The sequence below is a fragment of the Synechococcus sp. 8F6 genome (assembly GCF_002252665.1).
GTDB lineage: Bacteria > Cyanobacteriota > Cyanobacteriia > PCC-6307 > Cyanobiaceae > Cyanobium_A.
In genome coordinates this window covers 109204-219191 of the sequence record NZ_NQKZ01000002.1, presented here as the reverse complement: position 1 = coordinate 219191, position 109988 = coordinate 109204, and the positions used below count along the sequence as shown (strand labels likewise).

The 109988-nt window shown below is 67.8% G+C and carries 109 protein-coding genes and 3 tRNA genes (2 of these 112 only partly in view); 50 read left to right on the top strand and 62 right to left on the bottom strand.

All coding sequences use genetic code 11. The features are described from left to right. Positions 1-126, top strand: the final stretch of a protein-coding gene (locus tag CJZ78_RS03135) for an SRPBCC family protein (protein WP_094559480.1). The gene continues 345 nt to the left of window position 1, outside the view; the window shows 126 of its 471 coding nt (coding positions 346-471); the start codon falls outside the window, past its left edge; its stop codon occupies positions 124-126. A gap of 202 nt (positions 127-328) precedes the next feature. Here the strand turns inward: CJZ78_RS03135 and CJZ78_RS03130 are convergent. Both CJZ78_RS03130 and CJZ78_RS03125 read right to left on the bottom strand, forming a co-directional pair. After that, positions 329-401: transfer RNA gene (locus CJZ78_RS03130), tRNA-Glu, on the bottom strand. Between the two features lie 37 nt (positions 402-438). Then, a complete protein-coding gene (locus CJZ78_RS03125) occupies positions 439-1689 on the bottom strand; it encodes a histidine kinase (RefSeq protein ID WP_255373941.1) in 1251 nt (416 codons plus the stop codon). Positions 1690-1769: 80 nt separating this feature from the next. Between CJZ78_RS03125 and CJZ78_RS03120 the strand changes: the two genes are divergently transcribed. From CJZ78_RS03120 to CJZ78_RS03100, 5 genes are all read left to right on the top strand, one after another. Then, entirely contained in the window at positions 1770-2327 is a 558-nt protein-coding gene (locus CJZ78_RS03120) for a hypothetical protein (RefSeq protein WP_094559422.1), read from the top strand. A gap of 65 nt (positions 2328-2392) precedes the next feature. Next, positions 2393-2824, top strand: a complete 432-nt coding sequence (locus CJZ78_RS03115; protein ID WP_094559478.1) for a cAMP phosphodiesterase — start codon at positions 2393-2395, stop codon at positions 2822-2824. Positions 2825-2830: 6 nt separating this feature from the next. Next, a complete protein-coding gene (gene pepN, locus CJZ78_RS03110; RefSeq protein ID WP_094559421.1) occupies positions 2831-5542 on the top strand; it encodes an aminopeptidase N in 2712 nt (903 codons plus the stop codon). Between the two features lie 57 nt (positions 5543-5599). Further along, entirely contained in the window at positions 5600-5836 is a 237-nt protein-coding gene (locus CJZ78_RS03105; RefSeq protein ID WP_094559420.1) for a DNA-binding protein, read from the top strand. Then, on the top strand, positions 5823-6287 hold the full coding sequence (locus tag CJZ78_RS03100) for a type II toxin-antitoxin system VapC family toxin (RefSeq protein WP_094559419.1): 465 nt from the start codon (positions 5823-5825) through the stop codon (positions 6285-6287). Before CJZ78_RS03105 ends, CJZ78_RS03100 begins: the two co-directional genes overlap by 14 nt. Here the strand turns inward: CJZ78_RS03100 and CJZ78_RS03095 are convergent. Both CJZ78_RS03095 and CJZ78_RS03090 read right to left on the bottom strand, forming a co-directional pair. After that, positions 6232-7458 (bottom strand): family 10 glycosylhydrolase, encoded by a 1227-nt coding sequence (locus tag CJZ78_RS03095; RefSeq protein ID WP_198953820.1) that lies wholly within the window; start codon positions 7456-7458, stop codon positions 6232-6234. The genes CJZ78_RS03100 and CJZ78_RS03095 overlap by 56 nt on opposite strands. Before the next feature lie 44 nt (positions 7459-7502). Beyond that, entirely contained in the window at positions 7503-8510 is a 1008-nt protein-coding gene (locus CJZ78_RS03090) for a ribose-phosphate pyrophosphokinase (protein WP_094559417.1), read from the bottom strand. Positions 8511-8578: 68 nt separating this feature from the next. Here CJZ78_RS03090 and CJZ78_RS03085 point away from each other — a divergent pair, with 68 nt between their 5' ends. Continuing rightward, positions 8579-9094 (top strand): hypothetical protein, encoded by a 516-nt coding sequence (locus CJZ78_RS03085; RefSeq protein WP_094559416.1) that lies wholly within the window; start codon positions 8579-8581, stop codon positions 9092-9094. Between the two features lie 54 nt (positions 9095-9148). Here CJZ78_RS03085 and CJZ78_RS03080 read toward each other — a convergent pair whose 3' ends face one another. Next, positions 9149-10111, bottom strand: coding sequence for an LCP family protein (locus CJZ78_RS03080; protein WP_094559415.1), 963 nt, complete (start codon positions 10109-10111; stop codon positions 9149-9151). A gap of 75 nt (positions 10112-10186) precedes the next feature. Here CJZ78_RS03080 and CJZ78_RS03075 point away from each other — a divergent pair, with 75 nt between their 5' ends. Together CJZ78_RS03075 and malQ are read left to right on the top strand one after the other, a co-directional pair. Next, a complete protein-coding gene (locus CJZ78_RS03075) occupies positions 10187-11428 on the top strand; it encodes a Coenzyme F420 hydrogenase/dehydrogenase, beta subunit C-terminal domain (RefSeq protein ID WP_094559414.1) in 1242 nt (413 codons plus the stop codon). After that, positions 11425-12924, top strand: a complete 1500-nt coding sequence (gene malQ / locus CJZ78_RS03070) for a 4-alpha-glucanotransferase (RefSeq protein ID WP_094559413.1) — start codon at positions 11425-11427, stop codon at positions 12922-12924. Before CJZ78_RS03075 ends, malQ begins: the two co-directional genes overlap by 4 nt. A 9-nt stretch (positions 12925-12933) precedes the next feature. Here malQ and CJZ78_RS03065 read toward each other — a convergent pair whose 3' ends face one another. Together CJZ78_RS03065 and CJZ78_RS03060 are read right to left on the bottom strand one after the other, a co-directional pair. After that, entirely contained in the window at positions 12934-13860 is a 927-nt protein-coding gene (locus CJZ78_RS03065) for a RodZ family helix-turn-helix domain-containing protein (RefSeq protein ID WP_094559477.1), read from the bottom strand. Continuing rightward, positions 13833-14558, bottom strand: coding sequence for a pseudouridine synthase (locus tag CJZ78_RS03060; protein ID WP_094559412.1), 726 nt, complete (start codon positions 14556-14558; stop codon positions 13833-13835). The genes CJZ78_RS03065 and CJZ78_RS03060 overlap by 28 nt, the downstream gene beginning before the upstream one ends. A gap of 72 nt (positions 14559-14630) precedes the next feature. On the opposite strand from CJZ78_RS03060, the gene CJZ78_RS03055 reads away from it, so the two are divergent. Further along, positions 14631-15647 carry an RpoD/SigA family RNA polymerase sigma factor gene (locus tag CJZ78_RS03055; protein ID WP_094559411.1) on the top strand — a complete coding sequence of 339 codons (1017 nt, stop codon included), beginning with the start codon at positions 14631-14633 and terminating at the stop codon, positions 15645-15647. A 12-nt stretch (positions 15648-15659) separates the two neighbouring features. Here the strand turns inward: CJZ78_RS03055 and CJZ78_RS03050 are convergent, their stop codons facing one another. Both CJZ78_RS03050 and CJZ78_RS03045 read right to left on the bottom strand, forming a co-directional pair. Further along, positions 15660-16160, bottom strand: a complete 501-nt coding sequence (locus tag CJZ78_RS03050) for a hypothetical protein (protein ID WP_369802007.1) — start codon at positions 16158-16160, stop codon at positions 15660-15662. 38 nt (positions 16161-16198) lie between these two features. Continuing rightward, positions 16199-17368, bottom strand: a complete 1170-nt coding sequence (locus CJZ78_RS03045) for an ABC transporter substrate-binding protein (RefSeq protein ID WP_094559410.1) — start codon at positions 17366-17368, stop codon at positions 16199-16201. Between CJZ78_RS03045 and CJZ78_RS03040 the strand changes: the two genes are divergently transcribed. After that, positions 17367-18602, top strand: a complete 1236-nt coding sequence (locus CJZ78_RS03040; protein ID WP_233128435.1) for a hypothetical protein — start codon at positions 17367-17369, stop codon at positions 18600-18602. The two genes, CJZ78_RS03045 and CJZ78_RS03040, sit on opposite strands and share 2 nt — an antisense overlap. Positions 18603-18605: 3 nt before the next feature. Here CJZ78_RS03040 and CJZ78_RS03035 read toward each other — a convergent pair whose 3' ends face one another. Then, a complete protein-coding gene (locus CJZ78_RS03035; RefSeq protein ID WP_094559409.1) occupies positions 18606-20327 on the bottom strand; it encodes an AarF/ABC1/UbiB kinase family protein in 1722 nt (573 codons plus the stop codon). Between CJZ78_RS03035 and CJZ78_RS03030 the strand changes: the two genes are divergently transcribed. From CJZ78_RS03030 to CJZ78_RS03020, 3 genes are read left to right on the top strand one after another with little or no spacing between them, the layout of a single operon-like run. Beyond that, the gene (locus CJZ78_RS03030; protein WP_094559408.1) at positions 20326-21708 is read left to right on the top strand and encodes an aminotransferase class I/II-fold pyridoxal phosphate-dependent enzyme; all 1383 of its coding nucleotides are present in this window, start codon (positions 20326-20328) and stop codon (positions 21706-21708) included. The genes CJZ78_RS03035 and CJZ78_RS03030 overlap by 2 nt on opposite strands. Continuing rightward, positions 21698-22354, top strand: coding sequence for a precorrin-6Y C5,15-methyltransferase subunit CbiT (cbiT, locus tag CJZ78_RS03025; RefSeq protein WP_233128434.1), 657 nt, complete (start codon positions 21698-21700; stop codon positions 22352-22354). The genes CJZ78_RS03030 and cbiT overlap by 11 nt, the downstream gene beginning before the upstream one ends. A gap of 10 nt (positions 22355-22364) precedes the next feature. Continuing rightward, positions 22365-23231 (top strand): phosphatidate cytidylyltransferase, encoded by an 867-nt coding sequence (locus tag CJZ78_RS03020; protein ID WP_094559406.1) that lies wholly within the window; start codon positions 22365-22367, stop codon positions 23229-23231. A gap of 23 nt (positions 23232-23254) precedes the next feature. On the opposite strand, the gene CJZ78_RS03015 is transcribed toward CJZ78_RS03020, so the two are convergent. From CJZ78_RS03015 to rimI, 5 genes are all read right to left on the bottom strand, one after another. Beyond that, entirely contained in the window at positions 23255-23893 is a 639-nt protein-coding gene (locus CJZ78_RS03015; protein ID WP_233128433.1) for a DUF2993 domain-containing protein, read from the bottom strand. Continuing rightward, positions 23890-24792 carry an alpha/beta fold hydrolase gene (locus CJZ78_RS03010; protein WP_198953819.1) on the bottom strand — a complete coding sequence of 301 codons (903 nt, stop codon included), beginning with the start codon at positions 24790-24792 and terminating at the stop codon, positions 23890-23892. The genes CJZ78_RS03015 and CJZ78_RS03010 overlap by 4 nt, the downstream gene beginning before the upstream one ends. Further along, on the bottom strand, positions 24789-25895 hold the full coding sequence (locus CJZ78_RS03005) for an iron-containing alcohol dehydrogenase family protein (RefSeq protein WP_094559405.1): 1107 nt from the start codon (positions 25893-25895) through the stop codon (positions 24789-24791). Before CJZ78_RS03005 ends, CJZ78_RS03010 begins: the two co-directional genes overlap by 4 nt. Before the next feature lie 62 nt (positions 25896-25957). Then, complete coding sequence (locus CJZ78_RS03000) at positions 25958-28516, bottom strand: ATP-dependent Clp protease ATP-binding subunit (protein ID WP_094559404.1); 2559 nt, start codon at positions 28514-28516, stop codon at positions 25958-25960. Positions 28517-28680: 164 nt separating this feature from the next. Next, positions 28681-29151 carry a ribosomal protein S18-alanine N-acetyltransferase gene (gene rimI / locus CJZ78_RS02995; RefSeq protein ID WP_094559403.1) on the bottom strand — a complete coding sequence of 157 codons (471 nt, stop codon included), beginning with the start codon at positions 29149-29151 and terminating at the stop codon, positions 28681-28683. Between the two features lie 51 nt (positions 29152-29202). Between rimI and lysA the strand changes: the two genes are divergently transcribed. The 8 genes from lysA (at position 29203) to CJZ78_RS02955 (ending at position 36508) form a co-directional block, all read left to right on the top strand. Beyond that, positions 29203-30591 (top strand): diaminopimelate decarboxylase, encoded by a 1389-nt coding sequence (gene lysA, locus CJZ78_RS02990; RefSeq protein WP_094559402.1) that lies wholly within the window; start codon positions 29203-29205, stop codon positions 30589-30591. A 20-nt stretch (positions 30592-30611) separates the two neighbouring features. Then, complete coding sequence (gene cdaA, locus CJZ78_RS02985; RefSeq protein WP_198953818.1) at positions 30612-31442, top strand: diadenylate cyclase CdaA; 831 nt, start codon at positions 30612-30614, stop codon at positions 31440-31442. Beyond that, positions 31439-32215, top strand: a complete 777-nt coding sequence (locus tag CJZ78_RS02980) for an isoprenyl transferase (protein WP_094559401.1) — start codon at positions 31439-31441, stop codon at positions 32213-32215. Before cdaA ends, CJZ78_RS02980 begins: the two co-directional genes overlap by 4 nt. 120 nt (positions 32216-32335) lie before the next feature. Further along, positions 32336-33220 carry a biotin synthase BioB gene (gene bioB, locus CJZ78_RS02975; protein ID WP_198953830.1) on the top strand — a complete coding sequence of 295 codons (885 nt, stop codon included), beginning with the start codon at positions 32336-32338 and terminating at the stop codon, positions 33218-33220. Next, positions 33217-34182 carry a rhodanese-related sulfurtransferase gene (locus CJZ78_RS02970; protein WP_094559399.1) on the top strand — a complete coding sequence of 322 codons (966 nt, stop codon included), beginning with the start codon at positions 33217-33219 and terminating at the stop codon, positions 34180-34182. Before bioB ends, CJZ78_RS02970 begins: the two co-directional genes overlap by 4 nt. Then, positions 34175-35203, top strand: a complete 1029-nt coding sequence (locus CJZ78_RS02965; RefSeq protein ID WP_233128446.1) for a DUF952 domain-containing protein — start codon at positions 34175-34177, stop codon at positions 35201-35203. The genes CJZ78_RS02970 and CJZ78_RS02965 overlap by 8 nt, the downstream gene beginning before the upstream one ends. Continuing rightward, a complete protein-coding gene (locus CJZ78_RS02960) occupies positions 35200-35745 on the top strand; it encodes a hypothetical protein (RefSeq protein ID WP_094559397.1) in 546 nt (181 codons plus the stop codon). Before CJZ78_RS02965 ends, CJZ78_RS02960 begins: the two co-directional genes overlap by 4 nt. Next, a complete protein-coding gene (locus CJZ78_RS02955) occupies positions 35735-36508 on the top strand; it encodes a J domain-containing protein (protein ID WP_143592833.1) in 774 nt (257 codons plus the stop codon). Before CJZ78_RS02960 ends, CJZ78_RS02955 begins: the two co-directional genes overlap by 11 nt. Position 36509: 1 nt before the next feature. Here CJZ78_RS02955 and CJZ78_RS02950 read toward each other — a convergent pair whose 3' ends face one another. Further along, a complete protein-coding gene (locus CJZ78_RS02950) occupies positions 36510-37550 on the bottom strand; it encodes a carbohydrate porin (protein WP_158217024.1) in 1041 nt (346 codons plus the stop codon). Positions 37551-38224: 674 nt separating this feature from the next. On the opposite strand from CJZ78_RS02950, the gene CJZ78_RS02945 reads away from it, so the two are divergent. Continuing rightward, a complete protein-coding gene (locus tag CJZ78_RS02945; protein ID WP_094559394.1) occupies positions 38225-38890 on the top strand; it encodes a MarC family protein in 666 nt (221 codons plus the stop codon). Positions 38891-39071: 181 nt separating this feature from the next. Here the strand turns inward: CJZ78_RS02945 and lipA are convergent, their stop codons facing one another. From lipA to CJZ78_RS14340, 3 genes are all read right to left on the bottom strand, one after another. Further along, positions 39072-39971, bottom strand: coding sequence for a lipoyl synthase (gene lipA, locus CJZ78_RS02940; RefSeq protein WP_094559393.1), 900 nt, complete (start codon positions 39969-39971; stop codon positions 39072-39074). A gap of 5 nt (positions 39972-39976) precedes the next feature. Beyond that, complete coding sequence (recR, locus tag CJZ78_RS02935; RefSeq protein ID WP_233128445.1) at positions 39977-40546, bottom strand: recombination mediator RecR; 570 nt, start codon at positions 40544-40546, stop codon at positions 39977-39979. A 71-nt stretch (positions 40547-40617) separates the two neighbouring features. Then, positions 40618-41397, bottom strand: coding sequence for a pentapeptide repeat-containing protein (locus tag CJZ78_RS14340; protein WP_158217023.1), 780 nt, complete (start codon positions 41395-41397; stop codon positions 40618-40620). A 13-nt stretch (positions 41398-41410) separates the two neighbouring features. On the opposite strand from CJZ78_RS14340, the gene psbP reads away from it, so the two are divergent. Genes psbP through CJZ78_RS02910 form a run of 4 tightly spaced genes read left to right on the top strand, consistent with a single transcriptional unit; the run spans position 41411 to position 44664 of the window. After that, positions 41411-41980 carry a photosystem II reaction center PsbP gene (gene psbP / locus CJZ78_RS02925; protein WP_094559391.1) on the top strand — a complete coding sequence of 190 codons (570 nt, stop codon included), beginning with the start codon at positions 41411-41413 and terminating at the stop codon, positions 41978-41980. After that, positions 41977-43101, top strand: a complete 1125-nt coding sequence (locus CJZ78_RS02920) for an FAD-dependent oxidoreductase (RefSeq protein WP_143592832.1) — start codon at positions 41977-41979, stop codon at positions 43099-43101. Before psbP ends, CJZ78_RS02920 begins: the two co-directional genes overlap by 4 nt. A 19-nt stretch (positions 43102-43120) precedes the next feature. Then, positions 43121-44461, top strand: a complete 1341-nt coding sequence (locus CJZ78_RS02915) for an NHLP bacteriocin system secretion protein (RefSeq protein ID WP_094559389.1) — start codon at positions 43121-43123, stop codon at positions 44459-44461. Next, on the top strand, positions 44458-44664 hold the full coding sequence (locus tag CJZ78_RS02910) for a hypothetical protein (RefSeq protein WP_094559388.1): 207 nt from the start codon (positions 44458-44460) through the stop codon (positions 44662-44664). The genes CJZ78_RS02915 and CJZ78_RS02910 overlap by 4 nt, the downstream gene beginning before the upstream one ends. A 9-nt stretch (positions 44665-44673) precedes the next feature. Here CJZ78_RS02910 and CJZ78_RS02905 read toward each other — a convergent pair whose 3' ends face one another. From CJZ78_RS02905 to CJZ78_RS02875, 6 genes are all read right to left on the bottom strand, one after another. Further along, positions 44674-45744 (bottom strand): FUSC family protein, encoded by a 1071-nt coding sequence (locus tag CJZ78_RS02905; protein WP_158217022.1) that lies wholly within the window; start codon positions 45742-45744, stop codon positions 44674-44676. After that, positions 45741-46568, bottom strand: a complete 828-nt coding sequence (locus tag CJZ78_RS02900) for a hypothetical protein (protein ID WP_094559386.1) — start codon at positions 46566-46568, stop codon at positions 45741-45743. Before CJZ78_RS02900 ends, CJZ78_RS02905 begins: the two co-directional genes overlap by 4 nt. 23 nt (positions 46569-46591) lie before the next feature. Beyond that, a complete protein-coding gene (locus CJZ78_RS02895; protein WP_094559385.1) occupies positions 46592-46795 on the bottom strand; it encodes a hypothetical protein in 204 nt (67 codons plus the stop codon). A 14-nt stretch (positions 46796-46809) separates the two neighbouring features. After that, positions 46810-48321, bottom strand: a complete 1512-nt coding sequence (locus CJZ78_RS02890) for a TolC family protein (protein WP_233128432.1) — start codon at positions 48319-48321, stop codon at positions 46810-46812. A 1187-nt stretch (positions 48322-49508) separates the two neighbouring features. Beyond that, positions 49509-50564 carry an FUSC family protein gene (locus CJZ78_RS02880; protein WP_094559382.1) on the bottom strand — a complete coding sequence of 352 codons (1056 nt, stop codon included), beginning with the start codon at positions 50562-50564 and terminating at the stop codon, positions 49509-49511. After that, positions 50561-51529 (bottom strand): FUSC family protein, encoded by a 969-nt coding sequence (locus CJZ78_RS02875; RefSeq protein ID WP_094559381.1) that lies wholly within the window; start codon positions 51527-51529, stop codon positions 50561-50563. The genes CJZ78_RS02880 and CJZ78_RS02875 overlap by 4 nt, the downstream gene beginning before the upstream one ends. Before the next feature lie 65 nt (positions 51530-51594). Between CJZ78_RS02875 and CJZ78_RS02870 the strand changes: the two genes are divergently transcribed. Then, complete coding sequence (locus CJZ78_RS02870; protein WP_094559380.1) at positions 51595-52101, top strand: MgtC/SapB family protein; 507 nt, start codon at positions 51595-51597, stop codon at positions 52099-52101. On the opposite strand, the gene CJZ78_RS02865 is transcribed toward CJZ78_RS02870, so the two are convergent. The 3 genes from CJZ78_RS02865 to CJZ78_RS02855 all read right to left on the bottom strand — a co-directional run bounded on the left by CJZ78_RS02865 (position 52059) and on the right by CJZ78_RS02855 (position 55326). After that, entirely contained in the window at positions 52059-52982 is a 924-nt protein-coding gene (locus CJZ78_RS02865) for an LCP family protein (protein ID WP_094559379.1), read from the bottom strand. The genes CJZ78_RS02870 and CJZ78_RS02865 overlap by 43 nt on opposite strands. Before the next feature lie 28 nt (positions 52983-53010). Beyond that, positions 53011-54813, bottom strand: coding sequence for an ABC transporter ATP-binding protein (locus CJZ78_RS02860; RefSeq protein ID WP_094559378.1), 1803 nt, complete (start codon positions 54811-54813; stop codon positions 53011-53013). A 132-nt stretch (positions 54814-54945) separates the two neighbouring features. Beyond that, positions 54946-55326: an RNA-binding protein gene (locus CJZ78_RS02855; RefSeq protein ID WP_094559377.1), complete on the bottom strand. Its 381-nt coding sequence runs from the start codon at positions 55324-55326 to the stop codon at positions 54946-54948. 255 nt (positions 55327-55581) lie between these two features. On the opposite strand from CJZ78_RS02855, the gene CJZ78_RS02850 reads away from it, so the two are divergent. Next, on the top strand, positions 55582-55782 hold the full coding sequence (locus CJZ78_RS02850) for a hypothetical protein (protein ID WP_094559376.1): 201 nt from the start codon (positions 55582-55584) through the stop codon (positions 55780-55782). Positions 55783-56078: 296 nt separating this feature from the next. On the opposite strand, the gene CJZ78_RS02845 is transcribed toward CJZ78_RS02850, so the two are convergent. The 6 genes from CJZ78_RS02845 to CJZ78_RS02820 form a co-directional block, all read right to left on the bottom strand. Further along, positions 56079-57968, bottom strand: coding sequence for a DEAD/DEAH box helicase (locus CJZ78_RS02845; RefSeq protein WP_233128431.1), 1890 nt, complete (start codon positions 57966-57968; stop codon positions 56079-56081). A gap of 240 nt (positions 57969-58208) precedes the next feature. Further along, positions 58209-58574 (bottom strand): phosphomannose isomerase type II C-terminal cupin domain, encoded by a 366-nt coding sequence (locus tag CJZ78_RS02840; RefSeq protein WP_094559375.1) that lies wholly within the window; start codon positions 58572-58574, stop codon positions 58209-58211. Next, the gene (locus CJZ78_RS02835) at positions 58571-60172 is read right to left on the bottom strand and encodes an ATP-dependent RecD-like DNA helicase (RefSeq protein ID WP_233128430.1); all 1602 of its coding nucleotides are present in this window, start codon (positions 60170-60172) and stop codon (positions 58571-58573) included. Before CJZ78_RS02835 ends, CJZ78_RS02840 begins: the two co-directional genes overlap by 4 nt. Then, positions 60169-63918 (bottom strand): UvrD-helicase domain-containing protein, encoded by a 3750-nt coding sequence (locus tag CJZ78_RS02830; protein WP_094559374.1) that lies wholly within the window; start codon positions 63916-63918, stop codon positions 60169-60171. Before CJZ78_RS02830 ends, CJZ78_RS02835 begins: the two co-directional genes overlap by 4 nt. Beyond that, on the bottom strand, positions 63915-67163 hold the full coding sequence (locus CJZ78_RS02825) for an exodeoxyribonuclease V subunit gamma (RefSeq protein WP_094559373.1): 3249 nt from the start codon (positions 67161-67163) through the stop codon (positions 63915-63917). The genes CJZ78_RS02830 and CJZ78_RS02825 overlap by 4 nt, the downstream gene beginning before the upstream one ends. A 23-nt stretch (positions 67164-67186) precedes the next feature. After that, entirely contained in the window at positions 67187-67846 is a 660-nt protein-coding gene (locus CJZ78_RS02820; RefSeq protein ID WP_094559372.1) for a metallophosphoesterase, read from the bottom strand. 125 nt (positions 67847-67971) lie between these two features. Here CJZ78_RS02820 and CJZ78_RS02815 point away from each other — a divergent pair, with 125 nt between their 5' ends. Next, the gene (locus CJZ78_RS02815) at positions 67972-68295 is read left to right on the top strand and encodes a hypothetical protein (protein ID WP_094559371.1); all 324 of its coding nucleotides are present in this window, start codon (positions 67972-67974) and stop codon (positions 68293-68295) included. Here the strand turns inward: CJZ78_RS02815 and CJZ78_RS02810 are convergent. Both CJZ78_RS02810 and CJZ78_RS02805 read right to left on the bottom strand, forming a co-directional pair. Then, positions 68292-68612, bottom strand: a complete 321-nt coding sequence (locus CJZ78_RS02810) for an MgPME-cyclase complex family protein (protein ID WP_094559370.1) — start codon at positions 68610-68612, stop codon at positions 68292-68294. The genes CJZ78_RS02815 and CJZ78_RS02810 overlap by 4 nt on opposite strands. Continuing rightward, entirely contained in the window at positions 68609-69358 is a 750-nt protein-coding gene (locus CJZ78_RS02805; protein ID WP_094559369.1) for a pyridoxine 5'-phosphate synthase, read from the bottom strand. The genes CJZ78_RS02810 and CJZ78_RS02805 overlap by 4 nt, the downstream gene beginning before the upstream one ends. A 152-nt stretch (positions 69359-69510) precedes the next feature. Between CJZ78_RS02805 and CJZ78_RS02800 the strand changes: the two genes are divergently transcribed. The 4 genes from CJZ78_RS02800 (at position 69511) to grxD (ending at position 71392) form a co-directional block, all read left to right on the top strand. Next, a complete protein-coding gene (locus CJZ78_RS02800; RefSeq protein ID WP_233128429.1) occupies positions 69511-70221 on the top strand; it encodes a 1-acyl-sn-glycerol-3-phosphate acyltransferase in 711 nt (236 codons plus the stop codon). Between the two features lie 71 nt (positions 70222-70292). Then, on the top strand, positions 70293-70790 hold the full coding sequence (locus CJZ78_RS02795; protein WP_233128428.1) for a tetratricopeptide repeat protein: 498 nt from the start codon (positions 70293-70295) through the stop codon (positions 70788-70790). A gap of 40 nt (positions 70791-70830) precedes the next feature. Continuing rightward, a complete protein-coding gene (locus CJZ78_RS02790) occupies positions 70831-71064 on the top strand; it encodes a BolA family protein (protein ID WP_094559367.1) in 234 nt (77 codons plus the stop codon). A gap of 4 nt (positions 71065-71068) precedes the next feature. After that, positions 71069-71392, top strand: coding sequence for a Grx4 family monothiol glutaredoxin (gene grxD, locus CJZ78_RS02785; protein ID WP_094559366.1), 324 nt, complete (start codon positions 71069-71071; stop codon positions 71390-71392). 31 nt (positions 71393-71423) lie between these two features. On the opposite strand, the gene CJZ78_RS02780 is transcribed toward grxD, so the two are convergent. Then, the gene (locus CJZ78_RS02780) at positions 71424-71690 is read right to left on the bottom strand and encodes a DUF6761 family protein (RefSeq protein ID WP_094559365.1); all 267 of its coding nucleotides are present in this window, start codon (positions 71688-71690) and stop codon (positions 71424-71426) included. Positions 71691-71855: 165 nt separating this feature from the next. On the opposite strand from CJZ78_RS02780, the gene CJZ78_RS02775 reads away from it, so the two are divergent. After that, positions 71856-72629: a response regulator transcription factor gene (locus tag CJZ78_RS02775; protein WP_233128444.1), complete on the top strand. Its 774-nt coding sequence runs from the start codon at positions 71856-71858 to the stop codon at positions 72627-72629. Positions 72630-72666: 37 nt separating this feature from the next. On the opposite strand, the gene CJZ78_RS02770 is transcribed toward CJZ78_RS02775, so the two are convergent. The 7 genes from CJZ78_RS02770 to CJZ78_RS02740 form a co-directional block, all read right to left on the bottom strand. Beyond that, positions 72667-73203 carry a hypothetical protein gene (locus CJZ78_RS02770; RefSeq protein WP_094559364.1) on the bottom strand — a complete coding sequence of 179 codons (537 nt, stop codon included), beginning with the start codon at positions 73201-73203 and terminating at the stop codon, positions 72667-72669. After that, the gene (locus CJZ78_RS02765) at positions 73200-73484 is read right to left on the bottom strand and encodes a hypothetical protein (RefSeq protein WP_094559363.1); all 285 of its coding nucleotides are present in this window, start codon (positions 73482-73484) and stop codon (positions 73200-73202) included. The genes CJZ78_RS02770 and CJZ78_RS02765 overlap by 4 nt, the downstream gene beginning before the upstream one ends. Positions 73485-73581: 97 nt before the next feature. After that, entirely contained in the window at positions 73582-75144 is a 1563-nt protein-coding gene (gene crtH, locus CJZ78_RS02760) for a carotenoid isomerase (protein WP_094559362.1), read from the bottom strand. A gap of 63 nt (positions 75145-75207) precedes the next feature. After that, positions 75208-76362: a linear amide C-N hydrolase gene (locus tag CJZ78_RS02755; protein ID WP_094559361.1), complete on the bottom strand. Its 1155-nt coding sequence runs from the start codon at positions 76360-76362 to the stop codon at positions 75208-75210. A gap of 27 nt (positions 76363-76389) precedes the next feature. Further along, on the bottom strand, positions 76390-77772 hold the full coding sequence (trmFO, locus tag CJZ78_RS02750) for an FADH(2)-oxidizing methylenetetrahydrofolate--tRNA-(uracil(54)-C(5))-methyltransferase TrmFO (RefSeq protein ID WP_094559360.1): 1383 nt from the start codon (positions 77770-77772) through the stop codon (positions 76390-76392). A 31-nt stretch (positions 77773-77803) separates the two neighbouring features. Then, the gene (locus CJZ78_RS02745) at positions 77804-77926 is read right to left on the bottom strand and encodes a photosystem II protein Y (protein WP_094559359.1); all 123 of its coding nucleotides are present in this window, start codon (positions 77924-77926) and stop codon (positions 77804-77806) included. Positions 77927-78002: 76 nt separating this feature from the next. Then, positions 78003-78527, bottom strand: a complete 525-nt coding sequence (locus CJZ78_RS02740) for a gamma carbonic anhydrase family protein (protein WP_094559358.1) — start codon at positions 78525-78527, stop codon at positions 78003-78005. Between the two features lie 98 nt (positions 78528-78625). Here CJZ78_RS02740 and CJZ78_RS02735 point away from each other — a divergent pair. The 3 genes from CJZ78_RS02735 (at position 78626) to CJZ78_RS14330 (ending at position 81486) form a co-directional block, all read left to right on the top strand. Beyond that, positions 78626-78697 (top strand) — tRNA-Lys (locus tag CJZ78_RS02735). Between the two features lie 621 nt (positions 78698-79318). Beyond that, positions 79319-80449, top strand: a complete 1131-nt coding sequence (locus CJZ78_RS14335; protein WP_233128427.1) for a glycoside hydrolase family 3 protein — start codon at positions 79319-79321, stop codon at positions 80447-80449. Further along, positions 80440-81486 carry a glycoside hydrolase family 3 C-terminal domain-containing protein gene (locus CJZ78_RS14330; RefSeq protein WP_233128426.1) on the top strand — a complete coding sequence of 349 codons (1047 nt, stop codon included), beginning with the start codon at positions 80440-80442 and terminating at the stop codon, positions 81484-81486. The genes CJZ78_RS14335 and CJZ78_RS14330 overlap by 10 nt, the downstream gene beginning before the upstream one ends. 12 nt (positions 81487-81498) lie before the next feature. Here the strand turns inward: CJZ78_RS14330 and CJZ78_RS02725 are convergent, their stop codons facing one another. From CJZ78_RS02725 to CJZ78_RS02715, 3 genes are all read right to left on the bottom strand, one after another. Next, on the bottom strand, positions 81499-81972 hold the full coding sequence (locus CJZ78_RS02725; protein WP_094559357.1) for a hypothetical protein: 474 nt from the start codon (positions 81970-81972) through the stop codon (positions 81499-81501). Then, positions 81972-82541 (bottom strand): triacylglycerol lipase, encoded by a 570-nt coding sequence (locus CJZ78_RS02720; protein WP_094559466.1) that lies wholly within the window; start codon positions 82539-82541, stop codon positions 81972-81974. The genes CJZ78_RS02725 and CJZ78_RS02720 overlap by 1 nt, the downstream gene beginning before the upstream one ends. Before the next feature lie 85 nt (positions 82542-82626). Beyond that, entirely contained in the window at positions 82627-83025 is a 399-nt protein-coding gene (locus tag CJZ78_RS02715; protein WP_233128425.1) for a molecular chaperone DnaJ, read from the bottom strand. A 350-nt stretch (positions 83026-83375) separates the two neighbouring features. On the opposite strand from CJZ78_RS02715, the gene CJZ78_RS02710 reads away from it, so the two are divergent. Further along, complete coding sequence (locus CJZ78_RS02710; protein WP_143592831.1) at positions 83376-83582, top strand: hypothetical protein; 207 nt, start codon at positions 83376-83378, stop codon at positions 83580-83582. A gap of 18 nt (positions 83583-83600) precedes the next feature. On the opposite strand, the gene CJZ78_RS02705 is transcribed toward CJZ78_RS02710, so the two are convergent. Then, the gene (locus CJZ78_RS02705; protein WP_094559355.1) at positions 83601-83804 is read right to left on the bottom strand and encodes a hypothetical protein; all 204 of its coding nucleotides are present in this window, start codon (positions 83802-83804) and stop codon (positions 83601-83603) included. A gap of 274 nt (positions 83805-84078) precedes the next feature. Between CJZ78_RS02705 and CJZ78_RS02700 the strand changes: the two genes are divergently transcribed. Continuing rightward, entirely contained in the window at positions 84079-84813 is a 735-nt protein-coding gene (locus CJZ78_RS02700; RefSeq protein ID WP_094559354.1) for a hypothetical protein, read from the top strand. Between the two features lie 15 nt (positions 84814-84828). Here CJZ78_RS02700 and CJZ78_RS02695 read toward each other — a convergent pair whose 3' ends face one another. Further along, positions 84829-86997 (bottom strand): glutamine synthetase III, encoded by a 2169-nt coding sequence (locus CJZ78_RS02695; RefSeq protein ID WP_094559353.1) that lies wholly within the window; start codon positions 86995-86997, stop codon positions 84829-84831. Between the two features lie 190 nt (positions 86998-87187). On the opposite strand from CJZ78_RS02695, the gene CJZ78_RS02690 reads away from it, so the two are divergent. Further along, the gene (locus CJZ78_RS02690; RefSeq protein ID WP_094559352.1) at positions 87188-89587 is read left to right on the top strand and encodes a glycogen/starch/alpha-glucan phosphorylase; all 2400 of its coding nucleotides are present in this window, start codon (positions 87188-87190) and stop codon (positions 89585-89587) included. Here CJZ78_RS02690 and CJZ78_RS02685 read toward each other — a convergent pair. The 4 genes from CJZ78_RS02685 to CJZ78_RS02670 are packed head-to-tail and all read right to left on the bottom strand — an operon-like array spanning position 89584 to position 93465. Further along, the gene (locus CJZ78_RS02685) at positions 89584-90249 is read right to left on the bottom strand and encodes a hypothetical protein (protein WP_094559351.1); all 666 of its coding nucleotides are present in this window, start codon (positions 90247-90249) and stop codon (positions 89584-89586) included. The genes CJZ78_RS02690 and CJZ78_RS02685 overlap by 4 nt on opposite strands. Before the next feature lie 37 nt (positions 90250-90286). Beyond that, entirely contained in the window at positions 90287-90733 is a 447-nt protein-coding gene (locus CJZ78_RS02680; protein WP_094559350.1) for a universal stress protein, read from the bottom strand. Then, complete coding sequence (locus CJZ78_RS02675) at positions 90733-92796, bottom strand: cation:proton antiporter (RefSeq protein WP_315860010.1); 2064 nt, start codon at positions 92794-92796, stop codon at positions 90733-90735. The genes CJZ78_RS02680 and CJZ78_RS02675 overlap by 1 nt, the downstream gene beginning before the upstream one ends. A gap of 12 nt (positions 92797-92808) precedes the next feature. Then, positions 92809-93465, bottom strand: a complete 657-nt coding sequence (locus CJZ78_RS02670; protein ID WP_094559349.1) for a ParB-like protein — start codon at positions 93463-93465, stop codon at positions 92809-92811. A gap of 89 nt (positions 93466-93554) precedes the next feature. On the opposite strand from CJZ78_RS02670, the gene CJZ78_RS02665 reads away from it, so the two are divergent. Next, positions 93555-94658 (top strand): sirohydrochlorin chelatase, encoded by a 1104-nt coding sequence (locus tag CJZ78_RS02665; RefSeq protein WP_094559348.1) that lies wholly within the window; start codon positions 93555-93557, stop codon positions 94656-94658. A gap of 430 nt (positions 94659-95088) precedes the next feature. Continuing rightward, positions 95089-95349, top strand: coding sequence for a DUF2811 domain-containing protein (locus tag CJZ78_RS02660; RefSeq protein ID WP_094559347.1), 261 nt, complete (start codon positions 95089-95091; stop codon positions 95347-95349). 177 nt (positions 95350-95526) lie between these two features. Here the strand turns inward: CJZ78_RS02660 and CJZ78_RS02655 are convergent, their stop codons facing one another. The 6 genes from CJZ78_RS02655 to CJZ78_RS02630 all read right to left on the bottom strand — a co-directional run bounded on the left by CJZ78_RS02655 (position 95527) and on the right by CJZ78_RS02630 (position 99900). Continuing rightward, the gene (locus tag CJZ78_RS02655; RefSeq protein WP_094559346.1) at positions 95527-97170 is read right to left on the bottom strand and encodes a GMC oxidoreductase; all 1644 of its coding nucleotides are present in this window, start codon (positions 97168-97170) and stop codon (positions 95527-95529) included. Between the two features lie 96 nt (positions 97171-97266). After that, a tRNA-Met gene (locus tag CJZ78_RS02650) sits at positions 97267-97343 on the bottom strand. A gap of 57 nt (positions 97344-97400) precedes the next feature. Then, a complete protein-coding gene (locus CJZ78_RS02645; RefSeq protein WP_094559345.1) occupies positions 97401-98372 on the bottom strand; it encodes an asparaginase in 972 nt (323 codons plus the stop codon). A gap of 19 nt (positions 98373-98391) precedes the next feature. Then, positions 98392-98874 (bottom strand): CGLD27 family protein, encoded by a 483-nt coding sequence (locus tag CJZ78_RS02640; RefSeq protein WP_094559344.1) that lies wholly within the window; start codon positions 98872-98874, stop codon positions 98392-98394. A gap of 5 nt (positions 98875-98879) precedes the next feature. After that, positions 98880-99272 (bottom strand): ribosome silencing factor, encoded by a 393-nt coding sequence (gene rsfS / locus CJZ78_RS02635; RefSeq protein ID WP_094559343.1) that lies wholly within the window; start codon positions 99270-99272, stop codon positions 98880-98882. Further along, positions 99265-99900, bottom strand: a complete 636-nt coding sequence (locus tag CJZ78_RS02630; RefSeq protein WP_094559342.1) for a DUF3318 domain-containing protein — start codon at positions 99898-99900, stop codon at positions 99265-99267. Before CJZ78_RS02630 ends, rsfS begins: the two co-directional genes overlap by 8 nt. Positions 99901-100033: 133 nt before the next feature. Here CJZ78_RS02630 and carB point away from each other — a divergent pair, with 133 nt between their 5' ends. The 5 genes from carB to CJZ78_RS02605 are packed head-to-tail and all read left to right on the top strand — an operon-like array spanning position 100034 to position 106852. Then, a complete protein-coding gene (carB, locus tag CJZ78_RS02625) occupies positions 100034-103354 on the top strand; it encodes a carbamoyl-phosphate synthase large subunit (protein ID WP_094559341.1) in 3321 nt (1106 codons plus the stop codon). A 25-nt stretch (positions 103355-103379) separates the two neighbouring features. Then, positions 103380-104060 carry a DUF3386 domain-containing protein gene (locus CJZ78_RS02620; RefSeq protein WP_233128424.1) on the top strand — a complete coding sequence of 227 codons (681 nt, stop codon included), beginning with the start codon at positions 103380-103382 and terminating at the stop codon, positions 104058-104060. Between the two features lie 32 nt (positions 104061-104092). Further along, positions 104093-104983 (top strand): ABC transporter permease, encoded by an 891-nt coding sequence (locus CJZ78_RS02615; RefSeq protein ID WP_094559339.1) that lies wholly within the window; start codon positions 104093-104095, stop codon positions 104981-104983. After that, on the top strand, positions 104980-105858 hold the full coding sequence (locus tag CJZ78_RS02610; RefSeq protein ID WP_094559338.1) for an ABC transporter ATP-binding protein: 879 nt from the start codon (positions 104980-104982) through the stop codon (positions 105856-105858). The genes CJZ78_RS02615 and CJZ78_RS02610 overlap by 4 nt, the downstream gene beginning before the upstream one ends. Continuing rightward, on the top strand, positions 105839-106852 hold the full coding sequence (locus CJZ78_RS02605) for an ABC transporter substrate-binding protein (protein WP_094559463.1): 1014 nt from the start codon (positions 105839-105841) through the stop codon (positions 106850-106852). The genes CJZ78_RS02610 and CJZ78_RS02605 overlap by 20 nt, the downstream gene beginning before the upstream one ends. Before the next feature lie 29 nt (positions 106853-106881). Here CJZ78_RS02605 and CJZ78_RS02600 read toward each other — a convergent pair whose 3' ends face one another. The 3 genes from CJZ78_RS02600 to CJZ78_RS02590 are packed head-to-tail and all read right to left on the bottom strand — an operon-like array spanning position 106882 to position 109176. Then, positions 106882-107115 carry a DUF6447 family protein gene (locus CJZ78_RS02600; RefSeq protein ID WP_094559337.1) on the bottom strand — a complete coding sequence of 78 codons (234 nt, stop codon included), beginning with the start codon at positions 107113-107115 and terminating at the stop codon, positions 106882-106884. A 22-nt stretch (positions 107116-107137) separates the two neighbouring features. After that, on the bottom strand, positions 107138-107437 hold the full coding sequence (locus tag CJZ78_RS02595; RefSeq protein ID WP_094559336.1) for a hypothetical protein: 300 nt from the start codon (positions 107435-107437) through the stop codon (positions 107138-107140). Continuing rightward, positions 107437-109176 (bottom strand): ABC transporter ATP-binding protein, encoded by a 1740-nt coding sequence (locus CJZ78_RS02590; protein ID WP_094559335.1) that lies wholly within the window; start codon positions 109174-109176, stop codon positions 107437-107439. The genes CJZ78_RS02595 and CJZ78_RS02590 overlap by 1 nt, the downstream gene beginning before the upstream one ends. A 35-nt stretch (positions 109177-109211) precedes the next feature. Between CJZ78_RS02590 and CJZ78_RS02585 the strand changes: the two genes are divergently transcribed. Together CJZ78_RS02585 and tpiA are read left to right on the top strand one after the other, a co-directional pair. Next, positions 109212-109418 (top strand): RNA-binding S4 domain-containing protein, encoded by a 207-nt coding sequence (locus tag CJZ78_RS02585; protein WP_094559334.1) that lies wholly within the window; start codon positions 109212-109214, stop codon positions 109416-109418. Positions 109419-109480: 62 nt separating this feature from the next. Further along, on the top strand, positions 109481-109988 hold the 5' portion of the coding sequence (tpiA, locus tag CJZ78_RS02580) for a triose-phosphate isomerase (RefSeq protein WP_094559333.1). Its footprint extends 221 nt past the window's final position; the window shows 508 of its 729 coding nt (coding positions 1-508); the start codon lies at positions 109481-109483; its stop codon lies beyond the right edge, outside the window.

Genomic DNA, 109988 nt, shown 5'->3' with positions numbered 1-109988 from the left:
GAGCTCACCGTGCAGGGTCGCCCGGGCATGCCGATCGGGCTGATCGAGCAGCGCCTGCGCGAAGACCTGGCCAACAACCTGCGCGGGGTGCAGCGCGAAGCCGAGCGCCGCGCCGCCTTGTCCTGAACCATCCCTGCTGGGCAGGAGGTGCTGTTGGTTGTGCGGATTTCTGTTTGTTGAACAACTTGTTCAACAGCTTGATTGGGGTGGATGTCGGCAAGCGCGACACCGGCAAAAAAATGTCTCTTTGAGAAGCACGATCGCTCGTCAAGAGATCCGGCTTCAGCGTTGCGAAAAGCAACTCTTTGGGCCGTTGTTTGGTTGGTGATACCCCCAAGGGGATTCGAACCCCTGTCGCCTCCGTGAAAGGGAGGTGTCCTAGGCCTCTAGACGATGGGGGCGAGGCCACAACGCTGTTCGGCGTTGCTGTGTTGGAAGCTACGGGTCAGGGGGACCCTTCGTCAAGGCGGGTTGGGCCTGACCGCTCCAGACCGGAACGCTGACGTGGAAACAGGCCCCCTCACCGGGTTCGGACACCACCCAGATGCGGCCGCCATGCACCTCGGCGATGCGTCGGCACACCGACAGCCCCACGCCGTAGCCCGAGGTGGTGCCGGAGGTTTGCGGCAGACGCACCCGATCCAGGAAGATTCGCTGCTGCTCGGCTTTGGGGATCCCCGGTCCGCTGTCGCAGACGCTCACCTGCACCCATTGATCGGTGCGGTGCAGCAGGGTCAGGTGCACCCGGCCCCGATTGGGGGTGAATTTCAGGGCGTTTTCCAGCAGGTTGAGCAGCACCTGGCGCATGCGCCGCTGATCGGCGAACACATCGGGCAGGTCGGCGGGGATATCGGAGATCAGCTCCAGGTCGCGACCCACCCACAGCTTTTCAAGCTCGAGGATCGCCTCGGCGGCCACCTTGCCGAGCGACAGACGCTGGGGGTTGAACAGGGCCTCCCAGCGGGTCGTGCCCACCTCCAGCAGATCCTTGGAAAGTTCCTGGATGTCGTCGAGGCGGCGGGTGAGCACGTCGCGGAAGCGGGGCTCATCGATCTGGCCAAGGGTGTGGCTTTGCAGGGCGAGTTTGGCCGCGGTCAGGGGCGTCCGCAGTTCGTGGGCCACCATCCGCAGCAGCCGTTCCTGCACCCCCAGCCGCTCGATCAGGGTTTCGTTCTCCTGGCGCAGCACCAGGAGCTGGTCTTCCAGCTGCAGCTCCCGCCGGGTACGGCTGCCATCGATCTCGGCGGGCCGCAGGCTCATGCCCAGGCTGGTCACCACCTCCATCTGCTGCCAGCGCGGCAGCCAGCTGCGCAGCTTCTGGGTGATCGCATTGCCGGCGATCACCTGCTTCGGCAGAGGGCCGAGCTTCACCAGGGCCGGTGTGGCCACCAGCCGATGCAGCTCCAGCAGTTCCGGTTGGCGGGCTGGGTCGGCCAGCTCCAAGCTCACCGTGAAGCGGCACTCCTCGCTTTTGAGGAACTGAATCAGGTTGCGCAGATCCGGGCTGGCCAGGTGGTGCTGGGCGGCCACCAGCAGCAGCTTCAAGGCCTGACGCTCCGTCGCACGAGCAGCTGCGGCACTGCCTGCTGCGGCGCTGCCTGCTGCGGCGCTGTTTGCGACGACGCTCTCTGCGACGACAGCGTTAGCCACGGCTTCGGTGGTGGGTTGCTCGGCCTTCACGCAGTTCACCCTATGGGGATTTGGCCAGACCCGCCCAACCTCGCTATGACAGAGGTAACCAGTGCCGTGCGCCCAAGGGCCGGGATGTCATGAGCATGCTTTCGGATCTCCCCACCCCAGCGCGGCCGCGGATTCAGCTCGACAGCAACCTGCGTCGTTGGTTTGCCCGCAACCTTGGCTTGTGGCGCTCGCGACGGTTGTATTTCTTTGACGACGGCGAGTCGCTGCGCGTCGACATGATGCTGCGAGTGGAAACCTTCAGCGAGCCGGTGGAGGGCGATGCGGCTTATCGCTTCACCTGGTGGCCGGAGCAGGAGTTCGAGTTTTTCGACAAGAAACCCCGTTTCGTGCCGACGGGAACGATGGAGGCCTACCTGTGCGGGCATCAGCTGTGGCGCAGCCGCGGTTACATCTGTGGCACGCCCACCAAAACCCAGATCCGTCAGGTGGACGAGCACGAGCTGATTTTTGAGTCGCACTACCAGGAGTGGGACATCCTTGAACACGTTCGCCTGGTCGACCAGGACCGCTACCGCGCCCGCTCGATCTACTCCTGGAAGAACGGCGCGCTGGAGCTGGCCGAAACCCACCACGAAATCCGGGTGGAGGAGGCCGGGGCTGCGCTCCCGCACGACGCCCTGGCCTGATGCAGCAGCATGGCTGCATCTCAAGACACCCGTTTCCTGCTGTGACCTCCCGCCGTTCCGCTCCCTTGGCTGCCTCCTGGCTGGTGGCTCCGCTGTTAGTGCTGCCCCTGCTGCTGGCGCCGGCGGCGGCCCAGGCGGCCCCTGCCACGGAGGCGGACATGAACCTCTACACCCGCATTGCGGCGGTGAATGTCTGCATTGCCCGTGGGGCCGGCGTGCCCTTTGACAAGGCGGTGGGCATCGCCGGCGAAACCATCGCCCAGGTGATTCAGGGTCAGCACGACGGCGTGATCACCCAGGTGGGAGCCAAGCCGCTCAGCCTCGACGACCTGCGCAAGGGCTCGATCAATTCCGCCGTGCTCGGGGCTGCTGAGATCTGCCCCAAGGAGGTGCCGGCCGATGTGATGGCGAAGGTGCAGGAGGCCCTTAAGCCTGCCCCCGCTGCCAAGCCCTCCCCTTCGAAACCTTCCACTAGCAAGCCCTCCCCCAGCAAGTAATTCCCCATGGCCCTGGTGCGCCTCGCCGATTACCGCCCGGCGCCATTCCTGCTGGAGCGCACCGACCTGACGGTGCAGCTGCAGGCTGACCACACCGAGGTGGCGGCCCGGCTGGCCTTTGTGCCCAACCCAGAGGCCCCCTCCCCAGAGGCCCCGTCGCCCGAGCCCCTGGTGCTGCAGGGTGTGGATCTGGAGTTGCTGGAGTTGCGCCTCGATGGCGTGCCCCTGGCCGCGGAGGCTTACGAGCTCACGCCAGAGCAGTTGCGGATCGTTCATCCGCACCAGGGCCCGTTTGTGCTGGAGAGCCGGGTGCGCATCCATCCTGAAACCAACAGCACCCTCGAAGGCCTCTACGTGAGCGGCGGCCTGTTCACCACCCAGTGCGAGGCCGAGGGCTTCCGCCGCATCACTTTCCATCCCGACCGCCCCGATCTGCTCAGCCGCTTCCGGGTGCGGATCGAGGCGGATCGCGCTAGCTGCCCGGTGCTGCTCTCCAACGGCAATTGCATCGACACCGGAGTGCTGCTCCCCGATCCGGCCACGGGGGCAGCGCGCCACTATGCGATCTGGGACGATCCCTTCCCCAAGCCCTCCTATCTGTTTGCCCTGGTTGCAGGCCAGCTGGAGGAGGTGCGCGGCAGCTTCACCACCGCCAGTGGCCGGCCGGTGGCCCTGCGCATCCATGTGGAGCCCGGCGATGCGCCCTACACCGCCCACGCCATGGCCTCGCTGCAGCGCTCGATGGCCTGGGATGAGCAGCGCTACGGCCTCGAATACGACCTCGATGAGTTCAACATCGTGGCGGTGCGCCATTTCAACATGGGCGCGATGGAGAACAAAAGCCTCAACATCTTCAACTCCAAGCTCGTGCTGGCCGATGCCGAAACCGCCACCGACGGCGAGCTCGAGCGCATCGAGAGCGTGATTGCCCACGAGTATTTCCACAACTGGACCGGCAACCGCATCACCTGCCGTGACTGGTTCCAGCTGTCGCTCAAGGAAGGGTTAACGGTGTTCCGCGATCAGAGTTTCACGGAGGATCTGCACGGCGCGGCCCTCAATCGCATCGAGAACGTGGCGATGCTGCGCAACACCCAGTTCCGCGAAGATGCGGGTCCCACGGCCCACCCCGTGCAGCCCGATGCCTACCAGGCGATCGACAACTTTTACACCACCACGATCTACGAAAAGGGATCGGAACTCATTCGTATGTTGCACATCCTGCTTGGGGAGGAGACGTTCATGCGGGGGATGGCGCTGTATGTGAGCCGTCACGACGGCACCGCCGCCACCTGCGAAGACTTTGTGCAGGCGATGCAGGACGCCGGAGAGCAGGCCAGGGCATCGGGAGCCCCGATCCCTGCCTTTGATTTTGCCCAGTTCCGCCGCTGGTATCACCAGGCCGGCACCCCCCGCGTGCACATCCAGCGCCACTGGGATGGGGAGGCCGGCGCGTTGGAGCTGCAGGTGGAGCAGCACACCCCGCCCACCCCCGGCCAAAGCGATAAGCAGCCCTTGGTGATTCCCCTGGCCCTGGGCCTGCTCGACCAGGCCGGGGAGCCCCTGCCTGTGCAACTGGAGGGGGAGGCGAAGCCCGCCGTGCACGCCGGCGATGGCACCCGCCTGGTGGTGATCGATCGGCCCCAGCAGACCCTGCGGTTGGTGGGGTTGCCGCGGCAGCACCATCCGCCGGCCCTGTCGCTGCTGCGCCGGTTTTCGGCGCCGGTGATCCTGGAGATGGGGCGCCCCACCGCCGAGCTGGTGCATCTGCTCGCCGCCGATGCCGACCCCTTCGCCCGCTGGGATGCGGGCCAGGTGCTGCTGCGTCAGGCGGTGCTGGCCCGCGCCGCCGGCGCGGCCGACGCCCTGCTGGAGGAGGAACTGATCGATGCCTTCGGCCGGATCCTGGCCGACCCGTCGTTGTCGGAGGCCAGCCGCAGCGTGCTGATGGCGCTGCCAGGTCTGCCCGAGCTCGAGGATGCCGCTGCTGCAGCAGGTGGCGAGCCCGATCCGCCGGCCCTGTTTGCGGCCCTGATGGCCCTGCAGCAGCGCTTTGGTGCCGCCCTGGCTGAGCCCTTGGCGATGGCCCTGCAGCGCTGCACCCCCCAATGGGGCCTGGCCTGGCCCGAGGGCAACGGCGACCGGCTGCTCACCGGCACGGTGTGGAGCTGGCGGGTGGCGGCTGGCGACTCGGCCGTCTGCGCGGCAGCGGCGGCGGCGGTGCGGGGCCCCTCGATGACCCTGGCCCGCGCCGGTCTGCGGGCCTTGCAGTGCCATCCCATCCCGGAGCGCCAGCAGGCGGTGGAGGCGTTCTACCAGCGCTGGCAGGACAAGCCCGTCATCCTCGATGCCTGGTTTGCCCTGGAGGCTTCGGCCCCCTTTGCCGATGGCCTGGAGCGGGTGGCGCGGTTGCTGGAGCACCCGCGCTTCGATCCGGCCGCGCCCAATTCGGTGCGGGCCGTGCTGGGCGGCCTGGCCGGCAACGCGCCGGTGTTCCATGCCGCCGATGGCGCCGGCTACCGCTTCATGGCGGCGCGGATCGCCGAGCTCGACCAGCGCAACCCGATCACGGCTTCGCGCCTGGCCAAGGTGTTCAGCCGCTGGCAGAGTTACGGCCCGGCTCGCGCGGCCGCCATGCATGCCGCCCTCGAGCAGCTGGCCGCCGCTCCCCTTTCGCCCAATACCGGCGAGGTGGTGCAGCAGTGCCTGGGGAGCTGAGCCGGCAAGCCGCGGCTGGGCAGAGGCGATAGCATTGATATCAGGCGAGCTTGGCTGATGGCGGATCTGCTGGTGCGTGGGGTGGACGAGGCGATTGTGCAGGCCCTCAAGCGGCGGGCGGGAGACCATGGACGCAGTGCCGAGGCCGAACATCGAGCACTTCTGGTCGACGCACTGCTGAGCCCTCCGAGGCGCGACCTGGCTGAACTGTTGGCGGCCATGCCAGATGTGGGCTGCGATGCCGATTTCCAGCGGCCGATCGACAGCAGTAGCGACGCCGATGTTTTTGGTTAATACCAATGTGATCAGCGAAGCCCGCAAGGGGCGTCGTGCTGATCCAGGCGTGATGGCCTTCTGGGCCGAGGTGACAGCCAACAACACGCCCTTGTTTCTGGCGGCCATCACCATCGGTGAACTGCGCCGCGGCGTGGATCTCATCCGCCATCGAGGCGACCTCAAACAGGCTGATCTGCTCGAAGACTGGCTTGGGCAGGTGCTCCAGCACTACGGCGAGCGGGTGTTGGTGCTCGATGGAGATGCGGCTCAGCTCTGGGGGCGTCTGCGGGTGCCTGATCCCCACCACGCCATCGATAAGCAGATCGCCGCCATCGCCCTCTTGCATGGCCTCACGGTGGTGACCCGCAACTCCCATGACTTCGCGGGTTGTGGGGTTCGCCTGTTGAATCCCTTCAGCGGCGCTGGCCCGGCAGGGGGAGGGGCGGTGGGGGGCGAAGTGGGCCGTTGAGGCTCTGGTGCAGCTGGCGGAAGGCGGCTTGGCGGTAGGTCGCCCCTTCCGCTCCGGCGTGCAGCCCCCACAGGCCTTCCCAATAGAAATAGATCACGCCGTGGCCGCGGCTGGTGGCCAGTTGGGTCTTCTGGGCCAGGGTGGCCATGTCGGGGGTGCGACCGCCGAAGCCGGCCAGGATTCCGATCTCCACGGGCATGCCCCAGCTGCGTGCCTTCACCAGGGCGGGCTGGTTGAGGTCCTTCTCGAAGCCTTTCACCGAGTAGGCGTAGTTCTGCACCACTAGGTCGTCGATCAGCTCGCCGAGGGCCCAGAGTTCCCAGTCCTGGAGCCAGTGGTTGTAGGCGAAGCGGAAGGGGCCGGGCGACAGGCTGATGATCGTGCGCTTGGGCACGGAGCCCGCCGGGGCCTCCAGGGTTTTCAGTCGCCCCCGCAGCTCCCGCAGCAGCCCGGTGAGCTGCTGGCGCCGCCAGCGCATCCAGGCCCGATCGGTGTGGTTGTCGGGGGGCTCGCGGCCGGTGTCCTTGAGGAAGAGGGCGCGGCTGAAGGGGTCGTAGCCAAGCTCCACCGGCCAGGCAAAGTGGTCGTCGAGTTGGATGCCGTCGACGCTGCAGCGCTGCACGATCTCGGTGATCAGGCCGATGAAGCGCTCGCGCACGCCGGGGTGGGCGGGGTTGAGCCACACCATCGGCTTGCCGTGCATGGCCATTTCGCTGCTGCCATCGCGGCGTTGCAGCACCCACTCCGGGTGCTGGCGCACCACTGCGGCATCGGCCGGCTCCATCAGGCCGTACTCAAACCAGGGGATCACCTGCAGCCCGCGCCGATGGGCGGCGCGGGTGAAGCGGCAGATCGGATCGAGGTTGGGGCTGGCCTTCTCCAGCGCCGGCTCCAGCGGCGCATGGCGGGACCGGTGGAAGGTGGTGCCCCGGCTCCACACGTTGGGATAGAGGGTGTTGAAGCCGGCGTTGGCCAGCTCGCTCACCGCCCGGTCGATGCGGCTGGGGTCGTAGTAGAGGGGGCTGGGGCTGTTGGTGAGCCACACGCCGATCCGGCGCTGAGGGATCTGCAGGGGTTGGGCCTGCAGCGGCTGGGCTGCAGCCCAGGGCACGGTGAGCAGCACGCTCACCGCCGCAGGCAGCAGGGCCTTGAACCGGGCGAAGCGGCACAACCAGGCTGGTCGTAGCTGGGAAATGGATATCAGCGGAACGGGTTTCAGCGGAACATCGAGCTCACCGAGCTCTCATCGTGGATGCGCCAGATGGCTTCGCCCAGCATGTTGGCCACCGACAGCACCTGCAGCTGGGGGAAGCGGCCATCGTGGTTCTGGGGGATGCTGTTGGTGACGAGCACCTCTTCAAACAGGCCCGGCTCCGACATCCGCTCGATCGCCGGTGGTGAAAACACGGCATGGGTGGCGCCAGCCAGCACCCGGATGGCGCCCCGATCGCGCAGCAGCTTGGCGCCGGCGCAGATGGTGCCGCCGGTATCGATCATGTCGTCGATCAGGATCGCCGTCTTGCCGGCCACATCGCCGATCACCGTGAGGCTTTCGGCCACGTTGTGGCCCGAACGGCGCTTGTCGATGATCGCTAGGGGGGCATCGTTCATCTGCTTGGCGAAGGCCCGGGCCCGGGCCACACCGCCCACATCGGGAGACACCACCACCACCTCGCCGAGGTCGCGGGCGCGCAGATAATCCACCAGCACCGGCGAGCCGTAGATGTGGTCGCAGGGGATGTCGAAGTAACCCTGGATCTGGGCCGAGTGCAGGTCCATGGCCAGCACACGATCCACGCCGCTCTTGGCCAACAGGTTGGCCACCAGCTTGGCGGTGATCGACTCCCTGCCCGCCGTCTTGCGGTCGGCGCGGGCGTAGCCGTAGTAGGGGATGACGGCGGTGATCTGACGGGCGGAGGCCCGTTTGCAGGCATCCACCATGATCAGCAGCTCCATCAGGTGATCGTTCACCGGAGCGCAGGTGGGCTGGATCAGGAACACGTCGCAGCCGCGAATCGATTCCTGGATCTGGATGTAGAGCTCGCCATCGGCGAAGCGCTTGATCACCCGCGGGCCGTCGGGAACGCCCAGGTAGGCGCCGATTTCGCGGGCGAGGGCCTGGTTGGCGGTGCCGCTGAACAGGCGCAGCCGGCGGGTGTCGTGAGTCGACTGGGTCGCGCTGCCTTGGGGCGCCACGCGATCAGCGGTCAAGAAACTGGTCACGGCGGGCGCGGATGCGTCGGCTGAAACCCGATCGTAGAAGCGTGGCCCCCTCCCCAGTGCAAACATCCATGACGCTTTCCAAGCCTGGTTTGCCGCGGTCGCTGGTGCTGGTGGCCGCTGGGCCCGCGGCAGCCGTCGTCGCGCTGCAGCACCCACTGGGGCCCCAGCTGGCCAGGGCCCTTGGCATGCCCTTGAGCGCCCCTTTGGATCCTCTGGAGCCCCAGCGCGCCCTGGCTGGCCTGGCCGCGCAGGGGCCGTGCCTGGTGCCCCTGCCGGTCGATCCCGGCTTGCCCCTCAACGGCGCCGGCCACTGGGCTGAGGCTTTAGGGGCCTGGCGCCAGCCGGTGCTGCTGCTGCTGGCGGGCGAGCAACTGGAGAGTGGCCTGCCGGCGGCGATGGTGGCCCTGTTGCACCAGTGGCAGGTGCCGCTGGTGGGACTGGTGCAATGCGATGGGGCCTGGGACCCGGAGGCCCGCCGCGGCGATGGTCTGCCCTGGCTGGGTGGGCTCGATCCGGCAACTGGTGAGGCCGGAACCCTGGCGGCCGCCCTGGCGCTGCGCTGGCGTCAGATCGCCTCTAATTGAGTCCCGACTGAGTCCGGACCGAGTCCCGACTAAGTCCCCTTGCGTCTGCCTGCGTTACTGGTCTGCTGCTGAAACACCCGGGGCCTGCCAGAGGGGACTCGGTGCGCTGCTGGCGATCTGGCGCAGGGGCTGGCCAGCTTTGCTGGGAGTCAGCGGCACGCTGGTGAACTGCACCGTTTCGCCGTGGCTCAGGCCGGAGGCCAGCAGGCTCAGGGTTTCCGGTTGGCTGAGGTTGGTGACGACGCCCTTGTTCTGGAGAGATTGGAGCAGTGAGGAGAGCCGGCCCAGTTGCTCCGGCAGTGCCATTTCTCGCAGCAGGCTGCGCACCACCAGCTGGTGGTTGTCCTGGCGGCTGTCCTCCGGACGGGCGGGATCGCGGTAGCGCACCAGTTGTTCCACCTCGTTGCCCTTCAGCCGCTGCAGCCCACCCTGCAGATCAACGGTGAAGCGTTGGCTTTTGTCGTTGTATCGCAGGGCCCGGGTGGGGTTGGCGGCGATGCTGCCGAGACCATCCACCAGGCTGCGCAGGCTCGTTCGGCCGAGCACCAGATAGCGATCCGGTTCGCCGGAGTCGAGCCCCACCAGGTTGCGCACGGCATCGGCAGTGAGGGCGGCGCCGCCAAGGCGGTAGAGGCTGCCCAGGCTCTGGGGCCGTGTCTGGCCGGGGAGCTGCACCGCCAGGTTGGCCGGCAGGGTGAGCACCTGGAGCGGCCCCTGGGGGTTCACCCGCACCAGCAGCAGGGCATCGGCATTGGCCGGTCCGCGGGGGGCGGCTTGGTTGATCGGATCGCCTGGCTGCTCGCTGTCGAGGCCGATCACCAGCAGAGTGATGCTGCGGCTCGGCGCCTTGCCCAGGTCGGCCGGGCTGAGCTGCCGCACCGGTTCGGTGGCGCGATCGGGCTCGGGCCAGATCAGGCCGAGCAGCCCCAAGCCCGCGGTGATTCCGGCGGCAGCCGCCCCCAGCCGCAGCAGGGTGGGCCCCAGGCGGGGCTTGGGCTGGGCGGGACGACGGGGCATCGGGGCTCGGCGGCAACTCACTTTGGCCTAACCCGATAGGTTGTGCCCTGGCTGATGGGGCGAGGGAACCCGCTGATGGCAGCACTGTTTTCGGTAAGCGGCTCTTCGCAAAGCGGCTCGTTCACCGCGCCGGCCCCCCACGAGCGGGCCCGCCCCCTGGCCAAGGGCAGCGTTTACCCCGCCAAGGATCTCTGCAGCCAGTGCGGCCTCTGCGACAGCCGCTGGGTGGCCTATGTGAAGGACAGCTGCGCCTTCCTCGAGCAGCGCTTTGAGGCGATGGAGGAGCAGGCCCATGGCCGCAGCCGCGACCTGGACAACGACGACGAGCTCTATTTCGGCGTGCAGCAGCGCATGCTCACCGCCCGCTTGGCCCCGCCGATCGACGGCGCCCAGTGGACCGGGATTGTCAGCCGCATCGGCGTGCGCGCCCTGGAAACGGGCCTGGTGGATGCGGTGCTGTGCGTGGGCCAGAGCGACGAGGATCGCTTCACGCCTGTGCCGCGGCTGGCCCGCACGCCGGAGGAGGTGCTCAGCGCCCGGGTGAACAAGCCCACCCTCTCGTCCAATCTGGAGGTGCTTGAGCAGCTGCCGGGCAGCGGCATCCGCCGGCTGTTGGCGATCGGCGTGGGCTGTCAGATCCAGGCCCTGCGAGCCGTGCAGTCCACCCTGCCCCTCGATGAGCTCTATGTGCTGGGGTTGCCCTGCGTTGACAACGTCTCTCGCGCCGGGTTGCAGACCTTCCTGGAGAGCACAGTGAGCTCGCCCGACACGGTGGTGCACTACGAGTTCATGCAGGACTTCCGCATCCACTTCCGCCACAGCGACGGCCGCGAGGAAACGGTGCCCTTCTTCGGGCTCGACACGCCCAAGCTCAAGGACGTCTTCGCGCCGAGCTGTCTGAGCTGCTTCGACTACACCAACGCCGGAGCCGATCTGGTGGTGGGCTACATGGGGGCGACGTTTGGGCGCCAATGGCTCACAGTGCGCAACCCGAAAGGCCAGGTGCTGCTGGATCTGGTGGAGAGCGAGCTCGATGTGGCGCCGGTGACCAGCAGCGGCAGCCGCCAGGCGGCGGTGCAGCAGGGCATCGAGGCCTACGACAAGGCCGTGAAGCTGCCCCTCTGGCTGGCCAACCTGATCGGCTGTGTGGTGGGGCGCCTGGGGCCGAAGGGCCTGGAATACGGCCGCTTCTCGATCGACTCCCACTTCACCCGCAACGCCTTGTGGCTGCGCCGCAATCACCCCGAGAAGGTGGCGGCCCACATCCCGGCCTTCGCCCAGACAATCATCAGCCGCTACCGGCTGCCTGAAGCGTGAGGCTCGCCGGCGTTTTGCTCCATCCCACGTCCCTGCCGGGGCCTGGGGGCTGCGGCGGCTTTGGCCAGCCGGCCCACGACTGGTTGGCGCTGCTTGGCCGCCATGGCATAGGTGTTTGGCAGCTGCTGCCCCTGGCCCCCACCGACAGCACGGGCTCGCCCTACAGCTCCCCCAGCGGTTCGGCCCTCAATCCCTGGCTGCTCGACGCCGAAGCCCTGGTGCAGGCTGGCTTTTTGCAGCGCTCGGATCTCGAGGCCCTCCCCGGCGCCGCCGCCCGCCCCGGCCCGATGGATCTGGCGATGATGCCGGCCCGCAGCCGGGCGCTTGGTGAGGCCTTGGCCCGCCGCTGGCCGGGTCAGCCGGTGCAGCAGCAGCGCGCCTTTCGCCGCTGGCGCCGCCGCGAGCGCGGCTGGCTGCCCGACCATGCGCTGTTCATGGTGATCCGCCGGCTCCAGGGCGGTCAGCCCTGGTGGCAGTGGCCGGCTCCCCTGGCCCGCCACCGCCGCTCCGCCCTGCGCCGCATCGCCCGGGAGCAAGTCGGCTGGCTGCTGGAGGAGGAGCTGCTGCAGTGGCAGTTGCAGCGCCAGTGGCAGCAGCTGCGCCAGCAGGCCGAGCGTGCCGGTGTGCAACTGCTCGGTGATCTGCCCTTCTACGTGGCCCACGACAGCGCCGACGTGTGGGCCCACCGCGCCCTGTTTTCCCTGCGTGCCGATGGCAGCCTCACCGCCCAGAGCGGTGTGCCGCCCGACTATTTCTCCGCCACCGGTCAGCTCTGGGGCACGCCGGTGTACCGCTGGCCCATGCATCTGCTCAGCGGCTTTCGCTGGTGGCTGGCTCGCCTGCAGCGTCAATTTGAGCTGTTTGATCGGCTGCGGCTCGACCACTTCCGCGCCCTGCAGGCCTTCTGGAGCGTGCCGGGGGATGCCGCGACTGCTGAACATGGCCGCTGGCGCTGGTTTCCGGGCTGGCCGTTGTTGGCGCTGCTGTGGCTACGGCGCGGCCTTCACCTACCCCTGATCGCCGAAGACCTGGGCGTGATCACCCCGGCGGTGGAAGCTCTGCGCGATGGTTTCGGGCTGCCGGGCATGAAGATCCTGCAGTTCGCCTTCGATGGTGACCCTGCCAACCCCTACCTGCCTGCCAACATCCGCGGCCGCCGCTGGGTGGTGTACACCGGCACCCACGACAACGCCACCAGCGTGGGGTGGTGGCAGAGCCTCGACGAGGGCGGCCGTCGGCGCGTGGCCGAGGCGGTGGGGGTGCCGATCACGGCTCCGGCCTGGCAGCTGCTCGAGCTGGCTCTGGCCAGCTCCGCCGATCTGGCCGTGGCGCCCCTCCAGGATCTGCTCGAGCTCGACGACCGGGCCCGCTTCAACACCCCTGGCACCAGTTCCGGCAACTGGACCTGGCGCCTCGAGCAGCCCATCACCAGCCTGGATGGGGCCCTTCAGGGCTATGGCGCCATGGCTGCCCGCTACGGCCGAGCAACCTCTTAGGGCCTGGGCTTAAGGCTCGGCAAAGCTGCCGGGCTGCCCCTTCACGGGCTGGAGTGCTGCCCCGTTCCAGCTCAGTCGGTCGCCGGGGCCGGGGGCCGGCTGCACCTCCAAACGGAAACCGCCGCTGAGGGGCAGGCTGAGGCTTCCGCTGGCGTTGCGCAGGCTGGTGCGCACCCCGCTGGCGCTCTCCAGATTGAGCTGGCTGGGCTGGCTTAGCTCCAGCTCCAGCAGCCCTGAGCGCAGCGAGGCTGCGGGTTTGGTGCGCCGCAGCTGGGCGACCCCCTGCCCTCGGGCGGCCAGCTCCAGCGGCCGCAGCTCGGGATAAAGCGTCAGCAGGGCCTGCTCGGGCCGCGGCGGCTTGGCCTGCTCCTGCGCCGGTAGGGGTGGAATCGGCCGCACCGCCAGCAGGCCCCGCAGAGCCAGCTGCTGTTGCTGCAGGTTCAGCGCATACACCAGCCCCAGGGTGAGCACGCCGTAGAGGAGCGTGCCCTGCCAGGTGGTGAACACGTCGATGTTGCCCGGCGTGAAGCGCCGCAGCAGCGGTTGCCGTCGCTGGTCCTGGGGCAGCCGTTCGCTGTCGGGCAGCACCGTCTCCAGGCTGCCGGCGGGCAGGTCGAGGTGCCGCTCGATCAGCGGCACCATGGTGCGCAGGTAGGTGGTCTCCGGCAGCCGGTCGCGCCAGCCCCGCTCGAGGGCTTCCAGCACCGCCGTGCTGATGCGGGTGTCCAGGGCCAATTGCCGCAGGGTCAGGCCGCGCTCTTCGCGCCGCTGCCGCAGCGTCTGCCCAATTGCCAGCAGAGGATCGGCTGGCGGCTCCGCCGCAGCGTTGCTGGCCGGCAGGGGACCCCGCTGCCACCAGCGGCCGAGGCGGCCCCGCGGGCGCTTGGGTGGCAGCGGGGGGGTGGGGGTCAGGGCTGGGTTGTCAGTGCTGCCCATTCTTGGCGATCGAGGCGCCGCCAGCGACCCTCGGGCAGGTCGCCGAGCTGAAGCGGTCCGATCGATCGCCGTTGCAGATCCCGCACCGGATGGCCGAGCAGCGCGGCGGTGCGCCGGATCTGGCGGTTGCGCCCCTCCCCCATGTGCAGCTCCAGTTCGGTGGTTTGGGGTGTGCGCCTGAGCACCTGCAGCCCAACCGGTTGGCTGGCCTGGCCGTCGAGGGGCACGCCGGCGGCCCAGCGCTGCAGCGTTGGGGCGTCGGGCCGGCCCTGCACCCACACCCGGTAGGTCTTGCGGTGGCCGTAGCGGGGGTGGGTGAGGCGCAGGGTGAGGTCGCCCTGGTTGCTGAGCAGCAGGGCGCCGTGGCTTTCGGCGTCGAGACGCCCCACCGGGTGCAGCCCGCAGCCCTCGCGCAGGTCGGCCGGCAGCAGGTCGAGCACCGTGGGGCGACCTTCGGGGTCGTGGCAGCTGCAAACCACCCCCGCCGGCTTGTTGAGCAGCAGCAGCAGCGGCTCCGGCCGGGCCGCCAGGGGCTCGCCCCGCAACGTGATCCGGTCCCGCTGTGGGTCGGCCCGGTCCCCCAGCTGGGCCACGGCGCCGTTCACCTGCACCAGCCCCTGACGCAGCAGGGATTCGGCCTGCCGGCGTGAGCAGAGGCCAGCGGCGGCCATCAGTTTTTGCAGGCGTTCGTGGGCCATGGCTCCCATGCTGCCGCCCGGCAAAGGATGGTAGGTTTACGAAACAAAAGAGTTTCGTAAACCCGGCTTCCCATGCCCGCTCTGCCCGTTCTTGGCTCCAGTTCAGGGTCGGAAAGCTCCTCTGCCCAGGGCGGGGGCGATCTGGTGCGCAGCTACCTGCGGGACATCGGCCGGGTGCCGCTGCTGAGTCACGAGCAGGAGATCACGCTGGGGCGCCAGGTGCAGGAGCTGGTGGCGCTGGAGGAGCTGGAGTTGGAGTTGGAGAGCCGGTTGGGCAACAAGCCGAGCCAGGCGGAACTGGCCCAGGCGGCGGGCCTCAGTGCACCGCTGCTGAAAAAGCGGTTGCAGGCGGGTCGCCGGGCCAAGGAGCGGATGGTGGCGGCCAACCTGCGGCTGGTGGTGAGCGTGGCCAAGAAGTACACGCGGCGGAACATGGAGCTGCTGGACCTGATCCAGGAGGGCACGATCGGGCTGGTGCGGGGCGTGGAGAAGTTCGACCCAACGCGGGGCTACAAGTTTTCGACCTATGCGTATTGGTGGATCCGCCAGGGGATCACGCGGGCGATTGCGGAAAAGAGCCGCACGATCCGGCTGCCGATCCACATCACCGAAACCCTCAACAAGCTCAAAAAAGGTCAGCGTGAACTGAGCCAGCTGCTGGGCCGCACCCCCACGGTGACGGAACTGGCGGAAGCGGTGGAGCTCCCCGAAGAGGAGGTGAAGGACCTGCTGTGCCGTGCACGCCAGCCGGTGAGCCTGGAGACGAAGGTGGGTGACGGCGATGACACCGAGCTGCTGGATTTATTGGCGGGTGACGCGGAACTGCCGGAGGACCGGGTGGATGGGGAGTGCCTGAAGGGCGACCTGCGGGCACTGCTGGAGCAGCTGCCGGAGCTGCAGGGGCGGGTGCTGAAGATGCGCTACGGCATCCCTTGCGATCAGGTGCCGGGCCGATCCGAGCCGATGAGCCTCAGTGCCATCGCCAAGCACCTGGGCATGAGCCGGGACAAAACCCGCAATCTGGAGCGCAAGGCCCTCGAAGGCGTGCGTGCCCAGTCGCGGATGCTGGAGGGCTATCTGGTTGCTTAAAGGGCCAGCGCCCTAGAAAAACTGGTCGAAATTGTCGAAGTCGACGGCGCTGAAGGTGCCGTCCTGCACCTGGCCCATCAGCCGCTCCAGCTGCACCCACAGGGCTCCGGCGGTGCCGACCGACAGCACGAAGGACACCAGCAGAGCTACCCCTGAGGAGAAGCCGAACACCTGCAGGCTGCCGCCAATGAACAGGGTGACGCCGATGACCACGCCGATGTAGGGCAGGGTGATGGCGATGTTGCCGAGGGGAAGCAGGGCCAGCCGATCCTGTTTCCAACCCTCGAGCCGGTTCTGCACCAGCTTGGCGAAGGTGAGCCCGCAGAGCACACCCATCGCCAGGCCGATCCCCGCCACCACGTAGGGAGGCTGCAGGATCGGCGCGTACTCCAGCAGGATGTCGATGCCGTCGAGGTCACCGAACATCCAGCTCCCTGCCAGTGCGCCGGCCTCCGCCGCATCCCCGGCCTCCGCGGCATCCATGGCCAGGGACAGATCGGGCAGGCTGGCCATCGGCAGGAGCTGGGCAAGATGGCCGAGACCCTAGGCCCTCAGGGCTCCCAGCGCTGGGAGCCCAGGAAGGTGAGCTCCACAAAGGTGCTGCCGTTGTGGTCCTGGGGTCCGAGTTGCACCCGGTAGCCGCCGAGATCGACGTCCCGCATCGACTCCAGGGCCGTCACGAAGCGCTGGCGGGTGGGGTTCGCTCCGGCCCGGCGCAGGCCCTCCACCGTCATCTTGGCGGCCAGAAAACCCTCCAGGCTGGTGAAGCCGAACTGCGCCCTGCCCTGCCGGCGGCGCATCAGTTGCTGATACTCCTTCACCACCGGCACCCGCTCGTTCCAGGGGAAGGGCACCACCTGGGCAATGCCGATGCCGCTGGCCTGGTTGCTGGGCAGGGCGGCCTGTAGGGCGCTGGTGCCCACAAACGACACGTTCATCAGCTGGGCCGTGCTGCCGTGCTGGCGCAGCTCGCGGGTGAAGGCGGCCGAGCTGGGATAGGCGGCCACGATCAGCACCCCATTGGCATTAGCAGCCTGCACGGCGCGGGCCGCTTCGACGGCCTGGCTGGAGTTGCGCTCCACGCTGGCGGTGGCCACCGGTTTGAGGCCATGGCGCTTGAGAGCCTGGTGGGCGGCGCGTTGGCCGTCCTGGCCGAAGGCATCGTTCTGGGCCACCACAGCGATCCGATGCCGGCCGCTGCGCACCAGATAGTTGACCATGCGATCGATCTCCACCTGGTAGCTGGTGCGCAGGTTGAACACCAGCGGCCGGTGGGGCTGGCGCAACAGCTGGGCGCCGGTGAGCGGGGCGATCAGCGGGATTTTGTTGCTCTCCACCAGGGGTAGCACCTCCTTGACGGTCGGGGTCCCCACGTAGCCGAACAGAGCAAACACCCTGTCGCGCTCGATCAGCTGCCGGGTGTTGCCCAGGGTGAGGGAAGGCTCGTAGCGGTCGTCGAGGCTGATGAGCCGCAGGCGACGGCCATGCACGCCTCCCCGTCGGTTCACTTCGGTGAAGTAAGCGAGGGCCCCATCGCGGTATTCGCGCCCGAGCATGGCGGAAGGGCCGCTGAGGGCGGCCGACTGGCCCAGCAGCAACTCCACGGCCGCCCGGGCCGGCATCCCCGCTGTGGCCAGCACTGGCAAGCCTGCGGTCAGAACGATGCTCAGACCGATCCTCCCCAGCAGACCTAGCTTCGGCAGACAGCGGCTGAGGGGCATGGTGCTGCGCAAGCAACGCGGGTGGAATCTTCTGGCGATCGTTGCCATTGTTCTAGCGGCCATCCTCGCCATTCTCGGGATTGGGCGGATCGATGTCAGCCCGGTTCAGAACCGCGACTCCCTGCGCCTGTCGTCCTCGTCCCGTGCCCTCACCACCCTGCCCCTGGGTGAGAAACAAACGCTCGGGCTTTGGAGCTCCTTGCGGGGCGATCAGCTGAGCGATGGGGAGGCGCGGGTGGATCGCTCCGAGCTGGAACAGGCCCGCTTCAAGGTGGAGGTTGGGGTGTACTCCACCAGCAATTATGAGCTGGATCTGAGGGTACCGAGCTATTCCGGCAATGGTTACGTGTGGCTGCGCTGGGAGGAGCCCATGCAGCGCTATGTGGAAAGCCACGGTGGCAATATCTCCCGCTTATTTATCCTGTTAAACACCTTGCTTTCGGATAAGGACTCAGCTCTTGATTCCGTGGGCGAAGTGCCCATAAGGCTGGCTGATGGCAGTTATTATCAGCTGTTTAATTACGTGGGCCGCTACTATGTCGATCACGCGAATTTTCGGCGCTATCCTTTTATGACAATCAGCCTGCCGTTGGCAATTGAGGCCAACGATGTGGACGGCGAATTGGGTTATGGCGATTTACGGCTGATTCCGGAAATCCAAAATAGCGGTATGGGGCTCTATTCCAGGATTACTGGCTGGTTAAACGTAGGTTGGTCGATTGCTGAGTACCGGCACCACTACGCCACGAATTTCGGCTTGGGCGGCGATGAGAATGACTACAGTCAGATTCTCTTCGAGATCTCCTACGGCACCTCCTCCTGGGCATCGTTCTGGCGCCTGCTGCTGCCTCTGGCTGTGCTGATGGCGATGGTGTTGCTGGTGTTCAAGGTGCGCCCCGATGAGCAGGATGCTCGGGCCAGCATTCCTGTCACGGTGTTGTTGACGCTGGTGTTCCTGCAGCAGACCTACCGCGCCGAATTGCCAGAGCTGCCCTTCCTCACCTTTCTAGACCAGGTGTATGTGGTGGCCTATGGGGTGACCCTGGCCGCCTTTGTGTTGGTGCTTTGGATCGGGCGTCGTTACGCCGCCATGGAAGCGATGGAGGATTCTGCCGACAAAGCATCCCTGCTGCGTCATCTGCACCGCTTGGATGATGTCTGGCCCTTGCTTGTGGTGCTGGTCGGGGGTGCGGCAATCACCATCTGCTGGATCACCATTCCTTCGGTGGTGTAAGCCTTAGGCCGCCTGGGGGGCTAGACGGGCCAGCATGCCGCCCATCAGTTTTTGGGGCGAGAAGGTGCGCTGCATCAGGCTGAACAGGGCGCGTAGGTCGTCGGTGTGCAGTCGGTCGTTGCGCACCAGGGTGAGCAGCAGGCGTTGCCGCAGGCTGGCGCCTTCTGGGCCGAGCAGCAGCTTCATGCCGGCGCCGGCCACCGGCAACAGGTTGGGGTTGCTGGTGTCGTTTTCCACCACCGCCAGCAGGTTCTCGAGCCGTTCGAGGCGGAGCCGGCCGTCACGGTCGAACAGCACCTCCAGCAGCTTCTCGCGCATGTCGCTGGTATCGCCGGCCAGCAGGCGCCGGGCCACGTAGGGGTAGGCCACATTGATGATTTTGAAGCCTGGATCCAGGCGCAGGGCCAGGCCTTCCTGGCTGACCACGGCCCGGATGATCAGGGCAAAGCGGGCTGGCACCCGGAAGGGATAGGCATACATCAACTCCGAGAAGCGGTCGGTGATCGCCTTGAAGTTGAAGGAGCCGACGTTGTCGCCCAGGGCGCCACCCAGCACTTCCTCCAAGGCCGGGATGATCGGCTCCAGGTCGGCTTTGGGGTTGAGGAAGCCGAGGGTGACGAAGTCCTGGGCCAGGGCCCTGAAATCGCGGTTGATCAGGTGCACCACCGCGCCGGTGAGGGTGAGGCGATCGCTATCGCTGATCGAATCCATCATGCCGAAATCCACGTAGGCGACATGGCCCAGGGCACCGGTTTTGCCGGAGAGGGCAAACAGGTTGCCGGGGTGGGGATCGGCATGGAAATAGCCAAACTCCAGAAGTTGTTGCAGTCCTGCGATCACGCCGGTGCGAATCAGCGCGGCTGGATCGAGGTTGCGGGCCTCAAGGGCCTGGCGCTCCTGCAGCTTGGTGCCGTTGATCCACTGGGTGGTGAGCACGTGCTCGCTGGAGAGCAGCCGCTCCACGCGCGGCACCATCACCTCAGGTTGGCGGGCAAACAGGTCGGCAAACCGCTCGGCGTTGTTGGCCTCGAGCCGGTAATCGATCTCTTCAAACAGGGTGGCGCCGAATTCATCGATGATGTCGCCCAGTCCGAAGCCCAGGTTGAGGGGCAGGAAGGGAGCTGTCAGCACCCCCAGCAAGCGGATGATCACCAGATCGCGCCGCAGAATCGTGGGCAGATTCGGGCGCTGCACCTTGACGGCCACCCAGTGTCCATCGACCAGCTGGGCCTTGTACACCTGCCCAAGGCTGGCGGCGGCCACCGGGTAGTCGGGGAACTGCTCAAACAGTTCGTCGGCCGGTGCCCCCAGCTCCCGCTCGATTGTTGCAAGGGCGGTGGCGTGGGGGAAGGCGGGCAGGTTGTCCTGCAGCTGGGTGAGCTGCTCGAGCCAGTCGCGCCGCACCAGGTCGGGGCGGGTGGAGAGGGCCTGGCCCACCTTGATGAAGCAGGGGCCGAGCTCGGTGAGGGTGGTGAGGATGCGCCGGCCCAGCTGCTCCTGCACCCGTGCGTTGCTGCTGCTGCCCTGCACCACCAGCACCAGAGCCAGGCTGCCCAGTTGCCAGAGCACCACCGTCAGCCGGCTCACCAACACCCAGGGGCGCAGCAGCAGCCAGCGCAGATCCCGGCCCGGCTCGTAGCGCGGCCCGCTGGCGGCTTCGGCGATGGTCACGGGCAGGGCAGCCAGTTGATTGCCAGACTCTAGAAACGCGATCCGCTCCCCCATGGGCCTGCCGCTGCATCTGCCGGCCCATGGCCGCGGGAGGGGGTTGTCGCCGGCCCTGCAACGGTTGCTGCGCCAGCGCCCTGGCAGCTGGGATCTGCCGGAACTGCCGGAGCTTGGCGGCCCTCTGATCGAGAGCGGCGCTGTGGCGGAGGCCCAGCGGCGTTGCGCCCGCCAGCTGGGGGCCGAGGCGGTGTGGTTTGGCGTCAATGGCGCCAGCGGCCTGCTGCAGGCAGCCCTGCTGGCCCTGGCTCCGCCCGGCAGCCGGGTGCTGCTGCCCCGCAACCTGCACCGCTCGCTGCTGCACGGCTGCGTGCTGGGCCAGCTGCGCCCCCTGCTCTACGACCTGCCCTTTGATCCGGCCACGGGCCTGTGGCTGCCCCCCAGCCCGGCCCACCTGGACGCGGTGCTGGATGCGGTCGGGGCGGGGCTGCCGGCGCCGGCAGATCCAGTGGCCGCGCTGGTGTTGGTGTCGCCGAGCTACCAGGGCCAGCGGGCTGATCTGCCGGCCCTGGTGGCCCTTGCCCATCGGCGCGGCCTGCCGGTGCTGGTGGATCAGGCCCATGGCCGCGGCGAGGCGTTGGCTGCTGGGTCTGATCTGGTGGTGCTCTCCGCCCAAAAGGCTGGCGGCGGCCTGGCCCAGAGCGCGGCCCTGCTGCTCCAGGGCCAGCGGGTTGGGCAGGGTGCTGTGGCCCGGGCCCTGTTGTGGCTGCAGACCTCCAGCCCCAGCGCCCTGCTGCTGGCCTCCGCGGAAGCCGCCCTCAACGAGCTCACCAGCCCGGACGGGCTGCGCCGCTGGCAGTGGGCGAGGCGGGTTGGTAAGCGGCTGCAGCGCCGTTGCCAGGCGCTGGGGCTGCCCCTGATCGCCAGCGACGACCCCCTGCGGCTGGTGCTCCACACCGCCGCCCTGGGCATCAACGGCCTCGAGGCCGATGCCTGGTTGCTGGAGCGGGGGGTGATCGCCGAGTTGCCCGAGCCGGGGGCGCTCACCTTCTGCCTGGGGCTGGGGCCGCCGGCGGGGGTGGTGTGGCGGCTGCCCAGTCAGCTGCAGCGGCTGCGGCGGGCCCTGGGGGGCGATCCCCTGCCGCCGTTCAGTCCGCCACCGCTGCCCCTGGTGGCGGAGCCGGAGCTCCCGATCGGAGCAGCCTGGCGTTCTGCCGCCGAGGCTGTGCCCCTGGTGGCCGCCGCCGGGCGGATCGCCGCCGAACCGCTCTGCCCCTACCCCCCCGGCATTCCCCTGCTGGTGCCGGGCGAGCGGATCGATCTGGCCCGGACGGCCTGGCTGCAGCAGCAGGCCCGACTTTGGCCCGGCCAGATCGCTGATACCGTGAGGGTTGTGGCCGGATCGGAGGCCGATGGATTCGCACGCATCGGTGGCTCCTGATCAGCCTTCCCACCAGGCTTCATCCCACCAGGCTCCCTACCAGTGGGATTTCGTTACCCCGGGGCTGCCGGACAGCGCCTTTGAGGAGGCTCCGGGCTTCAGCCCAACGCCGATGGAGCTGCGGGTGATGCTGCTGGCCCATCTACGTCCCCGGCCCGATTCCCTGGTGTGGGACGTGGGTGGAGGCACCGGGGCCCTGGCCCTGGAAATCGCCCGCTTGATGCCCAAGGGCGCCGTGCACACCCTCGAACGGGATCCGGACGCCATCGAGCTGCTGGAGCAGAACCGCCGACGGTTCGGCATCACCAACCTGCACATTCATGCCGGCGCCGCCCCGGCCGATCTGGCCCAACTCCCTGCCCACCCCGACCGGGTGTTGCTGGAGGTGGGGCGCCCCCTGGGGGATGTGCTGCTGGCGGTGTGGGAGGCCTTGGTGCCCCAGGGGCGACTGGTGATCAGCACCGCCAGCCTGGAGGGTCTGGTGGATGCCACCGACACCCTGGGCCAGTTGGCGGCCCGGGATGTGCAGGTGGTGCAGGCCACCGTGCACCGGATGCAGCGGCGCGGCAGCCAGGCCAAGCTGGCGGCGGCGGAGCCCCTGTTTCTGATTGCCGCCGAGCGCTCTGCCCACGTCGAGCCGTCCTGAGCACCGCGTCTTGATCCCTCGCTTCCGCACCCGCACCGCCACCTCCCTGCCCCGGCTGCTCAGCGGCTGGGCGGCGGGTGCCTTTGGCTTCGTGGTGGTGATGCTGGGCGGCTGGTGGTTTACGGCGGCCGTGGGGGTGATCGTGCACCTGGGCCTGCTGGAGTTTTTCCGGATGGCCCAGTTCAAAGGGATCCGGCCCGCCACCAAAACCACCCTGGTGGCGGTGCAGTTGCTGCTGGTCAGCACCCAACTGGCCAGTGGCAGTGGCTGGATGGGTGGTGGCTGGTTTGCCGGCGACGTGGCGGCTGCAGTGCTGCCCGCCTCCGGGGCGGTGATCTGCGGCTGGCTGCTGCTGCAGCCGGTGACCGGCACGATCGCCGACATTGCCGCCTCGATCTTTGGGCTCTTCTATCTCGGCTTTCTGCCCAGCTACTGGATTCGTCTGCGCGAGCTCGAGGGGCCTGGCCTCGCCCTCACCCTGCTGGCCTGCTTCCTGATCGTCGCCACCGACATCGGCTCCTATGTGATCGGCCGCCGCCTCGGGCGCCACCCGTTGTCGCCGATCTCCCCCGGCAAGACGGTGGAGGGGGCCCTGGGCGGGGTGGCCTGTGCGATGGCGGTGGGTGCTTTCGGTGGCACCTTGATCGGCTGGAGCTGGGGCTGGTTAATTGGTGCGGTGCTGGGGGCGGTGGTGGCGCTGTTCGCCTTGGTGGGTGACCTCACCGAGTCGATGATGAAGCGCGATGCCGGTGTGAAGGATTCCGGTGATGCGATCCCCGGCCACGGCGGCATCCTCGATCGGATCGACAGCTACCTGTTCGTGCCGGCTGTGGTGTACTCGCTGGTCACCCTGGTGTTGCCGCTGTTGCAGCGCTGAAGAGCCCCTTCAGCAAGCTGCGCTCACACGCTCACCCGGGCGATGCCCAGCAGCTGCAGCATGCCCCCTTCCAGGCGGGCATCCTCGATGGTGATGCCGGGATCCATGGGTAGCCGGCTGCTGATGTTGCCCGCCCGGGAGCGGATCTCCACGCTGCCCTCCACCGCAGCCACGCTGGTTTCCAGCTCAACCAGGTCGCGGGCTCCCAGGCCTCGGGCGGCGAACACCAGGCTGTCGCGGTGCATGCGCAGCTCCACGAGTGGCGCGATGCCGAGCAGCTCTTCGCTGAGGTTGTCCCCCAGGCTCCGCCAGATCGGAGCGCTGAGGGAGCGGGTCAGGCCGTCGGGGGTGAAGCTCACCTGCCCCTGGATCTGGAAGGCGTGCTCCAGCTGCAGGGGTTGGCCCTTGAGCAGGTTGCCGATGTGCACCTGGATCGGACCACTGCGCAGCTCCACCAGCTCCAGGTGCAGGTCGCGATACACGACTCGGCGCGCCAGCAGTTGCACCCCCGTCAGCCGGCCCCGCAGCAGCTGCAGGGCCGATCCCTGCAGCTGGATGTCGAGGCTGCCAATCGCTTGGCACTGCTGACGGATCCAGAGCTGCAGGCCGCTGGCCAACAGCTGCATCACCGGTCCGTTGCCGCGGGCGTCGGGGCTGCTCATGGGTGGCGGGGGCTGGCCAGCCAGGTGGCGGCCACGGTGGCGGGTTGGTCGAGGTGCGGCAAGTGGCCGCAGGCATCCAGTTCGCGCACCCGCTCCCCGAGCAGAGCCAGGGCGGCGCGTTTCTGGGGCGCCCGCAGGATGCGGTCGTTGGCGCCCCACAGCACCGCGATGGGCTGGTGGGGCAGCGGGGCGCCGCTGCCGGCAAAGCCACCGGAGCGGGCAAAGCGCTGCAGGGCCGGTGCCCAGCCGGGGCTTTGAAGATGCAGGGAGGCGATCTCCAGCTCTGCTGCGCCCACGGAGGCTTCCGGATCGGCGAAGGCGGTGCGACACAGGCCCCGGCGCACGCCTGGTAGGGCTAGGAATCGCACCCCCAGCCCATCGAGCAGGGGTGGCAGGGGCATCGGTCGGCCGGTGAGGCCGGCGGGCGCCAGCAGCAGCAGGCGCTCCACCTGATCCGGTAGGCGCCGGGCCAGCTCCACCGCCACCGAGCCCCCCATCGAGGCGCCGATCAATCCGAGGGGGGCCGGGTTGCGTTGGCCAATGGCCTGCACCAGGGCCTCCAGGTGGCGCAGCACGCCTTTGGGGCTGTAGTCGCCGCCGGCGGGCCGGGGGCTGAAGCCGAAGCCGAACAGGTCCGGGATGAACAGCTGGGCGCCGCCAGCCAGCAGCGGGGCGAGCCGCCGGAATTCGAGAAAGGAGCTGTCGAAGCCGTGCAGCAGCAGCACCGGTGGGCCTTCTCCCAGCACCGCCACGGGCCAGGGCTCTGTGCCGTCCCCGGCATCGAGATCGGGCAGCTGCCACCACTGAACCTGGGCCGCCAACTCCCGGCCCTGGGGATCCAGCAGGCTGCGGGCGGCCTCGCTCACCAGGTCTTGGCCAGACTCACGGACGGGATTCACGCGGGCTGGCGCTCGCTGCTGCAGGTGCTCACCAGGGCGGCCAGCAGATCGTTGGGGCCCACGGCGAAGGGCAGGTGGTGCAGGTCGGAGCCGTCGCGGCAGGCGAAGGCACAGGCGTGCTGCAGCTCATGCAGGCCGGCCTGCCCCAGGCCCAGGTCTTCGAGGGTCACCGGCAAACCTAGTTGGCGAAACAGCGGCAACAGCTGGCGGCGCGCCTGGCCGGCGAGCTGGCTGCCGCCGAGCACCTCTTCGAGCCGTAGCTGCACCAGGACGCCAAAGCCCACCTTCTCGCCATGCAGGTGGCCGTGGCTGGCCTCCAGCTGGGTGAGGCCGTTGTGCACGGCATGGGCCGCCACCGTGCGGCAGCGGGCTCCGCCGATGCCGCCGATCAGCCCGGCGCTGAGGCCGCAGGCCTCCACCACCCGTTCCCAGGCGGCACTGTGGGGATCCCGCAGGGCTTCCTCCGCTTCGAGCAGCAGCTGATCGCGCAGCACCCGGGCCATCTGCACGGCCTGCTGCACCAGGCCATCGCCGCTGGCGCCACTGCTCACGGAGGCCTCGTACCACTTGGCCATGGCGTCGGCGATGCCGCTGGCCAGGGTGCGGGCCGGGGCCTGGCGCACCAGGGTGTGGTCAAAGATCAGCAGGTCGGGGCAACGGGCAAGCGCCACATCCCCCTGGAAGGCCCCTCGGGGTGTGTACACGTTGGCCAGGGCCGTCCAGCCGGCGCAGGTGGCAGCACTGGTGGGCACCGCGCAGCAGGGCAGAGCGTGCCGGTGGGCCAACAGCTTGCCGGCATCGAGCACCTTGCCGCCGCCGATGGCGATCACGGCATCACAACCCTGTTCGTGGCAAACGGCGCCGATCCGGCTGAGGTCCTCCTCGCAGCAGTCGTGCTGAAGCTCGGCGCTTTGGGGTTCCAGCCCTGTTTCCAACAGCTCTGTGAGGAGCTGCTGCCGCAAAGTGGCGGTGGCAGCACTGCGACCCAGCACCAGGGGCCGGCGGCAGAGGCCTTGGATGCGCACGAGCCCCTCGGCCCAGGCCCCCGGGCCCCGCAGTACCTCGGCTGGGGCGATCGCGTGTTGACTCAGGGGGGTACTCATCCCGGTGTGGCTGTCATCCCCAATCGATGGTAGGGGCCGGTGTCCGGCCCCTGATCCTTGCTTCAGACGCCGGCAGCGGCCAGCTCAGGTTCAGCAGGCAGGGCGGCCTGCTTGCGGATTACCACCTGTTTGTCGTCGTTGACATCAACCAACGCGGCATCTCCGTCGCTGATCCGGCCGCTGAGGAACTCCTCGGCTAGGGAGTCTTCCAGCAGGCGCATCACGGCACGGCGCAGTGGACGAGCGCCGTAGGAGGGGTTGTAGCCCTCTTCCACCAGTCGCTCCTTGAAGGCCTCGGTGACCGACAGGGCAATGCCCTTGTCGAGCATGCGGCCAAACACCTCCTTGAGCATGATCTCCGCGATCTCCTTGACCTCGTCGCGGGTGAGCTGACGGAAAACAATGATTTCGTCAAGACGGTTGAGGAATTCTGGGCGGAAGTACTGCTTCAACTCCTCATTCACCAACGAGCGGATGCGGTTGTAATTGGTTTCATCCGCATCGCCGCCGCCGAACTCGAAGCCGAGGCCGCCGCCGCCTTTCTCGATCACCTTCGAACCGATGTTCGAGGTCATGATGATCAAGGTGTTCTTGAAGTCGACCGTACGGCCCTTGGAGTCGGTCAGGCGACCGTCTTCGAGCAGCTGTAGCAGCAGGTTGAACACGTCGGGATGGGCTTTTTCGATTTCGTCGAACAGCACCACGGTGTAGGGACGGCGCCGCACCGCTTCGGTGAGCTGGCCTCCCTCGTTGAAGCCCACGTAGCCCGGAGGCGAACCGATCAGCTTGCTGACCGTGTGGCGCTCCATGAACTCCGACATGTCGAGGCGGATCATGGCCTCTTCGCTGCCGAAGAAGTAGGCCGCCAGCGACTTGGTGAGCTCGGTTTTGCCCACGCCGGTGGGGCCGGAGAAGATGAAGCTGGCGATCGGCCGGTTGGGGTTCTTGAGGCCCACGCGGGCGCGACGGATGGCGCGGGACACGGCCTTCACCGCTTCGTCCTGACCGATCAGGCGCTGGTGGAGGGTTTCCTCCATGTTGAGCAGCTTGGCCGACTCGCTTTCGGTGAGCTTCTGAACCGGCACGCCGGTCCAGGAGGCCACGATGTGGGCGATGTCCTCTTCGGTCACCATCGGCGTGCGTTCGGCGTCGGCAGGCGCATCGGCGATGGCAACGCTGACCGCCCCGCCGGCTTCGGTGTCGCCAGCCTTGGCTTCGGCCGCGGGCTCCTCGTCCTTGCGGAATTGCAGGATCGAGCGGATCTGCTCGCGCAGTTCCACTTCCTTGTCGCGCAGTTCGCCGGCCTTGGTGAAGTCCTGCTCGCGCACGGCCACCTCCTTGTCCTTTTGCACGGCCCGCAGCTGCTTGTCGACTTCCTTGGCCGCCGGCGGCAGCTTGGAGTTCATCAGCCTCACCCGGCTGCCGGCTTCGTCGACCAGGTCAATCGCCTTGTCGGGCAAAAAGCGGTCGGAGATGTAGCGGTCGCCCAGGGTGGCGGCGGCGATCAGGGCCTCGTCGGCAATCTTGAGGCGGTGGTGGGATTCATAGCGCTCCTTGAGGCCGCGCAGGATCTCGATTGTGTCGATGACAGAGGGTTCACCCACCATCACCGGTTGGAAACGGCGCTCCAGGGCAGCATCCCGCTCAATGTGCTTGCGGTATTCGTCCAGCGTGGTGGCGCCGATGCACTGGAGCTCACCGCGGGCCAGGGCCGGTTTGAGGATGTTGGCAGCGTCAATGGCGCCTTCGGCGGCACCGGCGCCAATCAAGGTGTGCACCTCGTCGATCACGAGGATCACGTTTCCGGCGCTGCGGATCTCCTCCATGATTTTCTTGAGGCGCTCCTCAAATTCACCCCGATACTTCGTACCGGCCACCAGCAAGCCGATGTCGAGGGTGAGAACGCGCTTTTCCTCGAGGATATCCGGAATGTCGCCGGAGTTGATCCGTTGGGCCAGGCCCTCGGCGATGGCCGTCTTGCCGACGCCAGGTTCGCCGATCAGTACGGGGTTGTTTTTGGTGCGGCGACCCAGGATCTGAATCACTCGCTCGATCTCGTTTTGTCGGCCGACCACCGGATCGAGCTTGCCGTCGGCGGCTTGCTGGGTGAGGTTGCTGCCGAATTCATCCAGGGTGGGGGTTTTGGTTGAACCCTTACCGCTGCCACCGCCAGCGGCTACCTCAGCGGTCTCGCCCAGCATGCGAATCACCTGGGTGCGCACCTTGGCCAGGTCGACGCCGAGGTTTTCCAGCACCCGGGCCGCCACGCCCTCGCCTTCACGGATCAAGCCGAGCAGCAGATGCTCCGTGCCGATGTAGTTGTGCCCAAGCTGGCGGGCTTCCTCCAGGGACAGCTCCAAAACGCGCTTGGCCCGGGGCGTGAAGGGGATCTCCACCGCCACGAAACCGGAGCCCCGGCCGATGATCTTCTCCACCTCAACGCGGGCATCCTTGAGGTTGACGCCCATCGACTTGAGCACCTTGGCGGCCACGCCCGTGCCCTCGCCGATCAAGCCCAGCAAGATCTGTTCGGTGCCCACAAAGTTGTGCCCCAGGCGACGAGCCTCTTCCTGGGCCAGCATGATCACCTTGATGGCCTTCTCGGTAAACCGCTCGAACATGGGGCTGTGCCTTGTGCAAGTGAAACCAAGCTACCAGGGTTGAAGGGTGAGGTGTGGTTTACGCCCTATCAAAGGCAGATCCACTGCAGCAGCAGGGGCTCGGCCAGTTTTCGGCAACATCTCAATCCAAGCAATTGCTGGTTTTCAGCAATAAGAAAAGCCGGTTATCCACACCCAGGCTGCGCATCATTGATCGGGACTAAGCGCAGCCATTGGATCAGAGCGTCGTCTCCGTTGCGGTAGTAACCGCGACGCAGGCCCGCATCCTGGAAGCCCAGGCCGCGGTAGAGGGCGACGGCGGCGGCGTTGCCGGGTGCTACTTCCAATGTGGCGTGCGCGGCCCCCTGCTGCTGAGCATGGTCCAGCAGGGCCTGCAGCACCTGGCGGCCCAGCCCCTGGCGCCGCCGCTGGGGGGCCACCGCCACAAGGGTGATGTGCAGCTCATCCACCACCAGCCAGCCACTGGCCATGGCCACCAGGGTGTTCCCGTGCCACAGCCCCACCCCGGGGCGCCTGGGCTCGGCCAGCTCGCTCTGCCATTGGCTGCGGCTCCAGAGGCCCTGCAGGCTGGCCTGGTCGAGGGCGAGGCAGTGCTCCAGGTGTGAGGGCGTGAGAGTGCCGCGGCGCAGCGGCATGGGGGCGTTCCGTACATTCATGTTCTGTTCTCCCCCAACGCGGCTCCAGCCATGGTGATCTCCCGTGAGCCCGTCGCGTTGGCCCAACCCTTTGAAGCGGATCGGGATGCGCTGAGTCCCAACCGCAACCTCACGCCGCTCACCACAGCCCTCGACAGCGAAGGTCGGCTGACGGTGGCTGGGTGTGCCCTGAGCGATCTGGCCCGCACCTACGGCACACCGCTTTATGTGCTGGATGAGGCCACCCTGCGGGGCACCTGCAGCGCCTACCGCGAGGCCCTGGCCAAGCACTACCCCGGCGAAGCCCTGGCCCTCTATGCATCGAAGGCCAACAGCTCCCTGGCGATAACCGCCTTGGTGGCTGCCGAGGGCCTGGGGCTGGATGCGGTGTCGGCCGGTGAACTGCTCACGGCTCTCCAGGGCGGCATGCCCGCGCAGCGAATCGTGTTGCACGGCAACAACAAAAGCCGCGAAGAGCTGGCCCTGGCGGCCGAGCGGGGCGTCACCGTGGTGGCCGACAACTGGCGCGATCTGGAGTTGCTGGCGGAGCTGGCGCCTGGATTGGCGGAGCCCGTGCGGCTGATGCTGCGCTTCACGCCGGGCATCGAGTGCCACACCCATGAGTACATCCGCACCGGCCACCTCGACAGCAAGTTTGGCTTCGATCCCGACCAACTGGAGGGGGTGTTGCAGCACCTGACGGGCTGCCCTTGGGCCCGCCTCACGGGCCTGCATGCCCACATTGGCTCCCAGATCTTCGAGCTGCAGCCCCACCGCGACCTGGCCGGTGTGATGGCTGATGCCCTGGCCCTGGCCCGTTCGATGGGCCACCCGGTGGTGGATCTCAATGTGGGCGGCGGACTGGGCATCCGCTATGTCGCCAGCGACGATCCGCCGAGCATTGATGGTTGGGTGAGCACCGTGGCCGGTGCGGTGGTGGCGGCTTGCCAGGAGCGGGGGCTGGCGTTGCCCCGGCTGCTGTGTGAGCCCGGCCGCTCCCTGGTGGCCACCGCCGGCGTCACCGTCTACGCGATCGGCAGTCGCAAGGACATCCCCGGCCTGCGCACCTACCTGTCGGTGGACGGCGGCATGAGCGATAACCCCCGGCCGATCACCTATCAATCGCAGTACACGGCGGTGCTGGCCGATCGCCCCACCGCCGAGGCCAGCGAAACCGTCACCGTGGCGGGCAAGCACTGCGAATCCGGCGATGTGCTGCTCAAGGACGTCGCTCTGCCGCCGGCCACCAGCGGCGACGTGCTGGCGGTGTTTGCCACCGGTGCTTACAACGCCTCGATGAGCTCCAACTACAACCGCATCCCACGGCCCGCCGCGGTGCTGGTGCACGACGGGTTGGCCGACCTGGTGCAGCGCCGGGAGCAGCCGGAGGACTTACTGCGCTACGACGTGCTGCCGGCTCGCCTGCGCTCGGTAGGCTGAGTTGATCGATTGGGTGGGTTGTGACCGGGCCGCAACTGGGTGAGTTGCTTCGGCTGATCGATCCGCGCCTGGTCTTGGATTTGCTGTTTGCCACCGGCTTGGGCGTGTTGGTGCTCGGCCGGGTGACCGAAGCGCGCACCCTGTGGTTGCTGCGCGGCTACCTGCTGCTGGTGGCTCTGGCCTGGGTGGTGCAGCGCTACGCCAACCTGCCGCTCACCAGCAAGCTGGTGGACGCCTTGGTGCTGGCCTGCAGCCTGGCCCTGGCGATCCTGTGGCAGGGGGAGCTGCGCCGGCTGATGGAGCTGCTCGGCACCGGCCGCCTCGGCGTGTTGTTCGGCAGCCGGACCCGCGACCAGCTGGGATCCGGCTCGGTGGCCGTGCTCAGTGAGGCTGCCGGGCGCCTCTCCCAGTCCCGTCGCGGGGCGCTGATCGTGGTGGATCTGGGCAGCGACCTGCGGCCCGAGGACTTCCTCAATCCCGGCATCGGCCTCGACGCCAAGCTCACGGTGGACCTGCTGCTCAACCTGTTTGCGGCCGACACCCCCCTGCACGACGGGGCTGTGCTGGTGAAGGCCAACCGGATTGTCGCCGCCGGTGTGATCCTGCCCCTCTCGCGCCAGGGCATCAACCGCTACGGCACCAGACATCTGGCGGCCCTGGGCCTCACCGAACGCTTCGACCAGTGCCTGGCGATCGTGGTGTCGGAGGAAACCGGCACCCTGTCGCTGGCGAGTCAGGGGCGGCTGGAGCGCCCGATCACCAGCAGCCGTTTGCACGATCTGCTCAGCCAGGCCCTGGCCTTGCCCACAGGGCGTAGCGTGGCAAAGGACACGCCGGATTCACGCGGATGAGTCGCGCCCTGGCGACCACCACTGCGACTGCCCCCCAGGCCATGCCGCCCGGCCTCGATCCGGCGCGGCTGCCCGGCCATGTGGCCGTGATCATGGACGGCAATGGCCGCTGGGCCAAGCAGCGCAACCTGCCGCGGGTGATGGGCCATCGCGAGGGGGTCGAGGCGCTCAAGCGCACCCTGCGGCTATGCAGCGACTGGGGCATCGGGGCCCTCACCGCCTACGCCTTCTCCACTGAAAACTGGAGCCGTCCTGGCGAGGAGGTCAGCTTCTTGATGACCCTGTTTGAGCGGGTGCTGGCCCGCGAGCTGCACGCCCTGGAGCAGGAGCAGGTGCGGATCCGCTTTCTGGGGGATCTCGAGCCGCTGCCCGAGGGCCTGAAACGGCTGATTGCCGATGCCACCGAACGCACCGCGGCCAACACCGGCATCCACTTCAACGTGTGCACCAACTACGGCGGCCGGGCCGAGTTGGTGCGGGCCGCCCAGCGGCTGGCCGAGCGCTGCGCGGCCGGTGCGCTCGATCCCCGCGCCATTGATGAGCAAAGCTTTGCCAGTGAGCTCCACACCGCCGGCGAGCCCGATCCCGACCTGCTGATCCGCACCAGCGGTGAGCACCGCATCAGCAACTTCCTGCTCTGGCAGCTGGCCTACGCCGAAATCCACATCACCGATGTGCTCTGGCCCGATTTCGATGAGGCGGCCCTGAGGGGTGCCCTGCTCGACTACCAGGGCCGCCAGCGCCGTTTCGGCGGGGTCGAGCCCCTGGCCTGACCGGTTCTGGCTCCACGTCTGTCTCCACGCTTCCCTGCCACCCTGTCTCCGTTGCTGCCTGTGATCACGCGTCACGATTGGTCCCGTTCTGAAATCCAGGCGCTGCTGGAGCTGCCCCTGATGGAGTTGCTCTGGCAGGCCCAGCAGGTGCACCGTGCCGCCAACCCCGGCTACCACGTGCAACTGGCCTCCCTGCTCAGCGTCAAGACCGGCGGCTGCGAAGAAGACTGCGCCTACTGCCCCCAGTCGCTGCACAACAGCAGCGACGTGACGGGCCGGCCGGAGCTCGAGGTGGAACCTGTGCTGGCGCGGGCGCGGGCGGCCAAGCAGGCCGGGGCCCATCGCTTCTGCATGGGCTGGGCCTGGCGCGAGATCCGCGACGGGGCGCCGTTTGAGGCGATGCTGGTGATGGTGCGGGGTGTGCGGGAGCTGGGGCTGGAGGCCTGCGTGACCGCGGGGATGCTCAGCGATGCCCAGGCCGAGCGCCTGGCCGAGGCGGGGCTCACCGCCTACAACCACAACCTCGACACCAGCCCCGAGCACTACGACCGGATCATCACCACCCGCACCTACCAGGAGCGGCTCGAAACCCTGCAGCGGGTGCGCAGCGCCGGGATTTCGATGTGCTGCGGCGGCATCATCGGCATGGGCGAAAGCCCCAGCGATCGCGCCGGGCTGCTGGAGGTGCTGGCCAACCTCGATCCCCATCCTGAAAGCGTCCCGATCAATGCCCTGGTGGCGGTGGAGGGCACGCCCTTGGAAGCGCTGCCGCCGGTGGACCCGCTGGAGCTGGTGCGGATGGTGGCTGTCGCCCGCATCCTGATGCCCATCGCGCGGGTGCGGCTCAGCGCTGGCCGCGAGCAGCTCAACCGGGAGGCCCAGATCCTGTGCCTGCTGGCCGGGGCCGATTCGATCTTTTATGGCGACACCTTGCTCACCACGGGCAATCCGGCGGTCGAGGCCGACCGGGAGCTGCTGGCAGCTGCGGGTGTGCAGATGAGATGAGCGTGCTGGTGGCGGCGTTTTACCGCTTTGCTGCCCTGGAGGCGTTGCCGGCCCTGCGCCGCGAGCTGCTGCAGCTGGGCGACGCCGCTGGCGTGCGCGGCACGATCCTGCTGGCTGGCGAGGGGGTGAACGGCACCATCTCGGGCCCCGATGCCGGCGTGCAGGCGGTGCTGCAGCGGCTGCAGCAGGTGGCGGGGCTGGAGCAGCTGCAGGCCAAGTTCAGCCGGGCCGGGGAGCAGGCGTTTCACCGCCTCAAGGTGCGGCTCAAACGCGAGATCGTTTCCCTTGGCCAGCCCGAGGTGCAGCCCTATCTGGCCTCGGCGGTGGGCACCCACGTGCCGCCCGAGCAGTGGGATGGCCTGATCGCCGACCCCGACACCCTGGTGATCGACACCCGCAACGCCTACGAGGTGGCGATCGGCACCTTTGCTGGGGCGATCGATCCGGGCACCGAGAGCTTTCGCGAGTTTCCCCAGTGGGTGGAGCGCGAGCTCAGGCCGCTGGTGGCGGAGCGCCAGCCCAAGGCGATCGCGATGTTCTGCACCGGCGGCATCCGCTGCGAGAAGGCCACGGCCTACCTGCAGCAGCAGGGTTTTGCCGGGGTGCATCATCTGCAGGGCGGCATCCTGCGCTACCTCGAGGAGATCCCCGAGCAGGGCAGCAGCTGGCGCGGTGAGTGTTTCGTGTTTGACCAGCGGGTGGCGGTGAACCACCAGCTCGAGCCCGGCGAGCACAGCCTCTGCCACGCCTGCGGTCTGCCGCTTTCACCGGCCGACCGCCAGCTCCCCAGCTACGTGGCAGGCGTGAGCTGTCGCCACTGCCGCGATCGCTTCAGCGATGCCGATCGGGCGCGCTTCGCGGAGCGCCAACGCCAGATGGAGCGGGCCCGAGGGCGGGGTGAGCGCCATCTCGGTGAACGCCAACTCCGTGAAGGCCAACTCGGTGAGCGCAGCGGTGGCTGACGCGCGGCCGGTTCTCTACAGCTTCCGCCGCTGCCCCTATGCCATCCGGGCGCGGCTTGCCCTGGCGGCGGCGGGGTTTCGGCCGGGGGAGACGTTGGAGCTGCGGGAGGTGAGCCTCAAGGCCAAGCCGCCTGAGCTGTTGGCGGCCTCGGCCAAGGGCACGGTGCCGGTGCTGGTGGGGGCGGCTGCTGGGCCCGAGGAGGAGCCGGTGCTGGAGGAAAGCCTGGCGATCATGGGCTGGGCCCTGGCGCGCTGCGATCCCCACGGCTGGCTGGCGGGTTGGAGTGGGGCGCAGGTGGCGGAGATGGAGGGTCTGATCACCGAAAATGACGGCCCCTTCAAGCACCACCTCGACCGCTTCAAATATCCCGATCGCTATCTGAGCGAGCCGTGGGAGGTGCATCGTCTCGCCGGGCTCGCGATTCTGCGCCGCTGGAACGACCGCCTGGAGGCGGGGGGCTGGCTGCTGGGCGAGCGGCCATCCCTGGCCGACTGGGCTCTACTGCCCTTCGTGCGCCAGTTCCGCCTGGCTGATCCGGCGGGCTTCGATGCGGCGCCGCAGCTGGTGGCCCTCCAGACCTGGCTGGGCCGATGTCTCGGCGGCCCGGAGCTGGCGGCAGCGCTCGCACCCCCCTGGGCGGCGCGGATGCCGTGGCGGTCTCCGCACTGGCTGTATCACCTGGCCTTGCGGCAGGAGTGGCAGGCGGCTCGGGCCGAGGGGATCTACCGCCGTTCCAGCCGCGGCCTGGCGCTCGAGGAGGTGGGTTTCATCCACCTCAGCGCTGCCGATCAGGTGCCAGCCACCGCCGCCCATTTCTATGGCGATTTGCCTGCCGGTGAGGTGCTGCTGCTCAGCATCGATCCCCAGCACCTGGCGTCCGCAGGCCTGGCCGTGCGCCACGAACCGGCGGCGCCTCCTGATGGTTCCCCTGGCGGCACCCCTGGCGCGGAGTTGTTCCCGCACCTGTATGGCCCCCTGCCCCTGGAGGCGGTGCGCCTGGCGGAGCCTTGGCGGCCATGACCAACGCAGCGCCAGTGCCGACCCTCGCCGATCTGGAGGCCGAGGCCAGCCGTCAGGGCCTGCTGCTGCGCCTGCAGGTGCGCCGGCCGGCTGGGGTGGCCTGGACCCTGCGGGTGGGGGTGGCGCGACGCCCGCAGCCGGAGGAGGTTTGCGGCGGGCTGCTGTTGCTCGGCGAGCTCAAGGGCTGGGCCTTGGCCACGGCCGATGGCCTGCGGCTCGACACCATGCGGGTGCAGGGTGAGCAGACCGCTGCGGTGGCTCCGTTGATCTGCGCTGCCACCTTCGCCTGGGCCTTGGAGGCCACCCCCTGCCGCCGCGCCACGATCCTGGCGATCCGAGACAGTGAGAAGCAACATCGCCGCTTGGTGCGCTACTTCCGCCAGCTGGGCTTCACGCCCCTGCGCGAGCTCGGTGCCGGCCCGGCCGATCTGGCCCCGCGGCTGCTCTGGGGCGGCGCCGGCCTGCTGATGCGGGCCGATGCCAGCGAAGTTCTGAGGCGCAGTGCGCGGCGGTTGGGCCTCGGGGGGCTGGATGGGCTTTGATCCCCGTCGCTGGCGTCCAGCTCCCGGCAGCCCTGCCGTCACCAGCAACGTGGACGCCCTCCTGGCTGAGAACGATGCCCTGCGTCGGGAGGTACGGGCGCTGAGGCGCCGACTGGAGCAACTGCAGCTGGAGCAACGGCAACACCCCAAGGAGGAGGACACGCGGGTTGCCTTCGGCCTGAGTCCCGATCTGGTGGAGCGCTGGAGCCAGGCCATGGCCCGCCATCCCCGCTGGCAGGCTCTGCGGATCGGACCACCGGCCGGCTTGCGCGGCGTGATCGAGGAGCTGCGCTGTCGCTGGTGGAATCCGGAGCTCAGCCTGGAGCAGGAGCTCGATCGCCGCTCCCCCGGCCTGGGCACTGAGCTGGCTGAGGCGCTTCGGGGGCCCCACAGTCGGGCCCGTTGGGCTGTGCGGGCGGCCTTTGCCCTCTATGGCCAACGGGCGCCGGAGTGGTTGAGCGAGGCGCCCTTGCAGGTGGTGGAGGAGCTCCTGCGCCGCGAGGAGCGCCTCGGCCAGCGCAGCCGTGGCACCCGCACCGAGAACCACTCCCACACCAACCATCAATCCCACGCCAAACGCGAGGCGGCGTCTGCGGATCCCCGCGCTGACTCCCTGCGGCTGCTGGGATTGGACCCCGGTGCCAGTCAGCTGATGATCAAGCGCGCCTATCGCCGCCTGGCCAAGGCCCACCACCCCGATCTGGGCGGTGACGCCAAGGCGTTTCACCAGCTGGAGGCGGCCTACCGGCTGCTGATGGGCTGAGTCAGAACTGCAGCTGCAGTTGCAGGCCGGCGGCCAGGATCGGCTCGGCGTTGCTGCCGCTGGGATTGAGGATCAGCTGCAGCACCGGCTGGAGGCTGAGGTTGCTGTTCACCAGCCAGCTGTAGTTGAGCTCCAGCACGGTTTCGCTGCCCTGGCCGGGCGAGAGGGTGGGGCTGAAGCGGCTGCTGCCAACGCCGAGGGCCAGCACATCCAGTGGGCGGCCTGGTACCACCCCCTGCGTCAGCCAGCCGCCACTCAGAAACAGGGGTACGGGATTGGTGTCCCACTCAAAGCCGGCATTCGCCCCGAGCCAGAGGCGGGTGTCGAGACCAACTGACAGAGGAGATACCAGGGTGAGGGTGGCGGTGATGAAGCTGTTGAGCGTGTCGTTGCTGCGGTTGTCCACATAGCCCCCTCCGATTTGGAGCAGGGGCGGCGGCAGCTGCCGCTGGATCAGCTCCTGACCATGGGCAATCGGCCGCCGCAAGGCTTGGGCGCCTGGCAGCGCGTCGTAGCTCCACTGCAGCAACTGGCTATGGCCGTTCAGCGCTGGCTGGTTGGGCTTCACACCAAACAGACTCGCCAAATTGAATTCCGGATCCAGCCAGAAGGCGCCGTAGTGCCATTCCCCCCAGCGGCCCGAGGACTCTGGTCGCCAACGCAGCTTCAATCCCGGTGCGATGTAGGGGTTGATCGGCAGACCGCTCACATACAGGTTGAGGGTGTTGTTGAGTGCGGAGTGCACATAGGCATCCAGCACCGGTGCACTCACAAACCCCGGATCGATCGACAACACTCCGGCCTTGAAGGCCAGAGGGCCGCTACCCATCTGCCGCTCCACACTTGCTTCCGTGAGCCACAGCCCTGTGGGGTCGCTGCTGTTCTGGAGAGGGAAGGCGGCGCCGATGCTCTGGCTGTAGTTGGGATCGCCGCTGAACAGCATCAGCTGCACGTGGCCACGCCAGTGATCCGCTTCTTGCCGCAGCTTCACTGGTTTGGTGTGGCCTGAGCCCACCACGACATCCAGAGTCAACTGCTGCATCCAGCTGGCGCTCTGCTGGGTGCCGCCGCTGGGGTTGCCCAGGGGCTGGGCTTGCAGTTGCAGTTGCAGATCAAGCCATTCAGGTGGCTTGATCCATCCGTTTAGGGAAGAACCATTGGTTTGAATGCGTTGTGCTGGCTCCTCTGGCTGAGGCTTGGGCGCCGTGGTCTCATCACTGGACTGACAAAACCCTGGCAGTTGGCATAAAACGAAAAAACAAACAGCGAACTGCTTCCTCAGATTCCAATGAGGCCATTGGACATTCTTGCCGTGTGCCATTGACCAGCTGGCATAGGACGACCAGAGGTCCCGATTATTGCTGAATATTGTGGTTTTGGCAATCAGGGTTTGGCATGATCGGTTGCCTTCAGTCCAGTTGAATTGTTTGTGATTAAAAACAATCAATCAGTTGATAGTATTTTGTGTCTCTAGCGCTTTGGCGGTTTCGCTGATTCCGCTATCGGAAGGCAGGCCATCAAGGCAGGCCAACGCTTCGCGTGCACCATGTTAATTGAAGATCACCCGTACGCCATGGCGAGATAGAAATCGCTTGGTGTCGAGACACGCGATAAGCATATGGTTGCGCGTGTTGGTGCTCATTTTATCACTTAATCTTGCTAGGCCTTGCGGTTGACGCAGGGTTGTCTTAATTTGCGCCAATTGCCTGAGCCTCAATGAACGGATCAGAATTGATCAATTTCATGGTCACCACCTTTGCGTTGCTTAACCCGCTCGGTGTGCTGCCGATTTTCATTGGCCTCACAGCACGGGAGAACCGGGGGGTTCAGCGCCTCGTGGCTCTGTTTGTCTCTCTCACGGTGCTGGCCCTGCTGCTGGTCTTTCTGTTTGTTGGCGAGAGCATCCTCCAGTTCCTCGGCGTCTCGATGGATGCCTTTCGCATCGCTGGGGGAATTCTCCTGTTGCTGATGGGATTGAAAATTGTGTCCGGGGATGGAGGCGATTCGGATATTCAGGCGTCAGGGGCTGGCGCTGAAGTGGGCGAGCTGAAAGAGGCGGAAACGGTGTTTCAGAAGATTGTGATTCCCTTGGCGATGCCCTTGCTGGTGGGCCCTGGTGTGATCGCCAACGTGATCTTGTATGCCGCTAAAGATCGTGCTGATCAAGATGGTGCTGCGCTGGTGCTGGGTACGTTCCTGCTCTCTGTTGTTGTGTTGGCAATTTTTCTTGCTGGCCGTTGGCTGAAGGCCGTTGTGGGTCCGATCGGGCTCATCATCTTGATGCGGGTGATGGGTTTGATGGTGGCCGCGATGGGAGTTCAGTTCATGGTCACCGGCGTGAGCCAGATCTTCATCACCCAACTTGCGCCAGCGATTCGGTGAGCCCTGTTTCCTTGTGGTAATGGATTCCCCTCGGGTCTTCATACCTTGCAGTTCTTACATTGTGCTGAGCGCTCTTTTATTGCATTGCAATAACAATGTGACGAACCAAGCGAAACCCTTGGTTCGTCATCACGGCCAAGGTTTGGAACTGATCACGGCGCATGCAGTGGGGCTGAAAGATCTAAGAGGCGGCGTGATAGCTGCTGCGCACCAGCGGCCCGCTGCGCACCCGGCTGAATCCCAGTTCACGAGCGATAGCCCCCAGCTGCTCGAATTCCGCCGGACTCCAGTAGCGGGCAACCGGGATGTGCGCGAGCGATGGGCGCAAGTATTGCCCCAGGGTGAGCCGCTGGCAATCAACGCTGCGGAGGTCGCGCAGCGTTTGCACCACCTCCGCGTGGGTTTCACCCAGCCCCAGCATCAGGCCGCTCTTGGTGGGGGTCTGGGGGGCCAGCTCGCGGGCGGCCGCCAGTAGCCCCAGGGAGCGCGTGTAGGTGGCGCCACGGCGCACCTCGCCCTGGAGGCGCTCCACGGTTTCCAGGTTGTGGTTGAAGCAGGCCGGTTCGGCGGCGAGCACCGCGGCGAGCCGTTGGCGTTGGGCGGCCAACCCCTCCTGTTCGTTGCGATGGCCGCCCCAGAAGTCGGGGGTGAGCACTTCGATGCCAATTCCGGGCGTGCGGCGCCGGATGGCGGCCATGGTGGTGGTGAACAGGCTGGTGCCGTGGTCGGCCCGGTCATCGCGGGCGACGGCCGTCAGCACCACATAGGAGAGCCCCAGGGTGGCCACCGCTTCGGCCACCCGTTCCGCTTCACCGGCGTCCACGGGGTGGGGAGCCTGACCCTTCTCCACCTGGCAGAAGGCACAGCTGCGGGTGCAGATCGGGCCGCCCAGCAGGAAGGTGGCGGTGCCGGCGGCGTAGCACTCGGCCCGGTTGGGGCAGCGGCCCTCCTCGCAGATGGTGTGCAGCCGCTGCTGCTTCACCAACCCCTGCACCGTCTCCAACGCGGAGGCGTTGCCAACGGGACGCTGCAGCCACTCAGGTAGCCGTTCAGCAGGGGGGATGGCGCTGTAGCGCGACATGGGAGCTACTCGACCCGGCGCCGTCCCTCGAAGGCCCGGGCCAGGGTGACTTCGTCGGCGTATTCGAGCTCGCTGCCCACGGGCAGGCCGTAGGCGATCCGGCTCACTGCAGTGAAGGGCTTGAGCAGGCGGGCCAGGTAGAGGCTGGTGGTGTCGCCCTCGACGCTCGGGGTGAGGGCAAGGATCACTTCGCTGATGCCCTCCGCATCCACGCGGTGCACCAGCGGTTGGATCTGGAGCAGCTCCGGCCCGATGCCATCCATCGGCGAGATCAGGCCGCCAAGCACGTGGTAGTGCCCTTTGAACTCCCGGGTGCGCTCCATGGCGAGCAGGTCGCGGGAATCGGCCACCACGCACAGCTGGCCGTTGCCGCGCTCGCTGTTGCGGCAGATCTCGCAGACGGGCTCCGCTGATAGATGGAAGCAGCGCAGACACTGGCCCACCTGGCTGCGGGCGTCCAGCAGGGCGTCGGCGAAGCTGCGGATCTGTTCTTCGGGCTGGCGCAGCAGGTGCAGGGCCAGTCGCTGGGCTGTGCGGGGACCGATGCCGGGCAGCCGCTCGAATTGGTCGATCAGCCGGGCCAACGGGCGCGTGAAGCCGCTCAGCGTTCCGCTCCAAGTGGTTTGAATTGTGGCAGGCCTGCCCGTCAGGCGGGATGGGTGCTGGCGGCCTCCAGGTGGGTGCCGCTGAGTTCAGCACCCTCCAGTTGGGCTCCTGTCAGGTCCGCCCCGTCCAAGTTGGCGTCGCGCAGATTCGCCCCACGCAGATTGGCGTCCTGCAGATCGCAGCCGCGCAGGTTGGCACCGCGCAGATCGCTGCCGGCCAGGTTGGCCTGGCGCAGCACGCTGTTTTCCAGATTCACCTCCTGCCAGTCGCCGTGGGGGGCCTGCAGGTTGTGCAGATCGAAGCCGGCGAGCTGCTGGCCGGCGAGTGAGAGGCCTGCACTGTTGAGGCTCTCGAGGGCGTGGATGCGACCCATCAACCAGCGTGCCCCGAAGGCGTTGCAGGTTTGCAACAGGTCATAGGCCTCCATGTTTTCGCGCTGGCGTCGCTTGTGGCCTTCCAGCAGATAGAGGAAGGCTGCGGTCACGATGCTGAGCGACTCCACATTGCCGACGCTGATCAGGGCCTCGGCATCTCGAAACAGGCAGCCCTGGCTCCAGTTTTGGTTGCGGCAGGTGGCGTAGCTGTTCACCACCAGCAGCAGGGCCAGGGCACTGCCGGCCGACAGCGCGAGGCGAAAGGCAAAGGAGCCGTCGAGCAGCCGGAACAAACGCGAGTCGTGACGCCGTTGCTGCCGTTGGGCCCAGTTTTGTGGCCGTGGGCCATCGGGCTGTGGCCGACGGGCCGAACGTTGCTGGCGGGGCATCACTGCGATGGGTGGATCGGGCCCATGCTGATGGCCCAGCAGAATGGCGCCACGCATCGTGCCCTGAGCCATGGCTGTTTCCCGCAATCTGGCCGTTCTCCGCAACCTTTTGCCGCGCTTCATTGCTGTGCTGTTGGCGGGGGTGCTGGTGTCCTGCAGCGCCGCTGCAGCTGGGCTCAACAGCTTCCAGAGCCCCGATGGCCGCTACGCCTTTCTCTATCCCACCGGCTGGACCCGGGTGCAGGTGAGTGGCGGCCCCCAGGTTGTGTTTCACGACCTGATCAACAGCGATGAAACCCTCAGCCTGGTCATCTCAGAGGTCAATCCCACCAATGATCTGGAGAAGCTGGGCAGCGCCGTGGCTGTGGGCGAGCAGTTGCGCCGCACGGTGATTGCTCCCGAGGGCAGCGGCCGGGCCGCTGAGCTGGTGGAAGCGTCGGAGCGTCAGGAGGGACCTCGCACCTTCTACGACCTGGAATACGCGGTGCACCTCGACGACCGCGACCGCCACGAGCTGGCCACCGTGGTGCTCGACCGCGGCCGCCTCTACACCTTCGCTGCCAGCACCAATGAGATCCGCTGGGCCAAGGTGAAGGACATGTTCCACCAGGTGGTCACCTCGTTCACTCTGTTGGTGTGACGGCCGCTCCCCTCGCCGCCGATGTGGTGATCGTTGGCGGTGGGGTGGCTGGTGGCCTGCTGGCCCTGGACTTGCGGGAGCTCGGGGCATCGGTGACCGTGGTCGATGCCACCTCTCCAACCTCAGCTCAAGCTGGCCTGCGCTCAGCGTCGGCGATCAGCTATGGCGCCCTGCCCGGCTGGCCCCTGGCCCCCACACCCCTGGCGCGCTTGGCGGCGGGAGCATCCCGGCGCTGGCGCCGGCTGCAGCGGCGCCATGGTGCGTTGGGCTGGCGGCCCTGCCGCTTGCGGCTGCACGGCGGGGTCGCCGGGTTGGGAGCGCTGAGTGCCTGGTGGCCGCTGCCGTTTGCCCAGGTGGATTCCGCGGTGTTGGTCGCGCGCCTGCCGCTGGTGCTGGCCGCGGCGGGTGTGACGTGCCAAGCGGCCCGTGTGGAGCGCCTGGATCCCCAACCAACCGCTGGCTGGGCGCTGCACCTCAGCGATGGCACCAGCCTGCAGACCCCGAAGCTGGTGTTGGCGGCTGGTGCCCACTGCCGCCAGCTCTGGCCGGGCCTGCCTTCGCGGCTGCGCAGCAGCTGGGCCGGGGTGCTGGAGCTGCCGTCCTACCCGGCGCTCCTGGGCCAAGCCGCCGCCTGGCTGCCGGTGAGCTTTGGGCGGGCCGCCCTCGAGCGCCGCGCCGCCAGCCTGAGCGAGCCGGAGTGGCTGGTGGATGGCGGCCTGATGCCCTGGGGTGCAGGGGCCCTGGTGGGCCAGCACACCCTGGTGCGGCCGGGCCTGGAATTGGGAGTACCGCCGCCGTCTGCGGAGGTGGAGCAGCAATTGCGCCAAGGGCTGGCGGGCCAGTCCTGGGGGGCGCCCCTCGCGGTGCTGCCGGGCCAGCTGCACCAGGCGGCCGTGGCCTTCTGCAGCGAGGGGGTGCCCCTGGTGGGTCCGCTGGCGGAGGCGCCTGGCTTGTGGATGTTCACTGGCTTCAGTGCGGGGTTCAGCCAGGTGCCGGTGTTGGCGCCACTGCTGGCCCAGGCCCTGGTGTCGGGCGGAGCACAGGCGGAAGCGGCGACGCGGCGCCTGCTCCAACTGGGCCTGGGGCGGCCCGATCATGTGGGGGCTGACAGGTGTCGCTGAATCCTGCAAGCTGGGCTCCATGACCCAGGCCACCCCCGCCCCTGCCCAGCCGTGGCCACGCCGGCAATGGCAGCAGATGCAGACGCGCTGGCAGGGGCTGAGCGATCACAACCAGGTGGGCGTGAGCCTGGCGGGGGTGGGCGGTGTGCTGGTGCTGTGGGCCCTGGTCTGGCCCGTGCCCACAGAGGTGGAAGGCATGGGCGTGATGATTTACCCCAACAACGCCGGCATCCTCAACGCCCGTGCTGGCGGCCAGGTGAGGGAGGTGTTCGTCAAGGAGGGTGAGTCGGTGGCGCGCGGCCAGGTGCTGATGCAGCTCTATCTGCCCGTGCTGGAGCGCCAGCTCGACCAGCAGCGCGGCAACCTGCGCCAACTGCAGCGGCACAACGCCATGCTCGATGAGCGGGATGCCCTGCGGCTGCTGACCGAGAAGCGGGCCCTGGACACGTCCCTGGCCAAGTATTCCGACGATCGCCGTCGCTACGGCGAACTGCAGTCCACGTACGCCAGCAAACTGCGCAATCTCGACTTCCTGGCCCAGCGCGAGGTGGTGGCGCCGCTGTCTTCTGAGGTGGTGTCGGCGGAGCAGGGGCTCACCAGCACCAGCGTGAATCTCGATGACGTGAAGATCAACGAGAAGAACGTGGTGACCAACTACCAGCAGGTGAAGCTCACCATCGAAACCCAGGCCCTGCAACGCCGCTACCAGATCGACGATCTCAAGCGTCAGATCCAGGTGACCGAAGCCAAGATCGGCTACGACGGCAAGGTGCATGCCGATCGGGACGGCACGGTGTTGGATCTGCAGGTGATCGCTGGCCAGACCGTGGGCACCGGCCAGCGGCTGGGCACGATCGGCCGGCCTGAGCAACCCAGCGCTAAAGACCGCCCGCTGCGGGTGGTGTCCTACTTCGCACCCGCTGATGCCCGCCGCCTGCCCCTTGGGCTGCCCGTGGAGGTGGTGCCGCAGTGGAACCAGCGCGGCCGTTTCGGCGGCATCGTCGGCAAGGTGACGCAGGTGCTCACGCTGCCCGCCACCGAAGCCGACATCTCCACCACCACCGGCAACGCGCAGCTGGCCCAGGCGCTGACCAAGAACGGTCCGGTGATGCGCAGTGAAATCGAGCTGGAGCGGGATCCCTCCAGCGTGGATGGCTACCGCTGGACCCTCTCGGGGGGCAGCGGCGTGTTCCCGATCCGCGATGGCCTCACGGTGTCGACCCATGCCTACGTGGAGTGGCGCTCGCCGATCAGTTATGTGATTCCGGGCCTGCGCTCCCTCACCGGCGGCTTCCGCACCCCTTGGATCGATCTGCGCTGGAACCTGCCCTTCCTGCGCCAGCCCAACACTGTGTCGTGACCCGCCCCGTGGACGCCAAGCCCCGTTTCCAGATCCGCAACCCCCTGCTGCGCCAAGAGTTCCCCTGGCTGGTCAGCGAGGTGGTGTTGCTGCTGATCCTGTTCAACGCCAACCCGCCGGAGCTGTGGTTCTGGCTGGTGGTGCTGGTGGTGGTGCTGCTCTATCGCGTCGAGCGCTGGTGGTCGTCGCGCCCCAACGCCTGATCCCTCAGCTCACAGGGCTGTTGAACTCAAGACGGCGCGCCATTGGCGCTCGGTGCTCGCGATGGTGTGGTCCATGCGGTTGAGCACCATCCATTGCGCGGCCACCCATTGGAGTTGCTTGGGGCTGAGCTGCTGGTAGGCGGCTCGAGATTCGGGCGACTGCAGGGCCTCTAGGGGCAGCGTCGGCTGGGGTTGGCTCGGCGGTGGCTGCAGCCGGGAGGAACTGCCCAGCTGCTGTTGCCAGCCGAGCAGCCGCTGGCTCACCGCCTGAACAAAGGCCTCGCCGGCGTCGTAGTCGGCCTGAAGCCCCCAACTCTGCCACTCGGGATGGGGCAGGCGCCGCAGCTCATCGAGATCGAGAATCAGGGCTTCACAGGCCTGGTCGAACAGCACCCACAGCTGTGCCAGCGGATGCTTGCTCGCCAGGCTGCCCAGTTCCAGCAGGGCGCCCTGGCGTTGGTCGCGCAGGCCCTGCAGGGTGCTGCGCAGGCTGCGGATCTGTTGCCCCAGATCCCGGCGGCGTTGCGTCTGGGGCTGGAGGTCTTCAGGCGCGTGCTGCACCACCTGGAGCAGGGTGTGCCCCAGATCCACCAGCAGCTGCAGCAGGCCCTCGTTCTGCTGGAGCCGGGCCTGGGACGGCCAGAACAGCCGCAGGCTGAGCAGGGCCATCAGGATGCCGAAGGCGGTCCAGGCCAAGCGCATGGGAATCCAGCTGTCGAGCTGCTGCTCATGGGTGAGCCAGCCCATCACCACCACGAAGCAACACACCCCGTAGCCCACGGTGAGCCGCAAGGAGCCGGCGAGCAGCCGGGCCAGCAGCACGGCAAGTGGCAGGGCCACCATCAGCGGCAGGTGGCCCCAGGCCCGGTAGCCGAAGAACGCCACAATGGCGCCAACGGCGGTACCGATCAGCCGTTGCCGGCCCAGTTCAAGGGTGTTGCCGTAGGTACCCACGGTCACGCTTACCACCGCCAGGGAGGCATAAAACCCGAAGGGAAGGCCCGTGAGGCTGGTGAAGCCATTCACCACGGTCACGGTGGCGGCGAGGCGCAGGGTGTCCCGCAGGGCAGCGCTGTTCATCGCTGCAACGCCGTGAGCCGCGCCAGTGCGGCGTTGAGTAGGGCCCGGCTGCGGAGAAGCTGGTGCAGCTCCTGACATTGCTGGCCGATGGCCAGCAGCAGGGGCTGGGGGGCGCCCAGGCTGCCGGCTTGCTCCAGCAAGAGCTGAGCTGTGCCCGCGTTGCTTGGCTCAACGTTGTTGGGCTCCGCGTTGCTCAGATCCGCAGCCAGGCTGGGCTGCACCTGCAGACGCTCGGCGAGATCGGTGAGCGTGCTGTGGAGCAGGGGCTGGGGGGCGTCGTCTAGCAGGGGGGTGGCCAGCTGGCGCAGCAGCGGCTCCAGCAGCAACCACTGGCGCAACACTTGCCGCCAGAGGCTGCCGGCCTGGGCCCAGCGGGAGAGCAGCCGTTTGGTGTGGGCGGGCATGGCGACGCCCTGATCTTGGTCGCGCAGCTGTTGCAGCTGCTGGATGCTCGGCAGCAGATCCTGCGAGCGCAGGACCGCTGGCGGCGTGCCGCCGCTGCCCAACCACTGCTGCAGGGCCCGGATCTGGGTCTCAAGCTGGCTGGCGATCCGGGCTTCCAGGGCAGGCAGTTGCTGCAGGGGCCGGCGTGGCCAGAGGGCCCAGGTGGCCATCTGGGCCATCAGGATCCCCACCACCGCCGCAAAGGCCAGATCGAAGATCACCCCCCAGTTCACCTGGTTGCCCCGGTGCATCAGATCAAGGGCCCAACAGCCCAGGTAGCCCGTGCCCAGGCCCTTGAGCAGTCCGAGGATGCGTATCAGCACACCGGTGAGTAGCAGGGCGATCCCGAGCACCACCCAGTTGGTGGAGAGCTCGTGCAACACGGTGGCGGTGAGGATGCCGATCAGGGCCCCGGCCAGCAGCTGGCCGATGCTGCGGGCGGGGGTGAAGTCGTTTTATTCACGAATAGCACCGCCATCACCAGCGCCACCCCCAGCGCCTGTTCACGCCCCGACCAGAGCAGAATCCCGATCGAGAGGGTGGTGGCCAGCCAGATCCGCAGGCTGTTGCGCCAAAGGGGGCTCAGCACAGGCAGGGCGAAGGCCATGGTGGTGTGCCGGCTCAGGGTTGACCCGTGGCGCTGCTGAGCTGCAGCTGGGTGAGTTGCAATTGGGGCTGGATCGGCGCGTTGGGATCCCGGGGCATCGGCAGCAGCTCCTTCAACAACTTGGCGTAGGTGATGTTGACGGCCACCGTGGCGTTGAGCCGCTGCACCAGGGAGTTGATCAGACGGTCCTGGGTGTTGGAGACATTGAGCTCGCTGTCGAGGCCGGTGAGATAGCGCAGCCGCACATCACGGAAGGCCTCCAGGGCTGCGGCCACCCCGCGGCGGGCCGAGCTGAGCTTGGCGAGGCTGGCCTCGTGGTTGAAGAAGGCCTGCTCGATCCGCAGGCGGATGTCGTTGCGCGTGGCGGCGTACTGCTGGGCCGTGGCCGCCTCCCGCTTGGCCAGGGCCCGGGCCTGCCCTGCGGTGGTGCCGGCATCAAACAGCAGCCAGGTGAGGGTGAGTCCTGCAGACCAGTCCCAGCCGTTGGTGGTGCTCAGGGGCAGGTCGGTGGCGCCGCAGCAGCCCCCTCCGCCAATCTCGAAGTTGGTCAGGCTGGTTTGGGAGCTGCTGCCACCGCCGCTGGCAAACAGGGAGAGTTTCGGCAGCAGACCTGCCGCAGTGGCCTGGCTCTGCTGGGCCAGGGCCGTGCGGGTGGCCAGGATTGCTTCCAGTTCGGGATTGCCCCGGTAGGCCGCCAGCAGGCTGGCATCCAGATCGAGGGGCCAGCGGGGCTGCACCACGATCGGGTCGCTGGGGCTGGGGGTCACGCTGGCGGGCAGGTTGAGCAGCACCGCCAGCTGCCGGCGAGCCACTGCCCGGTCGGCTAGGGCCTGGATCAGTGATTCTTCGTCGGCTGCCTGAATGGCCCGGCGCCGCAGCACATCGAGCCTGGGCACCAGGCCAGCCTGCTTGAGGTCGAGTGTGTCCTGCAGGATCACCAGGTCGTTGCGCAGGTTGGCGTCGTAGACGCGCACCAGCTGCTCGTCCTGCTGGAGCTGGTAGTAGGCCTCACTCACCTGCAGCTGCAGGGAGCGCAGTTGGTTGGCATAGGTGTTGCGCTGCTGCTCCAGGCTGGCGCGGGCCGCTTTCACCGTGGGCGTGCGGGCGAAGTCGAGCAGGGCGTAGTTGAGCTGCAGGCCCGCCTCAACGCCCCATTCCCCGGAGGTGTCCGCCGCGGATCCGCCGTTGGGCACATAGAAGGGGCCGGCGGTGGGTTGTCCGGCGGAGTCGAGTAGCCCCGCAGGGTCAAACAGCGGGCCAAAGCCCAGGTTGTCGTTCGGCTTGTTGGAAGTGGTGGTGCTGCGGCTGCCCTCGTAGCCGCCGTTGGCAAAGGCGCTGATGGTGGGCCAGTAGCTGCCCATGGCGGCCTGGAGGCTGGCCAGGGCGGCGGCCACCTGCTCGCGCTGGGCTTGCAGGGTGGCGCTGTTGGCAAAGGCGATGGCCAGGGCCTGCTCCAGGCTGAGGCTGGCGACGCCGCCGGCCTGAAGCTGCTGGGGGGTGGGCAGATCCAGGGGCGGACCGGCCACGGCGTCGGCGGGTTGGATCGGACCGCTGGCGGGTTGGTTGGCCCGGATCAGATTGGCGGGCAGCTCCGGTGTGCTGAGCACGTCGCCCACCGGAGGCTCGGGCTCGCTGGGGAGCAGCCGATCGAGCGCCCGCAGCTCCGCATCCAGCCGCTGCCAGCTGCGCTCCAGCAGCTCTGTGTTCTGGGCTAGCGCGGCCGGGGCCAGCTGGGCAGGGATCAGCCCCAGCCACAACAGGGCTAGGGCGCGGTTGCGCATTGCCACGGTGATGCGGATCAGCGCCTGGGTAGACGCAGTTTGATTCGCGCAGCAGCTTTTGGCCCCGGGGGTGTTCAGCTTCCGGGGCGGCAGCGGGTTGACTCGGCGTGACCACCACCTCCTGATTGCCCAGCACCCTTGGTTTTCCCAGCACCCCGGCAATCAGGATGGCCACATAGAGCTGGCCCACGATCGTGATCCCCACGCTGGCGGTGAGGCTGGTGAGGCTGCCGCTTTTCAGCACCGGGCTGCCGACGGTGGTGAGACTGGCGAAGGCGGCGCCCAGCATGGTGGGTGCATGGGCGATGCCATCGGGCAGGGTGTGGCCATGGGGCGGCAGGTTGAAGGCCGCCGGGTCGAGCACCAGCAGCGAATTGAGCACGATGCCGCCGGTGAAGCCCACCAGCAGATACCCGGCTGCGGCCCCCATCAGCAGGTCGCCGTTGAACACCGGTTCTTCGGCCAGGGCATTCACCAGGCTCCACAGCAGCACCAGCATCAGCCCCAGCCACACCACCAGATGGAGCACGCTCAGGCGCACGGCCAAGCTGGGGTTGAGCATCAGGGCGGCCTGCCAGAGCAGTTCCACGGCCAGGGCCACGATCCAGAAGATCATCTGGTGCTGCCGGCCCAGCAGCACCCGCTGCACCCGCTGTCCGAGGGCGCTGGGCATCGCCTGCACGGCTGAGGGATCCAGGCGGTTCTGGCGAAGCAGCGGAGAGTCCATCAGCACGGCCACAGCGGAGATTACCAGGTACATCACGCTCACCAGCCGTGGTGCCTGCTGGAGGCCGCGCAGTCCCACCAGGGCCACCACCTCCACCGCCAGAAGGCCGCGGTAGAGGGCATGCCGCTGTTGCAGCAGGCTGCTCACAATGGACATCGTCATTGGCGTGATGCGGTCATCTGCGTGATGCGGTGATTGGCGTGATTCAGGCCCGGGCCAGAATTGCCACCCAGTTTGCTTCGGCCGAGCGGATGGCCTGCTCGGCCTGGCTGCAGAGCATCAGCCGGCTGGCGATCCGCTCCAGCCTCTCCAGGGAAGCTGAGTTGGCGGTGGGGTTGTTGAGCTCCTGGCCCAGCTCGTGCCAGCTGCGCGGCAGCTGAAGTTCGGTTTCGGGTGGTTTGGGCAGCCCCCGGCGACCACGAATCTGCTGTTCCCACTGGCCCAGATGGCCAGCCATGGCTTGCAGCAACTCCGCTTCGGCCCGATGCAGCTGCACCACCAGCTGGGGATCCTGGAGGGTGGGGGGCTCGCGCACCAGGCCCCCCACCAGGGTGATCAGGCGGGAGCTGGTGGCCTCGAAGTTGGCCATCAGCAGTGTGGCTGGATGGCGCTCCGGCAGCGAACCCAGCTCCTGCAGCAGTGCTGGCCGTTGCCGCCGGATGGCAACGAGCTGGTTGCGCAGGGCCCGGTAGCGGCCGATCCCCACCGGATTGGCCACCTGGCCCGTCATGGCGGGATCAACCCGCGCCGCCAGGTCGCGGAAGCAGCTCTGCAGCTGGACGAGCAGATCGGCGACCTGGGTCAGGTTGCTGTCGAGTCCGCGGGCAGGCCAGAACAGCCGTAAGCCCAGCAGGGTGATCAGCACCCCGAAGCAGGTCCAGAGGAAGCGGATCGGGATCCAGCTGGCCAGGCCGCCCTCGTGCACGAGCCAGCCCATCACGATGATCATTCCGCCCACCTTGTAGCCCACCTGCAGTTTCAGCAGGCCGCCCAGCAGGCGCAGGGCGCCGAGGGTGATGGCGATCCCCAACGGCATCGGCAGGAGGCGCAACCCCTCGTAGCCGATCAGCAGCAGCACCGAGCCGAGCACGGTGCCCAGCAGCCTCTGCCTCCCCAGGGAAAGTGCGCCGCCGTAGGTGCCGCTGGATACCGCCACAACCGACAGGGCCACGTACTGGCTGTCGGCCAACCCCGACAGGCTGGCGAAGGCGTTGCCGAGCCCGGCGGTGAAGGCGGTGCGCAGGGCGTTGCGGTTGCTCACGGCGGGGCCATCCGGTTCAGCCCGCCCAGGCAGGCATGCAGCGGACGCCCTTCCTCCGCCAGGGCCAGCAGCGGCAGCAGCGGCAGTTGAAGCTGCTGGGCCAGCTGCTGCCAGCGCTGGGGTTGCCGCGGCGGTGTTGGTGTGGGCTCTTCGCTGAGCTGACGCTGCAGGTCCCCGACGGCATGCCTCAGCGGATCGGCCTTCAGGCTCTGCTGCTCCGGCAGCCCGGCCAGCAGCCGCTCCCAGGCAATCCAGTGAAAGTGGGCCAGCTGCCAGAGCCGCAGCCGTTGCTCCCAGCCGCTGCGTTTGAGGGCCTGATGGCGGGGGCCGCTGCGCTCCTGGGCCACCAGCTGCTCCATGCGCTGCAGGGCGTTGGTGAGCGGTGCCGGATCGAGCGGCTCAGGGCGACTGCGACGCTGGCCCAGCCAGTCGCTGTAGGCCTGCAGTTGGGCCTGCAGCAACCGGCGTAGGAGGCGATCGGCAGCTGTGAGTTCACTGCTGCTGTTCTGCGGCCAGAACAGCAGCCCCACCACGATGGCCACCACGCAGCCCACCACGGTGTCGAGGCCGCGGTTGAACACGTAATCCCAATTGAGAGAGGCGTGGCTGGGAATCATCAGAAACATCACGGCGGTGAGCCCGGCGGTGCCCAGGGCGCTTTGCCAGCCCAGCCGTTGCAGCACTGGGATCATCACCAGCAACGACACCAGCACGCCGATCCAGCCGCTCAGCATCGTGTGCACCAGGAAGGTGATCAGGCCCCCGATCACCGTGCCAAGGATGCGGCTTGTGGCAGCCTGAACGGTGTGATCGTCGTTGTCATCCACAACGATCACCACTGCCATCAGCGGATACCAGAGAAACTGGATGCGCTCGGTCCAGGAAGCGATTGCCGCGGTGATGAACACGGCCACGAACAACTTGAGGCTGTTGCGCAGCAGCAGGTTCTGCACGGGCCGCGGCAACGCTCAGTTGCCAGGAGCTTATGGGGAACAGCCATGCTGCGCTTGGCTGTTGTGAGGGGGCGGCCATGAGCTGGCTGCCGGCGCTCACCCCCGACTTGCAGATCCTGCTGCGCCTGGGTCTGGCGGTGCTGTGCGGTTTGGCGGTGGGCATCAACCGCGCCCACCACGGCACCACCACCCACCCCAACCGCCTGCGGGTGCATGTGTTGGTGGGGCTGAGTGCTTGTCTGATGGTGCTGGCGGCCGGTCCCGATCCCGAGTCCCGCAGCCGGGTGATTCAGGGGGTGGCCACGGGCGTGGGCTTCCTCGGCGCCGGAGAGATCCTGGTGCCTCCTGGTGGCCTGAAGAAAGGCCGGCCCGAGGTGCACGGACTCACCAGTGCCGCTTCGATCTGGTTTACGGCTGCCCTCGGGGTGACCGTGGCCGCCTCCACCCCCTTGCTGGCGGGTGTGGCTTTGGCGCTGGCCTTGATCACCCTGTCCCAGAGCAGCAACGGCGGGCCAACGCCCGCCGTTGATCCTGCGGCGGATCAGAAGAGGAAGCGGAAGCGGCCGTCGTCCCCGGAGCCATAGCCGGCCGAGCTGTCCAATACAGGCTGGGGCCAGTCGGCCTCCCAGTAGCTGATGTTGTTGCGGTAAAAGGGCCGACCGCCCAGCCGCTTGGTCTCCAGTTGGGTCGTGCTCATGGCCGTGATCAGTCCACCCAGTTCCATGGGCCCGAGATCGGTTTTGAGGTCCTTGCCGGCTGCTGCCAGCAGCACCGGTAGTCGCACCAGATGCTCAGGCCGGGTGAGCTTGCGGAACAGGGCCTGCAGGGCCAGCTGCTGGCGCTCCAGGCGGCCGATGTCGCCCATTGCATCGTGGCGGAAGCGCAGGAATCCCTCCAGGTCGCGGCCCTTGAGGGTCTGCAGGCCCGGTTGCAGATCGATGGTGAGCCCCTGGCTGTGGTCGGTGTAGGCCATCCGTTTGGGCACATCCACCTCGATGCCGCCCAGGGCATCGGCCATGCGCCGGATCGCCGCCAGGTTCACCACCACGTGGTGGGTGATCGGCCGGCCCAGCTTGCGGGCCAGTTCCCGTTTCACGAGGTCGGTGCCCCCCAGGCTGTAGAGGGCATTGATTTTGTGGGGGCCGTAGCCCTCAGCTTCGATGTAGGTGTCGCGGGGCACCTGGGTGATTCGTGTGATGCCGCCATCCACCCGCAGGCTGGCGATCACATCAGTGTTGCCACCGCCCACATCGGTGCCGAGCAGCAGGATGTCCTGGTTGGTGATGCCACTCCAGGCGGCAAAGGGATTGGTGATGGCGTTGTTGGTGGCCGCGCCGTTGTCGCTGAGCAGCTCCCAGAGCGGCCCCGCCAGCAGCAGTCCCCCGCCCAAGCCCACGCCGATCGCCACCAGCACGGAGCCGCGTCGGCTGCGCTTGCGGGGGCCTTTGGCCTGAGGGGTTCTCATCCCCCAAAACCTATTGCACGATCAGGGCTCAGAGTCGCAGGGGTTCGCCGCTGCGCAGACCGGCCTGCACCCGCCAGAGGTTGGCATAGGCCCCATCGGCAGCGATCAGCTGGTCGTGGCGGCCGCTTTCCACGATCTGGCCCTGCTCCAGCACCACGATCCGATCGGCGTGGCGCACGGTGGAGAGCCGGTGGGCGATCACCAGGGTGGTGCGCTCGGCGGTGATCAGATCGAGGGAGCGCTGGATGGCGGCTTCGGTGTCGTTGTCGACCGCCGCCGTGGCTTCATCGAGGATCAGCACCGGAGGGTTTTTGAGGATGGCGCGGGCCAGGGCGATGCGCTGGCGCTGGCCGCCGCTGAGCCGTTGGCCCCGCTCGCCCACCACCGTGTCGTAACCCTGGGGTAGGGCCTCGATGAAACTCGACGCCTCTGCCAATTGGGCAGCCCGTTCGATCGCGGCCCGGGGTGCCTCGAAGCTGCCGTAGCCGATGTTTTCGGCCACGGTGCCGTGAAACAAAAACACCTCCTGGCTCACCAGGCCGATGGCGCGGCGCAGGTCGTCGAGCTGCAGGCTGTGGAGGGGAATGCCATCGAGCAGGATGCGGCCCTCCTGGATGGCGTAGAGCCGCAGCAGCAGTTTCACCAGGGTGCTCTTGCCTGAGCCCGTGGCACCCACGATGCCGAGGGTGCTGCCGGCGGGGATCGTCAGGTTGAAGTGGCGCAGCAGAGGCTCGCGACCGGCGTAGCCAAAACTGACGCCCTCAAAGCGGAGCTCTCCCTTCACCTGGCCCAAAGGCAGTCTCTGTTGGCCGCTGGCGATGGCGATCGGGGTGTCGAGCAGGTTGAGCACCCGGTTGGTGGAGGCCATGGCCCGCTGGTAGTCGTCGAGGGTGCGGCCCAGGGTGGTGAGGGGCCATAGCAGCCGCTGGGTGATGAACACCAGGAAGCTGTAGGTGCCCACCGCGATGGCACCGCGCCAGGCCTGCAAGCCGCCGATCACCAGGATCGCCAGGAAGGCGAACAGGATCGCGAAGCGAATCAGGGGAATGAAGGCTGCCGAGAGCCGGATGGCCCGGGCATTGCTGCTGCGGTAAGCCTGGCTCTGCTCGCTGAGCCGTGCGGTTTCCCAGGTCTCCGCCGTGTAGCTCTTGATCGTGAGCATGCCGCCGAGGTTGTTGGCCAGGCGACTGGCCAGATCCCCCGCCCGCTCGCGCACCTCGGCGTAACGGGGGGCCAGCCGCTTCTGGAAGCGCAGCGACCCCCAGAGGATGACGGGAATCGGCAGGAACGACACCCCCGCCACCAGTGGCGAGAGCCACAGCATCGCGGCGCCCACCGCCAGCACCGTGGTGATCAGCTGCAGGATCTCGTTGGCGCCGTGGTCGAGAAAGCGCTCCAGCTGGTTGATGTCGTCGTTGAGGATCGTGAGCAGCCTGCCGCTGCTGCTGGCTTCGAAGAAGCCCATCTCCAGCTGCTGCAGATGGGCGTAGGCCTCAAGCCGCAGCTCGTGCTGCACCGTTTGGGCCAGGTTGCGCCAGAGCAGGGCGTAGAGGTATTCGAACAGGGATTCGGCGCTCCAGATCACAAACGAAAGCCCCGCCAGCACACCCAGCTGGCCTGGCACGGAGGTGACGCCCAGGGCCGCCAGCCAGGAGGTGTCCTGCTGCACCACCACATCCACCGCCAAGCCGATCAGCACCGGTGGGGCCAGGTCGAAGAGTTTGTTGAGCACCGAGCAGCTGGCGGCTAGCCACACCCGGCGTCGGTGCGGCCGGAGGGTGCGCAACAGCCGCTCCAGGGTGGTGGGGCTGGTGGCGGTCTGGGGCGACATGGCCGGCTGGGGAACAACTTGGTGACGATGTTGCCCCCCGATGCTGATCCGTGCGATCTCGGCCCAGCAAAAAACCCCTGGCCGTGGGGTGATCCACGGCCAGGGGTCCAGGGTCAGGGCTGGTCGGATGACTTACCAGCGGTTGCCGCCGCCGCCGTAGCCGCCGCCACCACCCCCCCCGCCATAGCCACCGCCGCCGCCACGGTTTCCACCACCACCGCCGCCGCCGCCGTAGCCGCCGCGGCCGCCGCCACCACCACCTCCGCCGCCTTCACGGGGGGTGGCTTTGTTGACGCGAATCATGCGGCCCATCCATTCGACGTCCTGGAGGTCGTCGATGGCTTTCTGTTCAGCTGCATCGTCAGCCAGTTCGACAAAGGCGAAGCCGCGCTTGCGACCGGTTTCCCGGTCAAGGGGCAGGCTGCACTGGCGCACCTCTCCGTATTGGCCGAAGAGATCAAGCAGGTCCTCGCGTTCAGCTTGGAACGAGAGGTTGCCAACGTAAATGGTCATTAATGGAGCAAATCCTGGAACTGATTCGGTTGGTGCTGCGCTTCCTCGGGAATGCCAGTGGGAACTGAGCGCGCCGATGGGAGCCTGAACGCCTTGGAATCACCCTCAAGCCTACCGGTTTGCTGGGCCTGACCAAGGCGTGAGAGCGGGAATCATGGAGAACCGTGAAGCCCTTCTGAAGAGACTCTGGAGTTCCCTGGGCGATCCCCAGTAACGTTCCATTGTCAGCAAATCCTGATCAACTGCGACCCCGTGATGACGGCCCCTGTCCCTTGGAGCCTCGCCTGGCGCGAGGATGGAGAGCTGGCTCCCCAGGATCGTTTCGACCTGCTGCAGACCCTGGTGACCAGCGAAAGCTTGGACGTTCAGGTCTCGCTGATCGCCGCTGTCGAAAGGCTCTCGGTGCCTGGGTTAACCAGTGTGAGTGTGGGAGACGTGACCAGTCTCTGCGCCTGAGGGCGCCCACACACCACGTGGGCATCCTCCACGTCGCTGCCTTGGGCGACTCGCTCCCCAACGCAACCACAGGTGCGATCCAGCTGCGCCAGCGAGACACTTTTGCCCTGCTTTTGCAGATCAGCCTGATAGGCCGATAGGCAGAAGGCTTTCACCACCTCCGAGACGCTGATGCCCCGGCTGGATGGACCCAGCCCGGCCAGCCCCAGCCACAGCAGGCCAATGGGGACGATTCGCACAGGACTGGGCGACATGGAGCAGGGTCGGGCGGTGGGCATGTCTGGCGCCCGAGACGGTTAACCCTGCAGCCGGGAGAGCTGGAGTGGTTTGTTCATCACCCGCAGCTGCCTCAGGCCCTGGAAGACCTCATCGGGCATGCCCTTGGGCAGGTCCACGGTGCTGTGGGTGTCGAAGATCTGGATGCGGCCGATCGAGCGACCGTTCAGACCCGCCTCATTGGCTATGGCACCCACGATGTTGCCGGGCTTGATCCGGTCGCGCCAGCCCACTTCGACGCGGAAGCGCTCCATGTGATCTTCCGGCGGTCCCATGGGCCGCTCACCCCGGGGACCCCGATCCCCATCGCGTCCCAGCTCGCGCCCCCGACCCCGATCGCGCCCGAAGTCCCGTCCTCCATCCCGTCCGCCATCCCGACCGGGACCACTCGGACGCACCTGGTGGAAATTCTCTTCGCCCTGGAGCAGCAGCGGTTTGCCCGCCAGGCTCAGCTCGAGAGCGGCCAGTGCCAGCTGCTCGGGGCTCGAGCCCAGCTCCTGGGCCACCCGTTGCAGGATTTCGCTGAGCAGGGCCCGTTCCTGATCGCTGCTGGAGGGTGTTTGCAGGCAGCAGGTCAGTTTGGTGCGCATCCGGTCCAGCCGGTTCTGGTTGATGGTGGCGTTGCTGGGCACCTCCATCTCTTCGATCGGTTTGCCCACGGCCCGCTCGAGGCTGCCCAGGAAGCGCCGCTCGCGGGGGGTGAGAAACAGAATGGCGTCGCCGCTGCGGCCCGCCCGCCCCGTGCGCCCGATCCGGTGCACGTAGGCCTCGGAGTCGAAGGGAATGTCGTAGTTGATCACCAGGCCGATGCGCTCCACATCGAGGCCGCGGGCGGCCACGTCGGTGGCCACCAACACATCCACCTGGCCGCTCTTGAGGCGTTCGATGGTGCGCTCCCGCTGGGCCTGGGGCACGTCGCCGTTGAGCACCGCCACGTCGTAGCCGTGTTGCTCCAGCGATTCGGCCACGGTGATCGTGATCGCCTTGGTGCGGGCAAAGATGATCACCCCTTCGCTGGTTTCGGCCTCGAGCACCCGCTCCAGCGCAGCCAGTTTGTGGGGCGCATGCACCATCAGGAAGCGCTGACGGATGAGGCTGGCATCGGCGGCCTTCTGTTTGATCGTGATCTCGGCGGGCGCGTTGAGATATTTCTGCGAGATCCGCCGGATTTCGGCCGGCATGGTGGCGGAAAACAGCACCACCTGACGCTTTTCAGGTAGTTGCTCGAGCACCCATTCGACGTCGTCGATGAAGCCCATGCGCAGCATTTCATCGGCCTCGTCGAGCACCAGAGCTCGCAGATTGGAGAGGTCGAGGGTCCCCTGGCGCATGTGGTCCATCACCCGACCGGGGGTGCCCACCACGATCTGTACGCCACGCTTGAGCTGGTGAATTTGTTCGCGGAAGTCGGCGCCGCCGTAGATCGCCAGGGTGCGCACCCCGCTCAGGTGGGTGGCATAGCTGTTGAAGGCGTCGGCCACCTGCAGGGCCAGCTCCCGGGTGGGGGCGAGCACCAGCACTTGGGGCTTGCGTTCGGCGGGATCGAGGGCGGCCAGCATCGGCAGGGCGAATGCTGCGGTTTTGCCGGTGCCCGTTTGGGCTTGGCCCACCAGGTCGCGACCGAGCAGCAGCTCGGGGATGGCGGCCTTCTGGATCGGTGAGGGCTCCTGATAGCCGATGGCCTCAAGGGCCTTCAGCAGCTCGGGCCCGAAGCCAAAGCGGGCAAAGCCCTGGCTGGCCTTCGACTCCTCTTGGGCCGAAGCAGTAGCGGTGGGCGTCTCGATCGGGGTGTCGGAGACGTCGTTGGATGGATCGACGCAGGTCTGCGCGGACGCTTCCGTCGACGCCTCTACAGACGCATTGATTTCGACGGAGCAGGTGAAACTGCCGCCGTTGGAAAGTTCGGTCACTGGATTCAATTCGGCCTGGTGAAGCAGAACTTGGTGAAGTCCTGGCTGGTGAGGTCCTTCAACGCAGGCCGGCAGAAACCCAATGGAGGCAAGAAAGACTGAAACGATGGGCAGTGGCGGAGCAACAAAACGCTGCACTGCCGAACCCGGTAATCAGTTGCTCTGGCCCGCACCTAACAAAACTGCCCTGCCCTTGAAAAAGGCTGAACCAAAACTTTATCACTCGCAATGGCTCGCCATTCACAGCCGCCCAAAATCGTCGGCCAGTCGTTCGATGTCGGTTTCGCTAAGCCAGGCGCCGCGTTGCACCTCGACGATCTCCAGATCTTCGCTGCCGCCCTGGGCCCGGTGAAGCGCCCCCTGGGGGATGAACACGCTGATTCCTGGCACCGCCGCGATCACAGCGTCGACCACCTGCAGCTCGCCCGTGCCCGCCACCACCACCCAGTGCTCGCAACGGTGCTGGTGGCGCTGCAGGCTCAGCCTCTGGCCGCTGTGGATCAGCAGCCGTTTCACCCGATACTGCTCACCGCTGGCCAAGGTTTCGAACCAGCCCCAGGGGCGCTCCACCCGGCCTTCCGGGTTGTGGGGGTTGGGGTGGATCACGCCATCAGGCTGGCGCTGTCGGACGGGGCCCGCAAGGGGGTGATCAGCTGGGCCTGCCGCCGGGCCCGGGTGATGGCGGTGTAGAGCAGGCGCCGTTGGGAACGGCCGGTGTCGGGCATCAGCACCCACACCTCATCGGCCTCGCTGCCCTGGGCTTTGTGCACGGTGAGGGCCAGGGCCGGTTCTGCATCGGGCAACTGGGCGGGGTGAATCCAGAGCGGCTGGGGGCTGCCGGGCGTGTTGAACAGCAGCCGGCGCTCCCCACGGGTGACCCCTGGGCCCTCCACCACCAGGCCCACGTCGCCGTTGGCGAGGCCCAGTTCCGTCAGGTTGTGGCGACACAGCACCGGTGTGCCCAGCGGCCAGTGCTGGGGCAAGCGCCCGGTGGCCTCCCCCAGCAGGGCCTGGTGGATCGCCTCCACCCCCCAGCGGCCGCGGCGCAGCGGGGTGAGCACCAGGCAGGCGTCGAGGGCGGCCAACAGGCTGGCCGCCGTGGCGGGATCGTTGGGGTCGTTCTGGCGACAGAGCTGCTCGAGCTGTTGCTGGTGCCGCCGCAGCCGCTCCAGCAGCGTGGCTGGCAGCATCCGCGGCCCCGCCTGGATCCAGGCCAGGTTGGCGTCTGGATCCAGGGGCTCGAGCAGGCCTGTCAGCAGGGGTTCGAGGGGCTGGTCGCCGTCGCGCAGGGCGGCGGCCACGGCGGCGATGGTGCCGTTGTTGCGGTAGGTGGTGCGCAGGGTGATGGCCGCAGGCCCCAGGGCCCGGCGGCGCTCGGGGGCCTGCAGGTCGAGCAGCACGCTGCCGGGGCCCACCGGCGGCAGCTGGGCGGCGTCGCCCACCAGCACCAGCCGGCAGCTGGCCGGCAGGGCGTCGAGCAGGGCCTCCATCAAGGGCAGGTCGACCATCGACACCTCATCCACCACCAGCAGGTCGAGGGCCAGGGGGTGGTGGCGATTGCGGCCAAACCGCTCGCCGCGGCTCTCCAGCAGCCGGTGCAGGGTGCTGCAAGGCAGCTGCAGCTCGGCATTGGCCAGGGCGGCCCGCAGCCGGGCGGCGGCCTTGCCGGTGGGAGCGGCCAGGTGGATGCGGCTGCCGGGTTGCTGGGCCTGCACCGCCGCCAGCATGCGGGCCACGGTGCTGGTTTTGCCGGTGCCGGGGCCGCCCTCGAGCAGCACCAGCCCATGCCGCAGCACCGCCGCTACGGCCCGTTGTTGGTCGGCATCGAGCCCGCTGCTGTCCTCAATCTCGACGGCGGGCGCTGGTGTGGCTGAATCGAGCGGCTGTTGGGCCCGGTTGATCAGGGCCTGAAGCACGCCCTCGCGCTGGCGCTGCCAGCGCCGCCACAGCAGCCGATCGCCCTCCAGGGCCAGGGGGCCATTGGGCTCGGCGCTGAGCGGTGAGGCCTCCAGGGCCTGGCGATGCTCCGGGCTGGGCACGGCGATCTCCAGCTGGCCCTCCGCCAGGGCTGCAGCCAGGGCCTCGATCAGCTCGCCCACGAGGGGATCGGGGCTGGTGGCGTGCAGCCGCGGCAAGGCTTCGCTCAGGGCTGCGGCCAGGGCCTGCAGCCACGCGGGTTGATCGGCAACGGGGCTGGTGCTCATGGCGTGCCCCCGAGGGCCCGGTCGAGCTGCAGCAACCGCGCCAGCGGCGGTTGCTCCACAAACATGCCGGGCACGTCGCCGCCCGTTGCGGTTGGCGGCCGTGGGCCGGGCACCCCCCGCAGGAACACATAGACGTAGCCGCCCAGGTGCTGGTCGGGGCGGTAGCCGGGCAGGCGCCAGCGCAGGTAGCGGTGCAGGGCCACCAGATACAGGTGGGCCTGCAGCGGGTAGTGGTTGGCGGCCATCAGCGCGGCCATTGCTGGCGAGGTGTAGTGCCGCGGACCGCAGTGCAGCGGTTGGCCCTGGGCGTCGCGCTCGCCCAGCCAGTTGCTCTTCCAGTCGGCCACCCACCAGCGCTCACCGTGGCGGAACACCAGGTCGATCGAGCCGGTGAGGAAGCCCTGGCTGGCCACGTCCAGCTGGGCCAGCTGCTCGGCGTAGGCCGTCCCAAACCAACCTTCGGGGTGGTCGGCAAATGGACGCGCCAGGGCCCGGGCCCGCACCAGGCTCAGCGGCAGATCGAAATTCATCTCGTTGAGGCGATCGCCGTGCTCCAGCTCGGCCAGCTGAAAGCTCCCCAGGGCGCCCCCCAGGGGGGTCTGCCGCAGTTGCTCCAACCCCAGCACCGCCGCCGCGCCGTGCTGCTCGGCGATGCCGGCCCGCTGCAGTTCCCGGGCACAGAGCTCCGCCTGGGCCGCCACGGGTTGGCGGTAGTCGAGCTGCTCGAGGATGCGGTGCAGGCAATCGCCCGCTTGGGCCCCCCGGGGAAACGCCGCCAATGGCCCGTCGTCTGGCCAGGGCTGCGGCGCCTCGCCGCCGGGCTCGGCTGAGGCGTCGAGTTCGGCCACCAGGGCATCGGTTTCGCGGCCCTCCTCCAGCGCCGCGGGAGCAGCGCTGTGGCTGCCCTGGGTCCAGCTGGTGTAGCTGCTGCGGCCCCAGGTGGTGTCGAAGGGGGCGCGGGGCACGGGCCCCCGCGCCAAGGGCGCGTTGCTGCTGTCGTGGCAGGCCAGCAGCCGGATGCGTTCGCCGGGGGTGGGGGGATCCAGCAGGGTGAGGGGCAGGCGTCGGCGGCCTAGAGCCTGCTGCAACCGCTCGCGCCAGTCGGCATCGCTGCGGCCTGCGTAGGGGTCGTGATCGGCGGCGGGGGGCTCGTCTTGGTCAAACAGCCAGGGGTGGAGGGGGTTGCCCTGCTGCCCTTGGGCCGGCCCCCAGGCCAGCACCAGCAGCAGCCGCGCTCGGGTGGCGGCCACGTAGGCGAGGCGTTCCCGCTCCTGCAGCTCAGCCTGCAACTGATGCTGCCGGGCGGCAAACCCAGCCCGCCAGTGGCCGTTCAGATGCAGATCGAGCACGGGATCGCTGCCGCCGGGCTGCCAGCGCACGCCGATCCGCTGGGGCCCGCGGCCGTCTCCCGGGGCTTGCCAGAGGTAGGGGCAGATCACCACCGGGTATTCCAGGCCCTTGCTGCGGTGCACCGTCACCACCGACACCGCCGCATCGACCACGTCGCTGTGGGGCTGGTGGGCTTCGGGTACGTCCCGGTCGGGCTCGAGCCGCCGGCGCCGTAGCCAGTCGGCCGCTGCCGCCGGCCCCAGCTTGTCGGCGTGGAGGCGCTCCGCCACCAACGCGGCGCACTGCTGCAGATCGGCCAGCAACCGCCCCCCCAGGGAGAGCCGGGCCAAGCCCCGCTGCTCCAGCAGGCTGGCCAGCACCCCGAGCAGTCCGCGGCGCGGCAGCTGCTGGGCCAGCTGGGCCAGGCGCGCCGCCAGGGTGCTCCAGTCCTCCGGGCTGGCGCCGGCGATCTGCGCGGCGCTCCAACCCAGCAGGGGGGAGGCGGCCAGCAGCCGTAGCCGGTTGGCCCGGCCCGGCTCGGCCAGGGCATCCAGCAGCTGCTGCAGCGCCGTGGCCCCGGCGCTGTCCAGCACATCCCCCTGGCTCACCAGGCGGCTGGCGATGCCGCAGGCCTCCAGCTCGCCGCGCAGGGTTTCGGCCTGGCGGTGGGTGCTGACCAGCAGGCAGATGTCGTTCGGGTTCAGGGGGCGGCTGCCGTTGGGACGCTGCTCGACCAGCCCCCGGTTGAGCAGCGCGGCTGTGAAGCTGGCGATCTGGCCGGGGAGTTGCCGCTCTAGGGCGCTGCGGCTCGGCGGTTTCTGGCCGGCCTGACGCTTCCCGCCCAGCCAGAGCAACTGCAGGGGGTGCTGGCTCGCGGGCAGCACCAGGCCGGCGTCCCCCATCCGGGGATGCACCTGCGGCACCGCCAGGCCGCTGCGGCGCAGGCCCGGGTGCATCAGGGCATTCAGCCCGCTGATCAGGGCTTCGCTGGAGCGGTAGTTGTCGGTGAGGCTGCTGATTCCGCCGGCCTGGCTTGCCGTGGCCCGGGCGCGCAGGTAGGTGGCCAGCTCGCCGCCTCGGAAGCGGTAGATCGCCTGCTTGGGATCGCCCACCATCACCAGCCGGTGCCGTTCGGGCTGAAACGCCCGCGACAGGATCCGCCACTGGATCGGGTCGGTGTCCTGAAATTCATCGATCAGGGCCACCGCATAGCGGTCTCCCACCGCCTGAAGCAGCGGTGTGCTGGCCAGGTCCCCCGGGTCGAGACCCTCCAGCAGCTGGGCGAAGCCGAGGCGTCCGCTCTGGCGGCGGCGACGGTTGAGTTCGCCCCGGCCCCAGTGGCAGGCGTGCAGCAGCAGGGCCTCCGCCGGCCCATCCAGCAGCTGGGCGATCGCCTCCAGCAGGGGGCGCTCCGGCAGGGATGGCTCCGGGCCCTCGCTGCTGCTGTCCAGGCCCCGGGCCAGCTTGAGGAAGCTGCCTGGATGGAAGTAGTCGCGCAGCAACCCCCCGGCTCCGCCGCTGCGGCCCGCCGTGGCGCCGTAGTCGCCGCTGGGGGGCTGGGCGGCAATCCAGGCCTCCACCAGGGCGCAGCGGTCCTTGGTGGGTTTGGGGCTGTAGGGGGTGGTGGTTTTGACGCCCTGCCCGCGCCACTGGGCGGCCGCCGCGCAGAACGCCGCCTCCAGGGTCCGACCGCGTTCGGACCAGAGCTGTTGAAACCCACCCCAGGCCTCCGCCCAGAGGGCCGTGAGCTGGGGGGCCAGGGGGGCATCGGCCTGCAGCGGGGGCGGCAGGGGGTCGAGTTGCAGGGCCGGATCGCCATCGAGCTGGCGCAGCAGCTGCTCCAGCAGCTCGGGGCCCTGGACCCGCTGCTGCAGCCCCGCCAGCAGGTGGCTGTCCAGGGGCAGCACCTGCCGCTGCCAGTAGTCGTGGGCCACCTGCCGCACCAGGGTGTTCTGGTCGTCTTCGAGTTGCAGCTCGGGGGGAAGCCCGGCCTCCAGGGCCTGGCGCTGCAGGGTGCGGCGGCAGAAGCCGTGGATGGTGGTGATATCGGCGGCATCGAGCTCCTCGAGGGCCAGCAGCAGCCGGGCCCGCAGGCTGTCGGCCCGGGGCCGCTGCCGCTCCAGCCAGGTGGCCAGGGTGGGATCGGGTGCTTCCCAGGCCGGATCCTCCAGGCCAGAGAGGGCCAGCTGCAGCCGCTGGCCGATGCGATCGCGCAACTCGGCGGCGGCGGCTTCGGTGAAGGTCACCACCAGGAGCTGGCGCAGGCCCAGCTCCGCCTCGCCCACGTAGCGCAGCACCAGCTGGGCCAGGGCAAAGGTTTTGCCGGTGCCGGCGCTGGCTTCCAGCAGCCGGATGCCGGGCTCCAGGGGAAAGCCATTGGCCTCAAAAGGCTGCTCGCGCTTGGGGGTGTGCGTCATGCCAGCCGCTCCCGCAGCGGGCCCAGCAACACCGCCGCCTGCTCGGCCACCAGGCCGCTGGCCAGTAGGGCGCTGCCGCTGAGGTCGGCGCCGAAGCAGAGCGTCTGCTCGGGCTCCTGGCGTTCGCCGGGCACCAGCGCATTGCCCTCCCAGGTGTCGATTGCCCGCCCTTCCCCCTTCTCCAGCAGCATCCAGCCCGTTTCCGGGGGCACCGGCCAGCAGCGCTGGCGCCAGTGCTCGCGCAGGTCCGCCAGGCGCTCCAGCTCCGCTCGGGCGGTGTCGCGATCCGGGGCCTTCAGGCGCAGGGCCACGCTGAACTCCTGGTCACTGCGGGCCACCAGAACCCCGTCAGCCGGGGCCTGGTCGGCGGCTGAGGCCAGCAGCAGGGCCAGCCACAGCTCCAGCCGCTGGCGGTAGCGGGCCCGGGCCGTGTGCAGCAGCAGCAGCGAGGAGCCCCGCCACAGCAACTCCTGCTGCCAGGTCTGCCAGGTGGCCAGCAGGCGGCGCTCAGGCCCCAGGGTCGCGAGGCTCTCCTGCAGGCTGCGCCAGCGCTGGCTGAGGCCGCGGGCTTCCAGCTCCCCGGCCGCCAGGGGCGGCAGCAGGCCCTGACCCCGGTGGCGCTCCAACCAGCTGCCCGGCTCCTCCAGGGGTGCGCCTGCCGGTTGGTCGAGGGCCTGGCGCAGCAGCGCCGCCCGATGGCGTTCGTCGAGGCTGAGGGGCTCGAGATCGTCGAGGCTGTCGGCCCATTCCCGCGGCCGCAGCCCCAGGCTCGCCAGCCAGCTGGCCTGGGGGGCTTGCAGCCAGTCGCGCAGGTCGCTGTAGGCGTCAGCCTCCTCGTCGGGTGTGTCGCCAGGGGCAACGCTCGCGGCGAGGGGGCAGGGTGCCTGCAGCGTGCCGCCCCCCGGTTGATCGAGCTGTTGATCGAGCAGTTGCCGGGCCTCCAGCAGGCGCCGGTCGCAGCTGCCGGGCGGCCGCTCGCCGATGGGCTGGAAATTGGCCCGGTCGAGCGGGTTGGCGGGGTGCTCCACCACCAGCCCCTGGCCCTGGCAGGGCAGTTGCCCCTGCAGCCATTCGAGCCACTGACGCACCGGTGTGGCCGGCGGCAGCTCCTCCCCCTTGCGCGGGTCGCGGCTGCTCCAGGTCACCAGCAGGTGGTCGCGGGCCGAGAGCAGGGCCTCCAGCAGCACGTAGCGGTCCTGGTCGGCCGGGTTGGGGTCGCCCAGCTGCCGCTGCTGCTCCAGCAGGTGGAAGCCGGGCCGCTGGCGTTGGCGCGGGTAGGCGCCCGCATCCAGCCCCATCAACACCACCACCCGGTGGGGAATGGCCCGCATCGGCTCCAGGGCGCTGATGGTGAGGGCGCCGCTGCGGTGACCGAAGCGGCCCGAATCGGCCTCCAGCCGTTCATCGAGCACGGCCGCCACCACCGGTGCGGCGAGCTCCAGCGCGCAGCCGGCGGCGGCCTGCTGCCAGGCGTCGATGGCGGCCAGCACCAGGGGCAGCTCCCAGGCCTGATCGCCGCCCTCACCAAACAGGTCGGTGAGCAGGGCCCGCAGGCAGCTGGCCCAGGCCTCGCAGCGCCGCGGCCGCCGCAGCTCCATGAGCCAGTGGCGCAGCCGGGTGAGCAGGTGCAGCCAGCGGCCCAACAGCTCCAGCCCTTCGCCGCAGGCCAGGGGGGCGGTGTCGGCTGGGGCCAGGCCGGACTCCTCGGGCAGCACCAGCCCCAGCAGCAACCGGTCGATGGCCCAGGCCAGGCTGCCGCTGGCCAGCCCGCCGCGCTCTTCGGCATCGAGGCCCCAGCGGAAGCCGCAGCGCTGCAGCAGCGGATGCAGGGCCGCCATCTCGGCGCCGCTGAGCTGGAAGTGCTCCTGCAACGCCGGACTCTCCAGCAGGGTTTCCAGCGCCGAGGCGGTGAACCGCTCCCCCGCCAGCGCCAGCAGCTCCAGCAGGCTGCGGCTGAGGCTCGCCTCGCTCTGCTGGCTGCGGTCGGTGAGTCGCCACGGCAGCTCCACCCCGGTGGCCTCGCTGTCGCCAAATACAGCCGCCACCAGCGGCGCCAGGCCATCCACCTGGGGGGTCATCACCAGCACATCCCTGGGTTGGAGCGTGGCGTCGGCCGCCATCAGCTGCAGGATCCGGTCGCGCACGATCTGCACCTGGCGCAGGGGGCCGGGGCAGCGATGGAACTCCAGGGAGCGATCTCCTGTGGCCCGCTGCAGCCGGGGTTGTTCAGCCGGATCCGCCAATTGTTGCTGCAGCTGATGCAGCAGGGGCGCCGGCTCCGGGCCGCCATGGGCCGCGGCGGGCGCGAAAAATAGGTCCTTTTCCGCCCACTGCCCCTGGTGGCTCTCGCCGCTGCCCTCGAGCAACTGCTGGAATTCGCCGCCCAGTCGGCCAAAGCGGGCTTCCAGTCCCGAGGCCTGCAGCAGCCAGTCGCCATCGAGGGGCTGGCGCAGGGCGATGGCGTCGCTGAGCAGCTGACGGCGGCTGGTGCAGCGCTGCCATAGATCGCGGCACGGGGTGAGCAGATACAGGTCCACCTGGGTGTGCAGGCCCAGGGCCTGGAGCAGCTCCACCTGGATCGGCGCCAGGCTGCTGAGCCCAAACAGGCGCAAGGGGTCGGGCAGGCTTCCCGCTGGTGGTGGTCCCTGCTGCAGTTGGGTGATGGCGTCGCGCACCCGCAGGCCAAAGGGCTTCACCTCCAGTCGCTCGCGCAACAACGTCACCAGTCGCCGTTGCCAGGCCTGCTCGGGGGGCAGGGGAGGGCGCTCCTCCCCGTGCCACCAGGCCGCCAGCAGGTCGGGCCGATAGAGGGCCGCGTCGTCGAGGGCATCGGCGATGCTGCGGCCCAGCTGCCACTGGGCCAGGTTCAGGTGCTGGCTGCTGCCCTGGCGGCGGCTCCACCAGTGGCGCAGGGCCTCGGCCTCGGGCTGCTCGAGCAACTCGGGCAGCAGCTCCAACACGGGCCACACCAGTTGGTTGGCGCGCCAGGGATCCTCGTCGCCGGGGGCATCGCCCAGCACGGCATTGACGATCTGGCGCAGCTGGCTGCCCGGAAACGGGTAGCGGATGTTGGCGGCGATCCCCCCCAGGTGCACGGCCAGTTGTTCGCCCAGCCAGCGGCTGGTGGGCCAGGTGTTGACCACCACCTGCACCGACGCGAAGGGGTCTGGCGGGTTCAGCCGCAGCTGGGCAGCCAGCAGTTCGGCCAGGTGTTCAGCCCGGTTGCCCCGGAAAACGGTGAGCAAGGATTGGGCTCAGCGGGGGGGCATCAGGGCAGACAGCCCGCCAGCTGCTTGCTGAAGGGCGTGAGCCTGCGGTCGCGCAGGCCTGGCACGGCATGGATGGCGCCGGTTTCGGGGCAGTAGGCGGAGAGTTCGCCGCCGTAGCAGGCGCCGGTGTCGACCATCACGATCTGCCCGAGGCGCCGCACCTGGGGGCCGGGGGTGTGGCCGATCACCACCTCGCCGAAGCGGCCGTCATAAGACTGCCAGAAGGGCATGCGGATGCTTAGATCCGGCTCCCAGGTGGCGGGATCGAAGCCGGCGTGGGTGGCCACCCAGCCAGGGCCGCCGTAGCTGCAGGGGAGCTGCTCCAGGCGTTCCTGCCAGAGACGGGTGTGGCGATCGCCGAGCTGGCGATAGGTGTCGCAGCCGGCCAGGGCCCGGTGGGCCATCCAGTTGCCCTGACGTAGGGCTTCCACCAGATCGGCCTCATGGTTGCCCTTGAGCCACACGGCCCGGCCGGAGTCCACCAGACCCCAGGCCAGCTCCATGGTGCTGCGGATCTGGGGGCCGCGGTTGATCACATCGCCGCACAGCACCAGCCGGTCGCGGGCCGGCAGCTTGGCCACCAACCGTTCCAGGGAGTCAGCACAGCCATGGACGTCCCCGATCACCCAGTGGTGGCAGGTCCGTGAGGGGGACGTCATCAGTCCATCGCGTTATGCCCAGTCTTGCCTCCCCACCCGCTTCTTGTCAGCCCCCCTGAACCGGCCACCCACCGGCCACCTACCGATCAACGCTGGTACGGTCGCTCCAGCGAGGTGTCCAGCCGATGAACCCAGCGTCCTTATCGGTGGGGCAGCGGGTGAATGCCCTGGTCAAGGCTCTCAACGGGGCCAAGCGCACCAATGAGGCCCTGGCGCGGTGCGGCAACGGCGAGGAGATGCTCGATGTGTTGCTTGATGCCTCCGCCAAGCTCGGCCTGGGACTCACCCGCCAGCAACTGGCCAACACCCCACCAATCCGCGACTGGGTGTGGTGGAAGAACAAGGAAGCCCTGCTCACCATTGGCGACGACAAACCCCGCTACCAGCAGGACGGCGGTCGAGGAGCCACCGATGACGCGCCGCGTAAACGCTTCCTGGGGCTCTTTTAGGCCGCGCCGGCCAGGGCGTCGGGGATTGAGGCACTAGGGGCTTCAAAGCGACCGGTGGCCACAAATTCAAGCCGCAGCTTGAGGAAGGTGATGAATTTCTCATCAGTGGACACCACCGCTGCTGCCGGCCGTGGGATGGCGCTGGCGATCGGTTCCAGTTCGGGGGCCTCCAGGAAAGCCGGCCGTTTCACCAGCCAGAAATCAATGGCCTTGCCCTGCTCGCCGTAATGGCGCACCCGCTCCCGCAGCACCTCCTCGAGCGGCTCCTCGACGGTGAGGAACGCTTCGCTAGCGGCAATGAAGTGGTGGGTGGTCATGGCTGGCGGCTGCCGAACAGGGGGTCGCGGCGCGGATTCTGAATCAACGCCTTCATCTGCCGCACCGCCGCCTCCAATCCCACCGCCAGGGCCCGGGCCACGATCGTGTGGCCGATGTTCAGCTCCTCCATCCCCTCGATCGCTGCCACTGGCTCCACGTTCTGATACGTGAGGCCGTGGCCGGCGTTAACGCGCAGACCCAGGCTGCGGGCGATGAAGCTGCCCTCGCTCAGCCGGGCCAGCTCGCGCGGCTGGGAGTCCCAACCGGCTTCGGCGTAGGCGCCGGTGTGCAGTTCCACCCAGCGGGCGCCGGTGGCGCGGCAGGCTTCGAGCTGGGAGGTGTCGGCATCCACAAACAGGCTCACGCCGATGCCGGCTCCCTGCAGCCGGCCCACCAGGTCGGTGAGGGCGGCCTGCTGGCCGGCCACATCCAGGCCGCCCTCCGTGGTCACCTCCTGGCGCTTCTCCGGCACCAGGGTCACCATGTCGGGCTGGATCCGCAGGGCGATCGCCTCCATCTCCGGTGTGGCGGCCATCTCCAGGTTGAGGCGGCTGCGCACGGTGGCCCGCAGCAGCTCCACGTCGCGGTCCTGGATGTGGCGGCGGTCTTCGCGCAGGTGCACGGTGATGCCATCGGCGCCGCCCAGCTCGGCCAGCAGGGCAAAGCTCACCGGATCGGGCTCCACCGTGCGGCGGGCCTGGCGCACATTGGCGATGTGGTCGATGTTGACGCCGAGGCTGGCCATAGCTGAGGGATCGGGTAAGCGGGAAGACTGCGTCGAAATCCTATGGAGGGCCCTGGACCGGTGGTTCCTGGACGCCGGCCTAACTGCCCGCAGCCAGGCCGGGGTGGCAACGGCTGCCCCTAGCGTCAAAGTTCCTCTCCTTAACGCGGTTGTTGGCGGCGCAGTCGGCCCCTTCGGTTTCTCTCCACCAGGTGCGGGAACGGGGGCTCTGCAACGGCATCAGCCCCTGGCTGTCGCCGCTGGCCATGGTGGTCAGCCAGGACATCGCCCTGGGCCTGTTTTTTCGCGGCATTCAGGTGCTGGGCCGGGAGCACCTGCCGACCTCCGGGCCCGTGCTGCTGGCTCCCACCCATCGGGCCCGCTGGGACGCCTTCTTGCTGCCCCATGCCGCCGGCCGCCGCGTCACCGGCCGGGATTGCCGCTTCATGGTCACCGTGGATGAGATGCGCGGCCTGCAGGGCTGGTTTCTGCATCGGCTGGGCTGCTTTCCGGTGAACCAGACCCGCCCCTCCATGGCCAGCCTGCGCTACGCCGTCGACCTGCTTGCCGGCGGGCAGCAGCTGGTGGTGTTTCCCGAGGGACGCATCCAACGGGAATCCTCGCCCTTGCGCCTGCACCAGGGCCTGGCCCGCCTGGCCCTACTGGCGGCAGGGCAGGGGGTGGTGGTGCCGGTGGTGCCTGTGGGCATCGCCTACAGCCACAGCCTGCCCCGTTGGCGCGACCGGGCGGTGCTCTGCTTCGGCCCACCGCTCACCTTGAAGGGTCAGGGACGGGAGGCGGCGATCGCCTTCACCGATCACCTCACCGCTGCGCTGCAGCAGGCCGAAACCCAGGCGCGGGGTCGCGTTGGTCTCGCGCCGTAGAGTTTTTAGGTCTGTGTTGACTGGTTGTGCGTAGGCCGTCCCGCCTGATCTGCGGTTCCGTTCTGGCTTTGATGGCCCTGGCCGCCCCCCTGGCGCCGGTGGGGGGGCAGGCCCAGCAGGAGCCCCAGAAGGCCCTGGAGTCATCGGGCAGTCCGTTCAATCTGGATGCGGTGCGCACCCTGCTGGCCCGGGGTGATGCCGCCGCCGCCAGCGGCAACCTGGCCGAGGCCCGCAAGCTCTACGACCAGGCCCGCGACGCCTGCCGCCGTCTGCTGGGTTTCTACCGCGACCTGAGTGGCTCGTTCCGGGGCCTGGACGCGCGCATACCCCGAGAGATGGATCAGAAGGGCCGCGAGGCTCTGGAAACCATGGCCCAGGCCAACCTGCGCCTGGCAGCTGTGTTCCGTCGCCAGAACCAGCCCGAAGTGGCTGTGCCGCTGCTGGTGGAAGTGGTGAAGGTGATGACCCCGGCCAATCCGGAGGGCCGCAAGGCCTACCAGAGCCTGGTGGAAATCGGCTTTGCCACCACCCCTTACACCGCCGGGGCCGCGGCGACAGCTGGCAACTGAGGCCTTTAGATTCGCGGTTATTCGCTGCAACACCGGCTCGATGGTGCATCCCGACCAGGTGAAAGCTGCTATCTCCCAGGCCCTACCCGACGCCTGCGTGGACGTGGAGGACCTGACCGGTGGTGGTGATCACCTCCAAGTGACGGTTGTGTCCTCGGCGTTCAACGGCCTCACCCGGGTGAAGCAGCACCAACTCGTCTACGGCGCCCTGCGCCAGGAATTGGCCAGCGAAGCGATCCACGCCCTGGCCCTGCAAACCTCCACTCCCGCCTGAGTCCATGGACGCCACCACCCGCCAACGCATCGAGGAGCTGCTGGCCAGCAGTCCTGTTTTCGTGTTTATGAAGGGCAACAAGCTGATGCCCCAGTGCGGCTTCTCCAACAACGTCGTGCAGATCCTGCACGCGGCGGGTGTGCCGTTTGAAACCTTCGACGTGCTCTCCGACGGGGACATCCGTCAGGGCATCAAGGAGTTTTCCGAGTGGCCCACGATTCCCCAGGTGTATGTCAGAGGGGAATTCATCGGCGGCTCCGACATCCTGATCGAGATGTACAACTCGGGCGAGTTGCGCGAAAAGCTCGAGATCGCCCTGGCCAGTTGAGCAGTGCCGGAGCTCAGCTCGCTGCTGTTGATCAGTAGCGGCCCGATTCGTAGAGGCTGCGGGGATCGCCATCCGGTCCAACGAAGCTGGAGGGATCCTGGATCCAGCGGTCGATCAGCTCCTCAAGCCGACGCTGGGTGAGGGAATCCAGTACGGCGGTGCGCCGCAGGGCGTGCAGATAGCCATCGGCGTAGAGACGCAGTTCCGCTGGACTGTGGAAACGATGGGCCAGTTCCTGGCAGGCATCGCACAGCGATTGGAAGTGGCGGATGGCTTCGGGGTGCTGGAGCGCGGTCATGGGGTCATCAACCCTCTAACCATTCTGGCCCTTGAGGCCAGGGGGTGTGATCGGAAGAACAACCGCATCGCCTGATACGTGGCTCTCTTGGCCGGCACGGTTAGCCTTAGGGCCATTAACAACTGTCACCCCATCAGCTCAACCCCTTCGCCACCGCCATCCAGCCTGTCAACGAGCCAGCCAGCCAGCCCCAAGGCGCCCCAGTCTGGAACGCAGCCCCATCGGGTGCTGGTGGTTGATCCGCACGCCACTTTGCGCACGGTGCTGGCACAACGCTTGCGGCAGGACGGCCTCCTGGCGGCGGCCGTGGCCACCGCCCGCGAAGCCCTGGAGGTCTGCCAGGACCAATCACCCGATCTGCTGATCAGCGCCGAACTGTTGGATGAGAGCTCGGCCCTGCGCTTGGCGGCCCAGCTGCGCTGCCCGGTGATGGTGCTCACCGCCCGCACTGGCTCCGAGCCGGTGGTGACCCTGCTCGATGCCGGCGCCGACGACGTGCTGCGCAAGCCCTTTGGCCTCGAGGAGCTGGCGGCCCGCTGCCGCACCCTGCTGCGCCGCAGCGGCACGGGGTTGCAGGAGCGGGTCTGCGTCGGGCCGCTGGAGGTGCGTGTGTTGTTGCGCCAGGTGACCCTGCGTGACCAGCCAGTGGAGCTGAGCCCTCGGGAATTTGCCCTGCTCTGCGCCCTGTTGATGCCGCCAGGGGTGGTGCGCAGCCGTCAGGAGCTGTTGCGGATGGCGTGGCCGCCGTTCAGCGGTGGGCCCCGTTCGGTCGACACCCAGGTGCTGACCCTGCGCCGCAAGCTTGAGCAGGCTGGCTTGGGTGAGGGCGGCGGCATCGAAACGATGCGCCAGCAGGGATATCGCTTCAGTCTTGAAACCCTGCCCGAGCCTGCTGCCGAAGAAGAGCCGGCCCGCCAGCCGCTCAACAGCGTGGTCTGATCGGCCGCCCAACGTCTCAGCTGCTCAGCGTCCCTGATCAGCGCTGCGCCAGGCCCCAGGCCAGCTCTCCCAGCACCATGGCCCCGCTGAGCCCGGCCAGGAGCTGGTAGGTCCAGGGCGGGCTGATCCGGCCGATGGCGCTGGTGTCAAGGCCCGTTTCCCGGTTGAAGCGGCCCAGAAACTCGTCGAAGGCGGCAACCCGCTGCGGCAGCAGGAAGGCCGATCCATTTTCGCTCCGCACATAAAACACCCGGCCCCCTTGGCTGGTGGCCACGGGTGTGAGTCCGCGGATCGAGCCCCAGGGCAGGCTCCAGCCGCGCCGCAGCAGCCAGCGGCACCAGTCGGGGTGGCCAACGCGAATTCCCTCGGCGTTCAGTTCCACCGCTTCACTGGTGGCGGCCAGCACGAGGGCGAGCCCGAGGGGTAGGGCCAGCCAGAGGGCCAGTTTCAGCTCTGGTGGTGCCAGCCAGGGGAGGGGCGCCACCAGGGCGAAGTAGAGCGCGATCAGCGTGAAGCGGATCAGCGGCGCCATCGGGTAGCGGTCGCTGGCGCCGGGTTCGCCGCCGCTGCTCATCGGTCTTCGGGGGAGCCGGGCAGGGGTTCGATCAACGCCGAGGGCTGATAGCGACCGCTGAACACCTCCTGCTCGCGGCCCTTCCAGAATTCGCCGAGGCGCATCAGGTCGGCATGGGCTTCCTGCAGGCTGGCCAGGTAGGCGTCGGGATCCATCATGTCTTTGGCCTCCTTCAGCTTGGTGAGCCGCAGCAGCTGCAGCATCCAGGGTTTGCCGAGCTCACCCCGCTGCTCCAGGTAGCGGGCAAGGTCTGCCGAGCTGGGGGTGGGGGAGTTAGGCATCAAGCAGGGAAACGACCGCTCAACAAGGTTATGCAGCGACTCGGGGGAGCGTGGGGCGGTGATCCGTCATCGCTCAGGCCGGTAGCGACACCTGACCTCAGGCCGGCAATGCCCAGGGGTTGAGGCCCAGATCGGCGCCGATGCGGTGGGCGCAGGCGAAGCCGCTGAAGGCCACCGCATTCAGCCCCTGACCCGGGAAGCAGGAATCACCCACGCAATACAGGTGCTGAAGGCCGGTGCGGTTGAAGGGCATCGGCAGCAGGCCTGGCAGCCGCAGCGCCGGAATCGGGCCGTAGCTGCCGCCCATACGGCCGAGGAAGCGGCGGTGGGAGCGGGGGGTGCCCACCTCCTGGTGGCGGATGGCGCCCTTCAGGCCCGGCAGGATCGCCTCGAGGCGGGTGATGAGCCGCGCCGCGTCAGCCTCCTTCTTGGCGCGGTAAGCAGAGGGGGAGAGCCCCTGCCAGTGCTCCATGGAGCTGGGGGTGAAGCTGTGCAGGATGTGGCGGCCTGCTGGGGCCAGGGAGGGATCGAGCAGGGTGGGCATCGACACGAACACCACCCCCTGCTCGGCCTCCATCTCGGCCCAGTTTTCCAGCAGCAGGTGGTGACAGTGGAACCCTTCGGGCACAACGGCCGCGTCGATGCCCAGGTGCAGCGACAGAAACGAGGGTGAGGGTTTGTAGCGGCGCCGCCAGGTGGTTTCGCTCTTGGGGGTGTGGGCTTCATCCACCAGCGGCCGCGCCACGGAGCCCTCGCTGCCGCCCTCTCCTGCAAAGGTGTCCCAGCGGGTGGCGTTGCTCACCACCCGCTGGGCGCGCAAGGCCTCACCGCTGGCCAGCTTCACGCCCACGGCCGCGCCGTTCTCGATCAGCACCTCGGTGACGCGCGCGCCGTAGCGAATCGCGCCACCGTGGCTCTCCAGCCCCGCCACCAGCTTCTCGGCGATCACCCCAACGCCGCCCTTGGGGTAGTTGATGCCGCCGGCATGGCGATCGGAGAACACCATCCCCGCGTTGATCATCGGCGTGAGATTCGCCGGCATCACGCTCCAGCAGAAACACTCCATGTCGATGAACTTGAGCAGGGCCGGATCCTTGATGTGGGAGCGGGCCACATCGCCCACATTTACCGGCAGCCAGCGGGCCAGGCCCAGGCAGGCCAGCGGCGCCCGGAAGAACACCTTGGTCAGGTAGGCCGGATCCTCGAGCGACAGCAGCGGCATCGCATCGAGGCAGTTGAACACCTGCCAGCAGGTGTCGTAGAAGGCGCGGATGCCCGAGGCCTCGTGGGGAAACAGGGCGGTGAGATCGGCGATGAAGCACTCGTAATCGCGGTCGACGGCCACATTGAGTCCGCCGGGAAGGTGGTATTCGAGCTGGGCGGGATCGGGCGCCGTGTCGCAGTGCTGGCCCACATCGGCCAACGCCCGGGTGAGCAGGTTGGTGTGACCCTTCTCGCCGAAGCCAAAGATCATCGAGGCGCCCACATCAAAGGTGTAGCCCTCGCGCTTGAAACTTCCCCCCGATCCCCCGGGGATCAAGTAGCGCTCCAGCACCAGCACCTTCGCCCCCTTGGCGGCGAGCTGGGAGGCGGTGACCAGGCCACCGATGCCCGAGCCGATCACGATCACATCCCAGGTGGGGGTGGGGGTGGTGGTCACCGGTGCGGTTGGTGTGGCTGCGGCGACCCTAGGAGCCAGGGCTGCTGCCCAGCTGGTGCTGCTTCAGGGCAGCTCCACCGGGATCGTGGGGGAGACCGACGCCGGATCCTGCGGACCCATGGGGATCAGCAGCAGCTGGGAGCCGGCCGCCTGGAGCGCCGCCCGCAGGTCGAGGGTTCTCACGCGTTGATCGCCATAGGTTTTCCAGTTGAACTGCAGGTTGCGCAGGTCGGCCACGCTGGTCCAGGTGGTGAAGCCCGGCAGTCCTTCCCCGCTGCCGGCCGGCGGCTTGGCCACGCCAAAGGGGATGTCGAAGTTGTTGAGGATGTGGAACAGGCTGGCGACGGCCGCCTTGGCGTTGGGTGTGGGCGCAGCGTTCTGGGTGAAATACACCATGCGCACAAAGCGCGAGGGCGGCGTGAAGTCACCCGGCAGGCCGAGCCCGCCAGCACCCATGCCGAAGGGCTGGAGGGTGAGCCGACCGCTGTCGCTCTGGCCCAGGGTGCGGGCCGTTGGGTAGGCGTTGCTGAGCGGAACGTAGTTGTTGAGGTTGGTGCTGTGCCAGCTGAAGTCGGGCGCGTTGGTGAGCACCCGGGTGGGGTTGTCATGCACCACGAGCTTGCCGCCGCGTGGTTCGATCACGATGCTCTTGCCGCTGGCGTCCTGCACCTTGAAGTGCACGTCGGGCACGATCCCCAGCAACGGCACCTGGGCGGTGAGATCCACGTCGTTCACCGCAGCCCGCACCTCCTCAACGGTGGCGAAGTTGGCCAAGAGCCAGGAGCCGAGCTGGGCTGGGGCCAGGGTGCGGTTGCGCCGGGCCCGGTTGGCTGGGGTGTATTCGGCATAGCCCGGGAAATAGAACAGCCCGGCGTTGAGCCCTTTCACATTGAGCCCATCGAGGATCAGGTCGGCGCTTGTGGCCACGGTGGCCCCCACAAAGCCGTAGCGGGAGCGGTAGCGCAGCCCAGGCCCCTCGCCGGCGCTGCCGGTGAACGCGCTACCGGCGGGCCAGATGGCCACTTGGGAATCAAGGGGCTTGCCGAATTCCAGCGTGCGCCCCACCACCACGGCCCCGTCGCTGGCGGTGAGGGCTCCACCGGTGCAGGCGCTGGTGGGCAGTGGTCCCGCCAGCAGGCCCAGGCTCAGCCCGACAAGGCCCGTCAGCCCTAGACGACAGAGCCCCGTGGTGGTGGCAAGCAGGCGTTGGTGGGGCATCCGTGGTTCCTGTCCAGTCCCCTATGGTTAGGCAGGGGCGGTGGCGGCGTCAACGGCTGATCGGCGCGTGAAGGGCTCCAGATCGGCCAGGGCCCGGTCGCGGTAGGCGCCGTAGCGCTCTCGCTTGCCCTGGATGCGCTCGGCCAGCTCGGGTAGCAGGCCAAAGGTGGGCGGCATCGGCTGGAAGCCGCCCCGTTTGCCTTTGCCGCCGCAGGGGGCCTCGGCGATGAAGTGGGTGAGGGCGCCGATCATCGTGGAGGGCGGCAGGCTGATGGGTTTTTGGCCCTTCGCCAGCCGGGCGGCATTGGTGCCAGCCAGCCAGCCGCCAGCCACCGCCGCCGCGTAGCCCTCGGTGCCGGTGATCTGGCCCGCCGCCAGCAGCGAGGGCTGGCTGCGGAACTGCAGGGTGGCATCGAGTAGCTGGGGCGATTCCAGGAAGGTGTTGCGGTGCATCACGCCGAAGCGCACGAACTCGGCGTTCTCCAGCCCCGGGATCAGCCGCAGCACCCGTTTCTGCTCGCCCCACTTGAGGTTGGTCTGGAAGCCCACCAGGTTCCAGAGGCGGCCGTCCTTGTCTTCCTGGCGCAGTTGCACCACGGCGTAGGCCCGCTTGGCGCGGCGCACCTCTCGATCGTTGAGGTCGCCCCAGCGGGGATCCCAGAGGCCGATCGGCTTAAGCGGGCCGTAGCGCATCGTGTCTTCGCCGCGGCGGGCAAGTTCCTCGATCGGTAGGCAGCCCTCGAAGAAGGTGGCGTTCTCCTTTTCGAAATCCTTGAGTTCGGCCTGCTCGGCGTTGAGGAGCTCCTGCCGAAAGGCCAGGAATTGATCCCGGTCCATCGGGCAGTTGATGTAGTCGGCGTCGCCCTTGTCGTAGCGGGAGGCGCGAAAGGCCACCGAGAGGTCGATGCTCTCCCCTTCAACGATCGGGCTGGCGGCATCGAAGAAATGGCAGTCGCCCCGGCCCGTGAAGGCCCGCAGCTGCTCGGCCAGGGGCTCACTGGTGAGCGGCCCGGTGGCCAGCACGGCGATCTCACCGGGCCCCGGTAGCTCGGTGTGCTCGCCTCGCTCCACCGTCACCAGCGGGTGCTGCTCCAGGGCGGCGGTGAGGGCGGCGCTGTAGCGGCCCCGGTCTACCGCCAGGGCACCGCCGGCGGGCACCGCATGGGCGTCGGCCGTGTGGATCACCAGGGAGCCGAGGCGCCGCAGCTCCTCCTGCAGAAGCCCTGCGGCGCGGTCGCTGCTCAGGGAGCCAAAACTGTTGCTGCACACCAGCTCGGCGAACTCAGCGCTGTGGTGGGCGGGTGAGCGGCGCACGGGCCGCATCTCCACCAGCCGCACCGCGATGCCGGCCTGGGCGATCTGCCAGGCCGCCTCAGTGCCGGCGAGGCCGGCACCGACCACTAACACCATGGGCTTGCAGATCGCCTCAGGGGGAACAGGTTCAGGCGCGGGCGCGCTTGAGCATCAGCTGCAGTTGACCCACGGCGGCGCGGCCGATGTGGAACACGGCCCAGCTAGCGGCCAGAAGGATGGGAGCGGCAACCAGCACCAGCCGTGCGTCCATGGAAGGCAGAGAAACAAGATCACGCGATCTTAAGGAGTTCGCTCTGTCTGCGGTTCGCCAGGCCCTGGATTTGTCGTCATCCGTTTCCCCGTGCGGTCCGGGCATGGGCTTCAGCCAGCTGTCGGTAGCGGCGGGCATGCTGGCGTTGCTCCGCCTGGGCTTCGGGGCTGAGGTCCCGTTTCAGCTGGGCCGGCGCCCCCATTACCAGGGCCCCTGGGGGCACGTCGCGGGTCACCACTGAGCCCGCGGCCACCAGGGCTCCTGCTCCCACGGTCACCCCGTTCAGCACGATGGCGCCGATGCCGATCAGGCAGCCGTCTTCGAGGGTGGCGCCGTGCACCACCGCCCTGTGACCAATGGTGACATCAGCGCCGATGGTCACCGGCTGGCCTGGATCGCCGTGCAGCACTGCGCCGTCCTGCACGTTGCTGCCCTCGCCCACCACGATCGGGCAGACATCACCGCGGGCCACGGCGGTGGGCCAGAGGCTGGCGCCGGCCGCGAGCTGCACATCGCCGATCACCACGGCGGAGTCGGCCACCCAGGCCCCGGGATCGATGCGGGGCTCGGGCCAACTGGTGCACCAGGGATCGCTGCTCATCCGTCGTACCAGCACGTTCGGGCATTCTCCCGGCTGATCCCTGCCCCTTGGAGGAGGTTGCCGCTGGGTGATACGTTCCATAGGTGCCCAACGGGCGCGGGTCGCTAGCTCAGCGGTAGAGCACTCGGCTTTTAACCGATTGGTCCTGAGTTCGAATCTCAGGCGACCCATCTCAACAGGGCGGTTCTTGCCGGTCTGACGGTCGCCCACACGGCGGCTGAATGGCTTCAGGTCTGGCGGTGAAGCATGCCCCCAGCAGCAGAGCGGGCCGCTTCATGAAGTTGGATCTTCATTGGTGAAGAGCCGTTGCTGCCACGCCTCCCGGGGTTGTCAGGGGCTGCTGACGGCGCGAAGTTGTGTGCATCGGGATTCGGAGGCTCCACAGATGGAAGACACCCCCCCTGAGCAGTCATCAGGAGCGCGCTGACGATCCGGCCCCTGCTCCAACACTCTCGATGGATCTCTGACGTCCTTTGGCTTGACGCCTCCACTGCACCGCTTCAGGTGCCCCGGATGCAAACGGGACGTCCCACTTGTCACCTGGCCCCAGGTGCCAGCGCCGGCAGCTCCGACCACAACTGAAGATTCTCAGATCGCCTGATCTGAATTCCAAGCAAAAACCTCGCGCAGCTGCGCCCGCACCCCCGAGGGTCGGCACCACGGCTGAGCAGACAATCGCCCGGGGCCCACGCTCCGGGCGTTGTTGCGTTGGGGGTTTTTGTGTTGGCGAGTGTTGTGTCAGCTGGGGCCGGCCAGCGTTCCTAGCGTCAGGGCAGCCAGGGAGGGATCCCGTGCCGGCGTCGCCAGAGGGGGGAGCTGAAGCGATCGAGCGCCGGGCCCGGGATCTGTTGGCCCAGCTCAGCAGCGCTGAGAAGCTGGCTCTGCTGGAGGGTGACACCGACTTCTGGCCAGGCATGGCCGATATCGCCAGCCGCGATGCCTCCCACGTGCATCCTTGGCCGGCGGGCGCTGTTCCCCGGCTGGGGCTGACAGGGCTGCAGTTTGTTGATGCCCCCCGAGGGGTGGTGCTCAAGGGCGGAGCCACCACCTTCCCGCCTCCGATCGCCCGCGGCGCCTGCTGGGACGTCGACCTCGAGGAGCGGATCGGCGCGGCTATGGCGCGGGAAGCCCGGGCTTTTGGCGCCAACTGGCTAGCTGCCGTGTGTGTCAACCTGCTGCGCCATCCCGGCTGGGGCCGGGCCCAGGAGACCTACGGCGAAGACCCGGTTCTGCTCGGCGCCCTTGGCGCGGCGATGACCCGCGGCATCCAGCGCCATGCGGTGGCCTGCGTCAAGCATTTCGCCCTCAACTCGATCGACAGCTCCCGCTTCCTGGTGGATGTGCAGGTGAGTGAGCGGGTGCTGCATGAGCTCGACCTGCCCCATTTCCGTGATTGCGTCGAGGCCGGGGCGGGCTCGGTGATGAGCGCCTACAACCAGGTGAACGGCATGTGGTGCGGTCAGCACCCGCAGCTGCTCACGGCGATCCTCAAGCGCCGCTGGGGGTTTCGCGGTTTCGTGGTGACCGACTTCATCTTCGGGGTGCGAGATGGGCTGGCGGCGGTGCTGGCGGGCCAGGACCTGGAGATGCCCTTCCGGATGATCTTTGCGGGATGCCTCGAGGCGGCCCTGGCCGATGGCCAGCTGCCGCTCGATCGGCTCGATGACGCCGTGCTGCGCCAGCTGCGGGTGCAGCTGGCCGTGCCGGAGGGCAACTACCCCGCCAGCCTGCGGGGCTGCGCGGAGCACCGGGCCCTGGCGCGGGAGGCGGCCACCAAGGCGATCGTGCTGCTCAAAAACGACCCGGCCCTGCTCCCGCTGGATCCGGGTCGGTCGCTGGCGGTGATCGGCCCGTTGGCCGCCGTGGCCAACCTGGGTGATCGCGGCTCCTCCGAACCCGGCCTGAGCCGGGGGTGGTGGTGACGCCCCTGCAGGGCTTGCGGGCCGCCGCCGCACCCGGCGCCGTGCGTCATGCCAGCGGTGAGCGCCTCCAGGAGGCCGTGGCCGTGGCCGCCGACTGTGACGCGGCGCTGCTGGTGCTCGGCCTCGACTGGCGCCTGGAGGGGGAGCACATCCACCCCGGCGACATTGCGCCGATTTTGCGCCAGACGCCCCCACCCCACCCGTTGCTGCAGCGCTGGTGGCCGCCGGTGGCCCGTGCGATTGCGGCTGTTACCAGCTACGGCTCGGCCCGCCAGGGGGGCGACTTCGCCGCCGGCGATCGCACCGAGCTCGCCCTGCCCGCCGAGCAGGTGGCCCTGATCCAGGCCGTGCTGGCGGCGAACCCCCGCACGGTGGTGGTGCTGATGGGCGGCGGCGCGATCCTGATGGAGGCCTGGCGCCAGGCGGTGCCGGCGATCCTGCTGCTCTGGTATCCGGGCGAGCGGGGCGGGCAGGCCCTGGCCGATGTGGTGTTTGGCCGGGTGTCCCCCTCCGGCCGTCTGCCCTTCGCCATCCCCACCAGCGCCGACCACTGGCCCGCTTTTGAGCCCCGTGCCCGGCAGGTGCGCTACGACCTCTGGCATGGCTACCGCCGCCTGCAACGCGACGGCCATCCCGCCGCCTTCCCCTTTGGCTTCGGCCTCTCCTACACCACGTTTCAGCTCAGCGATGCGGTGGCCGAGCTGGCGGATGGGGGCCCGCTGCAGGTGGCCGTGGTGGTGTCCAATACCGGCGCCGTGGCCAGCGAGGCGGTGGTGCAGGTGTATGTCGAGCCGCCTGGCCTGGCGCTGGAGCGCCCCCGGCGCTCCCTGGTGGGCTTTGGCCGGTTGGCCCTCGAACCCGGCGGCTCCCAGCGGCTCTGCCTCCTGATTCCGCTGCGGCGTTTGGCCTACTTCGATGAGGCCACAAGCCACTTCTGGCTCGAAGCGGGCCTCCACCGGCTGCACGTTGCGCAGCACAGCGAGGATGAGGGGCTGGTGGTGGAGGTGATCTGCGCGGCTACCGATCTGGGCCCCTGATCTGGGCCCAGATCAGGGGCGGGTCAGCAGCTGCTGCAGCCGCAGGCGGTTGTAGCGCTGCACCCACAGGCAGGGCAGATTGAACAGGGTGGCGAAAGCCAGGTTGATCAGCACCCCCGCCGGCGGCAGCCACAGGGGCGTGACCAGCCAGAACAGCCACAGCACCAGGTGCACCCACTCGGCCCGCTTGGTTTCCAGCAGCCGCCGCTCTAGGTTGCGTTGATCGCGCCCCACCAGGCTGGCTTTGGCGACACCGCTCGGCAGGGCTGTGCCGGCATCCGGCAGCCAGGGTTTCCAGCGGCGGATCGCCAGCCGGCCCTCGAAGCTGCGGGCTTGTTCGTGCCAGGGCCGTCGCCAAAACCAGTGGTCGCGCGCCAGCCATCCGGAGGGCAGCCGATTGGCGGTGGCGCCCACGAGCACGCTCCACAGCAGCCAGCCCAGGGTGCTGGTGAGGGCCGCCATGGGGAGTGTGGTGTGCTCACCCATCACGGCCGCAACAGTTCCTGCGCCAGCGGCGCGATCGCCTGGGGAGAGCGCAGCAACTGGGGATGGGCCCACACCGGCAGCATCTGGATGCGCCCAACCGGCAGCACCGCCCGCCAGCCCGGCAGCACGGCCAGATCGATGGCCGAATAAAAGCTGCAGCAGTCGATCCCTGCCAGGTTGTCGAGGTTGCCGTTGAGCTGCGCCAACAGAGGGCTGCCCCACTTCAGATCGGCAATGCCCGCCAGCAGGCGCCCCGGCCAGGGTTGGGCCGTGAAGGTGCCCTGCTGCGGGCTGCCCACGCTGGTGAAGCGCCGGGTGCGCTGGTGCCCTCCCAGCAGCTGAATCCAGGTGCGGGCGATCACGCCCCCGATTGAAAAGCCCAGCACATCCACGGGTTGGTCGAGCCCGAAGGCGACTTCGATGTGGCTCCCCAGCAGTTCTGCAGCTTCCGGCACCGGGGTGAGTCCCAGCCGCAGCGGCAGATCGGGAATCAGCAGCGGGTGCCGCCCCTCGCCCAGGGCGCGCTTGAGTCCGTCAAACACCCGGGGGCTGTCCAGCAACCCATGCACCAGCACAAGGGGTACGGCGCTGTCGATGGCGGCTCGCCCCGGAGTTCAGCTTCACTCTGGCGGCATTGGCCGGGGTGTTGTTGGCTCAGTCGCTGCTGCGGCCCAGCAGCAGATCTCGGGCGCCATTGACCCGCTGCATCGTGTCGTGGCTGCCGCCGCGATCGGGGTGGTGTTCGGCGGCCGCACTCTTCCAGGCCCGGTTGACGTCGTCGGGCCTGATGCGACCGGCCAGGGGGAGATGCAAGCGCTGCCGGGCCACGATCGCCTCACGGTCGGGATGCTTGCCGAGGGGCCCCCAGTCGGCCTTGCTCAGGGCCGGGCTGCGTTTACGGACGCCCTTGCGCCGGCTGCTGCGGCTCTGCCCCGATCCGCCAAAGCCTTTGCGGCTGCTGCTGCCGAACCCCTCTCCATCTCGCGGGTCCTGCCCCCCGGCAGGGGTGGTGGGCACCAGCCCCATCGGATTGGGTCGCAGGGTCTGGGGCATTGGCTCTGCGGCAATCTTTCCACTCTCGCAAAGCCCCCAGGGGGCACGCAAATGGGTCTATCCTTGAGAAAAGGAGTGAACAGCTCGCCACGGCTGGCTTCTGTGCGCTTGGCCCACATCCAAGTGAATTCCGCCTAGTGCGCCCGTCCCAGTGCGCTCAGTCCAGTGCGCTCCGTTTATCTTGCGCAGGAGGTTGTATGGGGTCTCTGTTCAGGTGTCGATTTAGTCCGGCGTCCTTCGGGGCAGGGCGGAGCCGGGCGGCTGGGTTGGGTCCTTTTAACCAACGCGAGGGGCAGCGTTGGCCTGTTGAGAAACCCATGGAGGGGTGGTTGCAGTGGGACGGTCGCGCCTTGCCCGCCATCCCTGTGGAGATTGCCAACTTCAGTGCCGGTGGGGTGGCGGTGTGGGTCGCGCCCCAGCTTGATCTGCCCCCAGGGGGCCATGGCGTGTTGATCACCCAGGCCCACGGCCGTGGGTGCGGCTACCGGCACGTGAAGGGCTGTTGGCAGCTCAAGGGCAACGCCGGTTCGTTGGTGGGGTTGGCCTTTGAGCGTTGAACGTTGTGCGTTGAACGTTCAGCGGCGGATCAGCTGTTGGATGCGTCTCGATTGGGAACTGCGAATGGTGGTCTTGCCGGTGCGGCTGAGGGTGGTTTCAGGCAGGCTTCGCGAGGGTTTGACGTCCTTCACCCGCACGGCATACAGGTGCAAGCCAATCGCCACCCCCATCAGGACCAGCAGGCTCATGGCGGTGCGGTAGCCGCCGTCACGGCTGGTCATGGGCCGGGCTTGGGACGAGCGCACGAGTTCAGTCTCTCAGGCCCTGTCTCTCAGGTCCTCAGACGGGGGCGCTCAGGGCTCCTAGGGTTGATTTGAGGCTTTGGGGGTGGAGAGCTGGTGCGGCTGCCCTCCCTGTTGGCGCTATTGGCCCTGGTGGGCTTTGTGATCGTCGAGCTGGTCCTGCGACCGCTCTGAGCTGCAGCGATCAACACCACCGTGTTGGGGCAGGGCTTCTAGGGTCCTGGTCTGGCGGCCCGATGTTCCGTTCGTTCCCATGCTCCACTCCCTTGCCTTTGTGCTCGCCCGGAGCCCGGAGCTTCCAGGCGATGGCGTCGACTGGCAGGCGCTGGTGGCGTCCCAGCAGCTGGGGCCCGATCGGGGCAGGGCGCTGCGGCTGGTCCGCTTGCCCGAGCCATGGGACAGCAGCCTTGATGAATTGGTGAGCAGTGGTTCCGCCACCATTGCGGGAGAGAATCCGATTGGGGGGGCGGGCGACCGTCGCGGCCTGATCTGTGACGCGGTGGTGACCCAGCTGGATGTGGCCAGCCTGTGGATCGGTGTCTATGCCTTGAGCGGCCCGGCTGCTGGAACGACACCGCGGCAGGGGCAGGAGCCACCTCTTCAGGTGCAGACCGTGCAGCTGCTCGATCGCTTCCCATTGGCTGAAGCAGCCAACGAAACCTGCTGGTTTTATCCCACCGAAAACGGCAGCTACCTCTGCTGGGACAACCAGACCTCCCTGACCCTGGCGCCGGGTTGGCTGCCGGAGCAGGGCATTCAGGAGGCTCCGATCGCCTACGACCGCGGCGAGGTGCATGTGCTGTGGTCGCTGATGGCCGATGACGAAGCCCTGACCTGCGTGGGGCTGACCTACCAGCGCCGACGCATCGAGTGGCCACTGCTCAGCCGGTCTCCCGAACCCAGTGCCACCTGGACCTGGTTTGAGGTCGACACCATGGCCGACCCCAGTTACCGCGAACGCGCCAGCATTGACGTGTTCCCGCAGTGACGGTGCTGAAGTGATTCAGCGCACGAACAGCATCTCCTGGTAGGTGGGCAGGGGCCAGAGGTTGTCGTCGACCAGGGCCTCCAGACCATCCACCACCGCACGCAGTTCCGCCATCAAGGGCACCAGCGTGTCAGCGCTGTAGTGCAAATGGGCTTCGGTGCCGTGGGGGGGATGGTCGATGGCGCTCTGCAGCTGGCCGCTGATGTCCATCAACGACTGGCACAGTCCCGCCACCTCCTTGGAGGTTTCCGGGGACACCTGGATGCCCAGGGAACTCTGCAGTTGCAGAGATTCCGCGAGTTCGCCGAGGTAGCGGATCGCTGCCGGGTAGACCTGGGTGCGGGCGATCTGGACGGCCAGCTTGGCTTCCACATCGATCGCCAGGATGTATTGCTCGGCGTAAACCTCAAAGCGGCTCTGCAGCTCCACGGCCGAGAGAACGCCGGTGCGCTCGAACAACTCGCGGATGGCCGGGCGCTCCAACACCGGCAGGGCATCGGCGGTGGTGCGCAGGTTTTCGAGGCCCCGCTCCTCCACGGCTATGCGGTGCCATTCATCGGAATAGCCGTTGCCGCCAAACACCACGGCGCCGTGCTGTTCGATCAGGGTCTTGAGCACGGCCAGAGCCCCTTCCTCCAGGCCGTAGCCACTACCCAGCTTGGTCTCCAGTTCGCTGGAGATCCAGGCGAGGGAATCGGCCAGGATGGTGTTGAGGGCCACTAGCGGGCCAGCCACCGACTGGTTGGAGCCGACGGCGCGAAACTCGAAGCGGTTGCCGGTGAAGGCGAAGGGCGAGGTGCGGTTGCGATCGCCGGCGTCTTTGTCGAATTCCGGCAGGGTGTCGACGCCGAAGTTCATCACGCCGCCGAGGGCCGAGCCGGAGAGCCGACCCTCGCGGATCTGGTTGAACACATCCTCCAGTTGGCTGCCCAGATACACCGAGATGATTGCTGGGGGCGCTTCGTTGGCGCCGAGGCGGTGGTCGTTGCTGGCGGTGGCGATCACGGCCCGCAGCAGGGGGCCATACATGTGCACGCCCCGGATCACCGCTCCGCAGAACATCAGAAACTGCAGGTTTTCATGGGGCGTCTTGCCCGGATCGAGCAGGTTGCCCTGGGTGGCGTTGCCGATCGACCAGTTGACGTGCTTGCCGGAGCCGTTGATGCCGGCGAAGGGCTTCTCGTGCAGCAGGCAGGCCAGACCATGTTTCTTCGCCGTGCTGCGAAGGATGGTCATGGTGAGCTGCTGGTGGTCGGTGGCGACGTTGGCCGCCTCGAAGAACGGCGCAATCTCAAACTGGGAAGGAGCCACCTCGTTGTGGCGGGTTTTGGCCGGAATCCCCAGGCGGTACATCTGCCGCTCCACCTCCTGCATGAACACCTGCACCCGCTCCGGGATGGCGCCGAAGTAGTGGTCGTCAAACTGTTGGCCCTTGGCGGAGGGGCGCCCGAACAGGGTGCGGCCCGCCAGCAGCAGGTCGGGGCGCAGGGGCACGTAGGCGTTGTCGATCAGGAAATATTCCTGCTCGGCGCCGCAGCTGGAGTTGATCGGGGCGATGGTGGTTTCTCCCAGCAGGCTGAGCAGCCTTTGGGCCTGCTTGTTGACCGCGGCGATCGAGCGCAGCAGGGGGGTTTTCTTGTCGAGGGCCTCGCCGGTCCACGACACGAAGACCGTGGGGATGCAGAGGGTGACGCCATTGGGCGTCTCCATCAGCCAGGCGGGGCTGGTGATATCCCAGGCGGTGTAGCCGCGGGCCTCGAAGGTGGAGCGGATGCCGCCGTTAGGGAACGAGGAGCCGTCGGGTTCACCCTGCACCAGCACCTTGCCGGTGAACTCGGTGATGATCGTGCCGTCGCCCTGGGGGGAAATGAAGCCGTCGTGCTTTTCGGCGGTGGAGTTGGTGAGCGGATAAAAAACGTGCGAGTAGTAGAGGGCGCCGCGGGCCGTGGCCCACTCCTTCATCGCCTGAGCCACCACGTTGGCTACCGACACGTCGAGCTTGCTGCCCTCGTTGATGGTGCGCTGCACCGACTTGAAGATCTCCTTCGGCAGCGCCGCCTTCATCTTGTCGAGGCTGAAGACGTCGCTGGCCCAGAGCTCATCGAGCGACTGGGTTGGAGTGGTGCTGGCGATGGGGCGGCTGAGAATCTTTTCGAGGGCTTGCAGACGGGGCTGGGAAGGCATGGGGAAGTTCGCCATGGAACATCACATAAACCCACCCAAAGCCGTTACCCCCCCCGGGCTTTGCCGCGGTTGATACCGCTGGCGCAATTCGTCGGGCTCGCCTGCCTCAGCCCCGTGTCCGGACTCCGTGACCGCGCCCCTGCGCAATTCAGCCGTGGCCTGCAGACTTGCGCTTTGCAGGAAGCCTGGTATGGCCTCAGCCGACAGCCAGGCCCTGGTGGAAGCGATCCAGCGGCATCTCTTCTTCAGCCAGGCCAAATCCAGTTCCCTGGCCACCCGCCACGACCACTACCGCTGCTTGGCGCTGGCGGTGCGGGATCGCTTGCTCAAAAACTGGGTGGACACGGCCGACACCTACACCCGTGAGGGCGTGCGCACGGCCACCTATCTCTCGGCTGAATACCTGCTCGGCCCCCATCTGGAGAACAACCTGGTGAATCTGGGCCTGGTGGACGCGGCCCGGGAGGCGTGCCGCACCCTGGGGCTCGACCTTGAGGAGCTGATCGCCGAAGAGCCCGAACCCGGCCTGGGCAATGGCGGCCTGGGACGGCTGGCAGCCTGCTTCCAGGAGTCGATGGCCACGCTGGAGCTGCCGGCGATCGGCTACGGCATCCGCTACGAATTCGGCATCTTCCGCCAGCAGATCACCCCCCACGGCCAGGTGGAGAGCACCGATCCCTGGCTGTCCCATGGCAATCCCTGGGAGGTGATCCGGCCGGAGTGGAGCTATCCGGTGCAGATCGGTGAACACACCGTGATCGGCGTCGCCTACGACACCCCGATTTTGGGCTACGGCGTAAACACAGCGAACACCCTGCGGCTCTGGTCGGCGGTGGCTCCCGAGGCCTTCGACTTCGCCTCCTTCAACGCCGGCGACTACACCAGGGCCGTGCTGCGCAAGATGCAGGCGGAGACCCTTTCAAAGGTGCTCTACCCCAACGACGAGCTGGACCAGGGCAAGCGACTGCGCCTCTCCCAGCAGATCTTTTTCGTCAGCTGCTCCCTGCAGGACATGTTCCGCATCCTGCGGGGCCAGGGGCTGGAGGTGACCGACTTCCACCGCAAGTTTGCGCTGCAGCTGAACGACACCCATCCAGCCATCGCCGTGGCTGAGTTGATGCGGTTGCTGATGGATGAGTACGGCATCGATTGGGATACCGCTTGGTCGATCACCACCGCCAGCATCAGCTACACCAACCACACCCTGCTGCCTGAGGCCCTGGAAACCTGGGGTGTGGAGCTGTTTGAGCAGTTGCTGCCCCGCCAGCTGGAGATCATCTACGAGATCAACACCCGCTTCCTGCGCATGGCCCGGATTCGCTATCCCGGCGATTCTCAAATCCTGCAGCGCATTTCCCTAATTGAGGAGGGCCCGCAGCGCCGGGTGCGCATGGCCCACTTAGCGGTGGTGGGCAGTCACCACGTCAATGGCGTGGCCGAGCTGCACAGCACCTTGCTTAAGCAGCACCTATTTGCTGATCTGGCCCGGATCTGGCCGGAGCGCTTCACCAATGTCACCAACGGCGTCACACCGCGGCGCTGGCTGGCGGTGGCCAACCCACCCCTGGCGGCCCTGCTCGATGAGGTGATCGGCGATCGCTGGCGCACCCACCTCGAGGAGCTGCAAGGGCTTGCCGCCTTTGCCGACGACCCTGCGTTCCTGGAGCGCTGGCAGGCGGTGCGGGATCTCGGCAAGCAGCGCCTCGCCCAGTACATGCGCCGCGAGCTGGGGGTGCTGGTGGACCACACCTCTCTGTTTGATGTGCAGGTCAAGCGCATCCACGAATACAAGCGCCAGCACTTGGCTGCCCTGCAGATCGTGGAGCGCTATCTGCGCATCCGCGCCGGTGAAGACCTGCCGCCGCGCACCTTTGTGTTTGGAGGCAAGGCGGCTCCGGGCTATGCCCTGGCCAAGTTGATCATCCGGCTGCTGGTGGGTATCGCCGACGTGGTCAACATGGATCCGGCCATGGATAGCCGCCTCAAGGTGGTGTTTCTGCCCAACTTCAGCGTCAGCTTGGGCCAGCTGGTGTATCCGGCGGTGGATCTCTCCGAGCAGATCTCCACTGCTGGTAAGGAGGCCTCCGGCACCGGCAACATGAAGATGGCTCTCAATGGTGCGGTCACGATTGGCACCCTCGATGGGGCCAACATCGAAATCCACGATTGTGTTGGGGCGGAGAACTTCTTCCTGTTTGGCCACACCGCAGAGCAGATCGAGCAGCTGGGCCACAGCGGTTATCACCCGATGCCTTGGATCGAGCAGGACCCGGCCGTGCGCCAGGCCCTGGAGTTGATCGGCTCGGGCTACTTCAGCGAGGGGGATGGCGAGCTCTTCCACCCCTTGCTGGCCAGCCTCACCAGCCACGATCCCTTCCGGGTGATGGCGGATGTGGCCGACTACCGCCGCGCCCAGAACGCCGTGGATGAAGCCTGGCTCGATCGGGGCCGCTGGGCGCGGATGTCGTTGCACAACACGATGCGCTGTGGCTTCTTCAGCAGCGACCGCTCGATCGCTGACTACGCCGAGCGCATCTGGAAGGTGGGCCGGGTGCCGGTGCAGGCCAGCGCCGGGGCCCCGGCGCCCTAGTCGCTCGGGGGTTCGGGCTTGTCGCTGTCCTGCAGCGAGGGGAAAGTCGCCCGGATCTTCTGGGCCACTTCGCGGCGCACCGTGGTGCGGAAGGCGGCGGCGGCATCGGCAGCGAGCACCGGATAGGTGCGCGCTCCTTCGCTGCGCAGCGGCTTCCAGCTGGTGCTCTCCTGTTGCTTGAGCGCCTGCAGCGGCGCGTCGAAATCGACGCTCAGCTCCCGGCCCTGCGCAGCAACGGCTTCGATCCAGGCCTCCCGTGCCGGCGCCAGTTCCTTCGCTTTGAGGGTGTCGGGCAGCCCCAGCACGGGCTCGTAATGGTCGAGGGCGCGCAGCTCCTCCTCCAGCAGGATCACCCAGGCCGCCTCCTCACCGGGCTGCAGCCCCAGCCGCTCGGCCTCGGACTGGAGGGTGTCGCAGTAGAAGCGCAGCCAGCGGTAGTGCGACTTCTCCTTCAGCGACTTTTTCAGTGAGCCCTTGCCGCTGGCTGCCCGTTTGGGCAGGGCCGCCTCCGCCCGGCGCAGAAACACCCGATCTTCCGGCTCCAGGTTGATGGCGCCCCAACGCTGGCGGTACTCCCAGAGCTCTTCGTACTGGCGCACCTCTTCGGCGGTCCAGCCCAGGGCCAGCAATTCCTCGCCCCTGCTCGCTTCGTCCTTGGCCACCGGCTCGCCTACTGCACTGGGGGGCAGCGTATAGGTCTCAGCGCACCACCAGCACCGGGCAAGCGCTGTGGGTGAGCACCCGGTGGGTTTCGCTGCCCAGCAGCATCCCCTCCAGCCCGCGGCGGCCGTGGGAGGCCATCACGATCAGATCGGCGCCATGGCGGCCGGCGGCCTCCACGATTGCCGCATTGGGCAGGGCGTGCACCACGGTGTCCTGGTCGCAGGGCACCCCCGCGGCCTGGGCCACGGCCGCGGCTTCCGCCAGGATCTGCTGGGCGTTGTCCCGAGCAGCTGTCACCAGTGCATCCACGGTGTGGGGATCCACCAGTTCGCCCACGCCCACCAGAGAGATCGGGAAGTTGGTCTGCACGTGAAAGACGGTGAGTCGCGCCCCGAGGCTTTGGCTTAGCTCCACGGCCTGCTGCACGGCTTTGCCGGAGAGTTCGGAGCCGTCGGTAGGCACGAGCAGGTGGCGGTAGGGCATCAGCTGCGCAGGGGATCGCTGATCACCAGCGTGGAGCAGTTCAGGCGGCGCAGCAACCGACCCACCCGGTCGCTCGCGGCAATCGGCAGGCCGGCCACAACCCGCCGCTGGGAGCGCAGGATCACCAGGTCGTGGCTGGCGCTGGCTGCCAGCAGATCAGCCTCGATGGCCTGGCTCGGCTGCAGCACGACCTCCACCGGCACCGGCCCTTCGCCCCAGCGCTGCAGGCGGGTGTGGAGCTGATCGCGCTCGGCAGCCGGCAGGTGGGGGTCGTGCAGGTGCAGCACGGTGATCGTCGCTCGAGCCTGGGCTGCCGTGCTGGCTCCGGCTTGGCTTCTGCTGGTGGCGAGGCGCTCGGCCAGCTGGAACTGCTCCAGGGCAGCGGCGCCGAGGTCCTTGAAGGGCACGAGCAGGCGTTGGCTGGCGCAGGGGTCTTGCAGCAGACGGGCCACCACCACCGGGCAGGAGACCAGGCGGCAGGTGGCATCCACCAGATCGCCAAACAGCCAGTCAGCCAAGAGCCGGCGGCCCAGGTGGTCGGGTGCTGCCAGCCCCATCACCACCAGATCTGCGTCCTGCTCGAGGGCCACCCGGGCGATGCCCAGGGCTCCATCACTGTCTACCCGCAGCAGACGCTCGCCCACTGGTTGTGCCTGGGCCTGTTGCAGCCAGGCGCGGCCGGCTGCGGCCCGCTCAGGGGCAACCACCTTGAGCGGCAGCAACCGGCCTGCGGGTGCACGGCCTGCAGGTGCGGTGTCGATCCCAGCCAGCAGGCGGGCCAGCTCCAGCAAACGTCGCTCCTGCTCCGGGTTGGCGATCGGCACCAGCACCGCCAAACCCCTCCGCCGCAAGGCCAGCTGGCCGTCGTTGGCGGGCGTTAAAGCGGCAGCTGCCGCTGCCCCCAACCGGGGCATCGCCTGGGCGGTGAGCCAGGGTCCCAGGCTGGCCGTCACCACCATCAGGGCCAGCACGCTGTTGAGCATCTGCTCATCCAGCAGCCCGCCGCGGAACCCCACGAAAGTGGCGGCCAGGGTGGCAGCCACCTGGGGCAACGACAGCGACCACAGCGTCAGCATCTGGATGCCGTTGTAGCGATAGAGGCGTCCGGCCCACCAGGCAGCGAGCCCCTTGCTGCCGATCAGGATGGCGATCAGCAGCAGGGCAAACAGCGATCCCGCCATGGTGCGGGCAAACACCGGCAGATTCAGCATCAGCCCCAGGTCGATGAAGAAGACCGGGATGAACAGGGTGGCTCCCACCACGATCACCTGCTCCTTCACCCGCCCTTCCGGCAACACCGCATTCACAGCCAGGCCTGCCAGGAAGGCACCCACGATCTTTTCCACGCCGGCCAGTTCGGCGGCGAGGGCCGCCAGAAACACCGCCAGCAGCACCGCCACAAACAACGGGCTGTCGTTGTTGACGTTGCGCTGCACCAGGGCCTTGCCCACGCGGGTGATCACCAGCACCACCAGGACGGCGTACACCACCACCCGCAGCAGTAGGGCTACCACTGCAAATGCGGTCAGATCTCCTCGGGCCAGGCCCATGCACAGGGCCAGCACCACCAGGGCGGCGATGTCGGTCAGGATCGTGCCGCCGATGGCGACGGTGACCGCTTCCTCCCGCATGGCCCCGTAGCTGCGCACGATCGGGTAGCCCAGGGGGGTGTGGGAGGAGAGGATCGAGCCGATCAGCACGGCACTCAGCAGGGAGTAGCCAAAGCCCAGCCCCAGCAGCAAGCCGCCGGCCATCGGCAGAGCAAAGGTGAGCAGACCGAAGCGGAAGGAGCGCAGGCGGATGCGAGCGAATTCAGCCAGGTCAATCTCCAGCCCAGCGATGAACAGCAGGTAGATCACGCCCACATCGGAGAGCAGCTTCACCGTGGGCTCCTCCTGGTTCAGCCAGCCGAGGCCGAAGGGGCCAATGAGCACTCCGGCCATCAGCAGACCCACCAGATCTGGCAGATGGAGCCGACGCACCAGCGGTGGCACCAACACGCTCACCCCCAGCAGCAGGGCAAACACCGCCAGGGGGGTCTCGCTGAGCCAGCTTGCGATCACGCGGCGCGGGGATTAAGGCGTGCCTTTCCAGCCCGCCAGGTGGGAGGCGGCACTGGAGCGGGCCAGGGCCCGGGCGCGGGGCAGGGCGGGCTCGAGCTGCTCGGAGCTGAAGGGCGGCAGGGGGCGGCTGCGCAACCAGGCCCCCCAGCGGAATTCGTGGAAGGGAATCAGCGGGGCGGGTGCCAGCACCCCTTCCTGCTTGAGCTTCCACACCAGGCTGCGGTAGGGGTCGTCCTGCAGACCGGTGAGCATTTCGGGTAGGGCTGAGGGGGCCAGGGGGCCAAGCCCGCGGCCGTCATAGAGGTAGAGCCAGCCGCGGCGGTGCAGGGCCTCGAGCACGTCGTGGTGGTCGTCGGTGTCGAGCTCCAGCACCAGATAGCCAAAGGCGGTGGCCTCCGGCTCCATCTCGATCAGGGCCCGCAGGCGGTGGTGGCGGTCGACCATCCAAACGTCGCCGCGGCGGTTCCGCACCAGGGGCACCGGCTTGCTGCCCAGATAGGAGCGCCGTTCGCGGGCATTTTCAGCGCTGAAATCCCGCAGCCGGCTGTGCACTTCCGCCAGTCCCACGCAGAGCTGGGTCGGCCGCAGCTGGGCGATCGGCACCTCCACCAGCGCCGATCCCGGCTTGGGAGCCGGCAACGGCTTGTAGGGGGGGAGGCGCAGTGCCATGGCGGCGTGGGCGGCCTGAATGTCCCCATCCTGCCCGGTGCCGCCCGTGATGGGCTGCCGGAATAGGGTCGCAACAGGTGTGAACGGCCATGGCTTCCCTTCCCAGCCCCGACCTCAGGGATGGTCCCCATGGACCGATTGGGGTGTTGGTGTGCGGCCATGGCAGCCGCAACCGGCTGGCGGTGGCTGAATTCGCCCAGTTGGCCCGGGGCCTACAGGCGCTTCTGCCAGCGGTCCCCGTGGACTACGGCTACCTGGAATTTGCCCGACCGATCCTGCGCGATGGCCTGGAGGCGCTGCGGGCCAGAGGCGTGAGCCACGTGCTGGCGGTGCCGGCGATGCTGTTCGCCGCTGGGCATGCCAAGAACGACATCCCGTCGGTGCTCAACACCTACGCAGCCGAGACGGGCCTGCGCATCGACTACGGCCGGGAGCTCGGGGTCGATCTGAAGATGATTCAGGCGGCTGGAGCCCGGATCCGCGAAGCCCTCGAGCAGGCCGGCGACGCTGTGCCTCTGCACGACACCCTGCTGGTGGTGGTGGGACGGGGTTCGTCCGATCCTGATGCCAACTCCAACGTCGCCAAGGTGACGCGGATGCTGGTGGAAGGCCTCGGTTTCGGTTGGGGCGAGACGGTCTATTCGGGCGTCACATTCCCGCTGGTAGAGCCTGGGCTGCGCCATGTGGTGCGGCTGGGCTACCGGCGGGTTGTCGTGTTCCCCTATTTCCTCTTTTCGGGGGTATTGGTGAGCCGGATTCAGCAGCACACCGATCGGGTGGCCCAGGACCATCCCGACGTGGAGTTTGTGAAGGCGTCGTACTTGGCCGATCACCCCTTGGTGCTCGACACCTTTGTGGAACGGGTGGCCGAGGTGGTGCGGGGGGACTCCAACATGAACTGTTCGCTGTGCAAATACCGCGCCCAGGTGCTCGGCTTTGAAACCGAAGTGGGGGCGCCGCAGCACAGCCACCACCACCACGTGGAGGGGCTCACCGACGGCTGTGATCTCTGTGAGCGGGAATGCACCGGCGCCTGTCAGCCCGATGGGGTGCCCATTCCCCTCGGTGGCCATGCTCACAACCACGACCACGGGTCTGGGCACAGCCACGATCACGGCCATCACCATCCGCCCTACCCCCACGCCGACCATCCCCTCGGCCCCCGCACCCTCCGCCCAGGCGGTGCCACCTGAGGGGTGAGGGACTGGTGATCAAGGGCGCCAATTCGGAAGAATTCCGTGGTGTTTCGAGCAGCTCATTGGTCTCGGCGCGGTCAGCGTCTTGCGAGACTCGAGTGCATCAGGCTTGCTGATCTGTCGACGCTTTCCCCATTTGGCCTCTGTTTTCCCCCGTTTTCCTGGGGTTTTTCCCCAGAAACGGGCTCGTTGAGCCCGTTGGGGCCGTGGCTCTGGGGAATATCCGCTTTTGTTCAAGCACGCCTTGACAGTTCCAGCCCGAAGTGGCCTACTTCGCCAGGCGGTGCTGGTTGGGTGCTCCAGGTGTCCGTCAGCACAGGCAATCTCAGGCTGGATTGGCGCGGGGGCGAGCCAGCTGCAGCGCTTTGACGCACCCGCCGTTGGTGTGGCGTACTAGGGGGCCTTCCCCAGCCATTGGTCGTCCTCCATGAGCACCGAGCGCAGTCACTTGGAACGCTGCATCGAGCCGGAGGCATGCTGCATCGAGCCGGAGGCATGTTGCATCAGCCTCGAAGCCGAGGTGCCGGAGTTGCTATTCGAGGGCATGCGGGAGTTCCTCAACGACCATCCCAACTGGGACCAATACCGTCTGATTTCCTCCGCCCTGGCCAGCTTCCTGTTCCAGAACGGCTGCAGCGACCAGGGGGTCACCCAGCACTACCTCAACGGCCTGTTCCTGCGCCGCTGAGGGTTTGCGCGGAATTGGCGCAAAAAAAAGCGGAGGGGCCAACCTCCGCCTGAGTTTCCCTTGCCCGACCCTGTGACAGGTCGCATAGTCATTGTGCGCAGCATGTCCAGCGTCGTTTGTGGCGATCGACACCGGATCGTGAGACGACAACTTTTCTGGCCGACGGGGCCCGGATCTCTAGTCGCCCCGGCGCAGGCGGCTGGCGGCGGCTTCACAGGCACGCCAGGTGATCGCCATCTCGGTGAGGGTGGGGCTCTGCCAGCCGGCACGGGGCCAGCAGGCGCCATCCACCACCAGCACGTTGGCCGCCCCCCAGCACTGGTTGAGGGGGTTCACCACGCCGTCCTCGGCGCTGGTGGCCATGCGAGCGCCGCCCAGTTCGTGGATGTAGTAGCCGGGGGGTGGTGCCTCGGGCCTGACCGCCAGGCTGCTGCGGATCCAGGGCTCCAGCAGGGGCAGCACGAACAGGTCTTCGATCGGCCGGATCTGCCCTCCAGCGGCGGCCACCACGGCCGCCATGCGCTGGTGCATGTGGGCCACCAGGCGACGCTCGTTCTCACCCCAGCGGCAGGCGATGTGGGCGGTCGGTAGCCCCCAGGCATCGCGCTGTTCGGTTTTCAGGGTGACCCGGTTGTCGGCGTTGGGCAGCACGTCGCCGTGGCCGATTAGGAAGCCCACCGCCTCGCCGCGGCGGCGTTGCAGCAGGGCGGGTGGATCAAAGCGTTGCAGCGCCGTCCAGAGGCCGTAGCCGCCATGGAACCCGACCTCGCTGCCGGGCTCCAGGTTGACGGTGTTGGGAATGAAGCAGCTGCCCGCCCCTGAAAGCTCCACCGCCCCGCCGGGGGCAGCCACATCGGGGATCGAGAAGAAGCGGCTGCTGGAGATGTGGTCCATCAGGTAGCGGCCGAGGCTGCCCGAGGGGTCGATCAAGCCGCCGCGCTGCTGGCTCTCACTGGAGTGCAGCAGGATCCGCAGCGTTTCGATCGTCGAGGCGCAGAGCACCACCAGTGGCGCGTCGATCCGCTCCTGGGATCCGGTGCGGCCATCCACCAGCACCACACCCCTGGCCTGGTTGCCATCGAGCAGCAGATGGCTCACCACGGCGTTGCTGCGCACCTGGGTGCGGCCGGTGGCGAGGGCCCGGGCCAGGGTGCGGCCCTGGCTGGAGGAGCGGGGCCAGCCCGGGCCCCGGTGCAGGTTGAAGCCCCGGGAGGCGATCAGGGGCAGACCGAGATCGCGGCCGATGCACTCCTGCAGATGCTGCTCTCCCGGGGTGAAGGGCAGGGGCGGCAGAAAGTGGCCATCGGGCAACTGCGGCAGGCCGTCGCAGGCACCATGCACCTCCAGCAGTTGCTCGAGCCGGGTGTAGTAGGGGGCGAGGTCGGCACTGCCGATGGGCCAGCCGGGCCCTTGGCCATCGCGTTCTGCTGCCTGAAATTCGTAGTCGGAGAGGCGCAAGGTGATGCCGCCCCAGGTGAGGCTTTTGCCCCCCACCTGTCGCCCGCGACTCCACAGAAACGGTGCATCGTTGGGAGTGGAGTAGGGGTTGCGCTGCTCATCGACGAACAGGTTGGGGTTGTGTTTCCAGAACCCCGGGTGGTGGCGCTGCAAGCGCTGCTTGCCGCTGGCGATGTGGGCGACGCGCCGGGCCGTGTTCAGCGGTTCACTGCCGAAGGCTTGGCGGGAGGACAGGTCGGGGCCCGCCTCAAGCACCAGCACCTGCAACCCCGCTTCCGCCAGCACCATCGCCGCCACGCCGCCGGTGGCACCGGAGCCCACAACGATGGCGTCCGGTTGGCGCATTGGGGTGGGGGCCTTCATCGGGCGGGGCGGCACAGAGGGTGGATCGGGGCGTGGGCCATCCCCGGGCCAACCAAAACGAAACCCCGACAGGGGGCTGCCGGGGTTTCGAGGATGTGGTGGCGGGGGCGAGATTTGAACTCGCGACCTTCGGGTTATGAGCCCGACGAGCTACCAGACTGCTCTACCCCGCGTCGACTTCCCAACCATACCAGTCGGTGTGGCCCGTCCAGCTGGTTCCGTCAAGCGGGTCAGTCGAAGCGCAGCTCCCCGAGCACCTCGAGGCGCAGATGGGGAGCCGGCTGCAAGAACTGGCTGCGCAGCTCCTCCAGGGTCATCGGCGTCAGCCAGTCGAGTTGCTCCAACAGGTGGAGGGCCACAGAATGTTTGGCCCGGGCGGAGCCGTCCTCCACCTTGATCGCGACCCCCATGCCCTCGCCGACGCGGCTCAGGCACTGGATGCCCTCGGCACCGCCCTTGCTGACCACCTGGCCGTGGCCGCGGCGCATCAATTCAGTGTCGAAGCGCCCCTCACCCGCCACCAGCTCCGGGTGGGCCAGCATGGCCCGGCTGAGCCGTTCCAGGTCGGCCTGGCTGCCGGCACCCAGGTGGGCATAGAGCAGGGCCATCTGGGCCAGCTGCAGCTGCAGGGTGGGGGCGCCGCAGTCGTCGCGGGCGGTGAGCAGCTCGGCGGCGGGCTGGGCGAGCAGATCGCCCACGCGCTTGAGCACCTCCTGCTGCAGGGGGTGCTCCTTCTGCAGGTAGCTCTCGGTGCTCCAGCCCAGGCGGCGGCAGGTGGCCAGAAAGGCCGCGTGCTTGCCGGAGCAGTTGTGCTCCAGGGGGCTGCTGCCGCAGTCGGGCACGGGGCACTGCAGTTGCTCGGCTTCGATCTCCGAACCCCAGAGCAGCTTGAAGGCTTCGCGGGCGTGCATGGCCGTGCCGGCATGGCTGGCGCAGGCGATGGCCAGGCCCCGCTCACCGCAGTTGCACTGCTCCGCCGCGCCGCTGCTCACAAACACGGTGGCCTGGAAGGGCTTGAGCGCGGAGCGCACGAAGCTCAGCTGCTGGGGATCACCGGCCCGCATCAACACCCGGCCCCGGCCGTCGCACACCACGGCATGAACCCGGTGGCGGGATTCGACGATGCCGTTGCGCAGCAGGCGCACCTCCAGGGGAGGGACGCCCCCGCGGGAAGTGCCACCAAAACTGGAGGACAGGGTCACAGAAGCCCGGGAACCGATCTCACAGAGCCTGACAGAGGCTGGCCCCCGCCAAGGCCAGGATCACCGCCAGCGCCGCACCCTGCTGCAGCCGCCGCAGCACGGGCTGCACCTGGTGCTGGGCGACGAGCAGGTCCTGTTGGCGCCAGGCCAGGGGTTTCTCCCACACCTGGCCGTCGTACCAGCCGGATTCTTCGTACTCCACCCGCTCGGAGACCAGGCGCCGGTGGACGTAGGTCCAGCCCAGCCACTGGCGCACCAGCAGCAGGATCGGCAGGGCCACGGCCGCCACCATGCCCGCCAGCACCAACTGGGCCGGGTGGTGGCGCAGCACCCAGCTGCCCCTGGCCACCAGCACCGTGACGGGAAGCAGCAGCAGCCAGCTGGTGGCCAGAGGACGCAGCAGCCCAGCCAGGCTCTGGGAGGGCCACACGAAAAACCAGGACGCCAGCAACTGCTCGTATTCCTGCAGGGGCCGTTGCTCGGGCGGCACCGGGCAAGGCATGGCGCTCAGGACGAAACGGCTTGCGTTGACGATACGAAGCCCACCTGTTCACCGTGACCCCAGAAGGATTCAAGGTCGTAATAGGTGCGTTCGCTGGGGGTGAGCACGTGCACGATCACCTCGCCGTAGTCGAGCAGCATCCAGCGGCCCTCCTTCTGGCCTTCGCGGCGCAGGGGCAGCCGGCCTGTGGTCTCTTCGATCTGATCCTCCGCCGAGCGGGCGATGGCCCGCACCTGCACATCGGAGAGGCCGCTGCAGATCACAAACCAGTCGGCCAGGGAGCTGACCTCATCCACCCGGATCAAGCGGATGTCGACGGCCTTGCGGTCGTCGCAGGCTTCAGCGGCCAGCTGGGCCAACTGCTTGCTGTCCAGGTCGGTTGCTTGGGGCTCAGCCATAGACGTTCTCGCTGGTCACCGATTGGCGGGAGCCCTGCTGCTGGGCCATTTCGGCGCGGGCTTTGCCTGCACTCTTGCGCAGGGCCTCGAGCCGGTCTTCGTAGAAGGTGCGCTTTTTCTTCTTGCGGGTCTGCTCCACCAGCTCCTTGAGGGCGCCCCCCAGGCTCTTGTAGGCATTGGGCAGGCTGTAACCGAAGCGGGTGGCCAGGTCGATGGCCCGCTCATCGGCGGCGATGGCGTCCTGCAGGCGCTTCTCGGAGTTGTTCTTGAGGTACAGGCGGTAGCCGGCAAAGCCGGAGAGCCCCAGGGCCATCACCAACAACAGACCGTCCTGCACCCACAGCTCGCCAATGGCCCCACCCAGGCCGATGGCCAGGGCGGCCATCTCCCAACCGTCGCGGGGCACGGTGTCGTTCTGGATGCGGCCCACCTCATGCCAGAAGAGCAGGTTGCGGTGGTCGATCGCCAGGGCATCCCACTTCTCCAGATCCACCTGGACCTCCACCTCGTCGCGACCGATTTCCTCGATGGTGATCAGGGGCGGCTCCACCGAGGCGGCCGCTTCCACAAACACCCAGCTCTGCAGTTCGGGAGGCAGCAGCCCTTTCAGGCGCTGGAGTTCGCTCATCGGGCGCGTAACCACGTTGAAGACCAGGGTAGCGATTCTCCCCCCAGCGGCTGGGGGTGTCTGCTGAACTGGGCTGGCGGGGTGGGGCCTGGGGGGCCCGTGAGAGGCTGGGCGGGTTTGGCTTGCATAACCCATGCCCCGCCGCACGGACCTGAGGCGCATCCTGCTGCTGGGCTCGGGTCCGATCGTGATCGGCCAGGCCTGCGAATTTGATTACTCCGGCACCCAGGCCTGCAAAGCCCTGCGCGCCGAAGGCTTTGAGGTGGTGTTGGTGAATTCCAACCCGGCCTCGATCATGACCGATCCGGACATGGCGGATCGCACCTACATCGAGCCGCTCACCCCCGAGGTGGTGGCTCGGGTGATCGAGATCGAGAAGCCCGATGCCCTGCTGCCCACCATGGGCGGTCAGACCGCCCTCAACCTGGCCGTCGCCCTCGCCCAGAACGGCACCCTGGCTAAGCACGGCGTTGAGCTGATCGGCGCCAACCTTGAGGCCATCCAGAAGGCGGAGGATCGGCTTCTCTTTAAGCAGGCGATGGAGCGCATCGGCGTGGCGGTGTGCCCCTCGGGCATCGCCAACACGCTGGAGGAGGCCGAACGGGTGGGCGAGGCCATCGGCAGCTATCCGCGCATCATTCGCCCCGCCTTCACCCTGGGCGGCAGCGGCGGCGGCATCGCTTACAACCCCGAGGAGTTCCGGGCGTTCTGCAAGAGCGGCCTGGAGGCCAGCCCCGTTTCCCAGATCCTGATCGAGCAGTCGCTGCTCGGCTGGAAGGAGTTCGAGCTGGAGGTGATGCGCGACACCGCCGACAACGTGGTGATCGTGTGCAGCATTGAAAACCTCGACCCAATGGGGGTGCACACCGGTGATTCGATCACCGTCGCTCCGGCCCAGACCCTCACCGACCGCGAATACCAGCGGCTGCGCGACCAGTCGATCGCGATCATCCGCGAGATCGGCGTCGACACCGGCGGCAGCAACATTCAGTTCGCCATCAACCCCGCCAACGGCGACGTGGTGGTGATTGAGATGAATCCGCGGGTGAGCCGCTCCTCGGCGCTCGCCTCCAAGGCCACGGGCTTCCCGATTGCCAAGATCGCCGCCCGCCTGGCGGTCGGCTACACGCTTGACGAAATCGTCAACGACATCACCGGTGCCACGCCGGCCTGCTTCGAGCCCACGATCGATTACGTGGTCACGAAGATTCCCCGCTTCGCCTTCGAGAAGTTCCGCGGCAGCCCGGCGGTGCTCACCACCTCGATGAAGTCGGTGGGTGAGGCGATGGCGATCGGCCGTTGCTTTGAGGAGTCGTTTCAGAAGGCGCTGCGCTCCCTGGAAACAGGCCATGCCGGCTGGGGCTGCGACCGGCCCGATGCCAGCTGGGAGCCCACTGAGCTGGAGCGGGCCCTGCGCACCGCCACCCCCGAGCGGATCTTCGCCGTGCGCGCGGCGATGCTCGCCGGCCGCAGCGACGATGAGATCTATCAGCTCAGCGCCATCGATCCCTGGTTTCTCGCCAAGCTGCGCCGCATCCTCGAGGCCGAGCAACGGCTGCTGCCGGGCCGCCAGCTGGCGGAGCTCGAGGCTCCGGCCCTGCTCGAGCTCAAGCAGCTGGGCTTTTCGGATCGTCAGCTCGCCTGGGCCACTGGCAGCCAGGAGCTGGAGGTGCGCCGCCACCGCCAGGCTCTTGGGGTCAACGCCGTGTTCAAAACTGTCGACACCTGTGCGGCGGAGTTTGCCTCCAGCACGCCGTATCACTACTCCACCTACGAGCGGCCGCTGGAGCGGCTCAATGCGGCTGGTGGGCTGGAGATCGTGCCGCCTGAAAACGAGGTGCAGCCGGAAAGCCGCCGCAAGGTGATGATCCTGGGTGGCGGTCCCAACCGCATCGGCCAGGGCATCGAATTCGACTACTGCTGCTGCCACGCTTCCTTCGCCCTGCAGGCCGAGGGCTTCGCCACCGTGATGGTGAACAGCAACCCGGAAACGGTGTCGACCGACTACGACACCAGCGACCGGCTCTATTTCGAACCGCTCACCCTCGAAGACGTGCTCAACGTGATTGAGGTGGAGCATCCCGAGGGGGTGATCGTGCAGTTCGGCGGCCAGACACCGCTGAAGCTGGCGATCCCGCTGCTGCGCTGGCTGGCCTCACCCGAGGGGCTGGCCACCGGCACCCGCATCTGGGGCACCTCCCCCGAATCGATCGACGCCGCCGAAGACCGGGAGCAGTTTGAGGCGATCCTGCGCCGCCTGGAGATCCGCCAGCCCCGCAATGGTCTGGCCCGCAGTGAGGCCGAGGCCCGGGCCATCGCCGCGCGCGTGGGCTATCCAGTGGTGGTGCGCCCCAGTTATGTGCTGGGCGGGCGCGCCATGGAGGTTGTCTACGACGAAGCCGAGCTCAACCGCTACATGGTGGAAGCGGTGCAGGTGGAGCCCGACCACCCGGTGCTGATCGACCAATACCTCGATAACGCCATTGAGGTGGACGTGGATGCCCTCTGCGACGGCGACGGCGTCGTGGTGATCGGCGGCGTGATGGAGCACATCGAGCCAGCGGGTATCCACTCGGGCGACTCGGCCTGCTGGCTGCCGTCGGTGAGCCTCAGCCAGGCGGCCCTGGCCACGATCCGCGAGTGGAGCAGTGCCCTGGCCCTGGCCCTCGGGGTGCGCGGCTTGATCAACCTGCAGTTTGCGGTGCAGAACGACCCGGAGCAGGGCGAGCGGGTGTTCATCATCGAGGCCAACCCCCGCGCCTCCCGCACGGTGCCGTTTGTGGCCAAGGCCACCGGCGTGCCCCTGGCCAAGGTGGCCAGCCAGCTGATGGCCGGCCGCACCCTGGCGGAGCTGGGGCTCACGGCCGAGCCCATCCCGCCTCTGCAAACGGTGAAGGAGGCGGTGCTGCCGTTCAAGCGCTTCCCGGGTTCCGACACGTTGCTGGGCCCTGAAATGCGCAGCACTGGCGAGGTGATGGGCATCGCCAGCAGTGCCGGCATGGCCTATGCCAAGGCCGAGTTAGCCGCAGGGGAGGCCCTGCCCACCAGTGGCACGGTGTTTCTCTCCACCCACGACCGCGACAAGCCGGCCCTGCTGCCCGTGGCTGAGCGGCTGGTGGGGTTGGGCTTTGCCCTGATCGCCACCGGTGGCACCGCCGAGGCCCTTCGGGCTGCTGGCCTGCAGGTGGAATCAATCCTCAAGGTGCATGAGGGCCGGCCCAACATTGAAGATGCGATCCGCTCGGCCCGCATTCAGCTGATCATCAACACCCCGATCGGCCGCCAGGCCGCCCACGACGACAAATATCTGCGTCGGGCCGCCCTCGACTACGCCGTGCCGACGGTGACAACCCTGGCCGGGGCTAGGGCCGCTGTCGAGGCGATCACGGCGTTGCAGCAGCAGACCATTGAGGTGAATGCCCTGCAGGACATCCACCCCGGACTCACTCGTTAGGGTTGGGGGCCCGATAGATCCCGCTTTGACAGCCAGCACCCAGGTCAGCAACCAGATCACCTCAGGCAGCGACTGCACGGCGGCTTTCCGGGCCGCCTATGAAAATCGCTACACCTGGGAGCCGGATTTCGGTGGTTATCAGGGCCGCTGCATCTGGGAGCAAGACGAAAAGAAGGTCGAGGGCAGCTTCGTGGTGGGCGCCGACCTCAAGGCCACGGTGACTGGCGTCGCCGATGAGGAGATTCACAAGGCCCTGGCCTCCCAACTGTGGGAGGTGGCGATCCACCGGGTGCGGCGCAGCTTTGAGCAAACCCACGGCGCCAACACCTTCAGCGCCGGCGACACCGACGCGGTGGGCACTGAGGTGATCGTGGGCGGCAAAAACGAAGGCGATCGCTATCGCATCAAGGCAAATGTGGTGACGATGGTGCATCGCCACATTCATGGCACCGTGGTGACGATCTTCACCGAGAGCACAACAGACACCGGCAGCGGCTACCTGAGCCGCAGCTACACCAGCCAGTACGCCGATCCAGCAACTGGCGCAGCCAAGGGGGGCATCAGCCGTTTCACCGACACCTTTGTGCCCCTGGCTCGGGTGGGCCCCTGGGTGCTGAGCGAGCGGGTGGTTGAGACCGCTGCCCATGGCGACACGCCGGCCGGCCGCCAGGTGTTTCGTTTCGAGGATCTTGCCCCCTTGGCTTAAGCCAAGAGGCTGCTGCTAGGCACAATGCAGCCATGTTTTCCCTTTGGATTGGTGCCTACGACCAGGGCTTGGCCTATGCCGGTCTGGCCCTGGGCACCTACCTAACCCTGCGCGTCCTCAACTTCCCAGACCTCACGGTGGACGGGTCCTTTGCCCTGGGTGGTGGCACCGCTGCCGTGTTGATCAGTCAGGGCGCCCCGGTGCCGGTGGCCTTGGGGCTGGCGATCTTGTTTGGCTGCCTGGCGGGCACGGTGACTGGCCTGATTCACACCCGGCTGGGGGTGAATGATCTATTTGCCGGCATCCTCACCACCACCGGCCTTTATTCGATCACCCTGCGACTGATGGGGCGCTCCAACATCCCCCTGTCTGAAACCCCAGCTGGAATTCTGGCCCTGCCCGACCTGGGCCTGGGCCTAGATGGTCAGTGGGCCGTGGGATTAACCCTGGCGACGCTTGGGATGATCCTGCTGATCTCCTTCCTGCTGGCCACCGATTTCGGCCTGTCTTTGCGCGCCCTGGGCAACAACCCCACCATGGCCCGCGCCAACGGCATCAACCAGCGCCGCGGGCTCACGGTGGGAATCGCTGCTGCCAATGGTCTGGTGGCCCTGGCCGGGGCGCTGGTTGCCACCTATCAGGGCTTTGCCGACGTGACCATGGGCATCGGCTCGCTGATCCTGGGACTAGGCATGGTGATCATTGGCGAATCGGTGCTGCGGCCCCGCTCGCTGCCCTGGGCCCTGCTGGCGGTGTCGGTGGGGGCGATTTTGTTCCGCACCATGATCGCCATCGCCCTGCAGTTGGGCCTCGAACCGGTTGATCTCAAGTTGGCAACGGCCCTGCTGCTGCTGATCGCCCTGGCCTTCGGGCGGCTGCGCATACCTGGGCTTTCGGCAGACCAGGGGAGGCAGGAGCAATGAGTTCTGCCCCTGCTCTCAGCGCCCCTGCTCTCAGCGTCCCGGGCCTCAGCGTTGAGGAGCTCAGCTGGGGCCATCCCCTGCCGGGATCGGGCTGGCGCCAATTATTCAGCGGTTTCTCGCTGAGCTGCCCCCCGGGTCAGTTTCTGGTGGTGATTGGCAGCAACGGCTCCGGCAAGAGCACCCTGCTCAATCTGGTGGCTGGCACCCTGCGCCACAGCGCCGGCCGTATCCACCTGGGCGGCCGCCCCCTGCACCGCCTGCGAGATCACCAGCGGGCCTGCTGGATTGGCCGGGTGATGCAAAACCCTCTGGAGGGCACATGTCCGGGGCTTACCGTGGCTGAAAACCTGCGGCTGGCGGAGCGGCGCAACAGGCCAGCCAGGTTTGCAGCAGGTTTTTTGATTAGTGCCTTTGGTGGCATTCATCCCAATGGCGGCGACCGCAGGCGCTACCGCGAGCTGCTGGGCGAGCTGGGCTTGCCCCTGGCCGACCGGCTCGATGAACCGGTGGGTCAACTTTCCGGAGGACAGCGCCAGAGCCTCAGCCTGGTGATGGCAACCCTGGGTTCCCCGGATCTGCTGCTGCTCGATGAGCACACCGCTGCCCTTGACCCCCGGGCCGAAGCAACGGTGATGGCGCTCACCGACAGGTTGGTGCGCCAGCTGGGCACCACCGCCTTGATGGTGACCCACAGCCTCGAGCAGGCCCTGAGCCACGGCGACCGGTTGGTGATGCTCCATGAGGGTGGCTTGATTGGCGATTGGAATGCTGCCGAGCGTGAACATCTCGACCCGGCCGCATTGCGGTCGATGTATGGCGCCGCCATAGTTGCGCCGCAGTCTTCCAGTGCCCCAGATGGGTCTTCAGCGTCGTGAATTTCTGAGCCTGGTTGGGGCTGGCGCTGTGAGCACGGTGGTGCTCTCCGCCTGCGGCAAGCTCGGTGGTGGCGCCAAGGTGAAAGGCCCCACCATCGGCATGCTGCAGATGGTGGAAGCTCCGCCTCCGACCAACACCCGCAAGGGCTTCGAAGCGGCCCTGGCAGAAGCGGGCTACATACCTGGCAAAACGGTCAACTTCATCCAGAAGGATGCGGCCGGCGAAATGCCCAACACCACCCTGGTGATGAAGCAGTTTGTGGGCGACCAGGTGGACATGATCCTGGCGGTGGGCACCCCGCCCCTGCAGGCCGCCATGAAGGTGGCCCCAGAAACCACTCCGGTGGTGTTCTGCTACTGCTCCAATCCCTGGGGTGCCGGTGCCGGCACGCCCCCGGGTGGCGTGGGGCAGCACAAGCCAAATGTGGTCGGCACGATCGGCACCAACCCGGTGGGCAAGGAGCTCGATTTGGCTCGCCAAATCAACCCTGAGCTCAAAACCGTGGGTCTGATCTTCAACCCCGGCGAGCCCAACTCCGAATACGAGGCCAAGGTGCTCAAGGAGGAGGCGGCCAAACGCAACATCACCGTTGTGGAGCAGTCGGTGGCCAACTCCGGCGAAGTGCTGCAAGCCGCCCAGGTGCTGGCCGACAAGAAGGTCGAGGCCTTCGTGAAGATCGGCGATTACGCCACGATTCAGGGCTTCGGCTCGATTGCCAAGGTGGGTCTCGAGAAGAAGATCCCCGTGTATTCGGTGGATGCCGACGACATCAAGCTGCCCGGCTGCCTGGCCACGATCGGCTGGGCCTACTTCGATGACGGCTACGCAGCAGGCAAGCTGGCGGTGCGGGTATTGAAGGGAGAATCGCCGGCCAAAATGGCCTTCGAGCCCCTCACCAAAACTGAGTTGATGGTGAACAAGGCCACCGCCGCAGCGATTGGGGTGACCCTGCCTGAGGAGCTAATCAAGGAAGCCCAGAAGGTGGTGAGCTAGAGCCCACCCCCATCAGATCACCCCTCTTTTCAGGGAAGGGGGATGATGTTTTGCAGCTTGTCGTTGAGCTGGCTGGCCATGGCTTGGCGGCCCACGGCAAGCACCTTCAAGGTGTCTTCGTGCATGCGCAGCTGGGCATCGGCCACCTGCATGCCCCGCACCAGCTCCTTCATCTCATCGGGAAGGCTGTTGAGGTCGTAGCGCTTGCCTTCGAAGGTGAGCACGGGCGGCTGGTTGCTGGCGGCTTGGCTGGCGCTATCCACGGAAAACAGATGACTGGACTCCTCAGGATACGGGGGGGACTCCAGCCGGTCGCTTGAAGAAAAACATCAGCAGGGGCCCCACCTGGGCTGCCTCCACCATCTCCCAATTCTCCTTGCCGAGGGCATTGAGGAAAAATTGCAGCTGCTCCGCCGGGTGGCGTGGCTTGGTGGCGGCAGCGTCGTACTGCTGGGGGAATTCCTGCTTCAGAAACTCCGGGCTGAGGGCGCCGCCCAGCCGCTCACTATCGGCCTCGGGGGAGGGAGGCCCTGGTGGATTGCCGCTTTCCACGTTGATGTGGATCACCCGGTATTCCCACGTCATCACGTCTGCAGATGAATGAATTGGCGCTCGCAGAGCTCGCGGTAGCGGCCTCCCTGCGCCATGAGCGCATTGTGACTGCCTTGCTCCACGATCCGCCCGCCATCGAGCACCAGGATCCGGTTAGCTCCCTGAACGGTGGCGAGGCGGTGGGCGATCACCAGCACGGTGCGTCCCGCCATCGCCTGCTCCAGCCCCCGCTGCACCGCCTCTTCGGCCTCGGCATCCAGGGCGCTGGTGGCTTCATCCAGCAACAGCACGGCGGGGTTGCCCAGCACGGCGCGGGCGATGGCCAGGCGTTGCAGCTGACCGCCGGAGAAGTTGCTGCCCCGCTCTTCGATGCGGCTGGCGTAGCCCTGGGGCAGGGCCTCAATGAACCCAGCGGCGTTGGCCAGCTCGGCGGCCTGCCGGATCGCCGCCTCGCTGGCGGGCCGCCCGAAGGCGATCGCCTCGGCCACGGTGCCCGAAAACACGCTGCTCTGCTGGGGCACCAGGGCCACCGCCCGGCGCAGGTCCCGGGCCCGCAGGTCGGCGAGGTTTTGGCCATCAAGCAGCACCCGGCCCTGCTGGGCGGTGTTGAAGCGCAGCAGCAGCGAAAACAGGGTGCTCTTGCCGGCCCCCGAGGGGCCGACCAAGGCCACCACCTGCCCCGGTTCAACGGCCAGGTTGAGGTCGTGCAGCACAGGCTGGCCAGGGCTGTAGCCGAAGCGCACCTGCTCGAGCACCAGCGCGCCACGCACGGGCCCGAGAGGTTGGGCCGTGGGGCTGTCGGGTGCTTCCACCGGTTCTGCCTCAATGGCCCGCAGCCGACGCAGCGAGGCCTGGCCCTGCTGGAATTCGTTGAAGTTGGTGGTGAGGTGGGAGATCGGATCGATCAGCATCAGCAGCGCCGCCACATAGCTGCTGAACCCCTGGCTGCTGAGGCCACCCACCTGGATGCGGGCGGCGCCGATCAGCAGCACCGTGAGAATGCCGGCGGCCTCCAGGAAGCCCACCACCGGATGCTGCAGGGCCAGCAGCTTCAGGGTGCGGTAGCGGGCTCGGCGGTGCAGGTCGATCTCGGCGTCAAAGCGCTGCTGCAGCCAGGGTTCCGCGGCAAAAGCGCGCACCAGCGGCAGCCCGCCAATCGCCTCACCCAGCAGGCCGGCCAGCTCGCTCACCTGCTTCTGGCTGCGCTCGGCCGCCGCCATCACCCGGGCGCCGAAGCTGCTCACCAACAGCACCACCAGGGGGGCCAGCAGCAGGGTGGCGAGGGCCAGGGGCCAGTCGAGCCACACCATGTAGCCCAGCACCACCACCAATTGCAGGGCGCTGGGGGTGGTGTCTTGGATGATCTTGTAGATCACCTCGCCAACGCGGTCGGCGTCTTCGGTGAGGCGGTAGGTGAGGTCGCCGGCCGAGAGCTTCTCCAGGGCGCCAAACTCCAGGCGCTGCAGCCGGGCAAACAGCCCACGGCGCAGCTCCTGGCTCACGCGTAGGGCCGGGCCGGCCAGCAGGGTGTCCTGGCCAAACTGGGCCGCCTTCTGCACCAGAAACAAGCCCAAGGCCGCCGCGATCGTGCGCAGCACCACTGGGAAGTTGCCGGCGCCGATGGCGGGGATGAGCTGACCGGCCAGCCAGGCCAGCAGCGGCCAACAGCTCACGTAGATGAGGATGCACAGACCCCCGGCCAGCAGGCGCCTGCCGTAGGGCTTCAGCAGCGGCCAGAGGTGACGGAAGCCGGCCAGCGACGGTGCAAGCATGCAGTCACGGTATCGCCACCGTTGCGGGCTCATCCTTGAAACTCGATCAATTCCTCAAGTACCAGGGCCTGGTGGGCACCGGCGGTGAAGCCAAGCTGCGCATTCAACGGGGGGATGTGCGCGTCAATGGCGCCATCGAAACCCGCCGGGGTCGCCAGCTGGCCCTGGGGGATGCGGTGGCCCTCGATGGCCGCGAGGTGTTGTTCACGCCGCCCCGTGAGGTGCCCAGAGCCCGGCCCTGATCCAGGGTTCAGGGAGTGACCGGCGGCCCATTAGGTTTTGCTGACGTCGTTGGGGTGGGCCGGTGCGCAAGGCCGTGATCGCGGGCAACTGGAAGATGCACATGACCTGCGCTGAGACGCGGGTGTTTGCGGCCACGTTCCGACCGCTGATTGCCGATCTCACCGACGACCGGGAGGTTGTGATCGCTCCGCCTTTCACCTCGATTCCCACCCTCTGCCGCCACCTCGCGGGGGCCGGGGTGCAGATTGCTGGTCAGAACGTGCACTGGGAGGACCAGGGCGCCTACACCGGCATGATCTCGGCGCCGATGCTGGTGGAGCACGGCGTCAGCCACGCGATCGTGGGCCACAGCGAGCCGCGCAAGTACTACAGCGAGAGTGATGAGCAGATCAATCTGCGGGCCCGCAACGCCCAGATCCATGGCCTGATCCCGATCCTCTGCGTGGGCGAGAGCCTCGACCAGCGCGAGTCCAACGAAACCGAGCGGGTGATTCACCGCCAGATCGAGCAGGGGCTGGAGGATGTGGACCCCACTCGGCTGATCGTGGCCTATGAGCCTATCTGGGCGA

What these genes read in the sequence shown, in the direction of transcription:
- CJZ78_RS03120 (WP_094559422.1), top strand. Translation starts at nt 1,770, where the DNA reads ATGAGCATGCTTTCGGATCTCCCCACCCCAGCGCGGCCGCGGATTCAG.
- pepN (WP_094559421.1), top strand. Translation starts at nt 2,831, where the DNA reads ATGGCCCTGGTGCGCCTCGCCGATTACCGCCCGGCGCCATTCCTGCTG.
- CJZ78_RS03105 (WP_094559420.1), top strand. Translation starts at nt 5,600, where the DNA reads ATGGCGGATCTGCTGGTGCGTGGGGTGGACGAGGCGATTGTGCAGGCC.
- CJZ78_RS03100 (WP_094559419.1), top strand. Translation starts at nt 5,823, where the DNA reads ATGTTTTTGGTTAATACCAATGTGATCAGCGAAGCCCGCAAGGGGCGT.
- CJZ78_RS03085 (WP_094559416.1), top strand. Translation starts at nt 8,579, where the DNA reads ATGACGCTTTCCAAGCCTGGTTTGCCGCGGTCGCTGGTGCTGGTGGCC.
- CJZ78_RS03080 (WP_094559415.1), bottom strand. Translation starts at nt 10,111, where the DNA reads ATGCCCCGTCGTCCCGCCCAGCCCAAGCCCCGCCTGGGGCCCACCCTG.
- CJZ78_RS03075 (WP_094559414.1), top strand. Translation starts at nt 10,187, where the DNA reads ATGGCAGCACTGTTTTCGGTAAGCGGCTCTTCGCAAAGCGGCTCGTTC.
- CJZ78_RS03065 (WP_094559477.1), bottom strand. Translation starts at nt 13,860, where the DNA reads ATGGGCAGCACTGACAACCCAGCCCTGACCCCCACCCCCCCGCTGCCA.
- CJZ78_RS03060 (WP_094559412.1), bottom strand. Translation starts at nt 14,558, where the DNA reads ATGGCCCACGAACGCCTGCAAAAACTGATGGCCGCCGCTGGCCTCTGC.
- CJZ78_RS03055 (WP_094559411.1), top strand. Translation starts at nt 14,631, where the DNA reads ATGCCCGCTCTGCCCGTTCTTGGCTCCAGTTCAGGGTCGGAAAGCTCC.
- CJZ78_RS03050 (WP_369802007.1), bottom strand. Translation starts at nt 16,160, where the DNA reads ATGGCCAGCCTGCCCGATCTGTCCCTGGCCATGGATGCCGCGGAGGCC.
- CJZ78_RS03040 (WP_233128435.1), top strand. Translation starts at nt 17,367, where the DNA reads ATGGTGCTGCGCAAGCAACGCGGGTGGAATCTTCTGGCGATCGTTGCC.
- CJZ78_RS03045 (WP_094559410.1), bottom strand. Translation starts at nt 17,368, where the DNA reads ATGCCCCTCAGCCGCTGTCTGCCGAAGCTAGGTCTGCTGGGGAGGATC.
- CJZ78_RS03030 (WP_094559408.1), top strand. Translation starts at nt 20,326, where the DNA reads ATGGGCCTGCCGCTGCATCTGCCGGCCCATGGCCGCGGGAGGGGGTTG.
- CJZ78_RS03035 (WP_094559409.1), bottom strand. Translation starts at nt 20,327, where the DNA reads ATGGGGGAGCGGATCGCGTTTCTAGAGTCTGGCAATCAACTGGCTGCC.
- CJZ78_RS03015 (WP_233128433.1), bottom strand. Translation starts at nt 23,893, where the DNA reads ATGAGCAGCCCCGACGCCCGCGGCAACGGACCGGTGATGCAGCTGTTG.
- CJZ78_RS03005 (WP_094559405.1), bottom strand. Translation starts at nt 25,895, where the DNA reads ATGAGTACCCCCCTGAGTCAACACGCGATCGCCCCAGCCGAGGTACTG.
- CJZ78_RS03000 (WP_094559404.1), bottom strand. Translation starts at nt 28,516, where the DNA reads ATGTTCGAGCGGTTTACCGAGAAGGCCATCAAGGTGATCATGCTGGCC.
- rimI (WP_094559403.1), bottom strand. Translation starts at nt 29,151, where the DNA reads ATGCCGCTGCGCCGCGGCACTCTCACGCCCTCACACCTGGAGCACTGC.
- lysA (WP_094559402.1), top strand. Translation starts at nt 29,203, where the DNA reads ATGGTGATCTCCCGTGAGCCCGTCGCGTTGGCCCAACCCTTTGAAGCG.
- CJZ78_RS02980 (WP_094559401.1), top strand. Translation starts at nt 31,439, where the DNA reads ATGAGTCGCGCCCTGGCGACCACCACTGCGACTGCCCCCCAGGCCATG.
- bioB (WP_198953830.1), top strand. Translation starts at nt 32,336, where the DNA reads ATGGAGTTGCTCTGGCAGGCCCAGCAGGTGCACCGTGCCGCCAACCCC.
- CJZ78_RS02970 (WP_094559399.1), top strand. Translation starts at nt 33,217, where the DNA reads ATGAGCGTGCTGGTGGCGGCGTTTTACCGCTTTGCTGCCCTGGAGGCG.
- CJZ78_RS02960 (WP_094559397.1), top strand. Translation starts at nt 35,200, where the DNA reads ATGACCAACGCAGCGCCAGTGCCGACCCTCGCCGATCTGGAGGCCGAG.
- CJZ78_RS02955 (WP_143592833.1), top strand. Translation starts at nt 35,735, where the DNA reads ATGGGCTTTGATCCCCGTCGCTGGCGTCCAGCTCCCGGCAGCCCTGCC.
- CJZ78_RS02950 (WP_158217024.1), bottom strand. Translation starts at nt 37,550, where the DNA reads ATGCAGCAGTTGACTCTGGATGTCGTGGTGGGCTCAGGCCACACCAAA.
- CJZ78_RS02945 (WP_094559394.1), top strand. Translation starts at nt 38,225, where the DNA reads ATGAACGGATCAGAATTGATCAATTTCATGGTCACCACCTTTGCGTTG.
- lipA (WP_094559393.1), bottom strand. Translation starts at nt 39,971, where the DNA reads ATGTCGCGCTACAGCGCCATCCCCCCTGCTGAACGGCTACCTGAGTGG.
- CJZ78_RS14340 (WP_158217023.1), bottom strand. Translation starts at nt 41,397, where the DNA reads ATGCGTGGCGCCATTCTGCTGGGCCATCAGCATGGGCCCGATCCACCC.
- psbP (WP_094559391.1), top strand. Translation starts at nt 41,411, where the DNA reads ATGGCTGTTTCCCGCAATCTGGCCGTTCTCCGCAACCTTTTGCCGCGC.
- CJZ78_RS02915 (WP_094559389.1), top strand. Translation starts at nt 43,121, where the DNA reads ATGACCCAGGCCACCCCCGCCCCTGCCCAGCCGTGGCCACGCCGGCAA.
- CJZ78_RS02905 (WP_158217022.1), bottom strand. Translation starts at nt 45,744, where the DNA reads ATGAACAGCGCTGCCCTGCGGGACACCCTGCGCCTCGCCGCCACCGTG.
- CJZ78_RS02895 (WP_094559385.1), bottom strand. Translation starts at nt 46,795, where the DNA reads ATGGCCTTCGCCCTGCCTGTGCTGAGCCCCCTTTGGCGCAACAGCCTG.
- CJZ78_RS02870 (WP_094559380.1), top strand. Translation starts at nt 51,595, where the DNA reads ATGAGCTGGCTGCCGGCGCTCACCCCCGACTTGCAGATCCTGCTGCGC.
- CJZ78_RS02865 (WP_094559379.1), bottom strand. Translation starts at nt 52,982, where the DNA reads ATGAGAACCCCTCAGGCCAAAGGCCCCCGCAAGCGCAGCCGACGCGGC.
- CJZ78_RS02860 (WP_094559378.1), bottom strand. Translation starts at nt 54,813, where the DNA reads ATGTCGCCCCAGACCGCCACCAGCCCCACCACCCTGGAGCGGCTGTTG.
- CJZ78_RS02855 (WP_094559377.1), bottom strand. Translation starts at nt 55,326, where the DNA reads ATGACCATTTACGTTGGCAACCTCTCGTTCCAAGCTGAACGCGAGGAC.
- CJZ78_RS02850 (WP_094559376.1), top strand. Translation starts at nt 55,582, where the DNA reads ATGACGGCCCCTGTCCCTTGGAGCCTCGCCTGGCGCGAGGATGGAGAG.
- CJZ78_RS02835 (WP_233128430.1), bottom strand. Translation starts at nt 60,172, where the DNA reads ATGAGCACCAGCCCCGTTGCCGATCAACCCGCGTGGCTGCAGGCCCTG.
- CJZ78_RS02830 (WP_094559374.1), bottom strand. Translation starts at nt 63,918, where the DNA reads ATGACGCACACCCCCAAGCGCGAGCAGCCTTTTGAGGCCAATGGCTTT.
- CJZ78_RS02820 (WP_094559372.1), bottom strand. Translation starts at nt 67,846, where the DNA reads ATGACGTCCCCCTCACGGACCTGCCACCACTGGGTGATCGGGGACGTC.
- CJZ78_RS02815 (WP_094559371.1), top strand. Translation starts at nt 67,972, where the DNA reads ATGAACCCAGCGTCCTTATCGGTGGGGCAGCGGGTGAATGCCCTGGTC.
- CJZ78_RS02810 (WP_094559370.1), bottom strand. Translation starts at nt 68,612, where the DNA reads ATGACCACCCACCACTTCATTGCCGCTAGCGAAGCGTTCCTCACCGTC.
- CJZ78_RS02805 (WP_094559369.1), bottom strand. Translation starts at nt 69,358, where the DNA reads ATGGCCAGCCTCGGCGTCAACATCGACCACATCGCCAATGTGCGCCAG.
- CJZ78_RS02795 (WP_233128428.1), top strand. Translation starts at nt 70,293, where the DNA reads ATGGCCCTGGCCGCCCCCCTGGCGCCGGTGGGGGGGCAGGCCCAGCAG.
- CJZ78_RS02790 (WP_094559367.1), top strand. Translation starts at nt 70,831, where the DNA reads ATGGTGCATCCCGACCAGGTGAAAGCTGCTATCTCCCAGGCCCTACCC.
- grxD (WP_094559366.1), top strand. Translation starts at nt 71,069, where the DNA reads ATGGACGCCACCACCCGCCAACGCATCGAGGAGCTGCTGGCCAGCAGT.
- CJZ78_RS02780 (WP_094559365.1), bottom strand. Translation starts at nt 71,690, where the DNA reads ATGACCGCGCTCCAGCACCCCGAAGCCATCCGCCACTTCCAATCGCTG.
- CJZ78_RS02770 (WP_094559364.1), bottom strand. Translation starts at nt 73,203, where the DNA reads ATGAGCAGCGGCGGCGAACCCGGCGCCAGCGACCGCTACCCGATGGCG.
- CJZ78_RS02765 (WP_094559363.1), bottom strand. Translation starts at nt 73,484, where the DNA reads ATGCCTAACTCCCCCACCCCCAGCTCGGCAGACCTTGCCCGCTACCTG.
- CJZ78_RS02755 (WP_094559361.1), bottom strand. Translation starts at nt 76,362, where the DNA reads ATGCCCCACCAACGCCTGCTTGCCACCACCACGGGGCTCTGTCGTCTA.
- trmFO (WP_094559360.1), bottom strand. Translation starts at nt 77,772, where the DNA reads ATGGTGTTAGTGGTCGGTGCCGGCCTCGCCGGCACTGAGGCGGCCTGG.
- CJZ78_RS02745 (WP_094559359.1), bottom strand. Translation starts at nt 77,926, where the DNA reads ATGGACGCACGGCTGGTGCTGGTTGCCGCTCCCATCCTTCTGGCCGCT.
- CJZ78_RS02740 (WP_094559358.1), bottom strand. Translation starts at nt 78,527, where the DNA reads ATGAGCAGCGATCCCTGGTGCACCAGTTGGCCCGAGCCCCGCATCGAT.
- CJZ78_RS02725 (WP_094559357.1), bottom strand. Translation starts at nt 81,972, where the DNA reads ATGGGTGAGCACACCACACTCCCCATGGCGGCCCTCACCAGCACCCTG.
- CJZ78_RS02715 (WP_233128425.1), bottom strand. Translation starts at nt 83,025, where the DNA reads ATGCCCCAGACCCTGCGACCCAATCCGATGGGGCTGGTGCCCACCACC.
- CJZ78_RS02705 (WP_094559355.1), bottom strand. Translation starts at nt 83,804, where the DNA reads ATGACCAGCCGTGACGGCGGCTACCGCACCGCCATGAGCCTGCTGGTC.
- CJZ78_RS02700 (WP_094559354.1), top strand. Translation starts at nt 84,079, where the DNA reads ATGCTCCACTCCCTTGCCTTTGTGCTCGCCCGGAGCCCGGAGCTTCCA.
- CJZ78_RS02695 (WP_094559353.1), bottom strand. Translation starts at nt 86,997, where the DNA reads ATGCCTTCCCAGCCCCGTCTGCAAGCCCTCGAAAAGATTCTCAGCCGC.
- CJZ78_RS02690 (WP_094559352.1), top strand. Translation starts at nt 87,188, where the DNA reads ATGGCCTCAGCCGACAGCCAGGCCCTGGTGGAAGCGATCCAGCGGCAT.
- CJZ78_RS02680 (WP_094559350.1), bottom strand. Translation starts at nt 90,733, where the DNA reads ATGCCCTACCGCCACCTGCTCGTGCCTACCGACGGCTCCGAACTCTCC.
- CJZ78_RS02670 (WP_094559349.1), bottom strand. Translation starts at nt 93,465, where the DNA reads ATGGCACTGCGCCTCCCCCCCTACAAGCCGTTGCCGGCTCCCAAGCCG.
- CJZ78_RS02665 (WP_094559348.1), top strand. Translation starts at nt 93,555, where the DNA reads ATGGCTTCCCTTCCCAGCCCCGACCTCAGGGATGGTCCCCATGGACCG.
- CJZ78_RS02660 (WP_094559347.1), top strand. Translation starts at nt 95,089, where the DNA reads ATGAGCACCGAGCGCAGTCACTTGGAACGCTGCATCGAGCCGGAGGCA.
- CJZ78_RS02655 (WP_094559346.1), bottom strand. Translation starts at nt 97,170, where the DNA reads ATGAAGGCCCCCACCCCAATGCGCCAACCGGACGCCATCGTTGTGGGC.
- CJZ78_RS02640 (WP_094559344.1), bottom strand. Translation starts at nt 98,874, where the DNA reads ATGCCTTGCCCGGTGCCGCCCGAGCAACGGCCCCTGCAGGAATACGAG.
- rsfS (WP_094559343.1), bottom strand. Translation starts at nt 99,272, where the DNA reads ATGGCTGAGCCCCAAGCAACCGACCTGGACAGCAAGCAGTTGGCCCAG.
- CJZ78_RS02630 (WP_094559342.1), bottom strand. Translation starts at nt 99,900, where the DNA reads ATGAGCGAACTCCAGCGCCTGAAAGGGCTGCTGCCTCCCGAACTGCAG.
- carB (WP_094559341.1), top strand. Translation starts at nt 100,034, where the DNA reads ATGCCCCGCCGCACGGACCTGAGGCGCATCCTGCTGCTGGGCTCGGGT.
- CJZ78_RS02615 (WP_094559339.1), top strand. Translation starts at nt 104,093, where the DNA reads ATGTTTTCCCTTTGGATTGGTGCCTACGACCAGGGCTTGGCCTATGCC.
- CJZ78_RS02610 (WP_094559338.1), top strand. Translation starts at nt 104,980, where the DNA reads ATGAGTTCTGCCCCTGCTCTCAGCGCCCCTGCTCTCAGCGTCCCGGGC.
- CJZ78_RS02605 (WP_094559463.1), top strand. Translation starts at nt 105,839, where the DNA reads ATGGGTCTTCAGCGTCGTGAATTTCTGAGCCTGGTTGGGGCTGGCGCT.
- CJZ78_RS02595 (WP_094559336.1), bottom strand. Translation starts at nt 107,437, where the DNA reads ATGACGTGGGAATACCGGGTGATCCACATCAACGTGGAAAGCGGCAAT.
- CJZ78_RS02590 (WP_094559335.1), bottom strand. Translation starts at nt 109,176, where the DNA reads ATGCTTGCACCGTCGCTGGCCGGCTTCCGTCACCTCTGGCCGCTGCTG.